Raw genomic sequence first — 115,343 nt, 5'->3', positions numbered from 1 at the left:
TGTTCGTGGTGATCATGAAGTAAACGATGTAAAAGTGAAAAATGTATACGGCGCTTCAGTTGTTGAACTTGCTTCTCATGAAGAAGTAAAAGAATTATTAAATTGTGAAGTTGGTTCATTAGGACCGATTGGTGTGACAGGCGATGTAGAAATTATTGCTGACCATGCTGTAGCATCAATTGTAAACGGATGTTCAGGAGCGAACGAAGAAGGGTTCCATTATGTAAATGTAAATCCAGAACGTGACTTTAAAGTAAGTCAATATACAGATTTACGTTTCATCCAAGAAGGAGATCAATCTCCAGATGGAAACGGAACAATTCTTTTCGCACGTGGCATTGAAGTTGGTCATGTATTCAAATTAGGAACTCGTTATAGTGAAGCGATGAACGCAACATTCCTAGATGAAAACGGAAAAACAAAACCACTTATTATGGGTTGTTACGGTATTGGTGTATCTCGTACAGTGGCAGCAATTGCAGAGCAGTTTAATGATGAGAACGGTCTAGTTTGGCCAAAAGCTGTTGCACCGTTCCATGTGCATGTAATTCCAGTAAATATGAAATCTGATGCACAACGTGAAATGGGTGAAAACATCTACAACTCATTACAAGAGCAAGGATACGAAGTATTACTAGATGATCGTGCAGAACGTGCAGGTGTTAAATTTGCAGATGCAGATTTATTCGGCCTTCCAGTTCGCGTTACAGTTGGTAAAAAAGCAGATGAAGGTATTGTAGAAGTGAAAGTACGTGCTACAGGCGAGTCTGAAGAAGTGAAAGTAGAAGAACTTCAAACATATATTGCAAATATTTTAAAATAAGAAGAGGTACCTCGTAATGAGGTACCTTCTCTTTCTTTGTAAACGTATTTTGTAAAAGAAGAAGGTAGAAATCTTTCTTTGTAGTACGTTTCAATTTATAATAGCAAATGGAAGGAGAGTGCTTATGTCATTAACAAATGAACAACAAGAGCGATTTCAAATTTTGCTCCAGCAGTTGCAAATACCAGAAGACCTTATAAATCAATATTTACATGGCGGTGGTATTGAAAAGCTAGTTATTGATAAAGCGAATAAAAGCTGGCATTTTGACTTACAAGTGCCACGTATTTTGCCGACAGAATTATATGAATTGCTAGAAACAAAGCTTAAGCAATCATTTTCTCATATTGCAAGAACAACATTTGCATTAGAAACAGAGAATAAACAATTTACAGAAGAAGAAGTTAAAGCGTATTGGCCGCTTTGTACGGAACGAATTACATTTTCACCTATGTTCGCATACTTAAAGAAGCAACTTCCGCAGGTCAATGGCGTGAAGTTACTATTAAATGTGAATAATGAACTGGAATCTACAGCCTTAAAGAAAAACGTTGCGAAACCAGTAGGTGATCAATACGAAGCTTTTGGATTCCCACGTTTTCAGTTAGACACACATATCAAGCAAAATGCAGAAGAGATGCAAAAGTTTCGTGAGCAAACTCAGCAAGAAGACCGTCAGCGTGTTATACAAGCTATGGAAGAAATGGCGAAGAAGCAGGCTGAAGAAAGCAGTGTTGTGCATGAAGGACCGATTGTACTCGGGTATCTTATTAAGCCAGATGAAGAGATTACACCGATGCGAGAAATTCAAGATGAAGAAAGAAGAAAAACGGTTCAAGGGTATGTCTTCCATGTAGAAACAAAAGAGCTTCGTAGTGGCCGTACGTTATTAACCTTAAAAATAACAGATTATACGGATTCTATTATGATCAAAATGTTCTCTCGTGATAAAGAAGATATTCCAATGCTACAATCCTTGAAAAAAGGAATGTGGGTGAAAGCACGTGGTTCTGTTCAAAATGATACATTCGTTCGAGATTTAGTAATGATTGCAAATGATATTAATGAAATAACAGGGCCGTCTCGTAAAGATAAAGCGCCAGAAGGCGAAAAACGTGTAGAGCTTCACCTTCATACTCCAATGAGCCAAATGGATGCTGTTACTCCTGTTTCTAGGCTTGTTGCTCAAGCAGGTAAATGGGGGCATGAGGCTATTGCAGTTACAGACCATGCTGTTGCGCAGTCATTCCCAGAAGCATATTCTGCTGGTAAAAAGGCTGGAGTTAAAGTTATATACGGTGTAGAAGCAAATTTAGTTAATGATGGTGTACCGATCGCTTATAACGAAGCACATCGTCTACTTGCAGAAGAAACATATGTTGTCTTTGACGTTGAGACAACAGGATTATCTGCTGTATATGACACAGTCATTGAGTTAGCTGCTGTAAAGGTAAAAGGTGGCGAAATTATTGATCGCTTTGAATCTTTCGCAAATCCTCATCAACCATTATCGGCGACGATTATTGAATTAACAGGTATTACTGATGATATGTTAACTGATGCACCAGAAGTGGCCGAAGTGTTTAAGAAGTTTGAGGAATGGATGGGTGACCATACACTTGTTGCTCATAACGCAAGCTTCGATATGGGATTCATTAATGTCGGCTTTAAAAAGGCCGGGCTAGAAAAAACGAAAAATCCAGTTATTGATACGTTAGAACTTGCACGGTTCTTATTCCCGGAAATGAAAAATCATCGGTTAAATACGATGTGTAAAAAGCTTGATATCGAATTAACGCAACATCACCGTGCGATTTATGATACAGAAGCAACGGGATATTTACTTGTGAAAATGTTAAAAGATGTGATTGAAAAGGGATTTGAATATCACGATCAACTAAACGATAGTATGGGGCAAGGGGATGCATATAAACGTGGGCGTCCAAGTCATATGACATTACTTGCCACATCAGACGTTGGATTGAAAAATTTATATAAACTTGTTTCCTATTCTCATCTGAATTACTTTTACCGTGTACCACGTGTACCACGATCATTATTAAAAAAATATCGCGAAGGTATATTAGTAGGCACGGCTTGTGATAAAGGTGAAGTGTTTGAAGCGATGATGCAAAAAGCACCTGAAGAGGTAGAAGAAATTGCACAGTTCTACGACTATATTGAGGTTATGCCTCCAGAAGTGTTACGTCATTTAGTAGAACGTGAGCTTGTCCGAGATGAAGGACAATTAAAAACAATTATTTCTAACTTAGTAAAACTAGGTGAGACGTTAGATAAACCAGTTGTTGCTACGGGGAATGTGCATTATTTAGATCCAGAAGATGCGATGTATCGTAAAATTTTAGTAAGTTCACAGGGCGGAGCAAATCCGTTAAATCGCCATTCATTACCGCCTGTACATTTCCGTACAACAGATGAAATGCTAGATTGTTTTTCATTCTTAGGTGAAGATACAGCGAAAGAAATTGTTGTAACAAATACACAAAAGATTGCATCATTAATTGGTGATGTTCATCCAGTAAAAGATGATTTATACACACCGAAAATTGAAGGTGCCGATGATGAAACACGTGAAATGAGTTATAAAATGGCGCGTAGTATTTATGGTGAAGAATTACCGGAAATTGTAGAGGCCCGTCTGGAAAAAGAATTGAAAAGTATTATTGGGCATGGATTCGCCGTTATTTATTTAATTTCGCATAAACTTGTGAAAAAGTCGTTAGTAGACGGCTATCTAGTAGGTTCGCGTGGATCGGTAGGATCATCATTTGTTGCAACGATGATGGAAATTACAGAAGTAAACCCATTACCACCGCACTATGTATGTCCAAAGTGTAAACAATCAGAGTTCTTTAATGACGGTTCTGTAGGTTCTGGTTTTGACTTGCCAGATAAAGAATGTCCAACATGTAATGTTTCATACGTGAAAGATGGACATGATATTCCGTTCGAAACGTTCCTTGGATTTAAAGGAGATAAGGTGCCCGATATCGATTTGAACTTCTCCGGAGAATACCAACCGCGTGCTCATAACTATACGAAAGTACTGTTCGGTGAGGATTATGTATACCGTGCTGGAACAATTGGTACGGTTGCAGAAAAAACCGCTTATGGGTATGTAAAAGGTTATGCTAATGATCATAACTTAACAATTCGAAATGCAGAGATCGATCGCTTAGTAGCGGGATGTACGGGAGTAAAGCGTACAACCGGACAGCATCCAGGTGGTATTATCGTTGTGCCAGATTACATGGATATTTTCGACTTTTCGCCAATTCAGTTTCCCGCTGATTCAATAGGGGCTGAGTGGAGAACAACGCACTTTGACTTCCATTCCATTCATGATAATTTATTGAAGCTTGATATATTAGGACACGATGATCCGACCGTTATTCGTATGCTTCAAGATTTAAGTGGTATTGATCCGAAAACAATTCCAACGGATGATCCGGAAGTAATGAAGATTTTCTCAGGTCCAGAATCTTTAGGAGTAACGGAAGAACAAATTAACTGTAAAACAGGTACACTTGGTATACCAGAGTTTGGTACGAAATTCGTAAGACAAATGTTAGAAGAAACGAAACCAACGACGTTTTCAGAGCTTGTCCAAATTTCTGGACTGTCCCATGGTACAGATGTATGGCTAGGTAATGCGAACGAATTAATTTATAACGGTACGTGTACACTGAGTGAAGTTATCGGTTGTCGTGATGACATCATGGTATATTTAATTTATCAAGGCTTGGATCCATCATTAGCCTTCAAAATCATGGAGTCGGTGCGTAAAGGTAAAGGTGTACCAGAAGAGTGGGAAGAGGACATGAGAAATAACAATGTACCAGGTTGGTATATTGATTCATGTAAGAAGATTAAATATATGTTCCCTAAAGCCCATGCTGCTGCCTACGTACTTATGGCTGTACGTATCGCATACTTTAAAGTACATTTCGCACTTTTATTCTATGCGGCATACTTTACAGTTCGTGCAGATGACTTTGATGTAGAGGCGATGGCGAAAGGTTCAGCATCCATACGTGTAAGAATTGATGAAATTGCACAAAAAGGATTGGATGCAGCGCCGAAAGAGAAGAGTTTATTGACGGTGCTAGAAATGACACTTGAAATGTGTGAGCGTGGCTACTCATTCCAAAAGGTTGATTTATATCGCTCGCATGCAACCGAATTTATTATTGATGGGGATACTTTAATTCCTCCATTTAATGCAGTGCCTGGTCTTGGTACAAACGCAGCTTTCAGTATTGTTGAAGCTCGTAAAAATGGTGATTTCTTATCAAAAGAAGACTTACAGCAACGTAGTAAGGTTTCTAAAACGATTATTGAGTATTTAGATAGTCAAGGTTGTCTAGGAGATTTACCGGATCAAAACCAATTGTCACTGTTCTAATAGGTAGGAAAAGTCTTTGCAAATCAACATTTGCTATGGTATACTATAAACCGAGATAACCATGTCATGTATATTTTGTGAAAAAGAGAGTGGGGAAACCCACTCTTTCGTGTTACTATCTACATTTTATTTCTGTAGATAGTAAAGATATTTCTGTCGTATATACATATTTTGTTACAAGTTTTACTTCTTAAATTTGGTAATACTAAGACAGATATTCCCTGCTTAACGGCAGGGGCTTTTGTTAGCTAACGAGAAAGAATAAGATATACCGTCTTTATGAACGGAATCTTTTCTTGTAAATGGTACATGGCGGCAGGAAGGAGGCTGTTTATGGATAAGAAAGTCACAGAAGTTGTAGAAGCATTTGCGCAGCCAATCGTTGAAGAGTTAAATCTTGAACTTGTAGATGTAGAGTATGTGAAAGAAGGACAAGACTGGTTCTTACGCGTATTCATCGATTCTGAAAAGGGAGTCGACATTGAAGAATGCGGTGCGGTAAGTGAACGTTTAAGCGAAGCTTTAGATAAAGAGGATCCAATTCCTCATCTTTACTTTTTGGATGTATCATCTCCTGGAGCGGAACGCCCATTAAAGAAAGAGAAAGACTTCCAGCAAGCGGTAGGAAAACAAGTGGCAATTAAAACATATGAGCCGATTGATGGTGAAAAGATGTTTGAAGGAAAGCTACTTTCCTACGACGGTACTACAATTACACTACTATTAACAATTAAAACACGTAAAAAAGAAATCCAAATTCCAATGGATAAAGTTGCAAATGCGCGACTTGCTGTTACGTTTTAGTAAGAAGGGGGATCTTCATGAGCACTGAGTTGTTAGATGCTTTGCTCGTATTAGAGTCAGAAAAAGGTATTAGTAAAGATATTATTATTGATGCAATTGAAGCAGCATTAATATCTGCTTATAAACGCAATTTTAACCAAGCACAAAACGTTCGTGTGAGCTTTAACCCAGAAGTGGGAACAATTCAAGTTTTAGCACGTAAGGACGTTGTTGATAATGTGTTTGATCCACGTCTTGAAATCTCTGTAGAAGAGGCGAGACAAATTAATCCAAACTACCAAGATGGCGACGTACTAGAAATTGAAGTAACGCCAAAAGATTTTGGTCGTATTGCAGCGCAAACTGCAAAACAAGTTGTAACACAACGAGTTCGTGAGGCGGAACGTGGTGTTATTTATTCAGAATTTAGTGATCGTGAAGAAGACATTATGGTTGGTATTGTACAGCGTCAAGATGCTCGTTTCATCTATGTAAGCTTAGGAAAAGTGGAAGCTTTATTACCTGTAAGTGAGCAAATGCCAAATGAGCAATATAAACCACATGATCGTATTCGCGTATTCATTACAAAAGTAGAAAAGACAACGAAAGGACCACAAATTTACGTATCACGTACACATCCTGGTCTTTTAAAACGTTTATTCGAAATGGAAGTTCCAGAAATTTATGATGGAACTGTAGAAATTCGCTCTGTAGCACGTGAAGCAGGCGACCGTTCTAAAATTTCTGTATATGCAGAGAATATCGATGTTGATCCAGTAGGTTCTTGTGTAGGACCGAAAGGACAACGTGTACAACGCGTTGTGGATGAACTAAAAGGTGAAAAGATTGACATCGTTCGCTGGTCAAATGATCCAGTTGAATATGTTGCAAATGCTTTAAGTCCATCACAAGTTGTTAAAGTACTTGTAGATGAAGAAGAAAAAGCAACAACTGTTGTTGTTCCAGACCACCAGCTTTCATTAGCAATTGGTAAGCGTGGACAAAATGCGCGTCTTGCAGCTAAATTAACAGGCTGGAAAATTGATATTAAAAGTGAGTCTGATGCGAAACAACTTGGTATTGTGACAGAAGAAGATAGCGTAATCGCATTCGGATTCGATTCAGTTGAAGACGAAATCGAGTAGAGGTGATGAGTATGAGCAATCGAAAAGTTCCGTTACGAAAATGTATTGCGACGCAAGAGATGAAATCAAAACGAGAGCTCGTTCGCATTGTTCGTTCCAAAGAGGGCGAAGTGTCTATTGATTTATCAGGAAAAAAATCAGGACGAGGTGCATATTTGTCAAAAGATAAAGAATGCATTATTCAAGCCCAAAAGAAAAACATTTTGGAACATCATCTAAAAGCGAAAATCGACAGTTCTCTGTACGAAGAGCTTCTTGAGCTTGTTGAGAAGGAGTCGAAATAAGTGTCCGATTGGAAATCGTTTTTAGGACTAGCAAACCGCGCTCGAAAAATCATTTCGGGTGAAGAACTCGTTTTAAAAGAAGTACGAAGTGGCAAAGCAAAGCTTGTATTGCTTTCTGAAGATGCGTCAGCGAACACTACAAAACGTATCATTGATAAAACCACGTACTACAACATACCAATGAGAAAAGTCGAAAATCGACAACAATTAGGGCATGCGATTGGGAGAGACGAGCGAGTCGTTGTAGCTGTGTTAGATGAAGGCTTTGCGAAAAAGCTACGTAGCATGCTCGATACAAATTACCGGGGGTGAAGGTATGAGTAAAATTCGAGTACATGAATATGCAAAAAAAAATAATATCTCAAGTAAAGATCTTATGACAAAACTAAAAGAGATGAATATCGAGGTTTCGAATCATATGACAATGTTAGAAGATGAAGTAGTAAACAAATTAGATAATCAATATAACACTGGAGCGGAAAAACCTTCTGTTGCAGATGAGTTTGAAGTAGAAGAGAAAGTTGTTCGCAGTAAAAAGAACAGCAATAAGAAGAAGAAAAAAGGCAAAGGAAATGAAGACAAACGTCAAGATAACTTTGCTGGAAGACAACAAACGCAAATAGTAGAAACACCAGATAAAATTACTTTCTCTGGAAGCCTTACAGTAGGTGACCTTGCTAAAAAGTTAAGCAAAGAGCCATCTGAAATTATTAAAAAGCTCTTCATGCTAGGAATTATGGCAACAATTAACCAAGATCTAGATAAAGATACAATTGAGTTAATTGCTACTGATTACGGTATTGAAGTAGAAGAAGAAGTAGTTGTAAGTGAAACTGAATTTGAAACATTCATCGATGAGCAAGATGATGAAGAAAACTTAAAAGAACGTCCAGCTGTTGTTACAATTATGGGACACGTTGACCATGGTAAAACAACTTTACTTGACTCTATCCGTAATTCAAAAGTAACTGCTGGCGAAGCTGGTGGAATTACTCAGCATATCGGTGCATACCAAGTTGATGTAAATGATAAGAAAATTACATTCTTAGATACACCAGGTCACGCGGCATTTACAACGATGCGTGCTCGTGGTGCGCAAGTAACGGATATTACAATTCTTGTTGTTGCAGCTGATGACGGTGTTATGCCACAAACAGTAGAAGCGATTAGCCATGCGAAAGCAGCTGGAGTACCAATTATTGTGGCTGTGAATAAAATGGATAAACCAGCGGCAAATCCTGATCGTGTAATGCAAGAATTAACAGAATATGAATTAGTTCCAGAAGCTTGGGGCGGAGACACGATTTTCGTACCAATTTCTGCAATTCAAGGCGAGGGAATTGACAACTTGCTAGAAATGATTCTTCTTGTAAGTGAAGTAGAAGAATATAAAGCAAATCCAAATCGCTATGCAACTGGTACTGTAATTGAAGCGCAGCTTGATAAAGGTAAAGGAACTATCGCGACATTACTTGTTCAAAACGGTACACTTCGAGTTGGAGATCCAATTGTTGTTGGAACATCATTCGGTCGTGTTCGTGCAATGGTAAGTGATATTGGTCGTCGTGTAAAAGTTGCTGGTCCATCAACGCCTGTTGAAATTACAGGTTTAAATGAAGTACCACAAGCGGGCGATCGTTTCATGGCATTCGCTGATGAGAAGAAAGCTCGTCAAATCGGTGAATCACGTGCACAAGAAGCGTTAGTTGCACAACGTGGTGAGAAATCTAAATTAAGCCTTGAAGATTTATTCCAACAAATCCAAGAGGGCGATGTAAAAGAGATTAACTTAATTGTGAAAGCAGACGTACAAGGTTCTGTAGAAGCAATGGCAGCATCACTTCGTAAAATTGATGTTGAAGGCGTAAAAGTGAAAATTATCCATACAGGCGTAGGTGCGATTACAGAATCTGATGTTATTTTAGCTTCTGCATCTAATGCAATTATAATTGGATTTAACGTACGCCCTGATGTGAATGCGAAGCGTACAGCTGAATTAGAGAACGTTGATGTTCGTTTACACCGTATTATCTATAAAGTAATCGAAGAAATTGAATCAGCAATGCAAGGTATGCTGGATCCAGAATTCGAAGAAAAAGTAATCGGTCAAGCGGAAGTTCGTCAAACGTTCAAAGTAACAAAAGTTGGAACAATCGCAGGTTGTTACGTAATAGACGGTAAAATTACACGTGATAGTGGCGTTCGTATTATCCGTGATGGCGTAGTAATTTTCGAAGGACAACTTGATACGTTAAAACGTTTCAAAGACGACGTAAAAGAAGTTGCACAAAACTATGAGTGTGGTATTACAATTGAGAGATATAATGATCTTAAAGAAGGGGACATCATTGAAGCGTACATTATGGAAGAAGTGAAGCGATGATTATCGCTTCACTCTCATTCGAGTGTATGATTTACGATGTGCATTCTTTAAAAGAGAAACGAGCAATTTTGCAACGTGTGTTAACTCGTGTGAAACAGCGCTATAATGTAGCTGTTTCTGAAGTTGGGCATCAAGATGTATGGCAACGTACAGAAATTGCAATTGTTTCCGTATCCTCAAATCGTGTTGTCTGTGAAAAAGAAATGAATCGTGTACTTGAGTATATCGATTCATTTCCTGAAATTGAACGTACGATAACACAATTGGAATGGTATTGAATGAGGTGAAGAATTATGAAATTACGTGCGAACCGTGTAGGCGAGCAAATGAAAAAAGAATTAGGCGACATCATCAGTCGTAAAATTAAAGATCCACGTGTCGGATTTGTTACAGTAACAGATGTACAAGTGAGTGGAGATTTACAAATTGCTACAGTATATATTTCTGTTTTAGGTGATGAAGAACAGAAAGAAAGTACATTAAAAGGTTTGGCGAAGGCAAAAGGCTTCATTCGTTCAGAAATTGGCCAACGTATTCGTCTTCGTAAAACACCGGAAATTTCCTTTGAATTTGATGAGTCTATCGGATATGGTCATCGAATTGATACACTTTTACATGAAATTAATAAAGAAGGTAAACGTGAAGAATAATGGATAGACAATTGTCTATCCATTTTTTCAATGCAAAATAAGTTTTGGATATTTACTATGAAAGAATTATGATGAGGTGAACATATATGGAAGGTGTAGTATTATTACATAAGCCAAAAGGCATGACATCACATGATTGTGTATTTAAATTAAGAAAGATTTTACGTGAGAAACGAATTGGTCATACGGGAACATTAGATCCGGATGTAACAGGAGTATTACCTATTTGTGTTGGACGAGCAACGAAGATTGCACAGTTTTTAACGAGTGAAACGAAAACATATGAAGGCGAAGTGACATTAGGATTTTCAACAACAACTGAAGATGCTTCTGGTGAAGTTGTGGAAACAAAAAATGTTGACCGTGTTATTACTCGTAAAGAAGTAGAAGGAGTTCTTGCAGAATTAACAGGTACGATTGAACAAATGCCTCCGATGTTTTCAGCTGTAAAAGTTAACGGGAAAAAATTATATGAATATGCAAGAGCAGGACAAGAAGTTGAACGTCCAGTTCGTACAATTACAATTCATGAATTTGTATTACTTGATGAACATGAAGTTTTTGAAGGGGAAAACGTTTCATTCCGTTTCCGTGTAACGTGTAGTAAAGGAACATATGTAAGAACGCTAGCAGTAATGATTGGTGAAAAACTTGGTTTTCCATCACATATGTCTCACCTTGTAAGAACAGCATCTGGTGAATTTTTACTAGAAGATTGCATATCATTTGAAGAAATTGAAGAAAACGTGCAAAATGGAACAGTAGAGTCTATTTTCATCTCAATTGATGAGGCGCTAAGTAAGTTTCCAAAAATGGTTGTAGATGAAAAGCAAGCAGAGAAAATAAAAAATGGTATGTTCTTAAAGAATGAATTAGAAACAACAGCACCATTTATTACAGTATTTGATAAAAATGATCGTTGCTTAGCAATTTATGAGCACCATCCAAAACACCCTGGTATGCTAAAGCCAATGAAAGTACTTGTGAATAATCAAGAACTAAAGCTATAATGAATTATTGGAAGGATTATTACAGAAAAAGGTGAATTCAAGCGTGAAACTTATTCATTTAACTCATCCACATGAACAAAATAAAATAGAATTACCACCTACTGTAATGGCATTAGGATATTTTGATGGCATTCATTTAGGACATCAACGTGTAATTCGAACAGCGAAAAAAATAGCGGATGAAAGAGGATGTAAAAGTGCTGTCATGACGTTTCATCCACACCCATCTGTTGTATTAGGAAAAAAAGAAGCGCATGTGGAGTACATTACACCGATGCGCCTTAAAGAAGAAATCATCGCAAGTTTAGGAATTGATATATTATATGTGGTGAAATTCGATGAACCATTTGCTGGATTATTGCCACAACAGTTTGTCGATGATTATATTATTGGTTTAAATGTAAAGCATGTAGTAGCAGGCTTTGATTATTCATATGGACGTTTAGGAAAAGGGAAGATGGAGACTTTACCATTTCATGCAAGAGGGGAGTTTACACAGACCGTGATCGAAAAAGTTGAATATCAAGAAGAAAAAGTAAGTTCTACTTCATTACGAAAGTTAATTCGAAATGGCGAAATGGAACAAATTCCATCTATTTTAGGAAGAGCATACACGGTAGAAGGAACAGTTGTGCACGGTGATAAGCGTGGACGCCAAATTGGTTTTCCGACTGCAAATGTAGGTTTAAGTGATGAATATTTGTTGCCACCTGTAGGTGTATACGCAGTAAGGCTGAAAGTTCATGATGAGTGGCATGATGGCGTATGTAATATCGGATATAAACCAACTTTCAAAGAGAATGAGCGTCAATTATCGATTGAAGTACACCTATTTGAATTTAATAAAGACATATATGAACAAAGTGTTACAGTAGAGTGGCACATGCGTATAAGAGAAGAAAAAAAGTTCAATGGTATTGATGAGTTAGTTGCACAAATCGCTCGGGATAAAAAAGTTGCCCAAGAATATTTTGCGAGCGTAAAGAATACACTTGCTTTTTCAAATGAAAAGTAGTATTCTATGTTATGTACTTTATGACAACCATTGCTTGGCATTGCGACTCACCGACGCTTGCTAGGTAATTGGGGGTTTAATTAATAGGAGGTGAAATAGGATGGCTTTAACACAAGAGCGTAAAAATGAAATCATTGCACAATTTAGAACTCATGAGACTGATACTGGTTCTCCAGAGGTTCAAATTGCTGTCCTAACGGAGCAAATTAACACTCTAAACGAGCACTTACGTACTCACAAGAAAGATCATCATTCACGTCGTGGTCTATTAAAGATGGTTGGTAAACGTCGTAACTTACTAACTTACCTTCGTAATAGCGATATCACACGTTACCGTGAATTAATCACAAAGCTTGGCTTACGTCGATAGTCAAAGAAGCGGGAATATTCCCGCTTTTTTGTTAGGTAAAAATATATCTTCTACGCTTTATAGCTTACTTAATTTTCGGCAATACTAGAGGTAGAATATTGTGATATACTATCCATTTACATAGAAGAATTGAATACTTTAAATTGAGAGGGGTACTTAAATGAGTCAAGAAAAGCAAGTCTTCTCGATAGATTTAGCTGGTCGCCAGCTAACAGTTGAAACTGGTCAGCTTGCAAAACAAGCGAACGGAGCAGTATTAGTAAGATATGGCGATACAGCGGTTCTATCTACAGCAACTGCATCAAAAGAGGCTAAAAATGTAGATTTCTTCCCACTTACAGTAAACTATGAAGAGCGTTTATATGCAGTCGGAAAAATTCCAGGCGGTTTTATTAAACGTGAAGGTCGTCCAAGTGAAAAAGCAATTTTGGCAAGTCGTTTAATCGACCGTCCAATTCGTCCGCTTTTCGCAGATGGTTTCCGTAACGAAGTACAAGTTGTCAGCATTGTAATGAGTGTTGATCAAGATTGTTCTTCTGAAATGGCAGCTATGCTTGGTTCTTCATTAGCGTTATCGATTTCAGATATTCCATTTGAAGGCCCAATCGCTGGTGCAACAGTTGGTCGTATTAATGGCGAATTCGTTATTAATCCAACAGTAGAACAGCAAGAACAAAGTGATATTCACCTTGTTGTAGCGGGTACGAAAGATGCAATTAACATGGTTGAAGCAGGAGCAGATCAAGTACCTGAAGAAACAATGTTAGAAGCAATTATGTTTGGACATGACGAAATTAAACGTCTGATTGCATTCCAAGAAGAGATTGTACAAGCTGTAGGTAAAGAGAAATCAGAAGTGAAACTTTACGAAGTTGATGCTGATATTAATCAAGCTGTACGTGAAATGGCTGAGAAAGATATGCATTCTGCAATTCAAGTGCATGAGAAACATGCACGTGAAGATGCAATTAACGAAGTGAAAAAACGTGTAATTGAGCATTACGAAGCTCAAGAAGCTGACGCTGACACATTAGGACAAGTAAATGAGATTTTATATAAAATTGTAAAAGAAGAAGTACGTCGTCTTATTACAGTTGAAAAAATCCGCCCAGATGGTCGTAAAGGTGATGAAATTCGTCCTTTAGCATCAGAGGTTGGTATTTTATCTCGTACACACGGTTCTGGTTTATTCACACGTGGACAAACACAAGCATTAAGTATTTGTACATTAGGTGCATTAGGCGATGTGCAAATTTTAGATGGTCTTGGTGTAGAAGAATCAAAACGCTTCATGCACCATTACAATTTCCCATCATTTAGTGTTGGTGAAACAAGACCGATGCGTGGACCAGGTCGTCGTGAAATTGGTCACGGTGCACTAGGAGAACGTGCTCTTGAGCCTGTAATTCCATCTGAAAAAGATTTCCCATACACAGTACGTCTTGTATCTGAAGTATTAGAATCAAATGGTTCAACTTCACAGGCAAGTATTTGTGGTAGTACTTTAGCAATGATGGATGCTGGTGTTCCGCTTAAAGCTCCAGTTGCTGGTATTGCAATGGGTCTAGTTAAATCTGGTGAGCATTACACAATTTTAACTGATATTCAAGGTATGGAAGACCATTTAGGCGATATGGACTTTAAAGTAGCAGGTACAGCACAAGGTGTAACTGCACTGCAAATGGATATTAAAATCGATGGTTTATCTCGTGAGATTTTAGAAGAGGCATTACTACAAGCGAAAGTTGGTCGTATGCACATTCTAGATCATATGTTATCTGTTATTGCAGAGCCACGTACTGAATTATCAGCTTACGCTCCAAAGATTATTACAATGACAATTAACCCAGATAAAATCCGTGACGTTATTGGACCAAGCGGTAAACAAATTAATAAAATCATTGAAGAAACTGGCGTTAAAATTGACATCGAGCAAGATGGTACAGTATTCATTTCTTCAATAAATCAAGAAATGAATGACAAAGCGAAGAAAATTATCGAAGATATCGTTCGCGAAGTACAAGTAGGTGAAATCTACGAAGGAAAAGTAAAACGTGTCGAGAAATTCGGTGCTTTCGTTGAATTATTCAGCGGTAAAGATGGATTAGTTCATATTTCTGAACTTGCACTTGAGCGTGTAGGTAAAGTAGAAGACGTTGTGAAAATTGGTGATGTGATCACAGTTAAAGTTATCGAGATTGACAAGCAAGGTCGCGTGAACCTATCTAGAAAAGTATTGCTAAAAGAAGAGCAAGAAAAAGAAGCTGTTAAAGAAGAAAATAAACAAGAGCAGCAATAAGTAAAAGCCAGTTTAACTGGCTTTTTTTGTTATGTAAAAAATGTGATTCATATAGATTTTTATGTGAGTATAGGTATAGTTTTCATCATAACGCTCAAATTAACAAAGATAAGAAGAAAATGGTTTCTTTTTTTATAGTTAATGGGAGGGTTTTTTATGAAAGTTCGTATATTGGCATACATATTTATATTTTCTTTATATGTGGGTTTTGGCTCTTATTCAGTCTTTGCACAGGATAGCTTGCATGAAGAGATTCGAAAGCATGCAAAACAGTACGAGATCTTGCCGCAAAATGCGATGATTGATAAGATTTGGAAAGCGACGCCTGGGTATAATGGAAGACAAGTGGATATAGAAGCGTCCTATAATAATATGAAGAAGCTCAAGAAGTTTGATCACAAACAACTTGAATTTAAGGAAGTATCACCAAGTGTCCACTTAGCAGATTTATCACCAGCTCCCATTTATCGAGGACATCCAAATAAAAAAATGGTGGGATTAACAATTAATGTGGCCTGGGGTAATGAGTATTTGCCACGTATATTAGAGATATTGAAAAAACATGATGTGAAGGCGACTTTCTTTTTAGAAGGGCGTTGGGTGAAAGAAAATTTACGATTTGCAAAAATGATTGTGGATGCAAATCAAGAAGTAGGAAATCATTCTTACACACATCCTAATATGAAAACGCTATCTGCGGATGAAATACGAGATCAATTACAAAAAACGAATCGAATGATAGAAGCAGCTACGAATCAAAAAGTGAGATGGTTTGCCCCGCCAAGCGGAAGCTTTCGGGATGAGGTAGTAAAAATAGCGAATGATTTCCAAATGGGGACGATTATGTGGACTGTAGATACAATTGATTGGAAGCGTCCAGAACCGGATGTACTATTGCAGAGAGTAATGCGAAAAATCCATCCAGGTGCTATTGTGCTAATGCACCCTACTTCATCTACAACAGAAGCGTTAGATACTATGATTAAAAATTTGAAGGAACAAGGATATAAAGTGGGGAATATTACAGAATTACTAGATGAAAAACGTGTGGATTAAATACATTTGCATGACATTCATCTGTAAACTTGTTATCATTAAACAATAGCAATTATTTAGAGAAACTGGCAGTAGGAGGAAAGTTTTTGATTAAAAAATATACTTGTAAAAATGGTGTAAGAATTGTTATGGAGAATATACCAACTGTACGCTCGGTTGCGATTGGGATATGGATCCATGCAGGTTCAAGAAATGAAAATGAAAAAAATAATGGAGTTTCGCACTTTTTAGAGCATATGTTCTTTAAAGGGACAGAAACGCGAAGTGCAAGAGAGATTGCAGAATCATTTGATAGCATTGGCGGACAAGTAAACGCTTTTACTTCAAAAGAATATACATGTTACTATGCGAAGGTGCTAGATGAGCATGCTAAATATGCTTTAGATGTATTAGCGGATATGTTCTTTAACTCAACATTTGATGAGGAAGAACTGAAAAAAGAGAAGAATGTCGTATGTGAAGAAATTAAAATGTACGAAGATGCTCCAGATGATATTGTGCATGATATGTTAACGAAAGCAACATATGAAACGCATCCGCTTGGATATCCTATTTTAGGAACAGAGGAAACGCTTGAAACATTTACAGGTGATACGTTACGTCAATATATTAAAGACCACTATACACCTGAAAACGTAGTTGTATCAATTGCTGGAAATATTGATGAAGCATTTGTTCAAACTGTGGAACAATATTTCGGTAATTACGAAGGAACAACAAATCGTGAACAAGTACATAGCCCAATTTTCCACTTTAATAAAGTATCACGTAAAAAGGAAACAGAACAAGCTCATTTATGTTTAGGATATAAAGGCTTGCAAATGGGACACGAAGATATTTATAACTTAATTGTATTGAATAATATTTTAGGTGGTAGCATGAGTAGCCGTTTATTCCAAGAAGTACGTGAACAACGTGGATTGGCATACTCAGTATTTTCTTACCATTCTTCTTATGAAGATACAGGTATGTTAACGCTTTACGGTGGAACAGGCAGTCAACAATTAGATACACTGTATGAAACAATGCAAGAAACGTTAGATACGTTAAAAAATACAGGTATTACAGAAAAAGAGCTTGTTAATAGTAAAGAACAATTAAAAGGAAACTTAATGTTAAGTTTAGAAAGTACCAATAGTCGTATGAGTCGTAACGGTAAAAACGAACTGCTTCTTCGTAAACATCGTTCTCTTGATGAGATTATTGAAAGTGTAAATACTGTAACAAAACAAAATGTAGACGAATTAATTCGCAACATGTTTACCGATGAATTCTCTGCAGCACTTATTAGTCCAGATGGAAAACTGCCAAAAGGAATGAAACTTTAATCGGTTTTGTAATTCATTCGCTTTTGGAAATAACCGTATCTCTTTTATATGAGATACGGTTATTTTTTTTTGATATGCAGAATAGGTACTTATTATAGGATAACCTTCATGAAAAGTAGGATAGGGGGAGATTTAATGCGTTTAAGTGAATTAAGTGGCAAAGAGATTGTGGATTTAGAAAGAGCAGAAAAAATGGGAGTTTTAGGTCATACAGATTTAGAAATTGATGAGAGAGATGGACAAATACAAGCGCTTATTATACCTGTTGGGAAATGGGGAGGTTTTAAAAGAGAACAGCAAGAAATGAGAGTAGAATGGAGCAAAATAAAGAAGGTGGGACATGATATGATACTTTGTGATCTTACGAACCATTCAAAATCGGAGTGAAAGATGACCATTTTGGTTGTCTTTTTTTATTTTTATATAAAGTGAAACTTTAATCAGTGGGGGTTTTGTCCGTCCCCCACTGATTATTAGCCCACACCAATCATAAATCACGTGTGCTTTTTGTTTTTCAATCACCTCAAACTCGTACATTACATATGATGTGGAGGAAAAAGAAAAAGTAGGCATTTTTCTTATAAATGAAAGAAAAAGAAGGTGAATTAGGGAATGTTGACTGAGATGCATATTGCTGTCATAGGAGGAGATGCACGGCAGCTAGAAGTAATTCGCAAGCTAGTCGAACTGGACGCGAAACTTTCATTAATAGGGTTTGAACAGTTAGATCATGGCTTCACAGGGGCAGCAAAAGAAAGTATACAAGATTTAGATTTCACTTCTTTAGATGCGATTATTTTGCCGGTTGCAGGGACGAATGCCAAAGGAGAAGTAGATACTATTTTTTCAAATGAAAAAGTTTCCATAACGAAAGAACAAATTGAAAAGACGCCAGAAAACTTTACTATATATTCAGGTATTGGTACACCTTACTTGGAAAATCTCGTGTCTACTACAAATCGCAAACTGGTAAAATTATTTGATCGTGATGATGTTGCAATCTATAACTCTATTCCGACTGTAGAAGGTACATTAATGATGGTTATTCAACATACTGATTACACAATTCATGGGTCGAATGTAATGGTTTTAGGATTTGGTAGAACTGGTATGAGTGTAGCAAGAGCCTTTCAATCATTAGGAGCACATGTCAAAGTTGGAGCGAGACGTTCGGAACATATTGCTCGTATTACAGAAATGATGTTTTCTCCTTTTCATATGCAAGACATTGAGAAAGAAGTAAGCAATATCGATATTGTTATTAATACAATTCCGCATCTCGTGGTAACGGCAAGTGTACTTTCACGGATGCCTGCTCACACGTTAGTTATAGATTTGGCTTCTAAGCCAGGTGGAACAGACTTTCGTTATGCGGAAAAGCGAGGCGTGAAGGCACTATTAGCACCTGGTCTTCCTGGAATTGTTGCACCGAAAACAGCTGGGCAAATTTTAGCGAATGTTCTTTCTCAGTTATTAATAGCAGATGCAAGTGCAAAGGAGGAGGATGAGAAATGAGTTTGAAGGGGAAACGAATTGGTTTCGGATTTACAGGTTCACATTGTACGTATGAGGAAGTTATGCCGCATCTAGAAAAGTTAATTGCAGAAGGTGCGGAAGTGCGTCCAGTTGTCTCTTATACTGTCGAATCAACAAATACTAGATTTGGCGAAGGGGCAGAATGGATTAAAAAAATTGAAGAAATAACGGGATTTAAAGCAATAAATTCAATTGTCGGAGCAGAACCATTAGGACCGAAAATCCCGCTAGATTGTATGGTAATTGCTCCTTTAACTGGAAATTCGATGAGTAAATTTGCTAACGCGATGACAGATTCTCCAGTATTAATGGCGGCGAAGGCGACGCTTAGAAATGGCAAGCCTGTTGTGTTGGCTGTATCGACGAATGATGCTTTAGGTCTTAATGGGGTAAATCTCATGCGCCTAATGGCCACAAAAAACATATACTTCGTCCCGTTCGGCCAAGATGCACCAGAGAAAAAACCGAACTCAATGGTAGCTCGTATGGAGTTACTTGAAGATACAGTATTAGAGGCGTTACAAGGAAAGCAATTGCAACCTGTTGTTGTAGAAAAATTCAGATATATGAATTAAAAAACGAAAAAAAACGGACAATTTTTGATGAAACCATCATTCTTACTGTAGAATATGATAAAATTAACGTTATTAAGATTAGAAGGGGCATCGTAGCTCCTTCTAATTCTAAGTTATAGAAGGATTGGTATCTAGAAAGGGGCATAGTGATGGAAAAGCAAAAAACTTTTCATGTCGCTGTAGTTGGAGCAACCGGCGCAGTTGGTGAACAAATGTTAAATACTTTAGAGAAACGAGAATTTCCAATTGGGAAGTTAACGTTACTTTCATCTAAACGATCTGCAGGTAAGAAACTTGTATTTAAAGGCGAAGAATTTACAGTTCAAGAGGCAACTCCTGAAAGTTTTGAAGGAGTAGATATTGCACTATTTAGTGCTGGAGGATCTGTATCGAAACAATTAGCGCCTGAAGCAGCAAAGCGCGGTGCAATTGTTGTTGATAATACAAGTGCATTCCGTATGACAGAAAACGTGCCACTTGTTGTACCTGAAGTAAATGAAAATGATTTAAAAGAACATAATGGTATTATTGCAAATCCAAACTGTTCTACAATTCAAATGGTAGTAGCTCTTGAACCAGTTCGTCAGCAATATGGTTTAACACGAGTAATCGTTTCCACATACCAAGCTGTATCGGGTGCTGGTGCGGCAGCTATTGAAGAACTTCATGAACAATCACAAGCAATCTTAAATGGAGAAGAAGTAAAGGCGAATGTTTTACCTGTATCAGGTGACGAAAAGCATTTCCAAATCGCTTTTAACGCTATTCCACAGATTGATAAATTCCAAGATAATGGATTTACATTTGAAGAAATGAAAATGATTAATGAAACGAAAAAAATTATGCATATGCCTGAATTAGAAGTAGCTGCGACATGTGTACGTTTACCAGTTGTATCAGGTCATTCTGAGTCTGTGTACATTGAAGTGGATAAAGAAGGCGTAACAGTAGAAGAAATGAAAAACTTACTTGCAAATGCAGAAGGTATTGTACTGCAAGATAATCCAGCAGAGCAGTTATATCCAATGCCTGCTACTGCAGTAGGTAAAAACGAAGTATTCGTTGGAAGAATCCGTAAAGATTTAAATAATGATAAAGGGTTCCATCTTTGGGTCGTATCTGATAACTTATTAAAAGGCGCTGCATGGAATTCTGTTCAAATCGCAGAGCGCTTAGTAAAATTACAATTAGTGTAAACGGCTAAGAGAAGGTGCAAAATATGAAAATTATTGTTCAAAAATTTGGTGGTACATCAGTACGTGATGACAATGGGCGTAAGCATGCGCTTCACCATATAAAAAAATCGTTAGCTGCTGGTTATAAAGTAGTTACTGTCGTATCAGCAATGGGCCGTAAAGGTGAACCGTATGCAACTGATACGTTATTAAGTCTTGTAAATCAAGAGGAATCTAATATTTCTAAACGTGAGCAAGATTTATTATTATCATGTGGAGAATTAATCTCAGCAATTGTTTTCTCTAATATGTTAAATGAGAATGGCATAAAAGCAGCAGCGCTAAATGGTGCACAAGCTGGTTTTGTAACGAATGCGGATTTTACTAATGCGAAAATAGTTGAAATGAATTGCGATCGTATACATGAAGAGTTACAAAATGTAGATGTTATTGTCGTTACTGGATTCCAAGGTCAAACGAAAAATGGAGATACGACAACACTTGGACGCGGAGGTAGTGATACTTCAGCTTCAGCATTAGGTGTTGCGCTTCATGCTGAATATATTGATATCTTCACAGATGTAGAAGGTGTTATGACTGCGGATCCTCGTATCGTTAAAGATGCACGTCATCTTCAAACTGTAACGTATAACGAGATTTGTAACATGGCTTACCAAGGTGCGAAAGTTGTTCATCCGCGTGCGGTTGAAATTGCGATGCATGCAAAAGTACCACTTCGTGTACGCTCTACGTATTCTGATAGTGAAGGTACTCTTATTGCGGCATACGATGGTGCTACAAAAGGGCAGGATGTAGAAGAACGTCCTGTTACAGGTATTGCTCACGTATCAAGCGTAACGCAAATTAAAGTACTTGCAAAAGAAACTGCATATGATTTGCAACAACAAGTGTTTAAAGAGATGGCAAACGAAGGCATTAGTGTTGACTTAATTAACATTTCTCCTACTGGCGTAGCTTATACAGTAAATGATAGTGTATCAGCTCGTGCTGTTGAAGTCTTAAAACAACTTGGATATGAGCCAATTGTGACAGAACATTGTGCGAAAGTATCTATTGTTGGAGCTGGAATGGCAGGATACCCAGGGGTTACTGCGAAAATTGTTACAGCTTTAGCGGAAAAAGGTATTCAAATTTTGCAATCGGCAGATAGTCATACAACGATTTGGGTTCTTGTAAAAGAAATCGATTTAGTGGAGGCTGTAAATGCATTACATAGTGCGTTTGAGCTTTCAAAAGAAAAGCAACTGGAACAATAAGGAGTGAGACCATGATAGATTTTGGGACAATTGCAACCGCGATGGTAACACCGTTTGATATAAACGGTAATATCGATTTTGCAAAGACAACGAAATTGGTAAATTATTTAATTGATAACGGTACAACAGCAATCGTGGTAGGAGGAACGACAGGTGAATCTCCTACATTAACTTCAGAAGAAAAAGTAGCGTTATATCGCCATGTCGTATCTGTTGTCGATAAAAGGGTGCCCGTAATCGCTGGAACAGGTAGCAATAATACACATGCTTCGGTTGATTTAACTAAAAAGGCAACAGAAGTTGGTGTCGATGCAGTTATGCTAGTGGCGCCGTATTATAACAAACCGAGTCAAGAAGGGATGTATCAGCATTTTAAAATAATCGCTGAAAGCACTCCGCTTCCGGTTATGCTATATAATGTTCCGGGACGATCTATTGTACAAATCTCCGTTGATACAGTTGTTCGTTTATCAGAAATAGAAAACATTGTTGCGATTAAAGATGCAGGCGGCGATGTGTTAACAATGACAGAAATCATTGAAAAAACAGCGGACGACTTTGCGGTATACAGCGGTGATGATGGTTTAACGTTACCAGCTATGGCAATTGGAGCAAAAGGTATTGTTTCTGTAGCATCTCATGTTATCGGGAATGAAATGCAAGAAATGATTGCTGCATTCCAAGCTGGAGAGTTCAAAAAAGCGCAGAAATTACATCAATTACTAGTAAAAGTAACGGATGCACTATTTATGGCGCCAAGCCCAACACCAGTAAAAACAGCATTACAAATGGTTGGATTAGATGTAGGTTCGGTACGTTTGCCGCTTCTTCCATTAACAGAAGAAGAAAGAGTAACGTTACAATCTGTAATGCAATCTATTCCTCGTTAATAAAAATGGCCTAGTGAAAAACTAGGTCATTTTTATTTTGATTAAATATATGTGAGTGGTAAAAATCAGCAGGGGATGGCATAATATTGGTTAGAAACTGCTTACAGAGATAAGATGTTTTAGTAAAAATCGCTTCATGTTTATGTAAAGAACTTACATGTGTATTTTTCCATTAAACTCCTATCTAAGTAGGAAAAATAGTGGGTACGATATGAAAAAATTCCTCGTAAATTACAACCTCACTTTAGCTTCTTCTCTAGTCTTTCGCATAATTTAACTTGTGTTCTATTTCTTGTATCAGGTATAATATGGCTAAGTAGCTTAGTACGGGTATGCTTAGCAAAATTGGGAAAAATTATGATTTAATGAAATTTTCATATCATATCGAATAAGATATTTGATTTATATAATGAAAGAGAGGTGAAACCTGGTTTAAAAAATAAACAAGGACATGATATCGCATAACGGTAAGGACATTCGTCTTGGACGGTGAATATATGGTGGTTGTAGAGTTTCCCCTGGTGTCTCTGCAATTTTAGTGAAATCAGTGTTTGCAAGATTTTTAAACCAGGCAACAACATGAAGAGAAAAGAGAATGAGTCTGTTAAAGTATTTGCTCTTGGCGGAGTAGGTGAAATCGGAAAAAACATGTACTGTGTTGAAATTGATTCTGAAATCTTTATTGTAGATGCAGGATTGATGTTCCCGGGAGATGAAATGTTTGGGATTGATATTGTTATTCCTGATATTACATATTTAGTAGAAAATCAAGAGCGAGTAAAAGGACTATTTATAACTCACGGTCATGAAGATCATATCGGTGGAATTGTTTATGTACTTCGTAAATTATCTATTCCAGTATATGCGACGAAATTAACGGTAGGACTTATACAAGAAAAGCTTGGCGAAGCAGGAATGTTAGGCCGTGTAGATTTAAAAACAATTGACTCGAATTCAACTGTTGAGTTTAATTCAACAACTGTGTCATTCTTTGGAACGACACATAGTATTCCGGATTCTGTTGGTGTTTGTTTCCATACATCAAAAGGTGCTGTAGTGTATACAGGAGATTTTAAATTTGATCAAACTCCAATCGGAAATAGTGGAGCGGATCTTGGGAAAATGGCTCAAATCGGAAATGAAGGCGTACTGTGCTTATTATCTGATAGTACAAATGCTGAACGTCCTGGCTATACTGGTTCGGAAAAAGAAGTTGGTATAGAGATTTCAAAAGTGTTCTATAGTGCAGAAGGTCGCCTTATTGTTGCTTCATTTGCATCGAATGTACATCGCATCCAACAAGTATTTGATGCAGCTGCCGAAACAGGACGAAAAGTAGCGGTAGTAGGACGTAGCATGGTAAAAGTGGTAGACATTGCAAGACGTCTTGGTTATTTAGATGTTCCTGAAGGTATGATTATTTCATTACAAGAAGTAGACAATTTCCCGGAGAAAAAGGTAGCTATTTTAACGACAGGTAGTCAAGGTGAGCCGATGGCAGCCCTTTCTAGAATGGCAAAGCAAGCTCATAAACAAATTTCAATTCGTAAAGGTGATACGGTTATTATTGCAGCTTCTCCAATTCCAGGAAATGAAATATCTGTATCGAAAATCATTGATTTGTTATTTAGAGCTGGAGCTGAAGTTGTTTACTACGGTGAAAGAAAAGTTCACGTTTCAGGTCACGGTAGCCAAGAAGAATTAAAACTGATGTTAAACTTAATGAAGCCGAAGTATTTTGTACCCGTACATGGTGAGTTCCGTATGCAAAAAGCACATGCATATTTAGCGGAAGATGTAGGTATTGCGAGAGAGAATATCTTTATCGTAGAAAAAGGTGATGTAATTGCTTTTGGCGACGACGAAGCAAACTTAGTCGGTAAAGTGCAAGCTGGCAATGTTTTAATTGATGGATTAGGTGTGGGTGACGTTGGTAACATTGTTCTTCGAGATAGAAAGATGTTATCTCAAGATGGAATTTTAGTTGTCGTTGTGACACTTGGTAAAGATGAAAAGAAAATCATCTCTGGTCCAGAAATTATTTCACGTGGTTTCGTATACGTTCGTGAATCAGAAGCATTAATCGAACGATCTACAGATATTGTACGTATGATTGTTGAACAATCAATTAAAGAGTATACAATTGAATGGTCTATGTTGAAACAAAATATTCGTGAATTATTAGGGCAGTTCTTGTACGAAGAAACGAAGAGAAAGCCAATGATTTTACCGATTATTATGGAAGTATAAAGAAGGTCACCTTTACAGGTGATCTTTTTCTTTTTTAACCCTATCGAATGAAATTTATAACTTAAGAAATAATAGTTATATACGAGTGAAAGGGGATGCGATATGACAGAACGTGATCGTTATACAAATGAAGAAAAGGAAGCTGAGCCGAAAGAAGCTTCTATAGTGGAGAAAATTCAACAGCTTGGACAAACGAATGTACCGCAAATGAATGAAGCACGTATTCATTGTTTAACAATCGTTGGACAGGTGGAAGGTCATGTTCAGTTGCCGCCGCAAAATAAAACAACAAAATATGAGCACATCATTCCGCAAATTGTCGCGATTGAACAAAATCCGAAAATTGAAGGCTTGCTCTTAATATTAAATACAGTTGGAGGTGACGTTGAAGCTGGGCTAGCAATTTCTGAAATGGTGGCTTCACTTTCGAAACCAACTGTATCTCTTGTTTTAGGAGGAGGGCATTCAATTGGTGTACCGATTGCTGTCTCGACTGACTATTCATTTATTGCCGAAACAGCTACGATGACAATTCATCCAATTCGTTTAACAGGTCTTGTTATAGGTGTGCCGCAAACATTTGAGTATTTGGATAAAATGCAAGAAAGAGTCATTCGATTTGTGACAAAGCATTCGAAAGTAACAGAAGATCGCTTTAAAGAACTTATGTTTGCGAAAGGGAATTTGACACGAGATATTGGGACAAATGTAATTGGTGGAGATGCAGTGAAGTATGGTCTTATAGATGATGTCGGTGGTATTGGGAGTGCACTTCGAAAATTAAACGAATTAATTGATGCGCGCATGGACGATCATACAGAAGGGACAATGCTACAATGATCTTATATACAATTATGCCAGAACAACTTGTATATCCGGCCGATTATTCACAGTGCGAAAGCCAAAAAGTTGTAAATATAAACGGTGTAGAATTAATGGTCTCTGAAGAGGATCATCAATGTTATTCTATTGTACGGGTGTTAAGTACGAATCCATCTCACTACTTAGAATTTGAGCCTGGGCAGAAAATAACCTTTTAGTAAAAAGAAGGATTTTGTTTAGAAGCTATGGTATAATATAAAAAACAAGACGGTTGAGCAGCCATGAGTAGGCTGCTTTCTTCTGTTTATTTAACATTTTACAAGAAGTGTAAAAATAGAAGATATAAAGACCTGAAAAATAGAGAGAAAGACATATAAGTAGAGCTTTTTTATAAGGAAGTTGTACTTAATTTTAGAACATGAGGTGAAGAAATGGCAAAACAAAAGCAAAGAGGGACGAAGGCAAAGGCAAGACGTACGATAAAGCCAACTTTGTATTATGAAATCGTCGGTTTGACTCTTTTTGCACTTTCGATTATTACGATTTTACAGCTAGGTGTTGTAGGGAAATCGTTTGTGTTGTTTTTTCGCTTCTTCTTTGGTGAGTGGTACATAATTGGTGTGTTAGGTGTAATAGCTTTATCAGTTGCGTTCGTCATAAAGCGTGGGTGGCCGAACCTTTTAAATAAACGGCTAATTGGTGTTTATTTAATTGTATTAGCGATATTAATGTTTAGTCATATTACATTATTTAATCTTCTTACAAAAGATGGAGCGGTGCAAAATACATCTGTTATTGTTAGTACAAAAGATAACTTCTTTCTTGAAATGAAAAAGGGTCCAGATAGCGTTCATTTAGGCGGTGGTATGTTTGGTGCGCTTATGTTTGCAACATGCTACTTCTTATTTGATGAAGTAGGAGCATATATCATTGGAATTATTTTAGTTATCCTCGGAATACTTTGTATAACAAATAAGCATATTGGAGAAGTGCTTGCTCCAGTAGGAAGAATACTTAGAAGTCAATTTCAAGTGATGCAAGGGGATTATAAAGATTGGAGATCTAAAAGGGTCGCCGAGCAAACTGAAAAGAAAAAAACAACAAGAAGCACGCGCCGTGAACGTGTTGCCGAACAAGAAGAAGCTATTGAGCCGGTAGAAGAAATAGAAATTGGACCACCAATTATTTCGAACTTTACTGAGAATTATCCAATAAGTGAAGAGACGGAAAAGCGTATTGAAGAAGAGAACGAAAATGATTCAATTACATCTCCGTTTATTGAAGAAGCAGTTCCGCCTACGCCAGTAGAGCAATCGCAAAAGAAACGAGGAGAAAAAATCGTTGAATCGCTAGAAAGTGAAACGAAAGCGCCACCTATGCAATTTTCTAATGTGGAAAATAAAGATTATAAGCTTCCTGCTCTTGATATATTGAAATTTCCAAAGAATAAACAACTTACAAATGAAAATGCGGAAATTTATGAGAATGCTCGTAAATTGGAACGTACATTCCAAAGTTTTGGTGTGAAAGCGAAAGTAACAAAAGTACATAGAGGTCCTGCAGTTACGAAGTATGAAGTGTACCCTGATATGGGAGTAAAGGTAAGTAAAATTGTTAGTTTAAGTGATGATTTAGCACTTGCTTTAGCTGCGAAAGATATTCGTATTGAAGCACCTATTCCCGGGAAATCGGCTGTAGGGATTGAGGTTCCGAATTCAGAAGTTTCTATGGTAACGCTTAGAGAAGTTCTAGATTCAAAGGCGAATAACCATCCAGAAGAGAAGTTATTAATCGGTCTTGGACGTGATATTACCGGTGAAGCTGTGTTGGCACGTTTGAATAAAATGCCTCATTTACTAGTGGCTGGTGCAACTGGTAGCGGAAAGAGTGTATGTATTAATGGAATTATCGTTAGTATTTTAATGCGTGCGAAACCGCATGAAGTAAAATTAATGATGATTGACCCGAAAATGGTAGAGTTAAATGTATATAACGGGGTTCCGCACTTATTAACACCAGTTGTAACTGATCCGAAAAAAGCGTCACAGGCGTTGAAAAAAGTTGTGAGTGAAATGGAGCGTCGCTATGAATTGTTCGCGCATAGTGGAACGCGTAATATTGAAGGATATAACGATCATATTAAAGAACATAATAGCCAATCAGAAGCGAAACAACCTGAATTGCCATATATTGTAGTAATTGTGGACGAGTTAGCTGATTTAATGATGGTTGCTTCTTCTGATGTAGAAGATGCAATTATGCGTTTAGCACAAATGGCACGTGCTGCTGGTATTCATTTAATTATTGCGACACAACGTCCGTCAGTTGACGTTATTACGGGTGTTATTAAGGCGAATATTCCATCACGTATTGCATTTGCTGTATCTTCCCAAACAGATTCTCGAACGATTCTTGATGGTGGTGGTGCTGAGAAATTGCTAGGTCGTGGAGATATGTTGTTCATACCAATTGGTGCATCGAAACCTGTTCGTGTACAAGGGGCATTTTTATCTGATGATGAAGTTGAGAGAGTCGTAGAATATGTTGTTGCACAACAAAAAGCGCAATATCAAGAGGATATGATTCCACAAGATGTTCCTGAAACAAGACAGGAAGTAGAAGATGAATTATACGATGAAGCGGTTCAGCTTGTAGTAGAAATGCAAACAGCATCTGTTTCTATGTTGCAACGTAGATTTAGAGTAGGATATACACGAGCAGCTCGCTTAATTGATGCAATGGAAATGAATGGTGTAGTAGGTCCTTACGAAGGTAGTAAACCGAGAGAAGTACTCATTAAAGATGTACAAGAAAAAAGTTCTTAAAAAAAGCCTAATTGTTTTTACAATTAGGCTTTTTCATATACTGTTTTTGTTATATACTATAGTCAACAATGAAGAAAGGGCTTACATTACGAGGTGCTCTTTAGAATACGAATGCTTTTCGTTTTGTTTTTTAAAACGTTCGATATTTAATGTAGAAAAGTGTTGAATTATGTTGACACATATGGGAGCAAGTGGTAAGATTACTTCGAAAAGAATCACTGCCTCATATAATCTTGGAGATAAGGTCCATAAGTTTCTACCTGGCAACCATGAATTGCTAGACTATGAGGGGAAAAGTGTGTAACAAAGGATGTAAGGGATCTTTGTGCCGAACTTTTTCTCGATATGAGGAATGTTTATGGTGCAAAGTTTTTTTTATGGAATAAAGAGTGAAAATTTCATCTTGAAAAATTATTAATATTTGTTCGACAATTATGCTTATTTTTAGTATGTAGTAATTTATACTATGTTGTAAGTTGAAAAAAGAGAAAAGAAGTCTTACATCAGAGGTCGAATAATTGAAATGCGGGGGAGTCTTATGTCAGTAAAATCCGATAGTCGTCACCTATATTTGCGGGTGATTGATCACATTAAAGAAAAAATTAAAGATGGGGCTTACAAAGAAAAACAAAAGTTACCTTCAGAGTTTGATCTAGCGAAAGAACTAGGTGTAAGTAGGGCAACTTTAAGGGAAGCACTGCGTATTTTAGAAGAAGAAAATGTTGTTATTCGTAGACATGGTGTAGGGACATTTGTAAATTCGAAGCCGCTATTCTCTTCTGGAATAGAGCAACTTTCTAGTATTACAGATATGATTTCTAGTGTGGGGAAAACACCAGGAACAATCTTCTTATCATCATCTACAACAACTTTAACAGAAGAAGAAAAAGAGAAGTTTAATAGTGATGATGGATTTAGTGCAGTGATGATTGAGCGTGTTCGTACAGCAGATGGGGAACCTGTTGTGTACTGTATCGATAAGTTAGCGAAAGAGATACTACCAGATTTATCGGGATACAATGAGGAATCATTGCTTACAGTCATACATAATAACACGCACAAGCGTATCACATATGCAGTTGCTCACATTGAGCCAATAGGTTATCATCCGAAAATTTCACCGATTTTAGAATGTGAGCCTGAAACGGCACTGCTAGTTTTAAAGCAAATGCACTATGATCAAAATGATGAGCCAATCTTATATTCTATTAATTACTTTAGAGCTGACAAGTTTAGCTTCCACGTATTAAGAAAACGTATGTAGGTAAGTTCCTTTTTAGGGAGGTGACATCAAGAAGTAGGGGACAGCAGCGTATAAAAAATAGACATATCATTTCAGGAGGGGTTTCTAGTATGAAGAAAAAAACAGGTCTTTTATTATCGTTAACGTTAGCGGCAAGTGCAGTGTTAGGTGCATGTGGTAATTCGGATAAGGTGAGTAGTGATAAAAAGAGTGATAAAGACTTTAAAGTTGGTTTGGTAACAGATGTTGGGGGCGTTGATGATAAGTCATTTAACCAATCTTCTTGGGAAGGGTTACAAAAGTTTGGTAAAGATAATGGCTTAAAAGAAAAGACAAATTATCGTTATCTTCAGTCTGAAAAAGAAGCTGATTATATTCCGAATTTAAAAAAATTCTCAAAAGATAAATATGATTTAACTTTCGGAATTGGTTATAAATTAGAGGGTGCAATTAAAGAAGTGGCAAAAGAATCTCCGAAACAACAATTTGCAATCGTAGATACTGTTGTAGATGCACCGAACGTAACAAGTATTACATTTAAAGATCATGAAGGATCATTCCTTGTAGGTGCTGTAGCAGCTATGTCAACAAAATCGAATAAAGTAGGATTTGTTGGTGGAATGAAGAGTGATTTAATTAGTAAATTCGAAAATGGATTTAAAGCTGGGGCAAAGGCAGTAAATCCAAACATTGAAATCGTATCTGAATATGCAGAAGCATTCGATAAACCTGAAAAAGGTACAGTTCTTGCATCAGCAATGTACGGTCAAGGTGTAGATGTTATTTATCATGCTGCTGGTGGTACTGGTAACGGTGTATTCACTGAAGCGAAAAACCGTAAGAAAAAAGGTGAAAATGTTTGGGTAATTGGTGTTGACCGTGACCAAAATCAAGAAGGTATGCCTGAAAATGTAACGTTAACTTCAATGGTAAAACGCGTTGATATCGCTGTAGAAAAAGTAGCGAAAGAAGCGAAAGACGGCAAGTTAAAAGGCGGTAAAGTAGAAGCGTTTGGTTTAAAAGATGAGGGTATTGGCATTGCAAAAACAACTGACAATGTGAAAAAAGTTAACCCTGAAATTTTAACAAAAGTAGAAGAGTTTGAAAAGAAAATTACAGATGGTGAAATTAAAGTGCCAGCTACAGATAAAGAGTATAAAGAATATGAAGCTTCTCTAAAAAAATAATAGAGAAATAGCAAAGGTTAGTTCATAGAACTAACCTTTGTATGTATAAAACTTCCGAATTGCTTAATAAGTTAATAGTGTAATAGGGGAATGTTCCCTGTTAAAAGGAGGAACACAATGGAATACGTAATTGAGATGAATAACATTACGAAAGTATTCCCAGGCATTGTAGCGAATGATGATATTACGCTGCAAGTAAAGCAGGGAGAAATACATGCTTTACTTGGAGAAAATGGTGCAGGGAAATCCACATTGATGAATGTACTATTTGGTTTGTACCAACCAGAACAAGGTGAAATTAAAATTAAAGGAAATTCTGTAAAAATTACAAATCCGAATATAGCAAATGACCTTGGCATTGGGATGGTCCATCAGCATTTTATGCTTGTTCATAATTTTACAGTTACAGAGAATATCATTCTTGGAAATGAGCCGAGGAAAAAAGGGAAAATCGCTGTTGAAGAGGCTGCGAAAGAAATTAAACAATTATCTGAACAGTACGGTTTAGCTGTTGATCCAAATGCGAAGATTGAAGATATTTCGGTTGGGATGCAGCAAAGGGTTGAAATATTAAAAACACTTTATCGTGGTGCAGAGATTTTAATTTTTGATGAGCCGACTGCGGTGTTAACTCCCCAAGAAATTCATGAATTGATTCAAATTATGAAAAAGCTTGTGCAAGAAGGAAAATCTATCATTCTTATTACTCATAAATTGAAAGAAATTATGGAAGTTTGCGATCGCTGTACGATTATTCGTAAAGGAAAAGGGATTGGAACTGTTGACGTTGCAAATACGGATGAACATAAACTTGCAGAATTAATGGTCGGACGTCAAGTGAATTTTAAAACAGAAAAAATAGACGCTACGCCAAAAGAAGAAGTACTTTCTATTGCAAATCTTGTTGTTCAAGATGCACGCCAATTACCTGCTGTAAAAGGCCTTGACTTAACTGTTCGTGCGGGGGAAATTGTTGGTATTGCAGGGATCGATGGAAATGGACAAAGCGAATTAATAGAAGCAATTACTGGTTTACGAAAAGTTGAGTCAGGTTCTATTGCAATTAAAGGTAAAGAAATAACGAATTGGCCTGTTCGAAGAATTACAGAAGAAGGAATTGGTCATATTCCAGAAGACCGTCATAAGCACGGACTAGTTCTTGATTTTTCTGTTAGAGACAATATAGTTTTGCAAACGTACTATAAAAATCCATTTTCAAAGAAGGGGATTTTAAATTTCAGCAAAATCACAGAAAAAGCAAAGGCACTCATTGAACAATTTGATGTACGTACACCCGGTGAACAAACGCTAGCACGCGCTCTATCTGGAGGTAATCAACAAAAAGCGATTATTGCACGTGAAGTAGATCGTAATCCGGATTTATTAATTGCAGCACAGCCAACACGTGGTTTAGATGTAGGTGCGATTGAATTTATTCATAAAAAATTAATTGAGCAGAGAGATAATGGTAAGGCAGTATTGCTCCTATCTTTAGAGCTGGATGAAATTTTAAATGTAAGTGATCGAGTTGCTGTTATATATGAAGGGAAAATTGTAGCAATTGTTGATGCGAAAGAAACGAACGAACAACAGCTTGGATTATTGATGGCTGGAGGAACAAAGAAAGAGCAGGTGGGTACAAATGGCTAAAAAACTTTTAACAGAGCGAACGATAAATATTTTAGTCCCAGTACTATCCGTTATTTTTGGTTTAATTGTTGGAGCGATTGTAATGTTGGTTAGTGGCTATGATCCAATTGTTGGTTATAGTGCACTTTGGACAGGTATGTTTGGTAGTGCAAGTGCGATTGGTGAGACGCTTCGCACTATGATACCACTTATTCTTGCTGGATTATCGGTGGCATTTGCATTTCGTACAGGTTTATTTAATATCGGGGTAGAGGGTCAATTGTTAGTTGGTTGGCTTGCGGCGGTTTGGTTCGGTTATGCAGTTTCCCTACCAGCTTTTCTTCATATTCCATTATCTATTTTATTTGCAGCACTGGTAGGCGGAATATGGGGATTCATTCCTGGGTATTTAAAAGGAAAGTTTCAAGTTAATGAAGTTATTGTAACAATTATGATGAACTATATCGCGTTATATGTAACATATGACATTATTAAGCGTTTCTTACATGCGGGTAATGATAAAACGTACGACATTAAAGAGAGCGCATCACTATCTTCAGATTGGCTTGCTTCCATTACTGATGGTTCACGCCTTCACTGGGGAATCATAGTAGCAATTTTAATAGCTATCTTAATGTGGTTCTTATTAGACCGAACAACTTTAGGCTATGAATTAAAGTCGGTAGGGTTTAATCAAAATGCTTCTCAATATGCAGGTATGAAAGTTTCCCGTAATGTAGTATTCTCCATGACAATTGCTGGTGCATTTGCGGGGATTGGTGGAGCAATGGAAGGGTTAGGAACATTCCAAAGTATGACAGCGATGTCTTCGTTTACAGGAGTAGGATTTGACGGGATTGCTGTAGCATTACTTGGAGGAAATAACCCGTTTGGTATTATTCTTTCAGCATTATTATTTGGTGGTTTGAAAAGTGCTTCCCCTCAAATGAACTTTGAGGCAGACGTACCATCAGAGCTAATTAATGTAATTATTGCATGTATCATCTTCTTTGTTGCATGTAGTTATGTTTTAAGATGGGCGCTTACACGCATGAGCAAGGAGGGGAAATAAATGAGCTTTTTAGATATATTAGCCATTCTTGTAACTGGGACGTTATATACATCAGCGCCTATAATTTTTACAGCATTAGGTGGTGTATTTAGTGAACGATCGGGTGTTGTAAATATCGGGTTAGAAGGACTAATGCTATTTGGTGCATTTATTGGAGTTGTTACAAACCTATTAATGGGTGATACTTGGGGAACGATGACCCCATGGATTGCGTTATTATTTGCGGCAATTGGTGGTGGATTATTCGCATTACTTCATGCGTTAGCATCTATTACATTCCGAGCTGATCAAGTTGTAAGTGGTGTAGCGATTAACTTCTTATCTCTTGGCTTAACAGTATTTGCAATCAAGAAAATTTTTGATAAAGGGCAAACTGACTTTATTCAGTACCGTATCGAAAAGATTGACATTCCAGGTCTTTCAGATATTCCAGTTATCGGAAAAGTATTCTTCTCAAACGTACCAATAACGTCGTATATTGCCATTATTTTAGCATTTGTTGTTTGGTATGTTATTTATAAAACACCGTTCGGTCTTCGATTACGTGCTGTTGGTGAACATCCAATGGCAGCGGATACGATGGGGATTAATGTATATAAAATGCGTTATATAGCCGTTTGTATATCAGGAGTGTTTGCTGGGATTGGTGGAGCGATTTTTGCAATGTCAATTTCTAATAACTTCTCAGGGGCAACTATTACAGGACAAGGTTTCTTAGCTTTAGCTGCTATGATCTTTGGGAAGTGGAACCCACTAGGTGCGCTAGGTGCAGCTCTATTCTTTGGTTTTGCACAATCTCTTAGTGTAACAGGTGGAACCATTCCTGTATTAGATCAAATTCCAAGTGTTTTATTAACGATATTACCGTATGTATTCACAATATTAGCACTTGTTGGTTTTGTAGGTCGATCTGAAGCCCCGAAAGCATTAGGAACGCCTTATGAAAAAGGAAAACGATGAGTATTTAGAAAGTATAAGAAAAGCTCGCACATTAGTGCGGGCTTTTTTACATAGAATATATTTAATACGGGATTTTAATATGTTCCTTACATATTAAAGTTTTTAGAATGAGTCATATGTAAACATAATAAGGAAGAAAAGTTGATTTTTCATTTCTAAAAACTGTATATTGAAGAGGAATATTCCTACATACGTAAAGGAGGGCTATAAATGAAACTAATGGAACAGCAAATGCATGAATTAGGTGGCTTGCGAGTACATATTATTCCGACTGACAAATATAAAACAAATACCTTTGTATTTCGTTTCAAAGCACCTTTAAATGAGGAGACGGTGACAGAGCGCGCCCTATTGCCATACGTGTTACAAAGTGCGACGGAAAAGCTGCCTTCTGTAATTCGCCTTCGTCAATATTTAGAAGAATTGTACGGATCTTCTTTAGCAGTAGATGTAAGTAAAAAAGGGGAAGATCATATCATTTCTATTTATGTAGACATCGCAAATGAAACATACTTACGCGATGCACCGCCGCTATTTGAAAAAGCGCTTTCTATGTTATCTGATATTGTTTTACATCCAGCAACAGAAGGGAACGGTTTTTTACCTTCTATAGTAGAAAGTGAGAAACGAGCACTTTTGCAACGTATTGAAGCAACTTATGATGATAAAATGCGTTATGCAAATGAACGATTAGTAGAAGAAATGTGCAAAGTAGAGCCGTATCGTTTAAGTGCAAATGGGAAAAAAGAGAGTGTTGCTCCCATTACAAATGAAAGTTTGTATCAATTTTATCAAAGAGTGTTAGCTGAAGATGAAATGGATCTATACATCATTGGTGACATTTCAGAAGATGCTGTTGAACTTGTAAGTAAATATTTCTCTATTTCCCCTCGTACTGTGAAAGAGCGGAATGTACTTCTTCATAAACGAAATAATGAAGAAAAGGAAATTGTTGAAAAACAAGAATTAAAGCAAAGTAAATTAAATATCGGCTATCGCACATTCGTTACGTATAAAGATGAAGATTATTTTGCATTACAATTGTTTAACGGATTATTTGGAGGGTTTTCTCATTCGAAGTTATTCGTAAATGTCCGTGAAAAAAATAGTTTAGCGTACTATGCAGCATCGAGATTTGAAAGTCATAAAGGTTTGCTCTTTGTTATGTCTGGAATTGAAGCGAAGAACTTTGAAAAAGCAGTTGAAATTATTAAAGAACAGATGAAAGCAATGCAAAACGGTGATTTTTCAGAAGAAGAGATTCAACAAACGAAAAGTGTAATTCAAAATCAAATATTAGAGGCAATTGATACACCACGTGGTTTTGTGGAAATGCTTTATCACGGCGTTATTTCAGAGCGTACGCGTCCAGTTGAAGAATGGCTAACGGGCATAGAAAACGTGACGAAAGAAGAAATTGTGAAAGTTGCTAATAATATTGAACTAGATACAATTTACTTTTTACATGGAACGGAGGGAGAATAAATGGAGAAGATTGAGTATGAGCAATTAAAAGAGACGCTATATTATGAAAAACTTCCGAATGGATTAGATGTATACATTTTACCGAAACAAGGCTTCAACAAAACATTTGCAACATTTACGACGAAGTACGGTTCCGTTGATAATACATTTGTTCCGCTTGGAAAAGAAGAAATGACCCGTGTACCAGATGGAATTGCTCATTTCCTTGAACATAAATTGTTTGAAAAAGAGGACCATGACGCGTTCCAATTATTTAGTAAACAAGGAGCATCGGCAAATGCTTTTACATCCTTTACGAGAACTGCTTACCTCTTTTCCTGTACATCAAATGTAGAGCAAAATTTAAATACGTTGTTAAATTTTGTCCAAGAACCGTATTTCTCTGAAAAAACGGTTGAAAAAGAAAAAGGTATTATCGGCCAAGAAATTCAAATGTACCAAGACAATCCAGACTGGCGTTTATATTTTGGATTAATCGATAGTTTGTTTGTTAAACATCCAATTAAAATTGATATTGCAGGGACAATTGAGTCGATTAGTAAAATTACAAAAGACCTTTTGTATGAATGTTATGAAACATTTTATCATCCGAGCAATATGTTAATGTTTGTTGTTGGAGCAATTGACCCTGAAAAAACAATGGATTTAGTACGAGAAAACCAAGCGAAAAAAGATTATGAAAACCAACCGGAAATTGTGCGTTCTTTTGAAGAGGAACCAGAAGAAGTAAATGAAAAGAAAAAGATTATTTCAATGCCTGTTCAAACTCCGAAATGTCTAGTTGGTATTAAGGCGACAAATTTAAAAGAAAAAGGGAAAGCCCTTTTAAAACAAGAAATTGCGCTTACATTACTTTTAGATTATTTATTTGGAAAAGGGTCAGTTCATTACGAAGCTCTATATAACGAAGGTCTTATTGATGATTCGTTCTCGTATGACTACACAGAAGAAAATAACTTCGGTTTTGCAATGGTGGGCGGCGATACGAAGCAGCCTGATGAATTGGCAGATCGATTAAAAGGGATTTTACTACAAACAAATTATGATCAGCTAGATGAGGCGGCATTGGAACGAGTGAAGAAAAAGAAAATTGGTGGCTTCTTACGCTCATTGAATTCACCTGAGTACATTGCAAATCAGTTTACACGTTATGCGTTTAATGAATCTAGTTTATTTGATGCTCTTACAGTGTTGGAAGGATTAACTGTTCAAGACTTACAACAGGCAGCGAAAACATTATTAATTGAAGAGAAAATGAGTGTTTGCCAAGTGTTGCCAAAAAAATAAAGTGATATTTGAATAAAAAACGCAGTATCTAAATCCCTCATCTAACGTTTGGTTATTGCCAAATGGTAAGATGAGGGTATTATTTATTTATACGTAAAAGATAAGAGAGGGAATTTATGAAAAAGTATGCATTAGTAACTGGAGGGAGCGGAGGGATTGGCTCTGCTATTTCGAAGCAGTTAATCGAAGATGGTTATACAGTTTATATTCATTACAATAAAAGCGAAGAGAAGGTAAGGGAGTTACAGAAGAAATTTGGTGAAGTAATTCCTGTTCAAGCGAATTTAGCTTCTAAAGATGGCGCTGAGGAATTATGGGGACAAATCGAACATCCGATTGATGTTATCGTATACGCAGCTGGAAAGAGTATCTTTGGATTAGTAACAGATGTTACGAATGAAGAATTAGATTATATGGTGGAGCTTCAAGTGAAGAGTGTATATAGACTTCTATCGATGGCACTTCCACCGATGATCGTGCGGAGAAGTGGTAATGTTGTCATTATTTCATCTATTTGGGGGCAAATAGGAGCATCTTGTGAGGTACTGTACTCAATGGTAAAAGGGGCACAAAATTCATATGTGAAAGCTTTAGCAAAAGAAGTTTCTTTAAGTGGATTGCGTGTTAATGCGGTAGCGCCAGGGGCAATCGAGACAGAGATGTTAAGTGTATTTTCAGAAGAGGATAAAACTGAAATTGCTGAAGATATTCCATTAGGTAGATTAGGGTTGCCAGAAGAGGTAGCTAAAACAGTCTCCTTCCTCGTTTCACCAGGAGCTTCTTATATTACGGGGCAAATTATCGGAGTGAATGGCGGTTGGCATTGCTAAAAAATTCTTACATAAAAAACAAGAAATTGTACAAATTAAGCATGATTCTATTACTCAATAGTGAGGTGCTTAAACATGACAGTGTTAGAAAACTTTGATCAGTGGAAGAGCTTTTTAGGAGAACGTTTAGAACAAGCGGAAGGAAAAGGGCTTGATGGTGGTGCAGTATCAGATATGGCATTTCGCGTTGGAGATTATCTAGCTAATGAAGTGGAAGCGCGCAATGACCAAGAAAAATTGTTAGCTGAACTTTGGAAAGTTGCTGATGAACAAGAGCAACATACAATTGCAAATTTAATGGTGAAATTTGTACAACATAAGTAAAAGTAGAGAGGAGAAGCTCCTCTCTACTTTTTTTGTATAATAATTACACGGAATAGATTATACATTTAGCTTCCCTATTAAGGTGAAATCATATAATATAGTACGTAGGTGTAAAGTAAGCGTGGGGGAGTGATCTTGGATGATTGAATGGTATTTTGAATATGAAATACATAAGAACCGACCTGGCTTGCTTGGTGACGTTTCTTCGTTAATCGGTATGCTTGGCATCAATATTGTCACAATTAATGGTGTAGATAATGCACGACGTGGGCTTTTGCTTATGTGTGATAATCAAGAGCAAATCTCTAGACTTGAATCAATTTTAAATACTATGGATAATATAACGGTAACGAAATATCGTCCGCCAAAGCTTAGAGATAAGCTAGCGGTTAGACATGGTAGGTACATACAACGAGATGCAGATGATAAGAAGACATTTCGATTTGTGCGTGATGAATTAGGATTACTTGTAGACTTTATGGCGGAGATAATGAAAAAAGAAGGTCATAAACTAATTGGAATACGAGGAATGCCTCGTGTTGGAAAAACAGAATCCATTGTTGCCGCAAGTGTTTGTGCAAATAAGAGGTGGTTATTTGTATCATCTACTCTTATTAAGCAAACTGTTCGTAGTCAATTGATTGAAGATGAGTATAGCGACGATAATATTTTCATACTAGATGGAATCGTGTCAACAAAGCGTGCAAATGAAAGGCATTGGCAGCTCGTTCGTGAAATAATGAGATTGCCTGCAACGAAAGTTGTGGAACATCCGGATGTATTTGTGAGTCAGTCAGAATACACGTTGGATGATTTTGATTATATTATCGAATTGCGTAACGATTATGATGAAGAAATTCAATATAATTTAGTAGATGAAATTGAGCAAGGTACGCAAAATAATTTCTCTATGTTCGACTTTTAAAGAAATATTGAGGTGTTAGTAGTGACGGAATTAGGACAAAAGCTGAAAGAAGCAAGAGAAGCAAAAGGCTTGTCTATGGATCAGCTGCATGAGATTACAAAAATTCAAAAACGCCATTTAGTAGCGATTGAAGAAGGCAATTACGATGTGTTGCCAGGAGCTTTTTATGCGCGTGCATTCATTAAACAATATGCAGATGCTGTTGGATTAAATGGAGAGGAACTGCTTGTAGAATATCAGAGCACAATACCACAATCTGAAAATCGTGAAGTTCCACAAGTATCAACTGGACAAAAAACACAAGAAACAATGCAGAAATCTTCATCATGGCCAATTGCAGATCATATGCCAAAGATTTTAATTGCGTTATTAGTAATCGTATTTGGAGTAGTAGTTTGGTTTGTGATTCAAATGTTAACTGGAAAAGATGACGGACAAGTTCCAAATGCTCAAAGTGAGAAAATTGAAGTTCAAAAAGCAAAAGATTCTCCGCTAGATACGAAGAAAGATGAAGTAAAAGCGGAAGAGCCAAAAAAAGAAGAACCAAAAAAAGAAGAACCAAAGAAAGAGGAGCAACCAGCGCAACCAACTGGACAACAAGAAGTGAAAGTAGTTGGAACAACTGGTAAGGTATCTACTTTGGAAATTCATAATAATAAAACATTAGAACTAGAAATCTCAGCAAAGGGTGCAAGTTATGTAGATGTTAAAGATGATGCGGGTAACGAAATTCTAAACACTACAGTACAAAGTGGTCAAACAGAAAAACGTGATTTATCAACAGCAAAAGAAGTGCGACTTAATATTGGAAGTGCACCGAATGTTGAAATTAAACTGAATGGCCAAGTGGTTACCTTCCCATTAGATCCAGAAAAAGAATATCACCAAAGATTGGTGATAAAAAACCAAGGGATAGGGCAACCTGCACAATAACAGTCATCGCTTCGATGACTTTTTTCAATGAACAAATGTTTTTGACATGATGGAGGAATAGCTGTGAATTTACCAAATAAAATTACAATATCTAGAATCTGCTTAATTCCAATTTTTATGGTAATTATGCTAGCGCCGTTTGATTGGGGCTCATTTACAATTGGTGATGTTGATTTACCAATTCAACATTTAGCAGGGGCACTTATCTTTATTATTGCTTCAGCTACAGATTGGATTGATGGATATTATGCAAGAAAGTATAATCTTGTAACGAATTTAGGGAAATTCCTTGATCCGTTAGCAGATAAATTACTTGTTTCGGCAGCACTTATCACATTAGTAGAAATGCAATATGTACCTGCTTGGATCGTTATTGTAATTATAAGCCGTGAGTTTGCAGTAACAGGTTTGCGCCTTGTACTTGCTGGAACAGGGGAAGTAGTTGCAGCAAATCAGTTGGGGAAAATTAAGACGTGGACTCAAATTATTGCGATTGCAGCATATTTATTACACGATGTACCGTTAAATTTAATCCATATCCCAGTTGCAGATATTTTCATATGGATTGCATTAATCTTTACCGTTATTTCAGGATGGGATTATTTCTGGAAAAATAGAACTGCTTTTGTAAACTCAAAATAGAAGTTTATGGGGGAATTGGGATGAATGCTGAAGTTATTGCGGTTGGAACTGAATTATTACTTGGACAAATTGCAAATACAAATGCCCAGTTTTTATCTGAAAAGTTAGCTTCAATCGGAATTAATGTGTACTACCATACTGTGGTTGGGGATAATAACAAGCGATTACAGAAGGCAATTGAAGTTGCTGAAGAACGCGCTGATATGCTCATTTTTACAGGTGGATTAGGACCGACAAAAGATGATTTAACGAAAGAAACAATAGCGTCTAGTTTAAATGAAGAGCTTGTGTATGATGAAAAGGCATTAATATCGATAAGCAATTATTTTAAGCGTACAGGCCGTGAATTTACGGAGAATAATAAAAAGCAGGCGCTCGTTTTAAATGGATCGACAGTATTTGCGAATGATCACGGTATGGCGCCAGGTATGGGGTTAAATAAGAACGGGAAAGCTTATATTTTATTACCGGGACCACCGAAAGAAATGAAGCCGATGTATGTAAGTTACGTAGAGCCTTTTTTACGTAATTTTACAACGGGTGAAAATATTTATTCTCGTGTTCTTCGCTTTTTTGGTATTGGGGAATCTCAATTAGAGGTGAAAGTCCAAGATTTAATTGATGAACAAACGAATCCGACAATTGCACCACTTGCAAATGATGGAGAAGTGACATTACGTTTGACTGCCAAACATCATGATGCTGATGAGGCTGAGAAACTAATTCAGCATGTGGAAGATTTGATTTTAGAAAGAGTAGGAGAATTTTTCTACGGATATGACCAAGATTTCCTTCATTACAAGGTAGTAGAGTTATTGAAGGAAAAAGGGTTAACTTTAGCATGTGCAGAAAGTTTAACAGGTGGTCTCTTTGGAAATCAAGTAACAGAAAATGCTGGTGTTTCGTCTGTATTTAAAGGCGGTGTCATTTGTTATCAAAATGATGTGAAGCAACAAATTTTACATGTACCTGAAGAAGTGTTGCGTACTGATGGTGCGGTTAGTAAACAGTGTGCTCGTTATCTTGCTGAAAATGTAAAGAAACTGTTAAAAGCGGATATCGGAATTAGTTTTACTGGGGTGGCAGGACCGGATGCTTCAGAACATAAAGAACCAGGCACAGTATTTGTTGGATTGGCGATTAAAGATGAACCAGCTGTAGTCTTCCCACTTAATTTGAGTGGAAGTCGTCAACAAATTAGAGAACGCTCTGCAAAATATGGATTTTATCATTTATATAAAAAGCTAGAAGAGATATAAATTTCTTCTAGTTTTTTTTGTGGGTAAATCGAGTTTTATTTGATGGAAAATAAAAAAATCGAATAAATGTTCGATTTTTGTTGGCAAATTGAATTGAAAATAGGTATAATAAGATTAGCAATTCAGCTAAGGAGGAATTTTGAATGAGTGATCGTCAAGCGGCATTAGATATGGCGTTAAAACAAATAGAGAAGCAATTCGGTAAAGGTTCAATTATGAAATTAGGAGAACAAGCGGAACGTAGAATTTCTACAATTTCAAGTGGTTCTTTAGCACTTGATGTGGCACTAGGGGTAGGCGGATACCCACGTGGCCGTATTATTGAAATTTATGGACCTGAGAGTTCAGGTAAAACAACAGTTTCATTACACGCAATCGCGGAAGTACAGCGTCAAGGTGGACAAGCAGCGTTCATTGATGCGGAGCATGCGATGGATCCTGTATATGCACAAAAATTAGGTGTTAACATCGATGAATTACTATTATCGCAGCCTGATACAGGGGAGCAAGGACTAGAAATCGCAGAAGCACTTGTACGAAGTGGCGCGGTTGACATTATCGTAATTGACTCTGTAGCAGCTCTTGTACCGAAAGCTGAGATCGAAGGGGATATGGGTGACTCACACGTTGGTTTACAGGCACGTTTAATGTCACAAGCACTTCGTAAACTTTCAGGTGCAATTAATAAATCAAAAACAATCGCAATCTTTATCAACCAAATTCGTGAAAAAGTTGGGGTTATGTTCGGAAACCCAGAAACAACTCCAGGTGGTCGTGCGTTGAAATTCTATTCAACTGTTCGTCTTGAAGTACGTCGTGCTGAGCAATTAAAGCAAGGTAACGACATCGTTGGTAATAAAACGAAAGTAAAAGTAGTTAAAAATAAAGTAGCACCACCATTCCGTGTTGCTGAAGTTGATATTATGTACGGAGAAGGTATTTCAAGAGAAGGTGAAATCTTAGATATGGCTTCTGAACTTGATATCGTTCAAAAGAGTGGTGCTTGGTACTCTTATAATGAAGAACGCTTAGGACAAGGTCGTGAAAATTCGAAGCAATTCTTAAAAGAGAATACGGATTTAAGAGAGGAAATTGCCTTCTTTGTTCGTGAGCATCACGGAATTGGTGAAGACTCTGGTGTTGAAGACACGGAAGATTCAACTCTTCAAGATTAAAAATAAAAGACACGGGACCGTGTCTTTTATTTTTAATTCGCTATGAAAGCGCTGTATGTAGCTGGAGATAAAATATTTATTCTAACCAAAAGGCTATGTGTAAAGGGGAATATTTATATATTTTAAGTAAATGAATTGGGATTCACTAAGGTTTTCCAGGATAATATGCTATTTACTTTTCGAATTCAGATAAGATTCAGGGCTGAAGGTAAAGAAAGTAAAAGTAGACAACGCTTGACAATGAAAATTGCGATAGATACAATGAGAATGTATATTTTTTCTTATATACGATACACTCTTCTCAAGAAGAGAAGTAATATTCGGAGTAAGACTTAAATCTTGCCGAAATAATAATATGACATTTTAATTGTGAAATGAAGAAAGTCCCTTAAAAAAGCGGGACGACGGTCTTTGCTGTACGTTGTAATTCAATGTACATGTCGACAGTCTTTTTTCATTCATAGCAAGGGGAGGTGAAATCATGACGAGTAGTACAGTTTGGATACTCATCTCCATTTTGCTTGCAACAGTCGGTGCAGTTGTTGGCTTTTTTGTTCGAAAGTCTATTGCTGAAGCGAAGATCAACGGTGCAGCTAATGAAGCGAAACGTATTCTAGACGAAGCGAATCGCGATGCTGAAGCACTTAAGAAAGAAGCGCTTTTAGAAGCAAAGGATGAAATTCATACACTTCGTACAGAAGCTGAATTAGAAATTCGTGACCGTAGAAGCGAATTACAAAAACAAGAAAATCGTTTAATGCAAAAAGAAGAGAACCTTGATCGTAAAGACGAAACGCTCGATAAGCGCGAGCAACAGTTAGAAAAGAAAGAGGAATCTCTTGTAGCGAAACAACAACAGATTGAAGAGTTGGAAAGCAAAGTGGGAGAGTTAGTTCAAAAGCAACAAACGGAATTAGAGCGCATTTCCAATCTGACACGCGAACAAGCGAAAGCAATTATTCTTGGTAAAGTGGAAAGTGAAGTTTCTCATGAAATTGCCGTTATGGTAAAAGAAAGTGAAGTTCGCGCGAAAGAAGAAGCGGATAAGAAGGCAAAAGAGATTTTATCTCTTGCAATGCAAAGATGTGCAGCTGATCATGTTGCTGAAACAACCGTTTCGGTTGTAAATCTTCCAAACGACGAAATGAAGGGGCGTATTATCGGACGTGAGGGTCGTAATATTCGTACGCTAGAAACGTTGACAGGTATTGACCTTATTATCGATGATACACCAGAAGCGGTAATCCTATCAGGATTCGATCCAATTCGTCGTGAAACAGCTCGTATCGCTCTTGATAAACTAGTACAGGACGGACGTATTCATCCAGCGCGTATTGAAGAGATGGTTGAAAAATCAAGACGTGAAGTGGACGAGTATATTCGCGAAGTCGGAGAGCAAACAACGTTTGAAGTGGGTGTTCATGGTTTACACCCAGATTTAATTAAGATTTTAGGTCGTTTGAAATACCGTACAAGCTATGGGCAAAACGTCTTAAAACATTCTATGGAAGTAGCGTATTTAACTGGACTTATGGCAGCGGAACTTGGCGAGGATGAAAAACTAGCAAGACGTGCGGGTCTATTACATGATATCGGAAAAGCGATTGATCATGAAGTAGAAGGTAGCCACGTTGAAATTGGTGTTGAACTTGCAACGAAATATAAAGAGCATCCTGTTGTTATAAACAGTATCGCATCTCACCATGGTGACACGGAACCAACTTCTATCATTGCAGTTCTAGTTGCAGCAGCAGATGCATTATCAGCTGCAAGACCAGGAGCTCGTAGTGAAACGCTTGAAAACTACATTCGTCGTCTTGAAAAGTTAGAAGAGATTTCAGAGTCTTATGAAGGCGTAGAAAAATCTTTCGCAATTCAAGCAGGACGTGAAGTTCGTATTCTGGTAAAACCAGATACAATTGATGATTTAGAAGCTCATCGTTTAGCTCGTGATATTCGAAAACGTATTGAAAATGAACTGGATTATCCAGGACATATTAAAGTAACTGTTATTCGTGAAACGCGTGCAGTGGAATACGCAAAATAAAGTGGTGAAACACCACTTTATTTTTTTGTGTTGGAATTGGGTAAAATAAAGAAAATTAATTATGAGTTGCATGCAAGTGAAAGAAACTTATAATAGATAAATTGTTACTATTGTAAGGGGAATCGCTTCAAGTTATAGTATGGTAGTAAAAAATGTAGTACATAGAAAGGGTAAGACATATGAGAATATTATTCGTTGGGGATGTAGTAGGATCTCCTGGTAGAGACATGATTCAACAGTACGTACCGGCATTAAAGAAAAAATATACACCTACAGTAACAATCATTAATGGAGAAAATGCTGCGGGTGGACGTGGAATTACGGAAAAAATATATCGAAACTTTTTAGAGTGCGGGGCACAAGCGGTTACACTTGGAAACCATGCTTGGGATAACCGTGAAGTATTTGAATTTATTGATGATGCAAAATATCTTGCAAGACCAGCTAACTTCCCAGAGGGGACACCAGGAAAAGGGCTTATCTTTGTAAATTGTAACGGAACAGAAGTTGCAGTTATTAACTTACAAGGACGTACTTTCCTTCCTCCAATTGATTGTCCATTCCGTAAAGTGGATGAGCTAATCAACATTGCAAAAAAACGTACAAACATTATCTTTATTGATTTTCATGCTGAAACGACAAGCGAGAAGCAGGCGTTAGGTTGGTACGTAGACGGTCGCGCTACAGCGGTAGTAGGTACACATACACACGTTCCTACAGCTGATAATCGTATTTTACCAAGCGGAACAGCTTATATTACAGATGTTGGTATGACAGGCCCGTATGATGGGATTTTAGGTATGGATCGCGAAGCGGTATTGAAGAAGTTTTTAACGAACTTACCAGTACGTTTTGAAGTAACGAATGGTAGAACACAATTAAGTGCAGTGTTAATTGATGTGGATCCTAATACAGGGAAAGCGAAGAAAATTGAGCGCATTTTAATTAATGATGACCAGCCGTTTTTTGAGTGATTTTTAACGAAAAGTTAGAGAAGTCATTATATTTTAATTTTTTAGAAAAATTACGGAAATTTAGCAGGAATACGTGCCATTCCTCGTGAATATAAGTTAAAGTGAAATAATTGCTATTACTTTTTATAGAAACGAGGAGGAAACGCGGAATGGAAATATTAAAAGTTAAAGCAACGTCGGTCCCTAATTCTGTAGCTGGTGCACTTGCAGGTGTTATTCGCGAACGCGGAACAGCAGAAATTCAAGCTATTGGTGCAGGTGCATTGAACCAAGCGGTAAAGGCAGTAGCAATTGCAAGAGGATTTGTAGCGCCTAGCGGTTTGGACTTGATTTGTATCCCAGCGTTTACAGATATTATGATTGATGGTGAAGAGCGTACAGCGATAAAATTAATTGTAGAACCTCGTTAAGTTTAAACAACCTGTTTGCATGTATGCAAACAGGTTGTTTTTATAATGGAGGAATGAAAATGAAAATTTTTGATGCTCATTGTGATGTGCTCTTTCAGTTATGGAGTGCAAAGGGAAAGAAAGATTTTCAGAATGATTCACAATTACATATTACATTTGAACAATTAAAACAAAGAAAAGGAAGTATACAATGTTTTGCTATATATGTACCAGAAACAGTAGCGTATGAAAATCGCTTTGAAGTTGCGCTACAAATGATAGATATTTTTCATAGTGAAATTCTATCGCTACCAGGAATGAAGTTTATTCAGACAAAAGATGATATTAACATGCTAAAACAGGACGAGATTGGAGCGCTATTAACATTAGAAGGATGCGAAGCTATTGGAAAAGATGCGATGAAATTACGTCTGTTTTATCGCTTAGGTGTACGTTCTTTTGGATTAACATGGAACTATGCCAATTTATTAGCTGATGGGGCACTAGAGACACGTGGTGCAGGCTTAACTAGCTTTGGTAGACAAGTTGTACAAGAGCTTAATACGTTACATGTATGGACCGATCTGTCGCATCTGAATGAAAGAAGCTTTTGGGATGTTATAGAAATTGCTGAAAATGCAATTGTATCTCATTCAAACTGTCATCAACTTTGTCAACATCCACGCAATTTAAACGATGAACAAATAAGAGCTCTCATAAAGAAAAATAGCATTATTGGTGTCACTTTCGTACCACAATTTTTAACGAATGAAAGACAAGCGAATATAACAGATATATTAAGGCATGTGGAATATATTTGTTCATTGGGTGGAGAAAAAAATACAGGGTTTGGTTCTGATTTTGATGGGATTATAGAAACTATTGTAGGTGTAGAAGCGTATAGAGATTATGAAAATATAATTAATCAATTGTGTAAAAAGTATAGTGAATCAATTGTAGAACGATTTTTGTATAAAAATTTTATTGACCGTGTTACTTTCTAAGTATTGGTTTTTAAAAATTCAGAAAAATTAAAATAAATTAACTTGAATTTATTGATTTTTTTAAGACCTAATACTAGAATGGTAAACGAAATAGCATTATACTAAAGATTCAGGGAAATCAGAAGAGGCATAATTTGCGTCCATTGTAGTTTATTTGTATAAAAAATGCTAAACTATTACTGTAAAAAAATACACTACAATGAATGCAGCCAAAAGGGGTGTAGGAGATGATTAGTCAACTTTCATGGAAAGTTGGAGGCCAACAAGGTGAAGGAATTGAAAGTACAGGAGAAATCTTCTGTATTGCATTAAACCGATTAGGATATTACCTATACGGTTACCGCCACTTCTCATCACGTATTAAAGGCGGCCATACAAATAATAAAATTCGTGTAAGTACAACAGAAGTACGCGCGATCTCAGATGATTTAGATATTTTAATTGCTTTTGATCAAGAAACAATTGATTTTAACTTCCACGAACTACGTCCAGGTGGAATTGTAGTTGCGGATGCGAAATTTAATCCGACAATACCTGATAATACAGATGTAAATCTATATGTGATACCGTTTACAGATATCGCTTCAGAATTAGGTACATCTTTAATGAAAAACATGGTTGCTGTTGGGGCATCTAGTGCGGTATTAGGGTTAGACGAGACAGCTTATTTAGAGGTTGTTGAAGAAATCTTTGGCCGTAAAGGAGAGCAAGTCGTTAAAAAGAATATGGAAGCAATTAAACGCGGCTCTCAATATATGAAAGAATTGCTTGGTGAGAAAGTAAACATGATGCAGCTTGAAAAAGCTGACGGTCAGAAACGCATGTTTATGATTGGAAACGACGCAATCGCATTTGGTGCGGTAGCTGGTGGTGCACGTTTTATGTCTGCATATCCAATCACACCTGCATCTGAAATCATGGAATATTTAATTAAAAAATTACCGAAAGTTGGCGGAACAGTAATCCAAACTGAGGATGAAATCGCAGCTTGTACAATGGCGATCGGTGCAAACTATGCTGGTGTTCGTACATTAACTGCATCTGCTGGTCCTGGGCTTTCTTTAATGATGGAAGCAATTGGCTTAGCAGGTATTACTGAAACACCGCTAGTTATTGTTGATACACAACGTGGTGGTCCAAGTACGGGCTTACCAACAAAACAAGAGCAGTCAGACTTAATGGCGATGATTTACGGAACGCATGGTGAAATTCCAAAGATCGTAATGGCGCCAAGTACAGTTGAAGAAGCTTTCTATGATATTGTAGAAGCATTCAACTTAGCGGAAGAATATCAAGTGCCTGTTATCTTCTTAACAGATCTACAGCTTTCTTTAGGAAAGCAAACAGTAGAACCACTTAAGTTAGATAAAGTTGAAATTCGTCGCGGTAAGCTTGACTTAGAAGTGGAATTACCAGAACGTGAAAATAAAGCATACTTCAAGCGTTATGAAGTAACAGAAGATGGAGTTTCACCACGTGTTTTACCTGGTATGAAAAATGGTATTCACCATGTTACAGGTGTAGAACACGATGAAACGGGTAAACCATCTGAATCAGCGTTAAATCGTAAAGATCAAATGGACAAACGTTTCCGTAAAATGGCGAACTTGCAGTTTAATACCCCTGTTTATAAAAATGCTAAGCATGATGACGCAGACGTATTGCTTGTTGGATTTAACTCAACTCGTGGTGCGATCGAAGAGGCGATGGCGCGTTTAGAGCAAGAAGGAATGAAAGTAAACCACGCACAAATACGTTTAATTCATCCATTCCCAACGGCTGAAATCGATCCACTTGTGAAAAAGGCGAAGCGTGTTGTAGTCGTAGAAAACAATGCAACCGGTCAGCTTGCTAACATTATGAAAATGAATCTTGGTAATGGTGAGAAAATTTCTAGTCTTTTAAAATATGATGGAAACCCATTCTTGCCAAAAGAGATTTACAACGAATGCAAAAAAGGGGTTGTATTAAATGGCAACATTTAAGGACTTTCGTAACAGTGTAAAACCAAACTGGTGCCCAGGTTGCGGAGACTTCTCAGTGCAAGCTGCAATTCAACGTGCGGCAGCTAACGTTGGTTTAAATCCAGATGAGCTAGCTGTTATTTCTGGTATCGGCTGTTCAGGTCGTATTTCAGGTTATATTAATTCATATGGTTTGCATAGTATTCACGGACGTGCTCTTCCAATCGCACAAGGTGTGAAAATGGCAAATCGTGATTTAACAGTTATCGCATCAGGCGGTGACGGTGATGGTTTTGCGATTGGTATGGGACATACAATCCATTCTATTCGTCGTAACATTGACATTACGTACATCGTAATGGATAACCAAATTTATGGATTAACAAAAGGTCAAACTTCACCACGTAGTGAAGCTGGATTTAAAACGAAAAGTACACCACAAGGTTCAATTGAACCATCGCTAAATGTTATGGAAATGGCCTTAACAGCTGGTGCGACATTTGTGGCGCAAAGCTTTTCAAGTGATTTAAAAGAATTAACACAAATTATTGAAGCTGGTATTAATCATAAAGGATTTTCATTAATTAATGTATTTAGTCCATGTGTTACTTACAATAAAGTAAATACTTATGATTGGTTTAAAGAGAATTTAACGAAGCTAAGTACAGTAGAAGGATATGATCCATCTAATCGCATGATGGCTATGCAAACATTAATGGAGAATAACGGGTTAGTAACAGGTTTAATTTATCAAAATACAGAGCAGCCTTCGTACCAAGAACTTGTAAAAGACTATAGTGAAAAGCCTTTAGTGCAAGCTGATTTAAATATGGATCAGAAAATGTTTGATGAGCTTGTTGCTGAATTTATGTAATGATAGAAGAGAAGGTTGCCGCTTGGCAACCTTTTTTTGAGTGAATAAAAATAATTAATAGACTTGTTTACTTGGAAAATTCAGAATGATAAAATAATATATAAATCGTTGTATAAAAATAGCATGTTCATTAAGTGTGAAATGTAATATAGGATAAACCTTCTTCTTTGTTAAAGTTGGCTAAAGGCTCTATACTATGATAATGTGTATAGGGATAAAGCAATATGCTTTTCAATAGGACAAGATGAAATAATAAAAGGGAATGTCTATTGGTGTGGGGAAGACTTCATTCTTACGGATGATTAGATCGATTAATCAAGTTTCAAAGGACAAGTTATCTCTCAAGCTATCTAACATTATTGAGATGGGTCTAAGCGCATTAAAATGGACTACAAATTGTGTATAGTTAAGGTTGAAAGGAGATTACCGATGAACGAGCAACAACGATTAGCAAGTCAACAAGCAAATTCCTCTGCGAAAAAAGAAGAGAAAGATTATAGTAAATACTTTGAAAGTGTATACCAACCACCTTCCTTGAAAGATGCGAAAAAGCGTGGGAAAGAAGAAGTTAAAATTGAACGAGATTTTGGCTTACCTGAAGAGTTCCGCAATTTTGGCGCAGGAAGAAAGTTTTACATTCGTACATATGGCTGTCAAATGAATGAGCATGATACAGAAGTAATGGCTGGGATTTTTACAACACTTGGATATGAGCCAACCTTCTCAACGGAAGAGGCAGATGTAATTTTATTAAATACTTGTGCGATTCGTGAAAATGCTGAAAATAAAGTGTTCGGTGAACTTGGTCATTTAAAATCATTAAAGCGAAGAAATCCGGATCTTTTAATTGGTGTATGTGGTTGTATGTCTCAAGAGGAATCTGTTGTAAATAAAATTATGCAAAAAAATCAGCATGTAGATATGGTGTTTGGTACACATAATATTCATAGATTGCCGTATATCTTAAAGGACGCAATGTTCTCAAAAGAGACGGTAGTTGAAGTCTGGTCAAAAGAAGGGGATGTAATTGAAAACCTTCCGAAAGTACGTCGTGGTGATATTAAAGCTTGGGTAAATATTATGTATGGCTGTGATAAGTTCTGTACATATTGTATTGTACCTTATACACGCGGAAAAGAGCGCAGTAGACGTCCGGAAGATATTATTCAAGAAATTCGCCATTTAGCTGCAAACGGTTATAAAGAGATTACATTACTTGGACAAAACGTAAATGCATACGGTAAAGACTTTGAAGATATACAATATGGTCTTGGTGATTTAATGGATGAACTTCGTAAAGTCGATATCGCACGTATTCGTTTTACAACAAGCCATCCACGCGATTTTGATGATCATTTAATTGATGTTCTTGGAAAAGGTGGTAACCTAGTAGAACATATTCACTTACCAGTTCAATCTGGTAGTACAGATATGCTTAAAATTATGGCGCGTAAATATTCACGGGAGCACTATTTAGAGCTTGTACGAAAAATTAAAGAAACGATTCCGAATGCAGTACTAACGACTGATATTATTGTTGGTTTCCCAAATGAAACGGATGAGCAATTTGAAGAAACGATGTCGCTATATCGTGAAGTAGGATTTGATACGGCATTTACATTTATTTATTCCCCGCGTGAAGGTACACCGGCTGCAAAAATGCAAGATAATGTGCCGATGGAAGTGAAGAAAGAACGATTGCAACGCTTAAATACATTAGTAAATGAATATGCAATTAATAAGAATAAGCATCATATAGGGCAAATTGTAGAAGTATTAGTTGATGGAGAAAGTAAAAATAACCCTGAAGTACTCGCGGGATATACACGTACGAATAAACTTGTAAACTTTGTTGCTTCAAAATCTTTAATTGGTCAGCTTGTGAAAGTAAAAGTAACGGAAGCAAAAACTTGGTCACTTAACGGGGAATTGGTTAAGGAGCCGATTGAGGTGAAATAATAGATGAAAGTATATACGAAAGATGAAATTGTTGAGCAAGCGAAAGAATTAGCGAAAATGATCTCTGAAACAGAAGAAGTTGATTTCTTTAAGCGAGCAGAAGCACAAATTCATAAAAATGAAAATGTAAAGCGAGCAATTGATGAAATTAAAGCTTTGCAAAAACAAGCAGTAAACTTGCAACATTATGGGAAATGGGAAGCTTTGAAAAAAGTAGAAGCTGAAATTGATGCGCTTCAAGATAAGTTAGATAATATCCCGGTTGTGCAGGAATTTAAATCTTCACAAACATATGTAAATGACTTACTACAGCTTGTTGCTAGTACCATTTCTAACAATGTAACAGATGAAATATTAGTTTCAACTGGCGGCGATGTGTTGAAGGGTGAAACTGGTGCAGCAGTTGAAAGTAAAAAAGGAAATTGTGGTTGTTAAAGAGATGTCTTATTGACATCTCTTTTTTAATGGGCTATAACGTAAATTCTTCTCAAAAAAAGAATGACACATTCCGCTATTGTCACGCATATGATTAAGTGAATAGTGATTGAGGAGGGTTACGAATGTCCGAATTTAGAGAGATTATTACAAAAGCAGTGGTTGGAAAAGGACGTAAGTATACAAAGTCAACGCATACATGTGAATCGAATAATGAGCCAACAAGTATTTTAGGGTGCTGGGTAATTAACCACTCGTACGAAGCGAGAAAGGATGGAAAGCACGTAGAAATTGAAGGTTTCTATGATGTGAACACTTGGTATTCATTTGATGGAAACACAAAGACTGAAGTTGTAACAGAACGTGTTAACTACACTGATGAAGTAAGCATTGGGTATCGTGATAAAAATTTCTCTGGTGACGATTTAGAAATTATCGCTCGTGTAATTCAGCCGCCAAATTGTTTAGAAGCTCTTGTATCACCAAATGGTAATAAAATTGTTGTGACGGTAGAACGTGAATTTGTAACAGAAGTAGTCGGGGAAACGAAAATTTGTGTAAGTGTAAATCCTGAAGGTTGCGTAGAATCAGATGAGGATTTCCAAGTTGATGACGATGAGTTTGAAGAATTAGATCCGAACTTTATTGTCGATGCAGAAGAAGAGTAATAGAAAGCTAGGGAGAAATTCTTCCTAGCTTTTTACATTACATAAGTGGTGCTGAATGAACATGATTCCTTATGAAATGTGCTATAATGGGGAAAGACTCCTAAAATAGGAGATATGGGTGTCCGTGAAGTGTGACATATATGAATATAGATTATTATGTAAGAATTATGGAGGAAAGACATGACGCAATATACCCCTATGATACAGCAATACTTAAAGGTCAAGGCAGACTATCAAGATGCCTTTTTATTTTTCCGCTTAGGTGATTTTTATGAAATGTTTTTTGAGGATGCGGTTAAAGCAGCTCATGAACTTGAAATTACATTAACGAGCCGAGATGGTGGTAGTAGTGAACGTATACCGATGTGCGGTGTACCGTATCATGCAGCTAAAAATTATATTGAACAACTTGTTGAAAAAGGATATAAAGTAGCAGTTTGTGAGCAAGTGGAAGATCCAAAAACAGCTAAAGGTGTAGTACGTCGTGAAGTAGTACAATTAATTACGCCAGGAACGATGATGGAAGGGCGTACAATAGACGAGAAAGAGAATAACTTCTTAGCAGCATTAACACATTTTGAAGATGGATCTTATGCGCTAGCTTGTAATGATTTAACGACTGGACAAAATACAGTGACGTTATTAACAGGTTCAGTAGAAGATATTTTATTAGAAGTGTATGCAACTGGTTCAAAAGAAATTGTTGTAGATTCTACATTTTCAAAAGATGAATTAAATAAATTAACTGAAACATTAAAAATGACGATTTCGTATGAAGATGCAACAACTATTCCTGAAGGGTTAGAACACCTTGTGAAAAATGTTTCACAAGCAAAGTTAATTAAAGCAATTGGACGCTTATTTAACTATGTAATCAGAACTCAAAAACGCTCACTAGATCATTTGCAGCCAGTAGAAATTTATTACACGAACCAATTTATGAAAATTGACGTGCATTCAAAACGCAATTTAGAGCTAACAGAGACTCTTCGTACGAAGGAAAAGACAGGCTCATTATTATGGCTATTAGATAAAACAAAAACGGCTATGGGTGGACGTATGTTAAAACAGTGGATGGAACGTCCACTTATCCAAAAAGAAAAAGTGGAAGAGCGTTTAGAAATGGTTGAAACATTTGTAAATGATTACTTCTTACGTGAAGATTTAAAAGAAAAATTAAAAGAAGTATATGATTTAGAACGATTAGCAGGGAAAGTTGCATTTGGTAATGTAAATGCACGGGACTTATTACAGTTAAGACGCTCTTTACTTCAAGTACCAGCTATTTTAGAAGCGATTAGTCTGTTAGATAATGCTTATGCATCAAGATTAATTCAAGGCGCGGATCCATGTGAGAGCTTAACTGAATTACTAGGAAGAAGTATTCAAGAAAACCCACCGCTTTCTATTAAAGATGGAGATATTATTAAAGATGGTTATAATGACAAGCTTGATCAATATCGCTACGTTAGTAAAAACGGGAAAACGTGGATTGCTGAGCTTGAAAAACGAGAGCGTGATATTACAGGGATTAAATCGTTGAAAATCGGGTACAACCGTATTTTCGGCTACTACATTGAAGTGACGAAAGCGAATCTTGCAGCACTTCCAGAAGGACGCTATGAGCGTAAACAAACACTTGCAAATGCAGAGCGTTTCATTACAGATGAACTGAAAGAAAAAGAAACGTTAATTTTAGAAGCAGAAGAAAAAATTGTACAATTAGAATACGATTTATTTACAGCACTTCGTGAAGAAGTAAAAGTATTCATTCCGAAATTACAACATTTAGCGAAAGTCATTAGTGAATTAGACGTACTACAAAGTTTTGCGACAGTTAGTGAAGAGGAGCAGTTTGTAAAACCTGTGTTAACAACTAAGCGCGAAATCTTTATTAAAGATGGTCGTCATCCTGTCGTTGAAAAAGTATTGAACGGGAAATTGTATGTACCAAATGATTGTATTATGCCGGAGAAGATGGATGTCTTTTTAATTACAGGACCGAACATGTCTGGTAAAAGTACGTATATGAGACAATTAGCACTAGTAACTGTTATGTCGCAAATCGGTTGTTTCGTACCAGCGACAGAAGCAGTATTACCTGTCTTCGATCAAATCTTTACGAGAATTGGTGCAGCGGATGATTTAATCTCGGGTCAAAGTACATTTATGGTCGAAATGTTAGAAGCGAAAAATGCAATTGCAAACGCATCAGAAAGAAGTTTAATTTTATTCGATGAAATTGGACGCGGTACATCTACGTATGATGGTATGGCACTTGCACAAGCAATTATTGAACATATTCATGACCAAATTGGTGCGAAAACATTATTCTCTACACATTATCATGAATTAACAGTGTTAGAAGAAAGTTTAGACCAACTAAAAAACGTACACGTTTCAGCTATTGAAGAGAATGGAAAAGTAGTTTTCCTTCATAAAATTCAAGATGGAGCGGCTGATAAAAGTTACGGAATTCACGTTGCTCAACTTGCTGAGCTTCCAGATAGCTTAATTGCTCGTGCGAAAGAAGTGTTAGCACAGCTAGAAGGACAGGAAGAAATTATTATTCCGAAACGAGTAGAAGTGAAGGTACAAGAAGTTGCCTCAGAACCAGTAGTTGTAGAAGAAGAACCAGCAGAAATACAAGAAAAGAAAGAAGAGACTGAAGAAGAGTCACAACTATCTTTCTTTGGAGGAGAACAATCTTCGAAAAAACAAGACAAGCCTGTGCTAGATCAAAAAGAAACGGCAGTACTTGCACAAATTAAAAAGATTGATTTACTTGATATGACGCCTTTAGAAGCGATGAATGAACTGTATCGTTTACAGAAAAAGTTAAAGAAAGGATGAGTAAGTAGATGGGGAAAATTCGCAAACTCGATGATCAACTCTCTAATTTAATTGCGGCAGGGGAAGTAGTAGAGCGCCCTGCCTCAGTTGTAAAAGAACTCGTGGAAAATTCCATCGATGCGAATAGTACATCTATTGAAATCCACTTAGAAGAAGCTGGGTTATCGAAAATTCGCATCATTGATAATGGGGATGGCATTGCAGAAGAAGATTGTATCGTTGCATTTGAACGCCACGCGACGAGCAAAATTAAAGATGAAAATGATCTGTTTCGTATAAGAACGCTGGGTTTCCGCGGGGAGGCCCTGCCGAGTATTGCCTCTGTAAGTGAATTAGAATTAATCACAAGCACAGGTGATGCGCCTGGTACACACCTTATCATTAAAGGTGGAGATATTATAAAACAAGAGAAAACGGCAAGCCGAAAAGGAACAGATATTACAGTACAAAACTTATTCTTTAATACACCAGCGCGTCTTAAATATATGAAAACTATTCATACAGAGCTTGGGAATATTACAGATATTGTGTATCGTATTGTGATGTCGCATCCTGAAGTATCGTTAAAGCTGTTTCATAATGAAAAGAAATTACTTCATACATCAGGGAACGGTGATGTAAGACAAGTACTTGCAGCGATTTATAGCATTCAAGTTGCGAAGAAGCTTATTCCAATTGAAGCTGAATCTTTAGATTTCACAATTAAAGGGTATGTAACATTGCCAGAAGTAACGCGAGCGTCTCGTAACTATATGTCAACGATTGTAAATGGCCGTTACGTTCGAAATTTCGTATTAATGAAAGCCATTCAGCAAGGGTACCATACATTACTGCCAGTTGGACGATATCCAATCGGTTTCTTATCGATTGAAATGGATCCAATGCTAGTTGATGTTAACGTACATCCAGCGAAATTAGAAGTTCGTTTTAGTAAAGAACAAGAATTGCTAAAGCTTATCGAAGAAACACTGCAAGCTGCATTCAAAAAAATACAGCTCATTCCAGATGCAGGTGTAACAACGAAGAAAAAAGAAAAAGATGAAAGTGTACAAGGGCAGTTCCAGTTTGAGCATACAAAGCCGAAAGAACCAACAATGCCAAATATTGTTTTACCGACTGGAATGGATGAAAAACAAGAAGAAACAACGACTGTGAAACAACCAGCACAACTTTGGCAACCGCCGAAACAAGAATGGCAACCACCACAGTCGCTTGTAAGAGAAGAAGAAAGTTGGCAACCATCCTCTAAACCAGTAGTAGAAGAAACGGTTCAAGAGGAAAAAGAATGGACTAGCAATGAAGAGGACTTTGAATTAGAGGAATTGGAAGAAGAAGTTCGAGAAATAGAAGAGATTGAAATGAATGGTAATGATTTACCGCCACTTTATCCAATTGGACAAATGCACGGAACCTATATATTCGCTCAAAATGATAAAGGATTATATATGATTGATCAGCATGCAGCACAAGAGCGCATTAATTATGAATATTTCCGTGATAAAGTGGGACGAGTTACGCAAGAAGTGCAAGAATTACTTGTACCGTATCGCATCGATTTATCTCTTACCGAATTTTTACGTGTTGAAGAACAGTTAGAAGAACTAAAAAAAGTCGGACTATTTCTAGAGCAATTCGGCCATCAATCCTTTATAGTCCGCTCGCACCCAACGTGGTTCCCGAAAGGACAAGAAACAGAAATCATCGATGAAATGATGGAACAAGTCGTCAAGCTAAAAAAAGTAGACATAAAAAAACTACGCGAAGAAGCAGCTATCATGATGAGCTGTAAAGCTTCCATTAAAGCAAATCAATATTTAACGAACGATCAAATATTCGCTTTACTCGAAGAACTTCGTACGACGACGAACCCATACACATGTCCGCATGGAAGACCGATTCTTGTGCATCATTCTACTTATGAATTGGAGAAGATGTTTAAGAGGGTTATGTAGGGTTAATAAAATTAGATGTAAGAGGGGAGCAACATATTAATGTTGCTCCCCTCTTACTATGTACACTTGTAATTGTTAAATGAGAATGGGATGGAGTATTATTGCTGTTTATTTAAATTTAAGCTCACCATACTTCATGTTATAAGTAATTCATTTCTTGGCTAGTGCGGCCTTAATTTATCTATGTATAAAAAAGCGCTGTATACCAGCACTTTTTAAAAGGTACGTGAATTGTATAATAAAGATTTATACATTGCTAAAAACGTAACTATGCATGGCCAAATATTGATTCTTATTTGGTTAATTATTATAAGGATCTATACGATTATTTATTTTTATTATTAATTTTTTCAGTGTATAGAACTTGCTCTTTGTAATGCTTTTTAATTGGGAAAGTATGTGTACCTGTGCCATTTTTGAATTTTTTATCAATGGGGTTTTTTAGAGGGATTGTTGTAGTTTCGGTAAATTCATATGGGTAATTTATTTTAGATTTATCTTCAAGCATGAAAATGCCTCCTTTTTAGGGTTTCCTAAATTCTTTACTATAACATGATATGCATATATATTTTTTTGGACTAGTTATTTATATAGGTTAATGGAATTTAATAACATAACTAATGAAATATTTTAAAGGAATACAATTCGAGAAAGATATTGTATGAATAGCAGTTGACTACTATTGTTGTTTTTAGGTTATCGTGATGTATTTGAAATTTTGAAGAGACGTGGCATATAGGTTCATCTAATAATCATTATGCGAGTTTTTTTATTTGTCAGCGAAGTAAACATTGCATATATATTCGTTATAGATTGTTTTTATAATGTAATTTATATGGGGTTTTCCTGATAATATAATGTGAAATATTATATTGTTATTAGGTTATTAGGAACATTTAATGTTGTTTCATAACTGAAAGGGAATTGAAAAAGAACTGAAACTTTTCTCATAAAAATTCAATCTTACTTGAAAAATGAAAGGAAAATGAAATTTTTCAAAAGAAATTCTTTGTTAAGATAAAAAGCATACATACAAAAAAGTATTGACATTTGGAGAAAAACGTATTTTCAAGATATAGTGGGGGAAAAGATGAGATTAGAAAAACAATTAATAAAAAAGATGTATTATGAAACATTCCTAATGGAGAATGAAACACAACCACCTCTTCAAGTACTTGGAGAATCTTATTTAAACGAAGAAAAAGATGAGATTTCCGATGGGTCTTATATTCGTTTTGCACAGGGTGAATTTTATTATCACCATCAAGATTTTGAAGCAGCTATTTTTAAATGGGAGAAAGTTAGTAATGAACTAGCACCATGGGCACAAAAAAATATTGCGGATGCTTACTTCGAACTTAACCGATTATCAGTTGCAGAAGATGTTTATACTTCCATTACTACTGATAACAAAATATTGATGACCGAAATTGGACTGCAATTACTTTCTCTTTACATCGAGCAAAATAACTTTGATTCAGCTTTCACTGTTATTAAAGAAGCAGTTTCTTTAAATCCCGATTATCCAAACGTCACAATAATTGCCCGTTCATTCTATGAGGAACAACAAGATTTTGATAGTGCAGTAGAGCTTGCTGTGAATGAGTTAATTCGAACAGAATCTTATCCGTGGTTTGAGGTTCTAAAAGGATATATCGATAAAGGATTTACTAAAAATATTTCACCAGATTATTTTTATGAAGTATTAGTTACATTAAATAATGTAGATCAAGTGCAATTTACGCAAATTGTTTCAGCACTTTGGAACAGTTATAAAAATGAACAAAATTACTTATTATGGCTTAACACAATAAATGAGTTTTTCTTACATATCGAAATACATTCGTCCGATATATGGGACAAAATTTCTTCTCTTTACGAAGAAACGTACTTTGAATTAATTCAAGGTCAATACATGCTTAGACAATTACATGATATCATTCCAAATCTGTTAACAAATTGGTTAAAGGTAGTCAATCCGTCTCATGCGGTATTTCCATCAGCAGCTGTATTGGCATGGGATGAGATTTTCCCTTCCAAAATAGATTCAGCAAATATAAAACATGCGGAAAACCTACTGTTATATTCTATTAATCATGTGGATGGCTTAGAGTATAGTTTACATCTTTTTGAATCTATTACACAGTGGGCACAAAAGCATGAAATAGAAATGGGTCACCGATTTAGATGGTTAGTTGGCGAGCTTGCAGATTTAAGAACAAATCGTATTTTAGTAACGGGAACGTCAGGAAACGGAAAAACTGCATTTATTAACTCCATATTAGGAGAAAATATATTAGAAAACTCAATCTCGAATGTAGTGGTTTTAAAAAATGATGCTCATACAGAAATTAACGCTATAACAGATGCAGCCATTACGACAACTGAGAATTTCTCTGATTACCATAATATGATGTCTCTACACCATCAAACATATAGAGATAGAGCATGTGTTGAATTTAAATTACCATGCAGATTTTTAAGCAAAAATAAACTTACATTCGTAGTTACACCTGGCTTTAATAGGAATAACGACACTAGAGATGAGATATTTGAATATCTAAATTCTGTAGACGAATTATTGTTCGTATTGAATGCGGATTCACCTTTTACTGATAAAGAACGTGACATTCTGTTAAGCATTCAAGAACATACACCAAATCTACAAATTCATTTCTTATTAAATAAAATAGATAACATTTACAGTGAAGCAGAAATAAAAAGAGTATTACATGATACGCAAGCGAGAATAAACGCATATTTCCCGCATGCGAGACTTTTCCCTTACTCTTCGTTATATACAAGTAGTCAACAACTAAATGATTTAACTGAGTTTATTCGTTTTAACTTTAACTATAAAAATATCGATGCAGAACGTACTGAAAAGCTATTGTTTTTCATTCGAAAAACAATTACATATCTTTTGGATAAACGAGTTGAGAAGGAAAACAATCTAGTGGATGTTATTAATTGGAATGAAGATATGTTAGTTAAACTAAATGGTTGTGTTAATAACCTTACTGCTTTTGAGAAGGAAAAAATTCATTTAATTACAGAATCATATCGTGCAATGAAAACTGAAATTACTAATGATCTTACTGAACGTATTCCGAAGCTATTGCAGAGTTGTTCTGATTTAATTAGTGAAGAAAGCGATTTCGGGCACATTGATATTGAACTAAATACAGCGATGAACAAAAGAGTACACAAATATTTAGAACAAACTGTATTACCTAATTTTGCTCGTTCTATGCAAAATTGGATTGAAACTTCTAATAATGAGTTCCTTCAAAGTCAATCGCACTTAGAAGAACTCAGTGAAGGACTTAATTCTTTATTTGGAGAAAATCGAATACAGTTAGAATGTGACTTTAAAGTGCTTGATGACTGGCGCAGAGATACTGATAGAATGACGACTAGAATACAAATGGAAGAAGTAAATATTTTACGCCGATTTACGCCAGCACAATTTTTACTGAAAAGTGCCGGTAAATTATTTGGGGTTCTTCCTAAAAATAAAGCTATGCTATATAACAAATACAAACAGTATTTAGAAAATGAAGATTATACCGAGGTAACGGCTTCTATTATGAAGAAATTTTTCTTGCAATTTGAGCTGTTTGAAAACACACAAGAGCGGGATATTAATATGTTCTTTAGGAATCCATTTAACTCCTTGAAACAAGCTGTAGAAAATACTCATTTAGAAATACAAGAAAAACAAGAGATATTACATAAAATGAAATCAAATCCTGAAGTTTATCATGATTCTATAACGCTCTTTGAATTGAGATTACGTCAATGTGAAGTAATCTTAAATATAGGTGAGGATAATGCCTATACAGATTTAACTTTAGAAACAACTATAGAATAAACGTAAAACAACTCCAAAATACACAATAAAAGTGGATTTTGGAGTTGTTTTTTGCTTACATCCGTATAATATGTCAGGTCTTTTTTTATATTAAATTGCATCATATGTTATAAGAGAGTAAAAAGGGGGCAACCGTAATTAGTTGCTCCCTTCGCATATATAGATTATTTTTCAGTTTCTTTAATTTTAGTTTTTACTTCTCCAGTTTTAATTTTATTCGGTAAAAGCGCGATTGGTTGTGGGGGCATAATCAGTGGGGTGGATAAAGCTTTTACTGATGTATGCTATTGCTAGATAAGTAGAGTGTTGATAAAACCTTAAATGATTTGAAATCACATTTTAACTATAATATTTTAATGTCAGATAAATATTTTCCAACATACAGACCACTTGCAGCTGCTTGAGATAATGAATGAGTCACGCCTGAACAATCTCCAATTAAAAATAACCCATTCATACTTGTTTCAAAATGGTTATTGATTTTTATTGTAGGAGCATAGAACTTTCCATCAATTCCATATAGTAAAGTATCTTGATCGATAGGTTCTTGGGTAAAGTGTTCTAAGCGTAATAAAAATTCTTTGAGTCCGTCAATATATAATGGAGGAATTTCTTTATTCAAATCTCCATAATCTCCGTATAGTGTAGGGTGTATACGATTATGTTTCATATCTTTTTCCGCAGTAGGTCGTTTCTTTATTAAGTCCTCTAAGCGCTGAATAACAATTCGATCTCGTCCTTGGTTAATGCCTTTAATAATTGAATTTGCATATACATTCGCTTCTTTGAGAGTTGGAAAATAGCGCGGAATAAATAAAGTGAAATTTAAATTAGGAGTGCCAGTTCCTTGCTCTCGAAAATTTTGACCGTCAGGCATAACTAAACCTTCCTCATACTTCCGAATAATGCGTCCTTTTGGATTCATACAGTAAGTAGTTGCTGTGAAATGATCATGTTGATAAGAAAGTTTTGTTTCAAACGTATCTTTTAATATAGAACGTAATTGGTTTTCTTTCATCTCTACTCTAATACCTAAATCTACACGGGTTTGCTTCTGTGCAATTTCAAGGGAAGAGCACATTTCTTTTAACCAATCCGTCCCAGAACGCCCAGTTGCAAATACTAATTTCTTAGAATAGACAGTTTCTTGATTTGTATATATTTTAAAATGGTCTTTCTGCTTAACGATATGTTGTACATCTATATGAAATCGGATATCTATTTTGTTACGTAAAAATTCATAGAGTTGCTGAAAAATGTTACTTGAAAGTGTAGTACCTAGGTGCCTTACTTCTGTTGTTAGCATTTGTAAACCACACGCTTCAGCTCTCTTAGTGAGATTTAGATTTTCTGTAGAATATTTTGAAACTGAACTTCCGCCAAACTGACATAGAATTTCATCTACTTCAGCCATTAGTTGCATAAAACCTTCTTTACCTACTTTTTGCTCAAGTTCTCCTCCAAATCCATTTGTATAATTAAATTTCCCTTCAGATTTTCCTAAGCCACCAAAACCGAAATATTTATCACATGTATTACAGTTACACGTTTTCCCTTGGTCTAAAGGACAATTCCGATGTTCTAGCGGTTTTCCTTTATCAAGAATTAAAACTCTTTTGTTACTTTTAGCTAATACATAAGCCGTAAAAATGGCACTAACTCCAGCGCCGATAATTGTAACATCATACATATTTTTTCACCTGCCAACGAATAGTTTGTTTGCTATTTTCCTAGTGTATAACAATTTTACAAAGTTAAGAAATAGCTTGTATTAATAAAGTTATAGTTGTGGATTTTTTGCTCACTCAATTACTCTGAATGGTGAATTAGATACAACAGTTTTTTATTTGAAAAGAGAGATAGTTTTAAACAATCATTTTATCATATAGTTAATAAAAGCTTAGATATTAAAATAAAAAAGAACAGACCTTTTAAGTAAAGAGGTCTGTTAATAATTTGAAATTAATTATAGTTTTATTACGTATTTTTATTTAGCAAAGACATGGTTACCGATTACTGCTACTGTTTGTCGTGTAGTAATCCATTTGCTTGTTGAAGTTTTTGGATTATAGAAATAAAGCCAATCAGAATTTGTTCCGTTTGTAGAGATAGCCTCTTCTACAGCCATTTTGGCTTCTGCGCTTGCAGGTTGATTAATTCTTCCATCTGTAACAGGAGTAAATGCATATCCGTGTTTAATAGGTTCATAAATAACCCCTGTAATTGTATTTGGAAATCCTTTTGCATTTACACGATTCAAGATCACTTTCGCTACTGCTACTTTTCCTTTATATGATTCGCCACCTGCTTCTGCAGTGACTAAGCGTGCCATTAAGTCCTTTTCTTTTTCCGAAATACTTGAATTAATTTTTAAATGTTGTCCTGTATAAAGCTTGTTTCCGATTGTGTTGTTGATTTGTTTTATAGATTGAACGGTTACATTATAACGCTTTGCTATAGTTTCAAATGAATCTCCTGGCTGTACTTGATAAATAATTTGTCCAGAAATGTTCGCAGGTTTGGCGTTTTGATGAACAGTGACCTCATTTGATTTCATGGATCCCGGAATATGTAACTGTTCGCCAATGAAAGTTTGATCGTTTACTTTATTATTCGCTTGTTTAATGGATTGTATTGAAACGCCATATTGTTTACTAATGTTCCAAAGTGTATCATTCTTTTTTACTGTATGAATAGTAGAAGCATCGGCTATGCTTTGATTACATACGAATGTAATTGCTGCTGCAGATAAAGGAATTATATGTTTTATTTTTAATAATTTCATTGTAAATCCTCCTAATAAATAATTAATTTATAGCAGTTGAGTAATGTGGTTCAGAAGATATATGATGTATATTTAATATTCTAATTTAAGTATATTGGCACATATGAAATAAATAATCATTATAAGTTTTTTATTTATGTAATTTAGGGCCCGAATATGAAATATTGCATATGAAAACACATTGAAGTTCATGTTGTTGATTACTATAATTTATCTAGTAGAAAGGTACCTTAATATGATTTGGAATTGGAATTTATATAATTTAATATATTGTTTAATCGTTATCAAATAGAGGAGTGATATAATGAAACTTTTTAAAAGAGTATTTGTTCCAGCTGTAATAATTTCAACATTTATAGGAATAGGAGGGGGTTTCAATATTATAAAGGCTGATTCTATAGAACAACATAGTAAATCAGAGGTTGAAAGAGAAAAAGATAAGCAAATCATTGTGAAATTCAAAGCGGATTTGAAATTACCATATGAAGATGGTATTGAAAAACAGATACAAGCTCAAAAGAGTGATAAAGTACTAGAAGATCTTTTGGCAGAATATCCAGATTTAACATTTACTCGTTTATTCACATCTGTAAGTCCAGAAGAAATACAAGACCTTGAAGTGAAAGCACCTAATAATGTATCTACAAGCCTATTAAACTACTATATTCTTCAAACTCAAAATGGTGAGCATGAAGAAGCACTAGTAGATAAGTTAAAAGCATCTTCTTTAATAGAAGATGTGTATATTAAGAAACAAGAAAAAATAACGCCGCCTGAAGTGCAACCATCAGGTGTATCTCTTACTCCTAATAGTAATCCTAGATTTAAAAAACAAGGTTATCTTGAATCAGCACCATACGGTATTAATGCGCCTTTCGCTTGGGGAGTTCAAGGCGGTAATGGAAATGGGATAACTTTTGTTGATATGGAATATGGATGGCTATTAAATCATGAGGATTTAGTACATCAAAATATTGAATTGATGTCTGGAAGGAATATAGATCAGCATGTCGGTCATGGGACGTCTGTATTAGGAATTGTTTCATCTGAAGATAATGAAGTGGGGAATATTGGTATTGCGCCAAAAGCCAAAGCAAAAGTAATTTCTCAAATAAGAGATAATGGACAGTATAATACAGCTGATGCAATACTAAGTGCTGTAAATCATTTAGAAGCTGGGGATATTTTATTATTAGAGGCACAAGCATCCTTTGATGGATATGGTGATAAATATTTACCTGTTGAAGTACAACCAGATATCTTTGATGCAATTCGTGCTGGTACAGATAAGGGTGTTGTAATTATAGAGGCTGGAGCAAATGGTTGGAATGATTTAGATCAATTTAAAGATAGAAATGGTAAACAAGTTTTAAATCGTAATAGTAAAGATTTTAAAGATTCGGGTGCAATTATAGTAGGAGCGGGCTCTTCATCTTTCCCTCATGAACGTATGTGGTTTTCGAATTATGGAAGCCGTATTGATGTGTATGGCTGGGGAGAAAACGTAGATACAACTACAGCTGAGCAAAGTAGAAGGGCTGTAAATCTTTATATATCCAGCTTTAGTGGCACGTCGAGTGCTTCGCCTATTATTGCCGGAGCAGCGACTTTAGTACAAAGTATTGCTAAAGAACATTTAGGACAACCATATAGACCAAGTGAACTAAGAACGATATTAAGTAACCATAACACTGGAACGAAATCTAAAAATCCATATTCAGATAAAATTGGTGTTTTACCAGATTTGAAGTCTATACTAGTAAACTTAGGGTATGAACGAAGAGAACCGAACGGTGGGAATGAGTTACAAGTAACAGAAAATGAACCAAATAATGAACCTAGACAGGCAAATAAAGTTAACTTTAATACACCAATGAAAGGAACACTACATAATAGTGATAACGTAGATGTATTTACTTTTCAAATTGACTCACTAGAAAATATTAATATTTCTCTACTAAATGAACAAAATATTGGAATGACATGGGTACTTCATCATGAATCTGATTTAAATAATTATGTAGCATATGGTGAAAATGGAGGGAATGTAGTTAAAGGAACCTATAATGCAAAGCCAGGTAAATATTATTTATATGTCTATAAGTACGAGAATAAAGATGGTTCGTATGTATTGAACATAAAATAAACAAAAGGAACTTCTGCTGAAGTTCCTTTAAATTTTTCTCATGTATTGAGAATATGTGAATGATTTTTTAATTTTACTTCTATGCAATATTTCATATTTATGAAATGTTATTTATTTTTTATTAAGTAGCTTATATCATATTCAATAAGTTTGATATAAAAACAGAAAAAGAGAGGAATAATAATGAGCAATAAGAAGTTTATTTTGAAATTATTCATATGTAGTACTATATTTAGCACATTTGTATTTGCTTTACATGATAAGCAAGTAGTTGCAGCTAGCTCTGTTAATGAGCTTGAAAATTGGTCAAAATGGATGAAACCTATACCTGATAACGTACCGTTAGCACGAATTTCAATTCCAGGAACACATGATAGTGGTACGTTCAAGTTGCAAAATCCGATAAAGCAAGTATGGGGAATGACGCAAGAATATGATTTTCGTTATCAAATGGATCATGGAGCTAGAATTTTTGATATAAGAGGGCGTTTAACAGATGATAATACTATAGTTCTTCATCATGGACCACTGTATCTTTATGTAACATTGCACCAATTTATAAATGAAGCGAAACAATTTTTGAAAGATAATCCGAGTGAAACGATTATAATGTCTTTAAAAAAAGAGTACGAGGATATGAAAGGAGCAGAAGGTTCATTTAGTAGTACTTTCGAAGAAAATTACTTTCTTGATCCGATCTTTTTAAAAACGGAAGGAAATATAAGTCTTGGAGATGCTCGTGGGAAGATTGTATTATTAAAAAGATATAGTGGCAGTAATGAATCTGGAGGGTATAATAATTTTCCATGGCCAGATAATCAAACATTCACCGCAACTTTAAATCAAAATATAAACATAACGGTACAAGATAAATATAAAGTAAGTTATGATGAAAAATTAGAGTCTATTAAAGATACGATAAATGAAACGAATAACAATAGTGAAGATTTTAATCATCTGTATATTAATTTTACAAGCTTGTCTTCCGGTGGTACAGCATGGAATAGTCCATATTATTATGCCTCTTATATAAATCCGGAAATTGCAAACTATATGAAACAAAAGAATCCTACAAGAGTCGGATGGATGATTCAAGATTATATAAATGAAAAATGGTCACCGATACTTTATCAAGAAGTTATAAGAACGAATAAGTCACTTATAAAAGAATAAAGATTGTGATAGTAAGAAGCGATAAAATATGTCGCTTCTTTTTTGTTTTCTAAAAATTAACATCAGGTATAGTTTTAGATATCGTACTTTCATGATAGAAAAAAATCAAAACTTACGCTATAATTACACATGTAAAATTTGTACCTATAAATTTTATATGTGGTAATGAATTTGATTTATTGCAATGAAATGGAGGTATATGCTATGAAGTTTTCACATGATTTTTTATTCGGGGCTGCTTCAGCTTCTTATCAAGTAGAAGGTGCATGGAATGAAGATGGAAAAGGTGTTACGAATTGGGATGAGTTTTCAAAAAATCCTGGCAAAACATACAATGGGACAAATGGTGATGTAGCTGTTGATCATTATCATCGATATAAGGAAGATGTCCGCTTAATGGCTGAGATGGGATTAGAATCGTATCGTTTTTCTATTTCTTGGGCGAGAATTTTGCCGACTGGAGATGGGGAGGTAAATGAAAAAGGAATAGAATTTTATAACAACTTAATTGATGAATGTTTAAAATACGGGATTGTACCGTTTGTAACTTTATATCATTGGGATCTACCATTAACTTTAGAAAATGACGGTGGATGGACGAATAAACGAACAGCAGAAGCTTTTGTAAAGTACGCAGAGATTTGCTTTAAGGCATTTGGTGATAGAGTTAAACATTGGATTACTTTTAATGAAACAGTAATGTTTTGTGGATTAGGGTATTTAAAAGGCGCACATCCACCAGGGATACAAAATGATGTTCCAAAGTACTTTCAAGCGACTCATTATGTATTTTATGCGCATGCGAAAACAGTTGCAGTGTACAAGCAGTTAAAACAATATGGTGAAATTGGTATTACGCATGTTTTCTTGCCTGCTTATAGTGTGGATAATCAAAAAGAAAATATACTAGCAGCAAATCATGCGAATGAATATGAAACGTATTGGTACTATGATCCAGTTTTAAAAGGTGAGTATCCATCTTATGTTGTGCAACAATTAAAGGAAAAAGGATGGACTCCTAATTGGACGGTTGAAGAATTAGAAATCATTAAACAAAATGCCGGGAAAAATGATTTTATTGGCTTGAATTATTATCAACCAATTCGAGTGGAAAGATACGATATGGATATAAAGAATGAGGAACATTCTCGAGAAAACTCAACACTTGCTCCAGGTAACCCTTCCTTTGATGGATTTTATCGAACGGTTAAAATGGATGATAAAACATATACAAAATGGGGATGGGAAATATCTCCCGAAGGTTTCTTAGACGGCTTGCATATGTTGAAAGGGCGTTACGGTGATATAAAGATGTATGTGACAGAAAACGGACTTGGTGACGAAGATCCAATTATTGACGGAGAAATTGTAGATGTTCCGAGAATTAAATTTATTGAAGAACATTTAAAAGTAATTAAGCGTGCGATTCAAGAAGGGATTCATTTAAAAGGGTATTATGCATGGTCAGTTATTGATTTGTTAAGTTGGCTAAATGGATATAAAAAGCAATATGGCTTTATTTTTGTCGATCATAATGATAACTTAAAACGTAAGAAGAAACTTTCGTTTCATTGGTATAAGCATATTATCGAAACGAGAGGAGAAGAGTTATAAAAGATAAAAGAGTATTTTAGGAGAAAGTGTATGAGTGCAAAGTATAAACAAATTGCAGATATTTTAGAGCAAAACATTCGAGATGGACTTTTTAATGAAACGAAAAAATTACCTACAGAAGAAGCATTGATGAACCGGTTTGAGGTAAGTCGTAATACGATACGTAAAGTAATTAGTCAGCTTGTTAATAGAGGTTATATTTTTCAAGTACAAGGTAGTGGCATGTTTTTACGTGAAACTTCTGTAACAGATTACATTAATTTAGGCAGTTTACGTGGATTAACGAAAAACCTCGTTTCACAAAATATTGAAACGAAAGTGTTAGAGCTTGAAATAATAGATGCGAATGAAGAAATAGCAGAACGGATGCAATGTGACGCTGGAACTAGGTTGTATTTTTTGAAACGTTTAAGAATTGTAGACGGTAATCCCTTTTCTATTGAAATTAGTTATTTCAAAAAGGATATAATTCCATATTTGAATGAAGAAATAGCATTAAGCTCTGTATACAGTTATTTCATTGAAGATTTGCGACTAAATATTGGTTTTGCCGATAAAGTTATTAGTTGCGAAAAAGTAAATAAAGAAAACGCACAGCTTCTAGAAATAAATAAAGGTGATCCGGCACTTCTTATTGAAAATACAGTGCATCTTGTAAATGGAACCATTTTTGAGTTATCTCAATCGATGTTTCATTATGAAAAGACCAAACTTTTAAATCGGATTAATTTTAAGTGAAAATGAATATAAATAACTCTGTGAAAAAAGCAACTGATAAGAAAGATCAGTTGCTTTTTATTTTTAAAGTGGATGAGCAAAAAAACCTGAAAGTGGTTGGTCCGTTTTTTGCAAACTTCTATTATGATAAGAGAAGAAAGGTAGTACTGTATTGATGCTTTAAGGAGGACGCTTTTTATATATCTCATTTGTTTAAATAGACTGGCCTTAGAGAGGTGAAAAGACAATGAGTTTTGCAATTTCACTAGTTGTAATTATTGTAATTGTATCGCTGTTTGGGACCGTACTAGTCGCACGAAATGTGGAGGAGAATTACGATAAGTCTACAAAGAGGAATGTGAAGAACTTATCCGCTATCTATATCATCCTTCTTTTAGGGTTACTTGTAGGAGTTACGTGGTATGCGGTCGTTATTTTATAGAGTTTGTATATGATGAAGGTGATTAATACTATTATTACAGTGAATACTGTTATTAGTGAATGAGGGACGGTAGTTTTGAAAGGGGGGAACTAGATGGAATGGAAACCGAATCGTGCAGATAAGACTCCTGTTTATAAACAAATCGCTGATTATATTGAAAGAGGCATTTCTTCAGGCGAATTTCTTTCTAATAGTAAGTTACCTTCTGAACGTAAGTTAGCAAAGGAATTACAAGTAAACCGGAGTACGATAGTAGCTGCGTATGAAGAATTGAAATCACTTGGGGTAGTAGAACGGCAAAAAGGAAGCGGAACGCGGGTAAATACAGACATATGGGGTGTGTCACATAAACGTATACCAAATTGGGGGAGATACGTAGAGGATGGATCGTTTTTACCTAATTTACCACTTGTTCAACAAATTCGAACGGAAACACAAAAAGATGATTTAATCAATTTAGCGAGTGGTGAATTATCACCAGAGTTATTTCCGACTGGTCAATTTCGAACAATTTTATCAGAACAAACATTTATGGAAAACCTCGGTTATGATCACCCACTAGGGAATGAAATGCTAAGAAAAACAATCGTAACACATGTTCAGCAATATAAACAAATAGAAGCTGATTCACGTTCTATTCTTATTACATCTGGGGCTCAGCAGGCACTTAATCTTATCGTTCAATGTTTGTTAAAGCCTGGAGATGCGATTGCAATTGAGGATCCATCTTATTGTTTTTCGCTGCCGATGTTTAAATCAGCAGGGTTAAAAATATTCCATTTACCTGTAGATCAGCACGGTATGAATCCAGATGACTTAATTGATCTGCACAAAAAGCACCGCATTCGTATGGTTTTTTTAAATCCGGATTATCAAAATCCAACTGGAACGGTGCTTTCATTGGCGAGACGTAAAAAGATACTAGAACTATCTTCTGAATTTGGTATACCGATTGTAGAAGATGATCCATATAGTTTAACTTCTTTTAATGGAGAAGTGAATCCAACATTGAAATCAATGGATCAAAATGGAAATGTTCTGTATATAAGTTCATTATCAAAAATTGTTGCATCAGGATTACGTATTGGCTGGATAATTGGCCCTACGCGCGTAATAGAACGTTTAGCAGATGCGAAGCAGCAAGTTGATTTCGGTCATAGTGTATTTACACAGTGGGTAGCAAATCAATTTTTAGAATCAGAGGATTTTCATACGCATATTACAATGCTTCGTGGACAATTGAAAAAAAGAAGAGATGAGTTAATTGCAAGTCTTAAAGAAATATTAGAGGACCGAGTTGAGTTTTTCGTTCCAGAGGGCGGAATACATTTATGGTGTAAAGTTCAAGGTTCATTTGACGAATATCATTTATTAGGCAAATCTATTCAAAATGGAGTAGCATTTGTCCCAGGAAGTGTATTAGGCTCGAAAAGTGAATATATACGATTTACTTTTGGGAGAGCGAATGTAGAACAAATTCAGGTTGGGATTACAAGACTCGCGGAGACTTTAAAAGAGATTTGATGATAAAGCTGTTATAGGTGTGGGAAAATCTAGTATTGAAATGAGGGCAAGCAGTTGAAGTTCTTGACGCTTTTACTTCAAGTAGGAGTGCTATATTTGTTTAGTTTGGCTGGTGTATGGATTCAGGAAGTATTTCATCTATCTATGCCAGGAAGTTTAATAGGAATGTTAATCCTTTTTCTTCTTCTTTCCACTCGTATTTTGCCATTAAAATGGTTTGAGATAGGTGCAGAAAAACTAATAGTATTTTTACCTTTATTTTTAATTCCTTCGACGACTGGTTTAATGGAATATGGCTCATTTCTTTTAAGTAAGGGTAGTAGTATGTTCTTCCTAGTTGTTGTAAGTACTTTAGTAACATTGATTGTTTCAGGCTATGTAAGTCAATTATTAATAACATCTAAAAAATAAAAACGACAAGGTGCACTATTCAAATGGTCTTAATTTTTATTACTGTAGTGATTTATTTATTGGCGACAAAGTTATATAAAAAATTTACGTTTCCATTTACTTTACCGGTGTTAACAGCTACGGCAATTATGATTTGCATATTCCTTGCTTTCGGGATTTCTCATCAAGATTATAAGGAGAATGGGGGAGATATTCTTTCTAGCTTCTTGAGTCCTGCGATTGTAGCTTTAGCAATACCGCTATTTAAGGAACGAAAGATACTTATGAAAAACTTCTTTTCAATACTTGTAGGGGTAGTAATCGGTATAGTGGCTTTAATAAGTTTGAATGTAGTGGTTGGGGAAATGTTGAATATAGATAAGGAACTTATATTAACAACTATACCGCAATTAGCGACGATGCCTATTGCAATTTCGCTAGCCAATCAAATTGGTGGTATCCCATCTATGACAGCTAGTTTTGTAGTTGTTGCAGGAATAACAGGTGCTATTATAGGACCGACAGTACTTAAGCTTTTCCGTATAACAAGTACGATTGGAAAAGGAGTTGGGATGGGCTGTGCATCACATATCATTGGTGTGAGTCGTCTAGTGAAAGAAGGAGAGAAAGAAGCAACTATCGGTTCGGTAACGATGATTGTAACGGGGGTACTAATTAGTATATTAGTGCCTTATGGAATGAAATTTTTATTTTAAAAATCAATGAATCGTAATAAGTAGTATAACACTACTTATTTTAGAAAGTAATGGGGATGATTAAAGTGACAACATGGTTTATAGTTACGTTATTTATTTTTGGTGCTCTTAAAGTACTAGTTTCTAGTATGCCAACTTCTGTTGTAGAATCAATTATTAGTAGATTTGAGTTACATCAAAAACTTGATGAAGAAAACACTACTGTAACGGTTGATGGAAAAAGTATAGAAGGAGAAATGAAACTTCAAGTTATTCACGAATTTAACGAGGCTTTATTTTTAGATAAACATTATTTTCCGCCGCAAGGAGAAGGAACACCATTAGTTATTGATACGAAGAAAGGAAAGAAAATGATTAGATTTTCTATATATAGCTATGAGGAACACGTTGATGTAATAAAGCAATATAAGAAGAAAGTAGTTGCATATCGTTTACGATCTAAAAGTCTTCAAAGTCGCTCAGTTGGAGTAACCGAAGATTATGCATAAGGAGAGACCGTTATAAAGACGGTCTCTTTATTTTTCGCATCCAATTATAAAATTTCCAAATAAGAGAAAAGAAAATGATATATCCAAAGAAAGAATATATATGCTGCCAATCCGTACTATGTATAAATAAACCTAATCTCTCAGCAACTTGCTCAAAAATGCTAGCGCAAACGCCTATTGAAATAATAAATAGAGTTCTAGAAACTGTAGATAATTTTTTTGAAATTTGTATAAACGAGGCTGTTAAAATTGGCAGTACGAACAACGTAAAAGCTATGTTGACTGAAAATGTGGATGAGAAGGGCCTAACTGGAAATGAATATAATTGTTTATTAACAAAGAAAGCATCTAAACAAGTTCCAATAATAGAAGAGAGAAAGATTGTAACTACTAATGCTAGAAAATCATTCTTCTTCTCGAAGGAGGACATTTTTCTTTGCGAGAATTGCGAGTTCAATTCTTTCGAGTGTTTTGCAGTAGTCTTCTGTAATTTGTCCATTTATATTTTCCTCCTTATCGGTTAAATAGTGAATTATTTGCCAGTCGTTAAACCAATCTTCATGTTCTGTTTCTTCGTGTGCTATATTTTTCCATGCGTAAATAAGTGCAGGACTATATATACGATATGAATCCTTTTTTAATTGGCATCGTTTTATTCTTCGTTTATAAAACTCTCGTGAAAAGGATTCATTTACACTTGAAAATAAATGTGGCCAATAATCTTTTCGTGAGCCTGTATGAGGGTGAGTACCTGCCCAATGTGTAACTTGAGATAAAGTACGGTCATCATGAAATAATAATGCGTATAACCTTTTTCCAAGTAATATTCGTTCATGTAGTGAAGTGAAGTGTTTCATTGTGTCACCAATAAGTAATGTTTTAGGATTCATTTTACTTTCGTAAAAGGGAAAAAGGATATGATTGAACTGAAAGAAATCAAACAGTTTGAATCCAATACTATTTAGTACATTTTTTTTGAAGTATTCATTTTGAATGACTCTTTTTTCTAAGTAGTTTTGCTCGTTAATAATAGTTGCGATTGCTAATGTTTTTTTGTTTCCAGTTTTCCAAAAAAAGTTCCACATCGTTTCCATAAATGTTGAAACATTGAGGTGAGAGAGAAGGTGAAAAAGGTTTTTTGATTCCTTTACACTATACTCGTATAGTAAAAATTGAGGGTATACATCTTGAAAGATAAGCCAATTTCCTCGTTCTAAAAAAGAAAAGAAAATAAATTGATCTTTCTCAGATAATAACTTCGTATATAGGTCCCCTTTTAAATCTGTCATGTTCCAACCACCATTACGTGATACCATATGTCCAAGCAATGCCCAATGTATTTCAGGGTATTTTATATAAAATTGAAAATAGGCCTTCGTTCTTGTGACGTTATTTCGATTCAGTAATCTGGTTCGCTCTTTAATCGTATGGATTAATATTTCTTCTTCTTTCGTAAGTCTGTATATGATATTAGTAGTATGGGTGCTTTTTTGTTTTAGTTCATTTTTTACATTGAAGAGGGATAGTGGAGTAATTTTATAAAGTTTATCATTTGAATTATTGTAGTGCACATAGTTCCCTCCCATTCATATCATTTCGTATAAGTCTGTTATCATCAATGTATTAATAACGACTTAAATAAATGATATGTGGAGGAAATGAAAAATTGCATGGAAGCCCGTGTCCAGCTCCAACAAAAGATAATTTACTTGTATTTTATATGCGAGAATATAATGAAATAGAAAAAGTGAGTATGAGGCTGCATGCAATGGGATACGATGAAGTAGAACCTGAAAATCCATATTGGAAAGAAAAGGGGATTACTATAGCGGATCCTGATGGTTGGAGAATTGTGTTGATGCAAATAGAAGAATAGGGTGTAATGAAGTTAGAGGAGAGCGAAGTTTCGAATTTTGATAGGATAAAAGAAAATATAAAAAAGCTTCCTTGGAGGAGATAAACTCATAGGGAAGCTTTTTTTGTGTTTATAATCTGAAAATTAAGATTTGAAATTAGGTTCTGAAAAGATGTAAAATGAGGACGTATATTCTTATGAATTTGAGAGTTTAGTTTGGGAGTGGGTTAGACGAACAGCCCAGCTAAGTTCATAAAAGAAGAATGAATTAATATTTTGATTGTACTAAAGTTTTGATACGGCAGCGATTAAAGTAAGTAATTAACTTATAAATATTTACAAGGAGGAATTATGAATACATATATCTATATGGTTAGGCATGGTGAATCACCAAAATTAGAAGGAGATGAAAGAACACGTGGATTAACTGAGAAGGGAATTTTAGATACTCATAGAGTAACTGAGATATTAAAAACAGAGGGAATTGACACTTTCATTTCAAGTCCGTATAAGAGGGCAATGCTAACGATAGAAAAGTCAGCCGATTTCTATGAAAAAGAAATATTAATATATGAAAATCTCAAAGAGTGTAGGTTTTCAAGTGAGGATAAGATTATATCAGATAAAGAGGTGTATCCACTTGTAAAGAAGATGTTCTCAAAGCCAGAGTTTTCACTAACTGAGGGAGAATCATATGTAGATTGCCAGAGAAGAGTAGTGAGAGTATTAAAAGAAATATTGATGGATTTTCAGGGGAATAAAATTGTAATTGGTACACATGGGCTTGTAATGACACAAATGATGAACTATTTTGATAATCAATATGGGTTTGAATTTTTAATGAATACATCAAAACCAGATATGTATAAGCTAGAATTTAAAGAAGAGCAATTAATAAATGTAGAGAGATTATGGAGAGAAGAATAAAATGGGTATATGGAGTGTGTTTTAAAAGTTACTTTTAAAACACACTCTTTTGTATTAAGTTGAGTTTTATATATTTTCACTGATTTGCTCTTTATTTTTGTTATATAAAGTATGTAAGAGTTTTTGAAATATCTTAAATGAGTACTGAAATATCGGACTTTGGATAAAAGTGTATAGAAAAGTTACGATAAAAATAGGTCCTCCTAGCATATATCCAATGACTAGTACAAAACATTCTACAATGATTCGAGCCCGGCTAATAGACAGCCCTGTTTTGTCAGAAATGGTAAGCATGAATCCATCGCGAGGTCCAGCACCAATCCCAGCCGCAACGTACATACCGCCCCCGATGCCTGTGATTACAATGCCAGAAAATAAAATCAGTAAGTTTATCCATAGGTACTGAGTAGCATGCGGAAGGATATTTGATTGTAAGAAAAAGTCCATAATAGGACCGATAAGTAGTGCATTTAAAAATGTACCTACGTTTATATATTTTGGATCTACTAGTAAAGAGATAAGAACGAGACATAATCCACATATGACACTCCAAGTACCAATTGTCCACCCAAATCGTTGGTATAGAGCCATATTTAAAACTTCCCAAGGATGTAAACCGAGGAATTTAACTTTGACTGCGAGAGCATTTCCAAGTCCAAAGAAAATTAATCCTAAGAAAAAAAGAAAATAGCGAAAGAGAGTTAGCCTCATCTTTAAAACCTCCCAATATATAATGATGTATATTACATGTTTGGATTTTAATGTGCAAATATTATGTCTTTTAATGATTTGTTAAAAATGTAAATGGAATATATATCTTCACAGTCAAAAAAGTTAAAATATTTCGTTTTAAGGATTATAATAGAGAGAGAAATATAAAAGGAGTGAACGAATTTGAAACAAGAACTTATTGAAAGATTTACGAGATATGTAAAGATTGATACACAATCAAATGAAGAAAGTCATACAGTGCCAACAACACCAGGGCAAATTGAGTTTGGTAAGTTATTAGTGGAAGAGTTAAAAGAGATTGGGCTATCAGAAGTGACGATGGATGATAATGGTTACGTAATGGCGACACTTCCTGCTAATACAGATAAGGATGTTCCTGTAATAGGGTTTTTAGCTCATTTAGACACAGCAACAGATTTTACAGGGAAAAACGTAAAACCACAAATTCATGAAAATTTTGATGGTAATGCGATTACGTTAAATGAAGAATTAAATGTTGTGTTAACACCTGAACAGTTCCCAGAATTACCATCATACAAAGGACATACAATTATTACAACTGATGGTACAACACTTCTTGGAGCAGATGATAAAGCTGGTCTTACAGAAATCATGGTCGCAATGAATTATTTAATACATAATCCGCAAATTAAGCACGGAAAAATAAGAGTAGCATTCACACCAGATGAAGAGATTGGCCGTGGACCATCGCATTTTGATGTAGAAGCGTTTGGTGCATCCTTTGCCTATACGATGGACGGAGGTCCATTAGGTGGTTTAGAATATGAAAGTTTTAACGCTGCAAGCGCTAAGTTAACTTTTAAAGGGACAAATACACATCCTGGAACAGCGAAAAACAAAATGCGCAACGCAAGTAAACTCGCTATGGAATTCGATAGACAGTTGCCAGTAGAAGAGGCGCCAGAATATACTGAGGGATATGAAGGGTTTTATCATTTACTCTCTTTAAATGGTGACGTCGAGCAAAGTAAAGCTTACTATATTATTCGAGATTTTGATCGTAATCATTTTGAAGCGCGTAAAAATAACGTTAAAGATATTGTGAAAAACATGCAAGAGAAGTACGGTGAAGATGCGATTGTTTTAGAGATGAATGATCAGTACTATAATATGCTTGAAAAAATTGAACCGGTGAGAGAAATTGTTGATATTGCGTATGAGGCAATGAAAAGTTTAAATATTGAGCCAAATATTCATCCGATTCGTGGTGGAACAGATGGGTCACAATTATCGTATATGGGATTACCAACGCCAAATATTTTCACTGGTGGTGAAAACTATCACGGTAAATTTGAGTATGTTTCGGTAGATACTATGGAAAAAGCTGTTCAAGTTATTGTAGAAATCGCAAGACGATTTGAAGAACAAGCTTAAAAAGAGAACCAAGTAGTAATGAAGTGCTACTTGGTTCTTTTCTATACTAAAAAATACAAGGTAAAGTGATATACTGTTTACAAGATATTTGTAAATTCATGCTTTTTGAAAGGAATCAATGTTCCAGAACCAGTATGTGTGAAGTTTTTACATGTGAAAAAACAGATAGATTTACCTATCTATTTTTCATTAGAAAATATTAATATAGAACTCGCCATAAATAAAATGTCGCGTAAGACTCCCAATGTATCCAATTTGCTGCAAATTCCTTTATTTCGTTTTTAGTTGGTTTCTTTTCGGAGCCTGTTATAAATTTGATAGCATTATGCAGGCCAACATCGTCAATTGGAAAGGCTGAAGGAAATCGTAAACAACGCATTAAAACATAGTGGGCCGTCCATGGCCCTATACCGCGAATGCTAGTTAATTGTTTTTCAGCTTGCTTCACATCTTGTATTTGTAATAGAGATTCTTTTGATAGTTTACCTTCTGTAATGAGCTGCGCGATGTCAATTAAGTATTCGCACTTTCTTGTAGTCATTTTTAATGTTGCGAGATCTTCTACATTTAGATTTGCTATTACTTCAGGTGATGGGAATATCCAATGTTTTTGGTCGTTCCATTCTACATGGTCTCCAAATTGTTCGACTAATCTTCTCTTTAAAGTATAGGCGTATGTGAGGTTGATTTGTTGGCCGATAATCCCCCAGCACAGTGCTTCAAATAAACTAGGAATACCTAAAGTACGAAGTCCATAATACTCTGTAATGGTTTTTTGAAGGAGTGGATCATATTTAGCTAATTTGTAGAAGGGAGCTAGATTAGTATCTAAATCAAACCACTCTTTTACATATGTAGCTACAGCATCGCGGATCCATTTTTCAGAGATATATGATTCTCCTAAAAAACGTATTTGAATATTTCCATCAGCATTCACACTAATTTCAATTAAAGGATTTACTTTTTGAATAGGGATGATTTTATAGATTTTATTGTTTTCAATATGAAACATACATTCATTTTTAGAACGCGATAGATAGCGTAAGTTTTCTTGAAAACTAAATTCTTTTGGAACGACTAAAGTTAATGTTTCATTACAATCTTCTGTCATATTTACTCCTTCCGAAACGCTTCTAATTTGAGCAATTCATTCTTCATGTCTAAACCACCTCTAAAACCAGTGAGCTTTCCATCTTTTCCTATAACACGGTGACAAGGAATTGTAATCAGAAGAGGATTTGCCCCAACCGCGGTACCGACAGCACGTACAGCTTTAGGTTTTTGAATTCTTTCCGCAATTTCTGAATAAGAATATGTCTTTCCATAAGGAATTTCACGTACCGTATTCCAAACGGCTAATTGAAATGCAGTTCCGTAAGCATCGATAGGAAATGTAAAGGTTTCTAGCTTGTTTTCCAAATACTTGATAAGTTCTTTAGTATATGTTTGCAGATAATCTGGATTTTGGATGAATGTATGCTGTGGAAGTTTTTTTCTAGCCCACGTATTTAGTTCTTCAAAAGTTTTATTTTGTGATCCGATGAAGCATAATCCATTTGAAGTGGCTGCAATATGCATACGCCAATGTTTATGAATAAGCAATGTCCAATATATAGTTTTATTTTCATATGGTTTCATTATTTCATTCCTCTTTTGTTCTGTTCTTTTTTCGATATTTAGTAGGGGTAAATCCTGTCTTCTTTTTAAATAAAGTCGCGAAATACTCCGGGTTTTCTATCCCAACAGCAGTACTAGTTTCCATAATGGATTTATTTGTATGTGAAAGGTATTCTGTCGCTTTTGTAATTCTGAATTGCTGTATATATTCTATTGGACTTATACCTGTCATTCTTTTGAACGTGCGTTGTAAATGGAATGGGCTACCATGGCACATTTCCGCGAGTATATCGAGAGTTAATACTTCGTCAAAATGCTTCTCGATACAGTCTTTAATTTGTTCTACCCACTCTTCATTAGGTAAAGTTATCCCGTTTGGCTTACAGCGTTTGCACGGACGAAAGTGTTCATACAATGCTTGCTCTGCATTTAGAAAAATTCGTACGTTGTTTTTATTAGGTATTCTCGATTTACACGATGGTCGGCAAAAAATCCCGGTTGATTTCACAGCATAAAAGAATTTGTTATCATATGAAGAATCATTATGAATAATCGCTTGCCAATACTCATTCGTTAAAGTAAATCCTTCATTTTGCAAAGAACATCACCTCTGAAATTAGTATAACCTGAATAATGTGTGTATGTACGTATTCACAAATGTAAGAGCAAGATTACAAAGGTGAAAATATGATTGTTTTTCTATTTTGTGATAGCATGAACTTTGAAAGTGAACATCAAGAGGAGGACTATAAGTGAAGTTAATTTCATGGAATGTAAATGGATTGCGTGCAGTTATCGCGAAGGGGGGATTTTTAGAATATCTCGAGGAATCCAATGCAGATATATTTTGTCTACAAGAAATTAAATTACAAAGTGGACAAATTGATTTAAATCCCGAGGGATATTATACATATTGGAATTATGCTGTGAAAAAAGGCTATTCAGGAACGGCTATTTTTACGAAAAAAGAACCGCTTTCTGTTACATATGGTTTAGGAATTGAAGAGCATGATCAAGAAGGACGAGTTATTACATTAGAATTTGATGATTTTTATATGATAACGCTGTATACACCAAACTCGAAACGAGGGTTAGAACGTTTAGATTACAGAATGGAATGGGAAGATGATTTCCGAGCGTATATTAAGCGATTAGATGAAAAGAAACCGGTTATTTTTTGTGGAGATTTAAATGTTGCCCATAAAGAAATCGATTTGAAAAACCCGAAAAGCAATCGGAAAAACCCTGGCTTTTCGGATGAAGAAAGAGAGAAATTCACATGTGTTTTAGAGGAAGGGTTTATTGATACATATCGATATCTATATCCTGAACAAGAAGGAGCGTACTCATGGTGGTCATACCGTATGGGTGCAAGAGCGAAAAATATCGGATGGCGTTTAGACTACTTTGTGATTTCTGAAAGGTTAAAACATAAAATTACCGATGCGAAAATTAATAGTGAAGTGATGGGATCAGATCATTGCCCAGTTGAGTTACGTATGGATTTCTAAAAAAGAAGTATCTTCTTGAAAAAAAGGAGATACTTCTTTTTTGTTCGATTTATTAAAATTTTTAAAATCATCCTTGAAATAAATAAATATTAAATATATACTTAATAACGATAATCATTATCATTGATAATGATAATGATTATCGAGATGAGGGTGGTGAAGAATTTAATATTAGGGGAAGTGAACAAGGATGAATCTTCATTTTAAGTAGAGTTGTTAATGATGTGAAATATAGATGGGGATTATGTTTCATATAATTAAATTTCATTGTTGGAATAACATATTTTAAAGGTTTCGAGAGGAGATATATAAAGATGAACAAGAAGTTATTTACATTAGGGATGGTTACAGTTTTAAGTGTAGGGTTAGCAGCATGTAATAGTGCAGACAAAACTTCTGGGGAACAAAAACAACAGACAAAAGCTACCGAAACGAAAAAAGATGAAAAACGAAAAATTACATATTTAGGTAAAGAATATACAGTACCTGCGAAGGTAGATAAAATTGCGACAGCTAGTTTAGAGTCAATGGAAGATGCGGCAGTACTTGGAATTAAACCAGTAGGTGCAATTACTGTAGGTGGTAAATTACCAAAGTATCTTGAAAAAGATTTAGAGGGTGCGAAGTCTGTTGGTGAGAAAATGGAGCCGAATTTTGAAACCTTACTTCAATTAAAACCAGATGTTATTACATCAAGTACGAAATTCCCAGCAGAAACAGCAGAAAAGTTTACGAAAGTAGCTCCGACGTTCCCAGTATCACACGTTTCAACAAACTGGGAAGATAATTTAAAGCTAATGGGAGAGTTAACTGGTAAAAAAGATAAAGCAGAAAAAATTATTAAAGATTACAATGCAGATGCTGAAAAAGCAAAAGCGAAACTAGGAGATAAGTTAAAAGATAAAAAGGTACTTGTAATTAGATTAAGAGCAAACGATTTATTCCTATACCCAGCAGAAGTATACTTTAATCCTGTCATTTATAAAGATCTTGGACTAACTGTTCCAGAACAATTGAAAACTGTAAAAGCACAAGAAAAGATTTCTTTAGAAAAACTTGCTGAAGTTAACCCTGATTATATCTTCTTACAATACGAGGCAAGCGAAAATAATAAACCGAAAGTGTTAGAAGACATTGAAAATAATCCAATTTGGCAAAGTATGAATGCTGCGAAAGAAAAGAAAGTATTTGTAAACGTTGTAGATCCAATGGCACAAGGTGGTACAGCTTGGAGTAAAACAGCATTCTTAAAAGAAGCAGTGAAAAATTTGTCTAAATAATACAATAAGTAAGGTGCGTTGAATGATATGCAGAAAACAAATGCGGTACCAGTAACCATTTTATGTATAGCGCCCATACTAATCTTATTTACAGTTATACTTTCTATTTTATATGGGGCAAAAAACATTGATGTTGAAACAGTGTGGAATGCGTTATTTCATTTTGATTCAAGCGATGTAAATCATAATATTATTATTACTTCACGTTTACCAAGGGTAGTTGCAGCTCTTTTAGTCGGAGCATTTCTAGCCATATCAGGAGCACTTATGCAGGGGATGACAAGAAACTATCTTGCATCCCCTTCTATTATGGGTGTGACGGATGGTGCAGCCTTTGTTATTACACTTTGTATGATTTTTCTTCCAGGAATGTCATCGGTCGGTATGGTTTTATGTTCAATGATTGGTTCTGCACTAGGGGCCGGTATAGTGTTTGGTTTTGGTTCGCTCCTTCAAAATGGCTTATCTCCTGTTAGGTTAGCAATAATAGGAACAGTTATTGGAACATTTTTAAGCAGTGTATCGGCCGCGATGGCTTCGTATTTTCAAATCTCTCAGAATGTTAGTTTTTGGTTTAATGCAAAGTTAGATCAAGTGGACCCTAATATAATTAAAATTGCGATACCTTTTGGGATAATTGGGATAGTTTTGGCACTGTTAATATCAAAATCTATTACAATTCTTTCTTTAGGAGAAGAGATTTCTATTAATCTAGGACAGCGTACAAAACTAGTTAAAGCGATGGCGATTTTATCGGTCATCTTTTTAACAGGAACTGCAGTAGCTTTAGTTGGGAAAATCGGTTTTGTAGGTTTAATTATTCCACACATTACTCGCTTTATAATTGGGGTAGATTATAAGTGGATTGTGCCTTGTGCAGGCATTATTGGTGGAGTTTTCTTAGCGTTATGTGATGTTTTAAGTAGATTTGTGAATTATCCATTTGAAACGCCAATTGGAGTTGTTACATCTTTAATTGGAATTCCTTTCTTCCTTTATTTAATCCGTACAAGAGGAGGAGAGAGACATGCCTAAAAGTTCAAGTCAACGTTTTGGAATGACGATGGGGATTATTATATTTTTAATTTTTGGTGCTATTTATATTAGTTTAACGAATGGCACGTTTGATATTACGATTACAGATGTATTTAAAACGCTTTTTAGAATTAATCCAGTACCAGAGCATGATTTAGTTATTTTTGATTTTCGTCTTCCACGCATTGTAATTGCTGGATTAGTAGGATTAGGCCTTGGTATTGCGGGTGCTGTAATTCAAGGGATTACAAGAAATGGTTTGGCGGACCCAGGTATTTTAGGAGTGAATGCCGGAGCAGGTACAGCTATCGTCATTTTTATGTTTTTCTTTCAAGGACAATTAAAGAGTACAGACTGGGTTTCTATTATGATGATGCCGATGTTTGGTTTAGTTGGTGGATTAGGTGCAGCCATAATAATATATCTGTTTTCTTGGAAAAACGGTAAGTTAGATTCCCAGCGCCTTTTATTAACGGGGATTGCGATTGGATCAGGATTTGGAGCATTTTCTATGTATTTATCACTTAAAATGAAGTCAACTGATTTTGAAATGGCTGCAGTTTGGGTGTCTGGAAGCATATATAGTGCAAATTGGAAGTATATTATTGCCATGTTGCCGTGGCTTATTATACTAATTCCTCTTATACAAAAGAAAGCTTATTTATTAGATTTATTTCAATTGGAAGAAACGAGTATTACAAGTTTAGGTGTTTCAGTAGAACGAGAGAAATCAATTTTACTATTAAGTAGTATCGGACTTGTAAGCGCATGTGTTGCTGTTTCAGGAAGTATTGGTTTTATTGGATTAATGGCACCGCATATAGCGAAAAAGCTTGTCGGTATTCAACATAGACATATAATTCCGACGTGCGGAGTAATAGGAATGTTTCTTGTAATAGCTTCAGACTTTATTGCAAAAACAGTTTTCGCACCTGTAGAGTTACCAGTTGGAATCGTTATTTCTATTGTCGGCGTACCGTATTTCTTATATTTACTTTATAAGGCGAAAGCGTAAGAGGGGGAATAAAAGTGAGTATTTTAAGTGCAAAAAGTTTAGAAACGAGTTATGAAAGGCTTACCGTGTTTCGCGATTTAAATGTAGAAATACAAGAAGGAAAAGTAACGACAATTATAGGTCCAAATGGTTGTGGGAAATCGACATTATTAAAAACGATGGGAAGAATTTTAAAGCAAAAAAGCGGTAAAGTGTATTTGCAAGGGCAAGATTTAAATACAATTCCAACGAAAGAAATTGCAAAGCAATTAGCGTTACTCCCGCAAAATCCAATCGCTCCAGGAGAGCTTAAAGTAGAAGAATTAATTTCATATGGACGCTATCCACATCGAAATAATGTAAATAAGTTAACTTCAAAAGATAAAGAGATGATTGATTGGGCACTAGATATAACGAAAACATCTGCATTTCGTACGAGACAAATTGCGAATTTATCAGGTGGTCAACGACAAAAAGTTTGGCTAGCAATGGCGTTAGCACAACAGACAGAGGTCTTATTGCTAGATGAGCCAACTACATATCTTGATATGTCTCATCAATTAGATGTACTACAAATAGTGGAGAAATTAAATAAAGAACATAATTGTACGGTTGTAATGGTGTTACATGATATTAACCATGCAGCGAGATTTTCAGATGAGATTATTGCAATGAAAGAAGGACACATTATTACAACTGGTTGTCCTTCAGAAATTATTACAAATGAAGTGTTAAAAGAGGTATTTCATATTGATGCACGTGTCATGGTAGATTCGTATAACGGGGCTCCTGTTTGTTTCGGTTATGATAGCATCTATGAAGAAGAAAAAAGAGAGCTATATGTAACAAGTTAAAGGGGGGAATATAAGATGAATATAACTATTGAAAAACAGCAAATTAGTATATGGAACACTGAACAGTGGAAAATGTATTCCAAATTAGAAAGCAGAGAATATCAAATTCATATTTCAAAGCCGAAGCAACCAGCACCAGATTCAGGGTATCCGGTCATATATGTATTAGATGGCAATGCCTTTTTTCAAACGTTCCATGAAGCGGTTAAAATACAATCGGTTAGAGCGGAAAAAACAGGTGTTTCACCAGCCATTATAGTTGGTATTGGTTATCCAATTGAAGGGGCATTTTCAGGCGAAGAAAGATGCTATGATTTTACACCTTCTATAATTTCAAAAGATGCTCCTTTAAAACCGGATGGTAAACCGTGGCCTAAAACAGGAGGAGCACATAACTTCTTTACGTTTATTGAAGAAGAATTGAAACCACAAATTGAAAATAATTTTGAAATTGATAAAGAGAAACAATCATTATTTGGTCATTCTCTAGGCGGATTATTTGCATTACATATACTATTTACAAATGTAAATACTTTTCAAAATTATTTTATTAGTAGCCCGTCTATTTGGTGGAACAATCAATCCGTACTTGAAAAAGAAGAGAATCTTATAAATGAATTAAATGAAGCGAAGGTTGAAACGGGAGTATTCCTTACAGTTGGATCATTGGAGCGAGAGCATATGGTTGTAGATGCAAATGCATTATCAGAACGTCTTCTTCAATTCAAACATGAGAAGTTTAGATTCAAGTTTTATGAGGCTGAAGGGGAGAATCATGCATCAGTTGTACCGACTTCTTTAAGTAAAGGATTAAGATTTATTGGTCATTTGTAGAGGGTGTACGTGATATACACGATCTCCATATTTGAACAATTACATCAGGATGATCAAGAAGTGCTTCAAAATATTATTACTATGCTAAAACACGATTTTCATATTGAACATAGTACAATTCAAATTGAAACACTTAATAAGCATAGTGAAATGGTCGTTTAATAAAAATCTACGAAAAGGCTATGGAGAATTTCCTCCATAGCCTTTTCATTTCTGTAAGTAGAATTGTCCTTTTTGAAAGTTTTGTTTCAACTTTTCGTCTAAAGAGACAAAAAGTTGTCACAATTCCGTCACAATTAGCATAAACATAAAATAGACGAAATGAACTTATCCCCATAAAAGCTCGACTGATTCAACTAATGATTAGTAGGGCTGAAATAAACACCGATTAAAAGTTCACTTTATTCTCAAGGAGGTAGATCGTATGAAAACTATTCTTGCTATCGCTGGGCTTATTTGGGTTTTATCACATGGCATTCCAATTTATGAAGGAGAGCAAATTCGTAGTGCTCTAAATAAAAATTTTAATGAATATCATATCATTGATCGGCAAGATAATGTTGTTACTGTTCGAGTAAATGACTGTTTTCATACGGTAACTGTTGAAGGAACTTCAGTAGTGAATGACACAAAAGTATGTGATCAACAATAATTTTATATATAATAGGAAGAAAAAAGCCTCAATTCAAATATGTGAAGATTGAGGCTTTTATTTATCCAGCTATTTGCGGGTTAATAATGAATGAGAGATGAACAAAACCCTCGCTGATTAAAGTTTCACTTTATTGAGTTTTGCAGCGGACTTTATGCTTTTTTGAAAAAGGACAGGGTATAATGACAATTGAGATTGAGAAGCTAATAATTTGTTAAGAATAATCATATGAACATTAGATACTCATATGGGGTATCAATACATAGATATTTAATGCTATAATTGATATACTCAAAAAGACATTTATTTTTATCAGATGAAGAGAAACTTTAAGAAGGTGATAATATGGATCATAAAGAACATGAAGCAGTAACACATAGATCAGAAAAAGAAAAAGAGCAAATTATAAATAGATTAAAGCGAATTGAAGGACAAGTCCGTGGTATTCAAAATATGATAGAAAATGATCGCTATTGTGTAGATATTTTAGTGCAAATTTCAGCGATTAATGCAGCGATGAAAAAAGTAGGAATGGGTGTTCTCAAAAATCATACAAGTCATTGTGTTTCTGGTGCTATTAAGGATGGTAATGGTGACGAAGCAATTGAAGAATTAATGACCGTATTTGAACGATTTTCAAAGGCTTAAGAAACAAGCTAGTATTTGACTAGCTTGTTTTTTTGTTTATTTAAGACTTTTACCTCAAAGCTTAGTATAGGGAGATTCAGCGTGTACTTAATAGTTCGATTGATTAAACTTATTTCATGTACCTATAAGGGGTACCTGTATGTTTTGTCGTGGAATGAATAATGAATGGATTTATTTCAAAGAAGGCTGTGTGGGATAAGAGAAAACAAGGAACTTATAAAAAATTATAAAAATCATTATACAAAACCATTGATTACCTTAGGGGGGTATGGTAAGATGAGGTTGTGATTAACAAACAACGAATGAACAAGAGGAGGATTTTAAATGGAACAGTTAACATTAAAGGTTGAGGGTATGTCTTGTGGACATTGTGTAAATTCTATTGAAAGTAATGTGAAAGAACTAAATGGTGTTGAACAAGTAAAAGTGCAATTAGCAGAAGGAACTGTTGAAGTTACCATTGACTCATCAATCATTACTTTAAAAGATATTGTTAGTGTAATCGAAGATCAAGGATACGATGTTATATAATAATTTTTAAATAGGGGAATAAATCGTACTTTAAATAAAGTGCGATTTATTTTGCTAACAAATATACCTCTTGAGGGTATGTGGTAGAGGTGAATGAAATGAATGAACAAAAAGAAGCCAATTTTCAAATATCAGGAATGACATGTGCCGCATGTGCGAATAGAATTGAAAAAGGTCTTAAAAAAGTAGAAGGTGTTCAAGAGGCAAATGTAAATTTTGCGCTTGAAAAAACAAAAATTTTGTACGATCCAACTCAAACAAATCCTCAAAAGTTTAAAGAAAAAGTTGAATCGTTAGGATATGGTATTGTAAGTGATAAGGCAGAGTTTATGGTATCAGGAATGACGTGCGCTGCATGTGCGAATAGGGTGGAAAAACGTTTAAATAGGCTAGATGGTGTGAGTAAGGCGACAGTAAATTTCGCTTTAGAATCAGCTACTGTAGAATTTAATCCTGATGAAATTAGTGTTACTGAAATGAAGAGCACGATTACAAAGTTAGGATATAAATTAGAAGTAAAGTCAGATGAGCAAAATTCATCAACAGATCATCGATTACAAGAAATTGAGCGACAAAAGAAAAAGTTTATTATTTCGTTTGTTTTATCATTTCCGTTATTGTGGGCAATGGTAAGTCACTTCTCATTTACATCGTTTATTTATTTACCTGATATGCTTATGAATCCGTGGGTGCAGCTAGCTCTTGCAACTCCAGTGCAGTTTATAATTGGAGGCCAGTTTTATATAGGTGCTTATAAAGCATTGCGCAATAAAAGTGCAAACATGGATGTTCTTGTGGCACTTGGAACGTCCGCAGCTTATTTCTATAGTGTTTATTTAAGTATTCAATCAATTGGTTCCTCGGAACATATGACAGATTTATATTTTGAAACGAGCGCGGTACTTATTACATTAATTATTTTAGGTAAATTATTCGAGGCAAAAGCAAAAGGGCGTTCATCAGAAGCTATTAAAAAATTGATGGGATTACAGGCGAAAACTGCTACAGTTGTACGAGATGGAACAGAAATGAAAATTTTAATCGAAGAAGTGGTAGCAGGTGATATCGTCTATGTAAAACCTGGCGAAAAAATCCCAGTAGATGGGGAAATTGTAGAAGGAAAATCAGCGATAGATGAATCGATGTTAACAGGTGAGAGTATTCCAGTTGATAAAACAATCGGGGATGTAGTAATTGGTTCTACAATGAATAAAAATGGATTTTTAAAAGTTAAGGCAACTAAAGTAGGAAGAGACACTGCATTAGCACAAATTATTAAAGTAGTAGAAGAGGCTCAAGGTTCGAAAGCTCCTATTCAAAGGGTAGCGGATCAAATTTCAGGTATTTTCGTACCTGTTGTAGTTGGGATTGCTATTATCACTTTTGTAGTATGGATGGTATTTGTTACACCTGGTGATTTTGGAGGAGCGCTTGAGAAAATGATAGCAGTACTTGTTATCGCATGCCCATGTGCTTTAGGTCTTGCAACACCAACATCTATTATGGCGGGATCAGGAAGATCAGCTGAATACGGAATTTTATTTAAAGGTGGAGAGCATCTAGAAGCGACGCATCGATTAGATACGATTATTTTAGACAAAACAGGTACAGTTACAAATGGAAAACCGATATTAACAGATGTAATTGTAGCAGATGGATTTGAAGAGAAAGAAATATTAAAATTAGTCGGCGCAGCAGAAAAAAATTCTGAACATCCACTTGCAGAAGCGATTGTAGAAGGAATTAAAGAAAAGGGAATTGATATCCCAAGTTCAGAAACGTTTGAAGCAATTCCTGGATTTGGTATTGAGTCGGTTGTAGAAGGGAAAAAGTTATTAATTGGTACACGCCGATTAATGATGAAATTTAATATTGATATTGAAGAAGTTTCTAAATCGATGGAAGAACTAGAGCGAGAAGGAAAAACAGCAATGCTTATAGCAATAGATAAAGAATATGCTGGAATTGTTGCTGTTGCGGATACTGTAAAAGATACTTCAAAAGCAGCAATTGCAAGACTTAAGAAAATGGGTCTAGACGTTGTTATGATTACAGGTGATAATACACAGACTGCCCAAGCAATTGCTAAGCAAGTTGGTATTGATCACGTAATCGCAGAAGTATTACCAGAAGGAAAAGCAGAAGAAGTAAAAAAACTTCAAGCTAGCGGTAAGAGAGTGGCTATGGTTGGAGATGGAATAAATGATGCTCCTGCTCTTGCTACAGCTGACATTGGAATGGCAATTGGAACGGGGACAGATGTAGCAATGGAAGCAGCGGATATTACATTAATCCGTGGTGACTTAAATAGTATTGCTGATGCAATCTTCATGAGTAAAATGACGATTAGAAATATTAAGCAAAACCTATTCTGGGCATTAGCCTATAACGGCCTAGGAATTCCAATTGCGGCGTTCGGTTTCTTAGCTCCTTGGGTTGCAGGTGCAGCGATGGCATTTAGCTCTGTATCAGTTGTATTAAATGCATTAAGATTGCAAAGAGTTAAATTAAAATAGTAAAAGTTTCACTTTATAGAGTAATTGAATATGCTTTTAAACAAAAAAACAATACTTTGAATAAGTATTGTTTTTTTGTATAGAAAGAAAAAGATATAATATAGGAAAGATAGAAGCGGTAGCTTGATGAGGAGATTTATACATGTTTAAAGATATTATAATTAGAACATTCCAGAAAGAGGATTTAGAACAAGTATTACAATTATTCTATGAAACGGTTCATACGGTTAATACAAAAGATTATAATACGTTACAGTTAAATGCTTGGGCACCAGAGAGGCTAGAAAGAGAAAGCTGGCTACAATCTTTAGAAAAGAATATTTGTTATGTTGCAGATTATAAAGGTGTGATAGTAGGATTTGGGGATTATAATGAGGACCATTATGTAGATCGCTTATTTACGCATAAAGATTATCAAGGAAAAGGGATAGCTTCCTACATACTACAGAAGTTAGAAAAAGAAGCAGTGAACTTGCAGCATAGAGATATATTTACAGAAGCGAGTATTACAGCAAAACCTTTCTTTGAAAGTAAAGGTTTTATTTGCATAAAGGAACAAAATAAACAGCATAATGGTCAGATTTTTATTAATTATGTAATGAAAAAAATAGCCTTCTCATAAATGAGAAGGCTATTTTTTCATTATTTTACAGCTTCTTTTAGTTCTTTACCAGCTTTGAAAGCAGGTACTTTAGAAGCTGCGATTTGCATTTCTTCACCAGTTTGTGGGTTACGGCCTGTACGAGCAGCTCTTTCACGAACTTCGAAAGTACCGAATCCGATAAGCTGTACTTTTTCACCAGCAGCTAAAGTGTTAGTGATTGATTCTACTACAGTTTGTAAAACTACAGTAGCTTCTTTTTGAGAAATCTCAGCATTTTGTGCTACGCTTTTAATTAATTCTGTTTTATTCATGTTTTTCACCTCATATGTAAATAATGCTATTTAAGTTGTTATTATAACGTATAAAACATCCGAGAACAAGTGTACGTAGATATATTCACGAAAAAAATGAAATTTGTAATATTTTTCAGGACCACTTTATAGCCATTCAATTTAAGCGGATACAGATTTGTTCTTTAATTCAGTTTGTTCTTTATTGGAAGATAGTTTCTTATTATAAGATATGAAATACGGTAATGCTACAAATAACATACCCCCTACTAAATTCCCGAAGAAAACAAAAATGAAGTTTGGAAAATACTCAATCCAAGTTAAATGACCAGAAAAAATTGCGGCTGGGATGACAAACATATTAGCTACAACGTGTTGGAACCCAATCGCAACGAAAGTCATAACGGGGAACCAAATACCGATAATCTTTCCGCTAAATTCTTTACTTCCCATACTGAGCCAAACAGCTAAACAAACGAGCCAATTACATCCAATTGCAGATATGAATGCTTGTAGTGGCGTATCTTGTAGTTTAGCTTGTGCAATAGACACTGTTTTCCCTAAAAAAGCCCCCTCCGTTAATCCGACAATATGGCCGAAAAAATAAGCAACGAATACAGCACCGATGAAATTGCTAAACGTAACAATAACTAAATTTCGTATTAAGTGAAATAAGGTGATTTTTTTATGAAGCCAAGCCATTGAAACTGTCATCATGTTTCCGGTTACTAGTTCACCGCCCGCAAGAATAACGAGTATAAGACCGATAGGGAAGACAGCGGCACCTAAAAAACTAGTAAATGATCCCCAAGATTTTGGCATTGTCCCAATAACATGAATATCGAGTAAATACCCTAATGCAATAAAAGCGCCACCAAAAAATCCGAGAATTAGCATAGGGAGTAATGATAAATGAGCTTTTTTTCTTCCGGAATTAGCAGCAAGTTCAGTAATCTCTTCTGGTGTACATACAGACATGAATAACCCCTCCGTAATAAAGTGATGGAACGAATAGAAGAAACATTTTTAACAATCTATGTATTATAAAAATATGTTATGAAATGTGTATAAATTTGTCAAATTTAGATGGGGATAAAATCGAGTGCAGCTTAACATTTTTTCATGGTGTCACATCAATGTAACAAAAAGGTTTTAAACTACATCTAGAGGTGAAAACGTGAATACGCATCATGTAAAAAAAAATCAAAAAAAATCAATTTTAAAGAAATTTATTATTAGTTTATTAAGTATATTAATTATTCCAGCTAGCTTGTATTTCTATGCAACAGAAATAGAACGAAGATTAGTAGCGGTCACATGGAATGAAATAGAATCTCCTACGATTCCTAAAGAGTTTAACAATAAAAAGATATTGCAATTCTCAGATGTACATTTAGGACCAGAGTTTACATTGAAACAACTAGATAATCTTGTGGGAAAGATGAATGAGTTACGTCCAGATATAGTAGTTTTTACAGGGGATTTAATAGATAAGTTTGGGACCTATAATGCGGAAAGAGAAGAGGCGAAAGAAATTTTGAGGGGAATTCATGCTCCTCTCGGGAAGTATGCTGTGTTTGGGAATCATGATAGAGGTGGGGGCGGTAGTTTATTCTACAAAAAGTACATGGAGGAAGCCGGTTTTTCTGTTTTAGTAAATGAAGTACAGAAAATTAAAGTGGAAAATGGCAAGTACATTACAATATCAGGTTTGGATGATTTCTTATTAGGGAAACCACAAATAGACTCGACTTTAAAAAACTTAAGACAACAAGATTTCAATATGCTATTAGTACATGAGCCTGATGTTGTAGATAAAGTAGCTCGTTATCCAGTTGATTTTCAAATGTCAGGACATAGTCACGGAGGACAAGTTCAGATTCCCTTTGCGGGCCCTTTAATTACCACAAAATTAGCTGAGAAGTATGTTGAAGGAATGTATGAATTAGAAGGAAAGAGTAAGTCATTACATTTATATGTAAATCGAGGTATTGGGACGACTAGAATGCCTGTTAGGTTTTGGAGTGTACCGGAACTTTCGGTTTTTGTATTGAAGAAAAATAGTAATTAGAATAGGGCGTTTAACATGTTTGAAAAAAAGAGAATTTTTAGTAGAAAGTTCTTTTTTTATTAATTAAAATCTGAATATTGTGTACTTTTTATTTGAAATGTTAAAAAGAAAGGGGAATTTCTATGATAGAAACATGGCATAAAAAATTGGAAAGTTTATATTTTCCACCAAAAGGCATCCCTTTAATTTTCTCAATTATTGGCTTGAAATAAAGAAAAATTATTAAACTTTATGTAATAATTTATAGGGAGGGATATTTAATAATTGTTTAATTCAGAATATTTTGATATATTTTAAATGTAGTATAAGCTTTTTACATAACTCTCTTACATAAATTTCGAAATCAAATTCGGAAGGGGATGTAGATGCTTTGAATAAAAATCTCAAGAAGGACTTACAAATACGTCATATTACAATGATCTCAATTGGTGGCGTAATTGGAGCGGGTTTATTTGTCGGAAGTGGTGCTGTTGTTCATTCAGCGGGGCCAGGTTCTATCGTTTCATACGCATTAGCAGGACTTTTGGTTGTTTTCGTAATGAGAATGTTAGGAGAAATGGCTGCCATTAATCCAACAAGTGGGTCATTTGCAACATATGCACGAGAAGCAATTGGCCCGTGGGCAGGATATACAATTGGATGGCTATATTGGTTTTTCTGGGTAATTGTAATTGCGATAGAAGCGACAGCAGGTGCTGGTATTATTCAATATTGGATTCCGCAAATCCCGCTTTGGTTATTGAGCTTAATATTAACAATATTATTAACGTTAACGAATGTTTTTTCGGTGAAATCATTTGGAGAGTTTGAATATTGGTTTTCTTTTATTAAAGTAATAAGTATTGTTTTGTTCCTTTCTCTTGGACTTGCTGTTATTTTAGGACTTGTCCCAGGAACGGAAGCACCTGGTACTTCAAATTTAATTGGACAAGGTGGATTTATGCCAAATGGTATAAGTTCGGTGTTGCTTGGTATTACAGTTGTTATATTTTCATTTATGGGATCAGAAATCGTAGCAGTAGCGGCTGGTGAGTCTGCTGAACCTGTAAAAGCAGTAAAAACAGCAACAAATAGCGTGATTTGGCGTATTCTTGTATTTTTTATTGGATCTATAGCGGTAGTTGTTACGCTTCTTCCATGGAATTCAGCAAACATACTAAAAAGTCCGTTTGTAGCGGTACTTGAACATATAGGGATACCAGCGGCAGCACAGATTATGAATTTTATCGTTTTAACAGCTGTACTTTCATGTTTGAATTCAGGTTTATATACGAACTCAAGAATGCTTTTTTCTATGGCAGAAAGAGGAGATGCTCCAAAGGCATTTTTAAAGTTGAACAGTAGTGGTGTTCCTGTTCGGGCAGTTTTATTTGGAACTTTCTTCGCCTATATCGGTGTTGTATTTAGCTACATATCTCCAGATAAAGTTTTTTTATTTTTGGTGAATGCATCTGGTGGGATTGCGTTACTAGTTTATCTCGTTATTGCAGTTTCGCATTTAAAGATGCGTAAAAAAATGGGGAAAGTAGAACAAGAAGATTTGAAAGTGAAAATGTGGCTTTTCCCGTATTTAACGTATGTTACAATTGCCGCTATTATAGCAGTTTTAGTTGCAATGTTTGCAATTGAATCCTTACGTTCACAAGCGATTTTAACGATGATTGTTACAGTTCTTATTATAGTTTCTTATTTTATTTTTAATAGAAATAAAACTAGTTCAGCTTTGAGTCCTAAAAATAGGAATGAAGAATCTGTTCGATTCTAATTTCTTGTTTTCAAAGAAAGTTACATCCAATCATCGCTAGAAAAGATTCATATATAAGTAAAGAAACAAGTAATTACTATTAGCATAGTGGAAATGAACTTTTTTCTTGACTTTTTATATGAAGGAGAGCAAAATGGTAAAAAAGGAAGGGGGGATGATGATGGAAGAGTACGTATTAGACCTGTATAATCTGCTATATACGACAGAGTGGCAAGATATTGTTTCGTTTCTTGGGATATTATTTTGCATGAAAATTGTAATTGTATATATGGAAGAGCAAGGTATGTTCTATTCCTTCTCATCCCCGTTCGATTTGCAACGTGAGCCGTTGCTAAACTATGCCAATGTAAAATACGAACAAATTCCTTTTGTTATATTCTTTATGATTCGTTTTATAACGGCGATTGTGAAGAAGAAGGAAAGTGACGAAGAAGAATGCCATCCAACTTGTTATATAGCCAACGCTTTTTAAGCTAAATACAAGGAGGAGATTTATATGTGGTTTCGATTTCTTATGATTGGTTTCTTTTCATTAACAGCAATTTCATTAATGGGATATCAGGTGTCTGAAATATTTCAAGCGTATAGCAGTACGTTTTTTAACAAAAACTAATCGCATTGCTATTTGAATAATAAAGCGATAAAATCCTTCTTAAGAAGTATTGTTAAGAAGGATTTTTTCTTTGTTTGATCTTACTGTGTCAAAGTATTGTCACATTTACACCGTGAATAATATGTTAAAATAGTGAGGTTAATTATACATATTTGAAAGAAGAGGAGTGACCAATTTGGTAGATCAATCAATAAATCAGAAAAGCTATGCTCCTATTGTGATAACGCTTTCTGTAATTGTAAACGCGATTATATTATTTTTGTTCTTTGGACCTGTTGGATATGAAGGAGAATTACATTTTGATGTAACTATCTTACCAATGTTAAATGCAATTTTTAATAGTTTTACGTTTGTATTTTTATTAGCAGCTTTATTCTCTATTATTAAAAAGAATGTAAAAATGCACCGTGGTTTTATTCTTGCAGCATTTACAACGACTTTATTATTTTGTGTGTCATATTTATCGTATCATTACTTGGCACCAGCAACGCATTTTGGAGGAGAAGGTTTCATTAAATATGTGTATTTCTTCATTTTAATTACACATATTATCCTTGCAGCGATTATCGTACCACTTGCATTGTTCGCACTTGTATTTGGTTTTACGAATCAATTAACACGTCACCGTAAAATTGTACGTTGGACGATGCCAATTTGGTTATATGTAAGCTTATCTGGTGTTATTGTTTACTTAATGATCTCACCTTATTATCAATAAAAAATCTCAGCCTAGAGGCTGGGATTTTTTTGTTAAGCAAATTTGTTTGTGAAATTTTAAAAATATGGTATACAAAAGTATAGTTGCTTTTAATATAGAAGGGTGGTAAATAAGAATATGCAAAATTTTGTATTTCGTAATCCAACAAAACTTATTTTTGGTAAAGGACAATTAGAGCAGTTAAAAACTGAAATTCCACAGTTCGGTAAAAAAGTTCTTCTCGTATATGGAGGAGGAAGTATTAAAAGAAACGGTATTTATGATAATGTAATTTCTATTTTAAAAGATATAAATGCGGAAGTGTTTGAGTTGACAGGTGTTGAACCGAATCCTCGTTTATCAACTGTAAAGAAAGGGATTCTAATTTGTAAAGACAATGGAGTTGAATTTATTTTAGCAGTTGGTGGAGGAAGTGTAATTGACTGTACGAAAGCGATTGCTGCTGGTAGTAAATATGATGGAGATGTATGGGATATTGTAACGAAAAAAGCATTTGCTAGCGAAGCGTTGCCATTCGGTACTGTTCTAACTCTTGCGGCAACAGGTTCTGAAATGAATGCAGGCTCTGTAATTACAAACTGGGCAACAAATGAAAAGTATGGCTGGGGCAGTCCAGTTACATTCCCTCAGTTTTCAATTTTAGATCCAGTTCATACTGCGTCTGTGCCGAGAAATCAAACAATTTATGGTATGGTCGATATTATGTCGCACGTATTAGAACAATATTTCCACCATGGAACAAATACAGAACTACAAGATCGGTATTGTGAATCGATTTTAAAAACAGTAATAGAAACAGCTCCTAAGCTTTTAAATGATCTAGAAAGTTATGAGCACAGAGAAACAATTCTATATTGTGGAACGATGGCGTTAAACGGTATTTTAGCGATGGGAGTAAGAGGAGATTGGGCAACCCATAATATTGAGCATGCAGTTTCTGCAGTTCATGATATACCACATGGAGGTGGCCTCGCGATTTTATTCCCGAACTGGATGAAGCATGTTGTGGATGAGAATGTGAATCGTTTTAAACAGTTCGCTATTCGTGTGTTCAATGTAGAATCAGATGGGAAAACAGATAAAGAAATTGCAATAGCGGGGATTGAAGCAGTACGCCAGTTTTGGACGTCAATTGAAGCGCCAGTAACATTAGCAGATTACGGCATTGGGGAAAATGAAATTGACTTAATGGCGGATAAAGCGATGGCTTATGGTGAATTCGGTAACTTTAAAAAATTAAATAAAGATGATGTTCTTGAAATTTATAAAGCTTCTTTATAAGTAATTTGAAAATGAGACCTTATTTGATCGGAGTATCAAATAAGGTCTTTTTTGATTGTTTATTAACGGAATTGAATGTTGATGATTATTTTTGAGTGATTTTGATTGATTTTTGTGATCGTTTTCATTATACTGTAATCAAAGGAGAGGTGAATAAAATGTTAACTCCTGAACGTCATCAAATGATACTGCAGCTTGTAAAGGAACAGAAAGTTGTTAAATTGCAGCAATTAGTTGAAAGAACGGCAAGTTCTGAATCGACAATTCGTCGTGATTTAGCGCAATTGGAAAAACAAAGGTTATTAAAAAGAGTTCATGGCGGTGCCTCCATATTAACTGGAAAAGGGCAAGAGCCAACGATGGTTGAAAAATCATCCAAAAACATTCATATAAAACAACAAATTGCCAAGTATGCCGCTAGCATTGTTGAACAAGGTGATTGCATTTATTTAGATGCAGGAAGTACGACTTTTGAAATGATTCCGTTTTTAATAAATAAAGATGTTACTGTCGTTACAAATGGTCTTATGCATATTGAAGCTTTAGTTGAAAATAACATTCGGGCGTATTTACTAGGCGGAATGATGAAGAGTAGGACAAAAGCTTTAATTGGTGCCATGGCACAGGAAAGTATGCAAAAATATCGTTTTGATAAATGCTTTTTAGGAGCTAATGGTGTACATGAACAGTTAGGGTATACAACACCAGATCCAGAAGAAGCACTTTTGAAACAAATGGCATTAACATTAGCAAACGAAGGGTATTTCTTAATTGATGAAAGTAAATTTTCAGAAGTTGCGTTTGCGAAAATTGCAAATGTTGAAGAGGCAAACATTATTACAAACTATTTAGAAATTGATTTAGAAAAATATAAAAGACAAACCAATGTAATTGAGGCTGATAAACAATGATCTATACAGTTACTTTAAACCCATCTATTGATTACGTAGTACAAGTTAATTCTTTCGATTTAGGAACAGTAAACCGAGCGGAGAAAGATATGAAGTTTCCTGGAGGAAAAGGAATCAATGTTTCTCGTGTTCTTCATCGTTTAGGTGTTGAAAATGTAGCGCTTGGTTTTACAGGTGGATTTACTGGTCAATTTATTGAAAATGTATTACATGATGAAGGTGTAACAACAAACTTCGTACAAGTAGACGGAGATTCACGAATTAATGTGAAAATAAAAGGACAAGAAGAAACAGAGTTAAATGGACAAGGTCCTATTGTGACAAATGAGCAATTTGGGCAGTTAATGAAAAAAATTGAAAGTATGCAACCCGGAGATTGTGTTGTACTAGCAGGAAGTGTACCTGCTTCTATTCCAACTACCTTTTATGAATCAATCGCAGCGTTTGGAGCAGAAAAAGGTATTCGCGTAGTAGTAGATGCAAGTGGAAGTGCGTTACAGCATGTAATTAAAAATAACCCATTTTTAATAAAGCCAAATCATCATGAACTTGGTGAGTTGTTCGGAGTGGAGCTTTCAACAGTAGAAGACATTTTACCGTATGGAAGAAAATTAATCGAACAAGGTGTAGAGCACGTTATAGTATCAATGGCCGGAGATGGAGCTTTATTATTTACGGCAGAAGGTATATATGAGGCGACTGTCCCGAAAGGTATTGTTATTAACTCAGTTGGAGCAGGGGATTCTCTTGTTGCAGGATTTGTAGGGAAATATGAACAGACAAAAGATATTGAAAAGGCATTTCAATATGGCGTTGCAACAGGGAGTGCAACAGCATTTTCAGCAGATTTATGTACAAAGGAAAAAGTAGAAGAATTATTGTCGCAAGTAATTGTCACAAAGCGATAGGGGGAAACAACATATGAAAATTACAGAACTATTAAAAAGGGATACAGTCATTATGAATATGACAGCTTCAAATAAAGAAGCTGTCATAGATGAATTAGTTGAGAAATTAAACGGAGCAAATCGTTTAAATAGTAAGGCTGAATTTAAAGAAGCTATTTTAAAGCGTGAGTCACAAAGTACAACTGGAATTGGTGAAGGTATTGCAATACCTCATGCGAAGACGAAGACAGTTAAGCAACCAGCGATTTGTTTTGGCAGAAGTGTAAGCGGTATCAACTATGAATCGCTTGATGGACAGCCCGCATATTTGTTTTTTATGATTGCTGCAAGTGAAGGGGCGAATAATACTCATTTAGAAACGTTATCTCGTCTCTCTACGTTATTGATGGATGAAGGGTTTCGCAAGCAATTATTAGAAGCAAAGGATGAAGATGAACTTCTCCGTTTATTTGATGAAAAAGAGAATGAAAAAGAAGAAGAAGTTGAAGTAGCAAAGCCAGAAGGGAATGAACCATATGTATTAGCTGTTACAGCTTGTCCGACTGGTATCGCTCACACATATATGGCTGCTGATAGTTTGAAAGCAAAAGCGGCAGAGTTAGGGATTGCGATTAAAGTTGAAACGAATGGATCAACAGGTGTAAAGAACGGTTTAACGAAAGAGGATATCGATCGTGCAACAGCAATTATTGTCGCTGCAGATAAACAAGTAGAAATGAACCGTTTCGCTGGGAAGCATGTCATTCAAGTGCCGGTAGCTGATGGTATTAGAAAAACTGAAATCCTTCTTAATAGAGCTGTAAAACAGGATGCGCCAATCTTTAAAGGTGTAAAAGAGGATGGGAAGGTAGAAAGTATAGAGAAAGAAAAAGGGTTAGGAATTTATAAGCATTTAATGAGCGGTGTAAGTAATATGCTTCCATTCGTTGTTGGTGGCGGGATTTTAATCGCACTAGCATTTTTGTTCGGTGGAATTAAGGCAAAAGGTCCTATTGCTGAAATATTAATGGCTATTGGTGGTGGAGAAAAAGGAGCTTTCTTATTCCTTGTTCCAATTTTAGCCGGATTTATTGCAAGCTCTATTGCTGATCGTCCTGGTTTTATGCCTGGTGTTGTTGGTGGCTTTTTAGCAGCACAAGCGAATGCTGGATTTTTAGGTGGATTAATTGCTGGTTTTTTAGCAGGATATGTTGTTGTCGGTTTGAAAAAGCTATTTTCTGGTTTGCCAGCGCAGTTAGAAGGGATTAAACCGGTCTTGCTATATCCGGTATTTGGGTTATTAATTACAGGTGTTATCATGTTAAAAGTAGTCAATCCACCTGTAGTTGCGTTAAATGAAATGTTAACGAGTTGGTTAAATAGTTTAGGTGGTACAAATGCTATACTATTAGGTTTAATTTTAGGTGGTATGATGGCAATTGATATGGGGGGACCAATTAATAAAGCGGCGTTTACATTCGGTATCGCTGCAATTGCGGCAGGAAACTTTGGTGTACACTCGGCGGTTATGGCTGGTGGTATGGTACCGCCATTAGCGATTGCATTAGCAACTACATTCTTTAAAACGAAGTTTACAGAAGCGGAACGTAAATCAGGTTTAACAAATTATATTATGGGAGCGTCGTTTATTACAGAAGGTGCGATTCCATTTGCAGCTGCAGATCCGGTTCGAGTAATTGTAAGTTGTGTTGTTGGTTCAAGTATTGCAGGTGCGTTATCTATGCTATTCCAAATTACATTACCGGCACCACATGGTGGGTTATTTGTTATAGCATTAGTAAATAAACCGTTGCTATATATTTTCTCTATATTAATAGGGACAGTTGTTTCGGCTGTTATGATGGGGATTTGGAAGAAAAAAGTTAATTAAAGGGTAAAAAGGGACAGCTAGCGGGAGCTGTTCCTTTTTTATTACAAAAAAGTGGTTTAATAATTGAATCATGATGGATTTTGGTAAAAGATGTAATGAAAAACGATTTTTTTGTAACAAAACAGTAATATTGTAATTTTTTCTGGAAAAAAACACTCATACTAATATGTGGGAAATATATGAAAACTATTGATAATTTTGGTAGAAATACAATTCTTTAATATGGAAATTTATGTTACAAATCATTAATCGTTTGTTACGAATGCTTTGTAATTTTGTGATTTTCGAAATTCCGTAAAAAACTGTTGCTATAATGAGAACACGAAAACAAAGCGAATGGAGGCTATTCATGAAAAGATTATTAGGTATAGCAACGGCAGCAGTTTTTGGTCTTGGGATTTTTGTAGGTTCTGCAAAAGCAGAAACGATTGTAACGACAGATGTATTAAACGTTAGGGAAACCCCAACTGTAGAATCAAAACTTGTAGGTAAAATGTTAAGTGGAAATAAATTAGATGTTATAAATACAGAAAACGGATGGTCAAAAATTAAATTAGACGGTAAAGAAGCGTTTGTAAGTGCTGAGTTTACGAAAAGTACTTATTATGTAACAGCAAACGTATTAAATGTTCGTGCTGAAGCGAATACTGACTCAGAAATTCTTGGCACGCTAAAAAAAGATGACGTGATTGAAACGACAAATCAAGTGCAAAACGAATGGTTACAATTCGAATATGGTGGGAAAGCGGCATATGTTCACGTACCCTTTTTAACAGATACAGCACCTGTTATTGAAAGAAAAGAAATTCCAGCTCAAGCTGAAGCACCAACTAAGGTGAAAACGGCGGTTAAAAATGATACGGCAGTTAACAGAAAAGCACCTGCTAAGAGTGAAGAAACAAGTAAACCAGAAGCGCAAGCGAAGCCGACAGCTAAATCAGTGGCGAAATCTACTGAAACAAATGCACCAGCTGGTGGTCGTGAAATAACAGTAGAAGCCACAGCGTACACAGCTAATCCAAGTGAAAATGGCACATATGGTGGTCGAGTGTTAACTGCGATGGGTCATGATTTAACAGCGAATCCAAACATGAAAGTTATTGCTGTTGATCCGAAAGTAATCCCTCTTGGATCAAAAGTGTGGGTAGAAGGGTATGGAGAAGCAATTGCTGGAGATACTGGTGGCGCGATTAAAGGAAACCGTATTGATGTTCTAGTTGGTTCAGATAGTAATGCGGATAGTTGGGGTCGTAAATCCGTTAAAGTGAAAGTTATACAATAATTTATCTGTATTAAAATAAAAAACGGCTGCTTGAAAATGTCTAAGTAGCCGCTTTTTTTATATGAGATTCACTGAAAGGGATAAACCGTTTTACCTGTAATAATTTTATACGCGCTGCAAAATTGAGTTTGCATGTACTCTGTATTTTTATTTTCTGGATGTAACGTCGTTTCTTGAAGGGTAGAATGAAAGGAACGTAGTAAACAATTTAAGGCGAAGTATAATTCTTCTTGTGAACAATTTTGTTCTTTTGTAGCAGTAGCTAAAATGAGGTCTTTTGTTAATGATGAAAAATCGATAGTGGTTTGTTTCATAGTCATTGCACCCTCTCCGAGCTATTTTTAATCATGTATATGCAAAATTGGACAAACTATGTTCTTTTTTTATATATAATTTCATGTACTGGATTCAAAGAACTTGCAATCACACCATTAAAATTGGTAAGATTGGGTATAATGATTAGGTGGAGTATATTACATAAAGAGAGTTGAGTTATATGGGAGAAGTGCAACGTGAAAAAGTTGCTGTCATCATTGGGCCAACTGCTGTCGGAAAGACGAAATTAAGTATCGATCTTGCAAAAGCATTGAATGGTGAGATTATTAGTGGTGATTCCATGCAAATTTATCGTACGATGGATATTGGGACTGCAAAGGTAACGACGGATGAGATGGACGGAATTCCGCATTATATGATTGATATAAAAAATCCGGAAGATTCATTTTCTGTGGCGGAATTTCAAGAACGTGTTCGTAAGTACATTCGAGAGATTACAGAGCGTGGGAAATTACCGATTATTGTTGGTGGAACTGGCCTTTATATACAATCTGTTTTATTCGATTACCAGTTTACTGATGAGGCTGGGGATGCTATATACCGAGAGCAGATGGAAAAGTTAGCGTTAGAACGCGGTGTGGAATATGTACATAAAAAATTGCAAGAAGTAGATCCAGAAAGTGCGGAGCGTATTCATGCAAATAATGTAAGGCGTGTTATTCGGGCGTTAGAAATTTTTCACACGACGGGTGAAAAAATGAGTAACCAGCTCGAAAAACAAGAAAATGAGTTACTGTACGATGTTTCATTAATTGGCTTGACAATGGATCGAGAAATGCTATACGATCGCATTAACTTACGTGTTGACCTAATGGTTGAACAAGGTTTATTAGAGGAAGTAAAAGGTCTGCATGAAAGAGGAGTGCGAGAGTGTCAATCTATTCAAGCGATTGGTTATAAAGAGATATATGATTATATTGAGAATCGTGTCTCTTTAGAAGAAGCGGTATCACAATTAAAGACGAATTCACGCCGTTATGCAAAACGTCAATTAACGTGGTTCCGTAATAAAATGGATGTCGCGTGGTTTGATGTTACTGATGGTGAAAAAACGTCAGAAATTTTACGATACATAGAAGGAAAGCTACAACTAAAGTCGAATAATAGTAAGTAGAGAAAAAGAGGAGGATTCGACATGAAGCAATCAATCAATATTCAAGATCAGTTTTTAAATCAACTCCGTAAAGAGAATACGTTCGTTACGCTGTACTTATTAAATGGTTTTCAGCTTCGTGGATTAATTAAAGGGTTTGATAACTTTACAGTCCTACTGGAAACAGAAGGTAAGCAACAGCTTATTTATAAACATGCAATTTCTACATTTGTACCTCAAAAAAATGTTTCAATTGAATTAGAGTAGTAATGAATTGTACATAACAAAAAAGAGCGAGTTTCTCGCTCTTTTTTTATTTGTCATAAACAATAAATAGTGAAATTTAAGCGATTCTAAATATAGTAAGTCGAACGTTAGTGTTTCCGGTTGAAGGGAGCGTAATCTCGTTAAGAGTAGATTGGAGAGAAATATTTGCGCCAGCTGCTAAAGTTTCAATTGTTGTAAAGGAAAGCGAGTCGCCTATTAAATTAGAGGAGAAATTATCTGTTGCGACTGTACCATTTATTGAAATTCCAACACCAAATGGGGCGCCGCCTGGTGCAGTTGTAGAGATTGAGACGCTAATTACATAAATACCAGCATTGACGACGGTAACTGTGTCTGTGCCTTTAAAAATAATATTGTTTACATTAATTGCAGTGCCGAAAATGAAGTTATTAAATTGGAGTACAGTTTGTTGAATATTATTTTGTACAACAATTGTCGCGACTGGGAAGTTTGGTCCAGTCGGTCCGGTAGCACCCGTGATACCTTGAGGTCCAGTGGCACCAGTAGCGCCAGTATTACCTTGAGCGCCAGTATTACCTTGAGGTCCAGTGGCACCAGTAGTGCCTGTGATACCTTGAGCACCCGTATTACCTTGAGGTCCAGTGGCACCAGTAGCGCCTGTGATACCTTGAGCACCCGTATTACCTTGAGGTCCAGTGGCACCGGTAGCACCTGTGTTGCCTTGAGCGCCAGTATTACCTTGAGGTCCAGTAGTACCTGTGATACCTTGAGCACCCGTATTACCTTGAGGCCCAGTGGCACCAGTAGCGCCCGTGATACCTTGAGGTCCAGTGGCACCAGTAGCACCTGTGATACCTTGAGCGCCTGTGTTACCCTGAGGTCCAGCACTACTTGGAAAGCATGGTTTGGAGAATTTATTTTGATTGTCGTTAAAACGAGACATTAAATCTCTCCTTTCTAATTAGACTGTGAGCGAAACTCATCATAGTAGATGCAGAGAATAGGTAAATGGTCATAGTAAAATTAATTGTTTCAAAAAAAAATAGAAAAAACGCCTTATTATAAGGCGTTTTTTCTATTTTCTGCGTATTGATAATATCGTTTTAATGAAATTTTTGATTTGAAGCCAACTAATTTTATGATTTCAGGTTCTGGGATTTGTTTTTTTATTAGGCGTAGAATAAAGGTGTTCCGAAAATGTTGTCCGGAAATGCCTTTACGTAAATTTGCTCTTGCTACTTCAAGTCGGATCATTTTTTGGATGGCAATTTCTGTTAAAGCCTTTGGTGCGTCATTTTCATATACCCATCTATATGTTCCGCGATTAAAATCGAATGCCACAAATAATGGATCATTGCTATGGTATTTGGGGCGAACTGGTTCTGGGATACTTTTATAATATGTGTACAATTGTTTTTTGTCTTCATTTGTTAATGTGATTGCTCTTGCTACTCCTGCGGTTGCTGGAATAGACAATGTATTGGTTTCAAAGTGAACTTGATGCATAGTTAATGCTGTAAGTTCTTGTAAGGATAGTCCGTAGTCGATTAGTAGGTTTAAAATAGCGATATTACGATCCATTAATAAAGGGCGAACAGGACGTTGCTTTTCTGAAAGGCCTTCCAATGAAGTGACTATATGTTTTAATCTTTTTTCTTCATCGGATGAAATGAAATCTTCATTACGTAATGCACGGTTTGGTTGAATAACGATTTCCATATTCTTCAATGGATTAGGAATGTTTAGAAAATGATACATTCTATTTAATACAATAAATACACGATGCATTGTTTTCTCTGAGTAGTGTCGATTCTTTTTTAAGTCGGAAAAGTAATCTTCATAGTCTTTTGTACAAAGTGTAGCCCATATATTACTGGAAGGGAGCTTTTTGTTTTTTTCTAACCAATGTCCGAAATCTTCGATGTCATAGACATATCGTTTAATAGTTGAAGACTTTCGGCCTTTATTCAATAAAAAAATAGAAAAGGCTTGTATTGTATCATGGAATTCCGTTGTTTCCATAGTCCCACCACCTTAATTATTTCTTATATTATAGCAAACTTTTCTGAAAATAGGCATTTGTAAGGGGGACGGGAATAATAATATTTGATGAGTGGATAAAATGAGGTGATTGTATGGAACAATCAATGCGTAAGAAAAATAACAATCAAATTAATATCGTGTTAAACCATCGGAAGAAAATTTCGTTACCGGCATCGGAAGATAAAACTGTAATTTCAAGTGAAACCACTACTAAACATGAGATGTTGCAGAGAATTGAAGAAGAGATGGGAAAGCTTGTTGGGATGGATGACATAAAAAAGATAATTAAAGAAATTTATGCTTGGATTTATGTAAATAAAAAAAGACAAGAGATGGGGTTGAAATCTGAGAAGCAAGTGCTTCATATGTTGTTTAAAGGGAATCCGGGTACTGGGAAGACAACTGTTGCTAGAATGATAGGGAAATTGTTGTTTGAGATGAATATTTTATCAAAAGGGCATTTAGTTGAAGCTGAACGTGCTGACCTCGTAGGGGAGTATATCGGTCATACAGCGCAAAAGACAAGAGATTTAATAAAAAAGGCTATGGGAGGTATTTTGTTTATTGATGAGGCGTATTCTTTAGCGCGTGGGGGAGAGAAAGATTTTGGAAAGGAAGCCATTGATACACTTGTGAAGCATATGGAAGATAAGCAACACGGTTTTGTATTAATTTTGGCTGGGTATTCAAGAGAGATGAATCATTTTCTTTCGTTGAATCCAGGGTTACAATCTCGCTTTCCGTTTATTATTGAATTCGCAGATTACTCAGTAAATCAGTTGTTGGAAATTGGGAAGAGAATGTATGAAGAGCGTGAATATCAGTTATCTAAAGAGGCGGAGTGGAAATTTCGAGATCATTTACATGCAGTAAAGTATTCGTCGCAAATTACATCGTTTAGTAATGGACGATACGTACGGAATATTGTTGAAAAATCAATTCGAACACAAGCTATGCGATTGTTACAAGAAGATACGTATGATAAATATGATTTAATTGGGATATCAAGTATTGATTTGATGCTTGAAGAGGAGACGCACAGTACGTAAGCTGTGCGTCTGTTTTTTTTTGTACATAACTTCGTTTACTCTTTTTTTTCTTTTTCTTGGTAAGATTTATGAAAGCGTTCCATTTTAGCGCTCTTTTCATGTGCTGAATTTGGATCGTGTCCAAATTGGTTTACGGAGCTTTTTTGAGCTCCTTTATTAACATGGTTTGTCATTTGTATTCACCTCGCTTTAAAAATTAGTATAAACATTATGTAAAGAAAAACTCGTTAGAAAAGAAAAACCTCTTTACGATATGTAAAGAGGTTAGATTGCTATTTATGCATTGAACGTTCGTTTGTATCGATGCGTCTATGCGGTAAATGCCATTTGTAATGAATAGAAACCATGCGGAAGCAAACAATTAAAATGAATAAGGTGTATAGAGCCCAATCGCTAACGATAATTTGAGCCCCAATTAAAAAACCTGCTAAAATCGTCCAAAATGCATATACTTCAGCTCGAAGGACGAGAGGTTTTCTGCGGGCTAAAAGGTCACGAATAATACCGCCGCCAATGCCGGTTAAAACAGCGGCTACGATTGTAGCGCTAATTGGTAAATTTAGTTTTTGTGCATAAAGTGCTCCTTGTACGGCAAATGCTGATAAGCCGATGGCATCCGTGATGTTTTCCCACTTTTTCCAATGTCTAATCAATTTATTTGGAAAAAGAAAAATAATCGTCATTGATAATAGTGCGATTTGGAATAACATGTCTTGTTGCCAAAACGCGACGATTGGATAACCGATTAATAAATTACGAAGGGCACCTCCCCCAAATGCGGTTGCCATTCCTAAAATATACACCCCGAAAATATCATAATCTTCTTCCATTGCAACAATGGCTCCGCTTAGTGCGAAGGCGATTGTGCCTATGATGCTAAAAATCTCCCATGCCATGAATTTTCTCCCCCGCTAACTAGATGAAATGTGCTTCCTCTGCTATTATATTAGAAGGTTTAAATTTCGAAAAGGATGAGTGAACATATTTGATGGAAGAAAAAGAAAAAGTCATATTAGTTGGCTGTCAATTGTCGCAAGATGATGATGAAAAATTCATGCATTCCATGAAAGAGCTTGCATCGTTAGCGAAGACTGCGCGAGCAGAAGTGTTAATGTCCACAACGCAAAAACGCCCGAAGTTTCATCCGGCGACTTATATAGGAAAAGGTAAACTAGAAGAGCTTACGATGTTAACTGAAGAATTAGAACCAGCTGTTATTATATTTAATAACGAGTTAACGCCGAGCCAAATTAGGAATTTATCTTCAGTATTAGATGCAAGAGTGATTGACCGAACGCAGTTAATACTAGACATTTTTGCGCAACGTGCGAAATCGAGAGAGGGTAAGCTTCAAGTAGAATTAGCTCAGTTGCAATATACAATGCCGCGCCTTATGGGGCAAGGTCTATCTTTATCACGTCTTGGTGGTGGAATTGGTACAAGGGGACCGGGAGAGACAAAGCTTGAAACGGACCGTCGTCATATTCGATCACGTATTGATGAAATAAAGAAACAACTTGCGGTTGTTGTGGAGCATCGAAAAAGATATCGTGAGAGAAGAAAAGATAATAAAGTATTTCAAGTTTCATTAATTGGATATACAAATGCAGGGAAATCTACGTTGTTTAATAGATTAACGGAAGCGGATACGTTTGAAGAAAACTTATTGTTTGCAACGTTAGATCCGACAACAAGGAAGATGCCGTTACCTTCTGGTTATACAGTGTTATTGACTGATACGGTTGGCTTTATACAAGATTTACCTACGTCGTTAATTGCTGCTTTTCGATCTACGTTAGAAGAAGCTGGTGAAGCGGATGTTATTTTACATGTTGTTGATTCGGCAGACCCTAATTATGTAGGGCATGAGCAAACGGTAAAACAACTATTATCAGATCTTGAAATTAATCATATTCCTATTATTACGTTATATAATAAAAAAGATGAATTGCATCAAAATTTTATTCCATTTCCAAAAAGTGATTTCTTAATGACTAGTGCTTTTGAAGAAAATGATTTATTACGTATTAAAGAAGCGGTAGAAACGAAGATGGAGGAAGAAATGGTTGTTTATCAAGTGAAACTCCCGCCTAGTGAAGGTAGATTGTTAACACTTTTAAAAACGGAAACGTTGCTAACAAAAATGGAGTTTTTAGAAGAAGAATTTGTGTACGATTGTACAGGATATATATTTGCTCATTCATCGCTTAATGGGCAATTAAAGAGATTTTTAGTGGAAGAAGGAGAAAATAATAATGTTTGATCGTTTGAAAAATGGAGAAAAAATTGCTCCAATCGTAAAAGAAGTAGAAAGTCAAGTTACAGAAGTGCATAAACGTGTGGATGAAGTAATTGAAAGTAACCAATTTCGTGTATTAGAAAGTTTTCGTAAACATAAAATTAGCGATTCGCATTTTATTCCGACGACAGGTTATGGCTATGATGATATTGGTCGTGACACGTTAGAGAAAGTGTATGCTGATGTATTTGGAGCTGAAGCTGGTCTTGTTCGTCCACAAATAATATCGGGTACTCACGCAATTTCAACAGCTTTATTCGGTATTTTACGTCCGGGAGATGAGCTGTTATACATAACGGGAAAGCCATATGATACGCTAGAAGAAATCGTTGGTGTGCGTGGAAAAGGTGTAGGTTCTTTTAAGGAATATAATATTGGGTATAAAGCAGTTCCGCTAACTGAAGAGGGGTTTGTGGACTTTGAAGCTGTTGCAGCTGCAATCCATAGTAATACGAAGATGATTGGCATTCAGCGTTCAAAAGGGTATGCTACTCGTCCGTCGTTTACCGTTTCTCAAATTAAAGAGATGATTGCGTTTGTTAAAGAAATTAAACCTGATGTTGTTGTATTTGTAGATAACTGTTATGGCGAGTTTATTGAAGAGCAAGAGCCGTGTCATGTTGGTGCAGATTTAATGGCGGGTTCTCTTATTAAAAACCCGGGTGGAGGAATTGTTAAAACTGGTGGTTATATTGTTGGTAAAGAACAGTATGTGGAAGCATGTGCATATCGTTTAACATCTCCAGGAATCGGTGCGGAAGCAGGGGCATCTTTATACAGTCTGCAAGAAATGTATCAAGGTTTCTTCTTAGCGCCGCATGTTGCGGGTCAAGCGCTGAAAGGTGCGATTTTTACAGCTGCATTTTTAGAAAAGTTAGGAATGAATACATCACCAGCGTGGAATGCATCAAGAACGGATTTAATTCAATCTGTTCAATTTGATGATAAAGATCGTATGATTGCATTCTGCCAAGCGATTCAATATGCATCTCCAATTAATTCTCATTTTACGCCATATGCAAACTATATGCCGGGTTATGAAGATGATGTAATTATGGCTGCTGGGACGTTTATTCAAGGTGCAAGTATCGAATTGTCGGCTGATGGCCCGATTCGTCCGCCTTATGTTGCTTACGTACAAGGTGGATTAACTTATTCGCATGTAAAGATTGCGATTTGTTCTGCGATTGATGCGTTAATTGAAAAGAATCTATTAACAATTTCTTAAAGGGAAGCTGTCGATTTCGACAGCTTTTTTTCATGTGAAAGTAATGGTTTGTGCCATTAGAAAAAAAGAATGAAAAAATTCCTAAAAAAATCATGTAAGAAAAGCTTACATCTATTGACACTAAACATAACATGATATAAAATGAGAAGCAGTTAAGGCGAAGGAGGAACTGAAACGATGAAAGAAGATAGACGTTCTGCCCCGCTGTTTCCTATTGGTATAGTAATGGATTTAACACAATTGTCTGCACGTCAAATTCGCTACTATGAAGAGCATAATCTTGTTTCTCCAACCCGTACAAAGGGGAATCGTAGATTATTTTCATTTAACGATGTAGATAAGTTGTTAGAGATTAAAGATTTATTAGATCAAGGCTTAAATATGGCTGGTATTAAGCAAGTGTTACTAATGAAAGAAAATCAAACAGAAGCAGTGAAAGTAAAAGAAGAAACGAAAGAAATTTCAAAAACTGAGCTTCGCAAAATACTTCGAGATGAACTACAACATACAGGTAGATTTAATCGGACTTCATTGCGACAAGGTGATATTTCAAGGTTTTTTCACTAAAGATAACTGATTCTGAAGGTGTTTAGAGGGACTAAGGAGGAATTTATAATGGCTAGGTACACAAAAGAAGATATTTTCCGTTTGGCGAAAGAAGAGAATGTAAAGTATATCCGCTTACAATTTACAGACCTTTTAGGAGTAATTAAAAACGTAGAAATTCCAGTGAGCCAATTAACAAAAGCTCTTGATAACAAAATGATGTTTGATGGATCTTCTATTGAAGGTTTCGTACGTATTGAAGAATCTGATATGTATTTATATCCGGATTTAGATACTTGGGTAATTTTCCCTTGGACAGCTGAAAAAGGTAAAGTAGCTCGATTAATCTGTGATATTTACAATGCAGATGGCACTCCATTTGAAGGAGATCCACGTAACAATTTAAAACGTGTATTAAAAGAAATGGAAGCTTTAGGATTCTCAGATTTCAATCTTGGACCAGAGCCAGAATTCTTCCTATTTAAAGTAGATGAAAAAGGAAATCCAACATTAGAATTAAACGACAACGGTGGATACTTCGACCTTGCGCCGATGGATCTAGGGGAAAACTGTCGTCGTGATATCGTTCTTGAACTTGAAGAGATGGGCTTTGAAATTGAAGCGTCTCACCATGAGGTTGCTCCAGGGCAACATGAAATTGACTTTAAATATGCAAATGCAATTCGCTCATGTGATGACATTCAAACATTCAAACTTGTTGTAAAAACAATTGCTCGTAAGCATGGTTTACATGCAACATTTATGCCAAAACCATTATACGGTGTAAACGGTTCAGGTATGCACTGTAACTTATCATTATTTAAAAATGGTGAGAACGTATTCTTCGATCAAAATGGTGAATTACAATTAAGTGATGATGCTCGTCACTTCATCGCAGGTATTTTAAAACATGCACCAGCATTTACAGCGGTAGCAAACCCAACTGTAAACTCTTACAAACGTTTAGTACCTGGATATGAAGCTCCATGTTACGTAGCATGGTCTGCACAAAACCGTAGTCCATTAGTACGTATCCCTGCATCTCGTGGTATTAGTACACGCGTAGAAGTACGTAGTGTTGACCCAGCTGCAAACCCATATTTAGTAATGGCAACATTATTAGCTGCAGGTCTTGATGGAATTAAAAACAAATTAACTCCACCAGCTGCGGTAGACCGTAACATCTATGTAATGACAAAAGAAGAGCGCGAAGAAGCAGGTATCGCTGATTTACCAGCAACATTAGCGCAAGCATTAGTTACATTACAATCTAATGAAGTAGTATGTGGCGCGCTAGGAGATCACTTACTTGAGCACTTCATCGAAGCGAAAGAAATTGAGTGGGATATCTTCCGTACGCAAGTTCACCAATGGGAACGCGATCAATATATGTCTCTATACTAAGAGCAAGAGAAGCCTTGATACTACGGTATCAGGGCTTTTTCGTCATTTATCTACAGTAAATTGTGGCGAATGCTTCCAAAAGGGCTTGATACTCTTATTGGAGATTGTGGAGTGAGGCTTTCAGGTGGTGAACGCCAACGACTTGTACTAGCTCGGGCGATTTTAAGGCAAGCGTTCATTTTAGTATTAGATGAAGCTACGAGTGCGTTAGATACTGAAAATGAAGTGAAAATCCAATCAACATTAGAAAGATTGAAAGGAACGATGACTATTATTGTTATTGCGCATCGTTTATCTACGATACGTAATGCAGATCAAGTTATTGTTTTAGGAAAAGGTGAAATTGTTCAAAGAGGTGAATTTAATCAATTGGCTAAAGAGAGAAAAGGTGTGTTTCGAAATTTATTGGGCTCACAAATGGAAGTTGGTTCTTAGAGGAGAAAAAATGAATGAAGTTTTGTATTAATGTAATTAGAATTGAATGAAAGCCTGGATAATGGCCTGTTACAGTAGGACCTTATTCGGGCTTTCATTTGTGTGT

At 35.6% G+C, this 115,343-nt stretch carries 104 protein-coding genes, 4 pseudogenes and 1 riboswitch (1 of these 109 running past the window's edge); of the genes and pseudogenes, 92 read left to right on the top strand and 16 right to left on the bottom strand.

All coding sequences use genetic code 11. From position 1 onward, the window contains the following. From MR109_RS01725 to mutL, 50 genes are all read left to right on the top strand, one after another. Positions 1-823: the end of a proline--tRNA ligase gene (locus MR109_RS01725; protein WP_002173088.1), read on the top strand. Its footprint begins 878 nt before the window's first position; only the last 823 of its 1,701 coding nucleotides appear in the window; its start codon lies off the left edge, out of view; its stop codon occupies positions 821-823. Positions 824-947: 124 nt separating this feature from the next. Further along, the gene (locus MR109_RS01720; RefSeq protein ID WP_002173087.1) at positions 948-5,249 is read left to right on the top strand and encodes a PolC-type DNA polymerase III; all 4,302 of its coding nucleotides are present in this window, start codon (positions 948-950) and stop codon (positions 5,247-5,249) included. A 333-nt stretch (positions 5,250-5,582) separates the two neighbouring features. Continuing rightward, on the top strand, positions 5,583-6,053 hold the full coding sequence (gene rimP, locus MR109_RS01715) for a ribosome maturation factor RimP (RefSeq protein WP_000359095.1): 471 nt from the start codon (positions 5,583-5,585) through the stop codon (positions 6,051-6,053). 17 nt (positions 6,054-6,070) lie between these two features. After that, the gene (gene nusA, locus MR109_RS01710; RefSeq protein ID WP_002173086.1) at positions 6,071-7,177 is read left to right on the top strand and encodes a transcription termination factor NusA; all 1,107 of its coding nucleotides are present in this window, start codon (positions 6,071-6,073) and stop codon (positions 7,175-7,177) included. Between the two features lie 11 nt (positions 7,178-7,188). Further along, positions 7,189-7,461, top strand: coding sequence for an RNase P modulator RnpM (rnpM, locus tag MR109_RS01705; RefSeq protein ID WP_000071123.1), 273 nt, complete (start codon positions 7,189-7,191; stop codon positions 7,459-7,461). Then, positions 7,462-7,773, top strand: coding sequence for a YlxQ family RNA-binding protein (locus tag MR109_RS01700; protein WP_001286519.1), 312 nt, complete (start codon positions 7,462-7,464; stop codon positions 7,771-7,773). Positions 7,774-7,777: 4 nt separating this feature from the next. Continuing rightward, positions 7,778-9,844, top strand: coding sequence for a translation initiation factor IF-2 (gene infB, locus MR109_RS01695; protein WP_048371629.1), 2,067 nt, complete (start codon positions 7,778-7,780; stop codon positions 9,842-9,844). Continuing rightward, on the top strand, positions 9,841-10,122 hold the full coding sequence (locus MR109_RS01690) for a DUF503 domain-containing protein (RefSeq protein ID WP_017151268.1): 282 nt from the start codon (positions 9,841-9,843) through the stop codon (positions 10,120-10,122). The genes infB and MR109_RS01690 overlap by 4 nt, the downstream gene beginning before the upstream one ends. A gap of 15 nt (positions 10,123-10,137) precedes the next feature. Further along, positions 10,138-10,494, top strand: coding sequence for a 30S ribosome-binding factor RbfA (gene rbfA, locus MR109_RS01685; protein WP_000776443.1), 357 nt, complete (start codon positions 10,138-10,140; stop codon positions 10,492-10,494). Positions 10,495-10,580: 86 nt separating this feature from the next. Beyond that, entirely contained in the window at positions 10,581-11,504 is a 924-nt protein-coding gene (gene truB / locus MR109_RS01680; protein WP_048371625.1) for a tRNA pseudouridine(55) synthase TruB, read from the top strand. Positions 11,505-11,547: 43 nt separating this feature from the next. Then, entirely contained in the window at positions 11,548-12,519 is a 972-nt protein-coding gene (gene ribF / locus MR109_RS01675) for a bifunctional riboflavin kinase/FAD synthetase (protein ID WP_002173083.1), read from the top strand. A gap of 100 nt (positions 12,520-12,619) precedes the next feature. Beyond that, positions 12,620-12,889, top strand: a complete 270-nt coding sequence (gene rpsO, locus MR109_RS01670) for a 30S ribosomal protein S15 (RefSeq protein ID WP_001229392.1) — start codon at positions 12,620-12,622, stop codon at positions 12,887-12,889. A 160-nt stretch (positions 12,890-13,049) separates the two neighbouring features. Beyond that, positions 13,050-15,188: a polyribonucleotide nucleotidyltransferase gene (gene pnp / locus MR109_RS01665; protein ID WP_242270738.1), complete on the top strand. Its 2,139-nt coding sequence runs from the start codon at positions 13,050-13,052 to the stop codon at positions 15,186-15,188. 156 nt (positions 15,189-15,344) lie between these two features. After that, entirely contained in the window at positions 15,345-16,244 is a 900-nt protein-coding gene (locus MR109_RS01660; RefSeq protein ID WP_071718863.1) for a polysaccharide deacetylase family protein, read from the top strand. 86 nt (positions 16,245-16,330) lie between these two features. Continuing rightward, on the top strand, positions 16,331-17,572 hold the full coding sequence (locus tag MR109_RS01655) for a M16 family metallopeptidase (protein WP_002173079.1): 1,242 nt from the start codon (positions 16,331-16,333) through the stop codon (positions 17,570-17,572). 135 nt (positions 17,573-17,707) lie between these two features. Continuing rightward, a complete protein-coding gene (locus MR109_RS01650; protein WP_048371618.1) occupies positions 17,708-17,959 on the top strand; it encodes a YlmC/YmxH family sporulation protein in 252 nt (83 codons plus the stop codon). Between the two features lie 225 nt (positions 17,960-18,184). Further along, positions 18,185-19,087 (top strand): dipicolinic acid synthetase subunit A, encoded by a 903-nt coding sequence (dpaA, locus tag MR109_RS01645; RefSeq protein WP_002173077.1) that lies wholly within the window; start codon positions 18,185-18,187, stop codon positions 19,085-19,087. After that, positions 19,084-19,683, top strand: a complete 600-nt coding sequence (gene dpaB, locus MR109_RS01640; protein WP_002173076.1) for a dipicolinate synthase subunit B — start codon at positions 19,084-19,086, stop codon at positions 19,681-19,683. The genes dpaA and dpaB overlap by 4 nt, the downstream gene beginning before the upstream one ends. 149 nt (positions 19,684-19,832) lie before the next feature. After that, positions 19,833-20,879: an aspartate-semialdehyde dehydrogenase gene (gene asd / locus MR109_RS01635; RefSeq protein ID WP_002173075.1), complete on the top strand. Its 1,047-nt coding sequence runs from the start codon at positions 19,833-19,835 to the stop codon at positions 20,877-20,879. Between the two features lie 23 nt (positions 20,880-20,902). Then, positions 20,903-22,135 carry an aspartate kinase gene (dapG, locus tag MR109_RS01630; RefSeq protein ID WP_071718913.1) on the top strand — a complete coding sequence of 411 codons (1,233 nt, stop codon included), beginning with the start codon at positions 20,903-20,905 and terminating at the stop codon, positions 22,133-22,135. 11 nt (positions 22,136-22,146) lie between these two features. Continuing rightward, positions 22,147-23,025: a 4-hydroxy-tetrahydrodipicolinate synthase gene (gene dapA, locus MR109_RS01625; protein WP_071718914.1), complete on the top strand. Its 879-nt coding sequence runs from the start codon at positions 22,147-22,149 to the stop codon at positions 23,023-23,025. Positions 23,026-23,604: 579 nt separating this feature from the next. After that, positions 23,605-25,275 carry a ribonuclease J gene (locus tag MR109_RS01620; RefSeq protein ID WP_025148357.1) on the top strand — a complete coding sequence of 557 codons (1,671 nt, stop codon included), beginning with the start codon at positions 23,605-23,607 and terminating at the stop codon, positions 25,273-25,275. Positions 25,276-25,377: 102 nt separating this feature from the next. Continuing rightward, positions 25,378-26,115 carry a translocation-enhancing protein TepA gene (tepA, locus tag MR109_RS01615; RefSeq protein ID WP_025148358.1) on the top strand — a complete coding sequence of 246 codons (738 nt, stop codon included), beginning with the start codon at positions 25,378-25,380 and terminating at the stop codon, positions 26,113-26,115. Beyond that, positions 26,112-26,315 carry a YlzJ-like family protein gene (locus MR109_RS01610; RefSeq protein WP_002173070.1) on the top strand — a complete coding sequence of 68 codons (204 nt, stop codon included), beginning with the start codon at positions 26,112-26,114 and terminating at the stop codon, positions 26,313-26,315. Before tepA ends, MR109_RS01610 begins: the two co-directional genes overlap by 4 nt. A 213-nt stretch (positions 26,316-26,528) precedes the next feature. Next, positions 26,529-28,922, top strand: coding sequence for a DNA translocase FtsK (locus MR109_RS01605; RefSeq protein ID WP_071718916.1), 2,394 nt, complete (start codon positions 26,529-26,531; stop codon positions 28,920-28,922). A 203-nt stretch (positions 28,923-29,125) separates the two neighbouring features. Continuing rightward, positions 29,126-29,227: riboswitch (purine riboswitch) on the top strand. A 233-nt stretch (positions 29,228-29,460) separates the two neighbouring features. Next, entirely contained in the window at positions 29,461-30,186 is a 726-nt protein-coding gene (locus MR109_RS01600) for a GntR family transcriptional regulator (protein WP_048371610.1), read from the top strand. 89 nt (positions 30,187-30,275) lie between these two features. Beyond that, on the top strand, positions 30,276-31,352 hold the full coding sequence (locus MR109_RS01595) for a BMP family lipoprotein (protein ID WP_025148362.1): 1,077 nt from the start codon (positions 30,276-30,278) through the stop codon (positions 31,350-31,352). Between the two features lie 117 nt (positions 31,353-31,469). Beyond that, positions 31,470-33,002 (top strand): ABC transporter ATP-binding protein, encoded by a 1,533-nt coding sequence (locus MR109_RS01590; RefSeq protein ID WP_098475355.1) that lies wholly within the window; start codon positions 31,470-31,472, stop codon positions 33,000-33,002. Beyond that, positions 32,995-34,053: an ABC transporter permease gene (locus MR109_RS01585; RefSeq protein ID WP_048371606.1), complete on the top strand. Its 1,059-nt coding sequence runs from the start codon at positions 32,995-32,997 to the stop codon at positions 34,051-34,053. Before MR109_RS01590 ends, MR109_RS01585 begins: the two co-directional genes overlap by 8 nt. Next, positions 34,054-35,013 carry an ABC transporter permease gene (locus MR109_RS01580; protein WP_025148365.1) on the top strand — a complete coding sequence of 320 codons (960 nt, stop codon included), beginning with the start codon at positions 34,054-34,056 and terminating at the stop codon, positions 35,011-35,013. Between the two features lie 210 nt (positions 35,014-35,223). Beyond that, the gene (gene yfmF, locus MR109_RS01575; protein ID WP_002173064.1) at positions 35,224-36,498 is read left to right on the top strand and encodes an EF-P 5-aminopentanol modification-associated protein YfmF; all 1,275 of its coding nucleotides are present in this window, start codon (positions 35,224-35,226) and stop codon (positions 36,496-36,498) included. Further along, entirely contained in the window at positions 36,499-37,785 is a 1,287-nt protein-coding gene (gene yfmH, locus MR109_RS01570) for an EF-P 5-aminopentanol modification-associated protein YfmH (RefSeq protein ID WP_002173063.1), read from the top strand. 116 nt (positions 37,786-37,901) lie between these two features. Beyond that, positions 37,902-38,615, top strand: a complete 714-nt coding sequence (ymfI, locus tag MR109_RS01565) for an elongation factor P 5-aminopentanone reductase (RefSeq protein WP_242270736.1) — start codon at positions 37,902-37,904, stop codon at positions 38,613-38,615. A 75-nt stretch (positions 38,616-38,690) separates the two neighbouring features. Continuing rightward, positions 38,691-38,939, top strand: coding sequence for a DUF3243 domain-containing protein (locus MR109_RS01560; protein WP_025148368.1), 249 nt, complete (start codon positions 38,691-38,693; stop codon positions 38,937-38,939). A gap of 139 nt (positions 38,940-39,078) precedes the next feature. Further along, complete coding sequence (locus tag MR109_RS01555) at positions 39,079-39,864, top strand: DUF3388 domain-containing protein (protein ID WP_000574107.1); 786 nt, start codon at positions 39,079-39,081, stop codon at positions 39,862-39,864. Positions 39,865-39,885: 21 nt separating this feature from the next. Then, entirely contained in the window at positions 39,886-40,797 is a 912-nt protein-coding gene (locus tag MR109_RS01550) for a helix-turn-helix domain-containing protein (RefSeq protein ID WP_048371602.1), read from the top strand. A gap of 63 nt (positions 40,798-40,860) precedes the next feature. After that, positions 40,861-41,439, top strand: a complete 579-nt coding sequence (gene pgsA, locus MR109_RS01545) for a CDP-diacylglycerol--glycerol-3-phosphate 3-phosphatidyltransferase (protein ID WP_002173059.1) — start codon at positions 40,861-40,863, stop codon at positions 41,437-41,439. Between the two features lie 20 nt (positions 41,440-41,459). Beyond that, positions 41,460-42,698 carry a competence/damage-inducible protein A gene (locus tag MR109_RS01540; protein WP_242270734.1) on the top strand — a complete coding sequence of 413 codons (1,239 nt, stop codon included), beginning with the start codon at positions 41,460-41,462 and terminating at the stop codon, positions 42,696-42,698. Positions 42,699-42,841: 143 nt separating this feature from the next. Continuing rightward, positions 42,842-43,873: a recombinase RecA gene (recA, locus tag MR109_RS01535; RefSeq protein WP_001283855.1), complete on the top strand. Its 1,032-nt coding sequence runs from the start codon at positions 42,842-42,844 to the stop codon at positions 43,871-43,873. Between the two features lie 481 nt (positions 43,874-44,354). Next, positions 44,355-45,920, top strand: coding sequence for a ribonuclease Y (gene rny, locus MR109_RS01530; protein WP_025148373.1), 1,566 nt, complete (start codon positions 44,355-44,357; stop codon positions 45,918-45,920). Positions 45,921-46,099: 179 nt separating this feature from the next. After that, entirely contained in the window at positions 46,100-46,894 is a 795-nt protein-coding gene (locus MR109_RS01525) for a TIGR00282 family metallophosphoesterase (protein WP_002173056.1), read from the top strand. 149 nt (positions 46,895-47,043) lie between these two features. Continuing rightward, complete coding sequence (gene spoVS / locus MR109_RS01520) at positions 47,044-47,304, top strand: stage V sporulation protein SpoVS (protein WP_000404341.1); 261 nt, start codon at positions 47,044-47,046, stop codon at positions 47,302-47,304. A 59-nt stretch (positions 47,305-47,363) separates the two neighbouring features. Next, positions 47,364-48,287 carry a dipeptidase gene (locus MR109_RS01515; RefSeq protein WP_242270732.1) on the top strand — a complete coding sequence of 308 codons (924 nt, stop codon included), beginning with the start codon at positions 47,364-47,366 and terminating at the stop codon, positions 48,285-48,287. A 227-nt stretch (positions 48,288-48,514) separates the two neighbouring features. Further along, positions 48,515-50,272, top strand: a complete 1,758-nt coding sequence (locus tag MR109_RS01510) for a 2-oxoacid:acceptor oxidoreductase subunit alpha (RefSeq protein ID WP_071718922.1) — start codon at positions 48,515-48,517, stop codon at positions 50,270-50,272. After that, the gene (locus MR109_RS01505) at positions 50,259-51,125 is read left to right on the top strand and encodes a 2-oxoacid:ferredoxin oxidoreductase subunit beta (protein WP_002173053.1); all 867 of its coding nucleotides are present in this window, start codon (positions 50,259-50,261) and stop codon (positions 51,123-51,125) included. Before MR109_RS01510 ends, MR109_RS01505 begins: the two co-directional genes overlap by 14 nt. Before the next feature lie 429 nt (positions 51,126-51,554). After that, positions 51,555-53,084, top strand: coding sequence for a tRNA (N6-isopentenyl adenosine(37)-C2)-methylthiotransferase MiaB (miaB, locus tag MR109_RS01500; RefSeq protein WP_071718923.1), 1,530 nt, complete (start codon positions 51,555-51,557; stop codon positions 53,082-53,084). 3 nt (positions 53,085-53,087) lie between these two features. Next, a complete protein-coding gene (locus MR109_RS01495) occupies positions 53,088-53,519 on the top strand; it encodes a YlbF/YmcA family competence regulator (protein WP_002033698.1) in 432 nt (143 codons plus the stop codon). Between the two features lie 125 nt (positions 53,520-53,644). Next, the gene (cotE, locus tag MR109_RS01490; RefSeq protein WP_002173051.1) at positions 53,645-54,187 is read left to right on the top strand and encodes an outer spore coat protein CotE; all 543 of its coding nucleotides are present in this window, start codon (positions 53,645-53,647) and stop codon (positions 54,185-54,187) included. 180 nt (positions 54,188-54,367) lie between these two features. After that, positions 54,368-57,040 carry a DNA mismatch repair protein MutS gene (mutS, locus tag MR109_RS01485; protein WP_048371592.1) on the top strand — a complete coding sequence of 891 codons (2,673 nt, stop codon included), beginning with the start codon at positions 54,368-54,370 and terminating at the stop codon, positions 57,038-57,040. An 8-nt stretch (positions 57,041-57,048) separates the two neighbouring features. Then, positions 57,049-58,992, top strand: a complete 1,944-nt coding sequence (mutL, locus tag MR109_RS01480) for a DNA mismatch repair endonuclease MutL (protein WP_242270730.1) — start codon at positions 57,049-57,051, stop codon at positions 58,990-58,992. Between the two features lie 325 nt (positions 58,993-59,317). Here the strand turns inward: mutL and MR109_RS01475 are convergent, their stop codons facing one another. Further along, on the bottom strand, positions 59,318-59,500 hold the full coding sequence (locus MR109_RS01475) for a hypothetical protein (RefSeq protein ID WP_048371587.1): 183 nt from the start codon (positions 59,498-59,500) through the stop codon (positions 59,318-59,320). A gap of 582 nt (positions 59,501-60,082) precedes the next feature. Between MR109_RS01475 and MR109_RS01470 the strand changes: the two genes are divergently transcribed. After that, positions 60,083-62,866, top strand: a complete 2,784-nt coding sequence (locus MR109_RS01470; RefSeq protein ID WP_242270727.1) for a dynamin family protein — start codon at positions 60,083-60,085, stop codon at positions 62,864-62,866. Between the two features lie 343 nt (positions 62,867-63,209). Here the strand turns inward: MR109_RS01470 and MR109_RS01465 are convergent, their stop codons facing one another. Further along, positions 63,210-64,556, bottom strand: a complete 1,347-nt coding sequence (locus MR109_RS01465) for an NAD(P)-binding protein (RefSeq protein WP_242270721.1) — start codon at positions 64,554-64,556, stop codon at positions 63,210-63,212. A 297-nt stretch (positions 64,557-64,853) separates the two neighbouring features. Continuing rightward, on the bottom strand, positions 64,854-65,651 hold the full coding sequence (locus MR109_RS01460) for a cell wall hydrolase (protein ID WP_048371579.1): 798 nt from the start codon (positions 65,649-65,651) through the stop codon (positions 64,854-64,856). A 304-nt stretch (positions 65,652-65,955) separates the two neighbouring features. Between MR109_RS01460 and MR109_RS01455 the strand changes: the two genes are divergently transcribed. From MR109_RS01455 to MR109_RS01415, 9 genes are all read left to right on the top strand, one after another. After that, positions 65,956-67,797 carry a S8 family peptidase gene (locus MR109_RS01455; RefSeq protein WP_242270719.1) on the top strand — a complete coding sequence of 614 codons (1,842 nt, stop codon included), beginning with the start codon at positions 65,956-65,958 and terminating at the stop codon, positions 67,795-67,797. Between the two features lie 183 nt (positions 67,798-67,980). After that, complete coding sequence (locus tag MR109_RS01450; RefSeq protein WP_242270717.1) at positions 67,981-68,970, top strand: phosphatidylinositol-specific phospholipase C; 990 nt, start codon at positions 67,981-67,983, stop codon at positions 68,968-68,970. Positions 68,971-69,174: 204 nt separating this feature from the next. Then, positions 69,175-70,584 (top strand): glycoside hydrolase family 1 protein, encoded by a 1,410-nt coding sequence (locus tag MR109_RS01445; protein ID WP_242270715.1) that lies wholly within the window; start codon positions 69,175-69,177, stop codon positions 70,582-70,584. A 30-nt stretch (positions 70,585-70,614) separates the two neighbouring features. After that, the gene (locus tag MR109_RS01440) at positions 70,615-71,322 is read left to right on the top strand and encodes a GntR family transcriptional regulator (protein WP_242270714.1); all 708 of its coding nucleotides are present in this window, start codon (positions 70,615-70,617) and stop codon (positions 71,320-71,322) included. A gap of 226 nt (positions 71,323-71,548) precedes the next feature. Continuing rightward, positions 71,549-71,743, top strand: a complete 195-nt coding sequence (locus tag MR109_RS01435; protein WP_071718933.1) for a hypothetical protein — start codon at positions 71,549-71,551, stop codon at positions 71,741-71,743. Positions 71,744-71,836: 93 nt separating this feature from the next. Beyond that, positions 71,837-73,267, top strand: a complete 1,431-nt coding sequence (gene pdxR, locus MR109_RS01430) for a MocR-like pyridoxine biosynthesis transcription factor PdxR (protein WP_071718934.1) — start codon at positions 71,837-71,839, stop codon at positions 73,265-73,267. A 54-nt stretch (positions 73,268-73,321) separates the two neighbouring features. Next, positions 73,322-73,678, top strand: a complete 357-nt coding sequence (locus tag MR109_RS01425) for a CidA/LrgA family holin-like protein (RefSeq protein ID WP_048371567.1) — start codon at positions 73,322-73,324, stop codon at positions 73,676-73,678. Positions 73,679-73,701: 23 nt separating this feature from the next. Continuing rightward, positions 73,702-74,373: an LrgB family protein gene (locus MR109_RS01420; RefSeq protein ID WP_048371565.1), complete on the top strand. Its 672-nt coding sequence runs from the start codon at positions 73,702-73,704 to the stop codon at positions 74,371-74,373. Positions 74,374-74,438: 65 nt separating this feature from the next. Beyond that, positions 74,439-74,861: a YfmQ family protein gene (locus tag MR109_RS01415; RefSeq protein WP_025148390.1), complete on the top strand. Its 423-nt coding sequence runs from the start codon at positions 74,439-74,441 to the stop codon at positions 74,859-74,861. Positions 74,862-74,871: 10 nt separating this feature from the next. On the opposite strand, the gene MR109_RS01410 is transcribed toward MR109_RS01415, so the two are convergent. Both MR109_RS01410 and MR109_RS01405 read right to left on the bottom strand, forming a co-directional pair. Beyond that, the gene (locus tag MR109_RS01410) at positions 74,872-75,291 is read right to left on the bottom strand and encodes a CBO0543 family protein (protein ID WP_082147832.1); all 420 of its coding nucleotides are present in this window, start codon (positions 75,289-75,291) and stop codon (positions 74,872-74,874) included. Further along, positions 75,266-76,432 carry a DUF2515 domain-containing protein gene (locus tag MR109_RS01405; RefSeq protein ID WP_242270712.1) on the bottom strand — a complete coding sequence of 389 codons (1,167 nt, stop codon included), beginning with the start codon at positions 76,430-76,432 and terminating at the stop codon, positions 75,266-75,268. The genes MR109_RS01410 and MR109_RS01405 overlap by 26 nt, the downstream gene beginning before the upstream one ends. Before the next feature lie 95 nt (positions 76,433-76,527). Between MR109_RS01405 and MR109_RS01400 the strand changes: the two are divergent. Then, a pseudogene (locus MR109_RS01400) lies at positions 76,528-76,737 on the top strand (VOC family protein); the annotation flags it as partial. A 330-nt stretch (positions 76,738-77,067) separates the two neighbouring features. Continuing rightward, positions 77,068-77,643 (top strand): histidine phosphatase family protein, encoded by a 576-nt coding sequence (locus MR109_RS01395; RefSeq protein WP_048371556.1) that lies wholly within the window; start codon positions 77,068-77,070, stop codon positions 77,641-77,643. 66 nt (positions 77,644-77,709) lie between these two features. Here MR109_RS01395 and MR109_RS01390 read toward each other — a convergent pair whose 3' ends face one another. Continuing rightward, entirely contained in the window at positions 77,710-78,354 is a 645-nt protein-coding gene (locus MR109_RS01390) for a YczE/YyaS/YitT family protein (protein WP_071718940.1), read from the bottom strand. 183 nt (positions 78,355-78,537) lie between these two features. Here MR109_RS01390 and pepT point away from each other — a divergent pair, with 183 nt between their 5' ends. Beyond that, positions 78,538-79,770: a peptidase T gene (gene pepT, locus MR109_RS01385; RefSeq protein ID WP_242270710.1), complete on the top strand. Its 1,233-nt coding sequence runs from the start codon at positions 78,538-78,540 to the stop codon at positions 79,768-79,770. Between the two features lie 199 nt (positions 79,771-79,969). Here pepT and MR109_RS01380 read toward each other — a convergent pair whose 3' ends face one another. Genes MR109_RS01380 through MR109_RS01370 form a run of 3 tightly spaced genes read right to left on the bottom strand, consistent with a single transcriptional unit; the run spans position 79,970 to position 81,985 of the window. Beyond that, positions 79,970-80,881: a DNA-3-methyladenine glycosylase family protein gene (locus tag MR109_RS01380; protein ID WP_242270708.1), complete on the bottom strand. Its 912-nt coding sequence runs from the start codon at positions 80,879-80,881 to the stop codon at positions 79,970-79,972. Positions 80,882-80,883: 2 nt separating this feature from the next. Next, positions 80,884-81,408, bottom strand: a complete 525-nt coding sequence (locus MR109_RS01375; protein WP_242270706.1) for a methylated-DNA--[protein]-cysteine S-methyltransferase — start codon at positions 81,406-81,408, stop codon at positions 80,884-80,886. A gap of 4 nt (positions 81,409-81,412) precedes the next feature. Then, positions 81,413-81,985 (bottom strand): bifunctional transcriptional activator/DNA repair enzyme AdaA, encoded by a 573-nt coding sequence (locus MR109_RS01370; RefSeq protein ID WP_242270704.1) that lies wholly within the window; start codon positions 81,983-81,985, stop codon positions 81,413-81,415. A 154-nt stretch (positions 81,986-82,139) separates the two neighbouring features. Here MR109_RS01370 and MR109_RS01365 point away from each other — a divergent pair, with 154 nt between their 5' ends. The 12 genes and pseudogenes from MR109_RS01365 to MR109_RS01310 all read left to right on the top strand — a co-directional run bounded on the left by MR109_RS01365 (position 82,140) and on the right by MR109_RS01310 (position 92,864). After that, positions 82,140-82,898, top strand: a complete 759-nt coding sequence (locus MR109_RS01365) for an exodeoxyribonuclease III (protein ID WP_242270703.1) — start codon at positions 82,140-82,142, stop codon at positions 82,896-82,898. A 314-nt stretch (positions 82,899-83,212) separates the two neighbouring features. Then, positions 83,213-84,178: an iron-hydroxamate ABC transporter substrate-binding protein gene (locus tag MR109_RS01360; RefSeq protein WP_048371542.1), complete on the top strand. Its 966-nt coding sequence runs from the start codon at positions 83,213-83,215 to the stop codon at positions 84,176-84,178. A 27-nt stretch (positions 84,179-84,205) separates the two neighbouring features. Next, positions 84,206-85,213 (top strand): FecCD family ABC transporter permease, encoded by a 1,008-nt coding sequence (locus tag MR109_RS01355; RefSeq protein ID WP_048371540.1) that lies wholly within the window; start codon positions 84,206-84,208, stop codon positions 85,211-85,213. Next, positions 85,206-86,228: a FecCD family ABC transporter permease gene (locus tag MR109_RS01350; protein WP_242270700.1), complete on the top strand. Its 1,023-nt coding sequence runs from the start codon at positions 85,206-85,208 to the stop codon at positions 86,226-86,228. Before MR109_RS01355 ends, MR109_RS01350 begins: the two co-directional genes overlap by 8 nt. A gap of 14 nt (positions 86,229-86,242) precedes the next feature. Continuing rightward, complete coding sequence (locus tag MR109_RS01345; RefSeq protein WP_242270690.1) at positions 86,243-87,061, top strand: ABC transporter ATP-binding protein; 819 nt, start codon at positions 86,243-86,245, stop codon at positions 87,059-87,061. Positions 87,062-87,076: 15 nt separating this feature from the next. Continuing rightward, on the top strand, positions 87,077-87,895 hold the full coding sequence (locus MR109_RS01340; RefSeq protein ID WP_025148407.1) for an alpha/beta hydrolase: 819 nt from the start codon (positions 87,077-87,079) through the stop codon (positions 87,893-87,895). Next, a pseudogene (locus MR109_RS01335) lies at positions 87,892-88,057 on the top strand (cation diffusion facilitator family transporter); the annotation flags it as partial. The gene MR109_RS01340 and the pseudogene MR109_RS01335, both read left to right, overlap by 4 nt. A gap of 262 nt (positions 88,058-88,319) precedes the next feature. Continuing rightward, positions 88,320-88,547: a hypothetical protein gene (locus MR109_RS01330; RefSeq protein ID WP_000849103.1), complete on the top strand. Its 228-nt coding sequence runs from the start codon at positions 88,320-88,322 to the stop codon at positions 88,545-88,547. A gap of 345 nt (positions 88,548-88,892) precedes the next feature. Continuing rightward, entirely contained in the window at positions 88,893-89,195 is a 303-nt protein-coding gene (locus tag MR109_RS01325; RefSeq protein WP_000349636.1) for a metal-sensing transcriptional repressor, read from the top strand. Positions 89,196-89,519: 324 nt separating this feature from the next. Continuing rightward, a complete protein-coding gene (gene copZ / locus MR109_RS01320; protein ID WP_002173015.1) occupies positions 89,520-89,726 on the top strand; it encodes a copper chaperone CopZ in 207 nt (68 codons plus the stop codon). A gap of 98 nt (positions 89,727-89,824) precedes the next feature. Further along, positions 89,825-92,242: a heavy metal translocating P-type ATPase gene (locus tag MR109_RS01315; RefSeq protein ID WP_242270688.1), complete on the top strand. Its 2,418-nt coding sequence runs from the start codon at positions 89,825-89,827 to the stop codon at positions 92,240-92,242. A 142-nt stretch (positions 92,243-92,384) separates the two neighbouring features. After that, entirely contained in the window at positions 92,385-92,864 is a 480-nt protein-coding gene (locus MR109_RS01310) for a GNAT family N-acetyltransferase (protein ID WP_242270687.1), read from the top strand. Positions 92,865-92,884: 20 nt separating this feature from the next. Here the strand turns inward: MR109_RS01310 and MR109_RS01305 are convergent, their stop codons facing one another. Beyond that, a complete protein-coding gene (locus tag MR109_RS01305; RefSeq protein WP_001043913.1) occupies positions 92,885-93,157 on the bottom strand; it encodes an HU family DNA-binding protein in 273 nt (90 codons plus the stop codon). 141 nt (positions 93,158-93,298) lie between these two features. Next, on the bottom strand, positions 93,299-94,114 hold the full coding sequence (locus MR109_RS01300) for a formate/nitrite transporter family protein (RefSeq protein ID WP_071718950.1): 816 nt from the start codon (positions 94,112-94,114) through the stop codon (positions 93,299-93,301). Between the two features lie 199 nt (positions 94,115-94,313). Here MR109_RS01300 and MR109_RS01295 point away from each other — a divergent pair, with 199 nt between their 5' ends. The 9 genes from MR109_RS01295 (at position 94,314) to entD (ending at position 104,555) form a co-directional block, all read left to right on the top strand. Continuing rightward, the gene (locus MR109_RS01295; RefSeq protein WP_048371527.1) at positions 94,314-95,207 is read left to right on the top strand and encodes a metallophosphoesterase; all 894 of its coding nucleotides are present in this window, start codon (positions 94,314-94,316) and stop codon (positions 95,205-95,207) included. A gap of 370 nt (positions 95,208-95,577) precedes the next feature. Continuing rightward, the gene (gene gabP, locus MR109_RS01290) at positions 95,578-96,972 is read left to right on the top strand and encodes a GABA permease (RefSeq protein WP_098475382.1); all 1,395 of its coding nucleotides are present in this window, start codon (positions 95,578-95,580) and stop codon (positions 96,970-96,972) included. A 133-nt stretch (positions 96,973-97,105) separates the two neighbouring features. Next, entirely contained in the window at positions 97,106-97,444 is a 339-nt protein-coding gene (locus MR109_RS01285) for a hypothetical protein (RefSeq protein ID WP_178939137.1), read from the top strand. A 316-nt stretch (positions 97,445-97,760) separates the two neighbouring features. Next, positions 97,761-98,303 carry a DUF420 domain-containing protein gene (locus tag MR109_RS01280; protein WP_242270685.1) on the top strand — a complete coding sequence of 181 codons (543 nt, stop codon included), beginning with the start codon at positions 97,761-97,763 and terminating at the stop codon, positions 98,301-98,303. A gap of 117 nt (positions 98,304-98,420) precedes the next feature. Beyond that, positions 98,421-99,584: an iron-containing alcohol dehydrogenase gene (locus MR109_RS01275; RefSeq protein WP_242270683.1), complete on the top strand. Its 1,164-nt coding sequence runs from the start codon at positions 98,421-98,423 to the stop codon at positions 99,582-99,584. A 158-nt stretch (positions 99,585-99,742) separates the two neighbouring features. Next, positions 99,743-100,495, top strand: a complete 753-nt coding sequence (locus MR109_RS01270; protein WP_002173004.1) for a DeoR/GlpR family DNA-binding transcription regulator — start codon at positions 99,743-99,745, stop codon at positions 100,493-100,495. Continuing rightward, on the top strand, positions 100,492-101,403 hold the full coding sequence (gene pfkB / locus MR109_RS01265) for a 1-phosphofructokinase (protein ID WP_242270681.1): 912 nt from the start codon (positions 100,492-100,494) through the stop codon (positions 101,401-101,403). The genes MR109_RS01270 and pfkB overlap by 4 nt, the downstream gene beginning before the upstream one ends. A 13-nt stretch (positions 101,404-101,416) precedes the next feature. Then, the gene (locus MR109_RS01260) at positions 101,417-103,273 is read left to right on the top strand and encodes a PTS fructose transporter subunit IIABC (protein ID WP_242270679.1); all 1,857 of its coding nucleotides are present in this window, start codon (positions 101,417-101,419) and stop codon (positions 103,271-103,273) included. 349 nt (positions 103,274-103,622) lie between these two features. Next, entirely contained in the window at positions 103,623-104,555 is a 933-nt protein-coding gene (entD, locus tag MR109_RS01255; RefSeq protein WP_242270676.1) for a cell wall-binding protein EntD, read from the top strand. 68 nt (positions 104,556-104,623) lie between these two features. Here the strand turns inward: entD and MR109_RS01250 are convergent, their stop codons facing one another. Then, complete coding sequence (locus MR109_RS01250; RefSeq protein WP_033719435.1) at positions 104,624-104,869, bottom strand: hypothetical protein; 246 nt, start codon at positions 104,867-104,869, stop codon at positions 104,624-104,626. A gap of 182 nt (positions 104,870-105,051) precedes the next feature. Between MR109_RS01250 and miaA the strand changes: the two genes are divergently transcribed. Continuing rightward, positions 105,052-106,005, top strand: coding sequence for a tRNA (adenosine(37)-N6)-dimethylallyltransferase MiaA (miaA, locus tag MR109_RS01245; RefSeq protein ID WP_048371510.1), 954 nt, complete (start codon positions 105,052-105,054; stop codon positions 106,003-106,005). A gap of 21 nt (positions 106,006-106,026) precedes the next feature. Continuing rightward, positions 106,027-106,251 carry an RNA chaperone Hfq gene (gene hfq, locus MR109_RS01240; RefSeq protein ID WP_000813896.1) on the top strand — a complete coding sequence of 75 codons (225 nt, stop codon included), beginning with the start codon at positions 106,027-106,029 and terminating at the stop codon, positions 106,249-106,251. 76 nt (positions 106,252-106,327) lie between these two features. On the opposite strand, the pseudogene MR109_RS01235 reads toward hfq, so the two are convergent. Together MR109_RS01235 and MR109_RS01230 are read right to left on the bottom strand one after the other, a co-directional pair. Beyond that, positions 106,328-107,122: pseudogene (locus MR109_RS01235) on the bottom strand (Gly-Xaa-Xaa repeat protein); the annotation flags it as partial. A 170-nt stretch (positions 107,123-107,292) separates the two neighbouring features. Next, a complete protein-coding gene (locus MR109_RS01230; RefSeq protein WP_002172997.1) occupies positions 107,293-108,255 on the bottom strand; it encodes a tyrosine-type recombinase/integrase in 963 nt (320 codons plus the stop codon). Positions 108,256-108,368: 113 nt separating this feature from the next. Here MR109_RS01230 and spoVK point away from each other — a divergent pair, with 113 nt between their 5' ends. Continuing rightward, positions 108,369-109,325: a stage V sporulation protein K gene (gene spoVK, locus MR109_RS01225; RefSeq protein WP_002172996.1), complete on the top strand. Its 957-nt coding sequence runs from the start codon at positions 108,369-108,371 to the stop codon at positions 109,323-109,325. Positions 109,326-109,360: 35 nt separating this feature from the next. Here the strand turns inward: spoVK and MR109_RS01220 are convergent, their stop codons facing one another. Both MR109_RS01220 and MR109_RS01215 read right to left on the bottom strand, forming a co-directional pair. After that, positions 109,361-109,498 (bottom strand): hypothetical protein, encoded by a 138-nt coding sequence (locus tag MR109_RS01220; RefSeq protein WP_242270674.1) that lies wholly within the window; start codon positions 109,496-109,498, stop codon positions 109,361-109,363. Between the two features lie 99 nt (positions 109,499-109,597). Beyond that, entirely contained in the window at positions 109,598-110,221 is a 624-nt protein-coding gene (locus tag MR109_RS01215; RefSeq protein ID WP_000312272.1) for a trimeric intracellular cation channel family protein, read from the bottom strand. Between the two features lie 92 nt (positions 110,222-110,313). Between MR109_RS01215 and hflX the strand changes: the two genes are divergently transcribed. The 5 genes and pseudogenes from hflX to MR109_RS01190 all read left to right on the top strand — a co-directional run. Next, positions 110,314-111,588 carry a GTPase HflX gene (hflX, locus tag MR109_RS01210; protein WP_242270672.1) on the top strand — a complete coding sequence of 425 codons (1,275 nt, stop codon included), beginning with the start codon at positions 110,314-110,316 and terminating at the stop codon, positions 111,586-111,588. Beyond that, entirely contained in the window at positions 111,581-112,852 is a 1,272-nt protein-coding gene (locus MR109_RS01205; protein ID WP_242270670.1) for a methionine gamma-lyase family protein, read from the top strand. The genes hflX and MR109_RS01205 overlap by 8 nt, the downstream gene beginning before the upstream one ends. Before the next feature lie 177 nt (positions 112,853-113,029). Then, the gene (gene glnR / locus MR109_RS01200; protein ID WP_000656783.1) at positions 113,030-113,419 is read left to right on the top strand and encodes a transcriptional repressor GlnR; all 390 of its coding nucleotides are present in this window, start codon (positions 113,030-113,032) and stop codon (positions 113,417-113,419) included. A gap of 48 nt (positions 113,420-113,467) precedes the next feature. Continuing rightward, entirely contained in the window at positions 113,468-114,802 is a 1,335-nt protein-coding gene (gene glnA, locus MR109_RS01195) for a type I glutamate--ammonia ligase (protein ID WP_002172992.1), read from the top strand. A 66-nt stretch (positions 114,803-114,868) separates the two neighbouring features. Next, positions 114,869-115,237, top strand: a pseudogene (locus tag MR109_RS01190) (ATP-binding cassette domain-containing protein); the annotation flags it as partial. Positions 115,238-115,343: the final 106 nt, after the last annotated feature.

The sequence above is a fragment of the Bacillus cereus group sp. BfR-BA-01310 genome (assembly GCF_022664325.1).
GTDB classification, from domain to species: Bacteria; Bacillota; Bacilli; order Bacillales; family Bacillaceae_G; genus Bacillus_A; species Bacillus_A paramycoides.
This window is presented reverse-complemented; position numbering and strand designations above follow the sequence as displayed.

What these genes read in the sequence shown, in the direction of transcription:
- MR109_RS01330 (WP_000849103.1), top strand. Translation starts at nt 88,320, where the DNA reads ATGAAAACTATTCTTGCTATCGCTGGGCTTATTTGGGTTTTATCACAT.
- MR109_RS01720 (WP_002173087.1), top strand. Translation starts at nt 948, where the DNA reads ATGTCATTAACAAATGAACAACAAGAGCGATTTCAAATTTTGCTCCAG.
- MR109_RS01300 (WP_071718950.1), bottom strand. Translation starts at nt 94,114, where the DNA reads ATGTCTGTATGTACACCAGAAGAGATTACTGAACTTGCTGCTAATTCC.
- MR109_RS01440 (WP_242270714.1), top strand. Translation starts at nt 70,615, where the DNA reads ATGAGTGCAAAGTATAAACAAATTGCAGATATTTTAGAGCAAAACATT.
- MR109_RS01470 (WP_242270727.1), top strand. Translation starts at nt 60,083, where the DNA reads ATGAGATTAGAAAAACAATTAATAAAAAAGATGTATTATGAAACATTC.
- MR109_RS01455 (WP_242270719.1), top strand. Translation starts at nt 65,956, where the DNA reads ATGAAACTTTTTAAAAGAGTATTTGTTCCAGCTGTAATAATTTCAACA.
- MR109_RS01350 (WP_242270700.1), top strand. Translation starts at nt 85,206, where the DNA reads ATGCCTAAAAGTTCAAGTCAACGTTTTGGAATGACGATGGGGATTATT.
- MR109_RS01505 (WP_002173053.1), top strand. Translation starts at nt 50,259, where the DNA reads ATGGCAACATTTAAGGACTTTCGTAACAGTGTAAAACCAAACTGGTGC.
- spoVS (WP_000404341.1), top strand. Translation starts at nt 47,044, where the DNA reads ATGGAAATATTAAAAGTTAAAGCAACGTCGGTCCCTAATTCTGTAGCT.
- pnp (WP_242270738.1), top strand. Translation starts at nt 13,050, where the DNA reads ATGAGTCAAGAAAAGCAAGTCTTCTCGATAGATTTAGCTGGTCGCCAG.
- MR109_RS01360 (WP_048371542.1), top strand. Translation starts at nt 83,213, where the DNA reads ATGAACAAGAAGTTATTTACATTAGGGATGGTTACAGTTTTAAGTGTA.
- hfq (WP_000813896.1), top strand. Translation starts at nt 106,027, where the DNA reads ATGAAGCAATCAATCAATATTCAAGATCAGTTTTTAAATCAACTCCGT.
- MR109_RS01215 (WP_000312272.1), bottom strand. Translation starts at nt 110,221, where the DNA reads ATGGCATGGGAGATTTTTAGCATCATAGGCACAATCGCCTTCGCACTA.
- MR109_RS01250 (WP_033719435.1), bottom strand. Translation starts at nt 104,869, where the DNA reads ATGAAACAAACCACTATCGATTTTTCATCATTAACAAAAGACCTCATT.
- copZ (WP_002173015.1), top strand. Translation starts at nt 89,520, where the DNA reads ATGGAACAGTTAACATTAAAGGTTGAGGGTATGTCTTGTGGACATTGT.
- MR109_RS01475 (WP_048371587.1), bottom strand. Translation starts at nt 59,500, where the DNA reads ATGCTTGAAGATAAATCTAAAATAAATTACCCATATGAATTTACCGAA.
- MR109_RS01595 (WP_025148362.1), top strand. Translation starts at nt 30,276, where the DNA reads ATGAAGAAAAAAACAGGTCTTTTATTATCGTTAACGTTAGCGGCAAGT.
- dpaA (WP_002173077.1), top strand. Translation starts at nt 18,185, where the DNA reads ATGTTGACTGAGATGCATATTGCTGTCATAGGAGGAGATGCACGGCAG.
- yfmF (WP_002173064.1), top strand. Translation starts at nt 35,224, where the DNA reads ATGAAACTAATGGAACAGCAAATGCATGAATTAGGTGGCTTGCGAGTA.
- dapA (WP_071718914.1), top strand. Translation starts at nt 22,147, where the DNA reads ATGATAGATTTTGGGACAATTGCAACCGCGATGGTAACACCGTTTGAT.
- MR109_RS01230 (WP_002172997.1), bottom strand. Translation starts at nt 108,255, where the DNA reads ATGGAAACAACGGAATTCCATGATACAATACAAGCCTTTTCTATTTTT.
- MR109_RS01510 (WP_071718922.1), top strand. Translation starts at nt 48,515, where the DNA reads ATGATTAGTCAACTTTCATGGAAAGTTGGAGGCCAACAAGGTGAAGGA.
- pdxR (WP_071718934.1), top strand. Translation starts at nt 71,837, where the DNA reads ATGGAATGGAAACCGAATCGTGCAGATAAGACTCCTGTTTATAAACAA.
- MR109_RS01325 (WP_000349636.1), top strand. Translation starts at nt 88,893, where the DNA reads ATGGATCATAAAGAACATGAAGCAGTAACACATAGATCAGAAAAAGAA.
- MR109_RS01340 (WP_025148407.1), top strand. Translation starts at nt 87,077, where the DNA reads ATGAATATAACTATTGAAAAACAGCAAATTAGTATATGGAACACTGAA.
- nusA (WP_002173086.1), top strand. Translation starts at nt 6,071, where the DNA reads ATGAGCACTGAGTTGTTAGATGCTTTGCTCGTATTAGAGTCAGAAAAA.
- dpaB (WP_002173076.1), top strand. Translation starts at nt 19,084, where the DNA reads ATGAGTTTGAAGGGGAAACGAATTGGTTTCGGATTTACAGGTTCACAT.
- MR109_RS01555 (WP_000574107.1), top strand. Translation starts at nt 39,079, where the DNA reads ATGATTGAATGGTATTTTGAATATGAAATACATAAGAACCGACCTGGC.
- MR109_RS01620 (WP_025148357.1), top strand. Translation starts at nt 23,605, where the DNA reads ATGAAGAGAAAAGAGAATGAGTCTGTTAAAGTATTTGCTCTTGGCGGA.
- dapG (WP_071718913.1), top strand. Translation starts at nt 20,903, where the DNA reads ATGAAAATTATTGTTCAAAAATTTGGTGGTACATCAGTACGTGATGAC.
- infB (WP_048371629.1), top strand. Translation starts at nt 7,778, where the DNA reads ATGAGTAAAATTCGAGTACATGAATATGCAAAAAAAAATAATATCTCA.
- asd (WP_002173075.1), top strand. Translation starts at nt 19,833, where the DNA reads ATGGAAAAGCAAAAAACTTTTCATGTCGCTGTAGTTGGAGCAACCGGC.
- truB (WP_048371625.1), top strand. Translation starts at nt 10,581, where the DNA reads ATGGAAGGTGTAGTATTATTACATAAGCCAAAAGGCATGACATCACAT.
- MR109_RS01375 (WP_242270706.1), bottom strand. Translation starts at nt 81,408, where the DNA reads ATGAAACCATATGAAAATAAAACTATATATTGGACATTGCTTATTCAT.
- entD (WP_242270676.1), top strand. Translation starts at nt 103,623, where the DNA reads ATGAAAAGATTATTAGGTATAGCAACGGCAGCAGTTTTTGGTCTTGGG.
- recA (WP_001283855.1), top strand. Translation starts at nt 42,842, where the DNA reads ATGAGTGATCGTCAAGCGGCATTAGATATGGCGTTAAAACAAATAGAG.
- MR109_RS01525 (WP_002173056.1), top strand. Translation starts at nt 46,100, where the DNA reads ATGAGAATATTATTCGTTGGGGATGTAGTAGGATCTCCTGGTAGAGAC.
- MR109_RS01515 (WP_242270732.1), top strand. Translation starts at nt 47,364, where the DNA reads ATGAAAATTTTTGATGCTCATTGTGATGTGCTCTTTCAGTTATGGAGT.
- tepA (WP_025148358.1), top strand. Translation starts at nt 25,378, where the DNA reads ATGACAGAACGTGATCGTTATACAAATGAAGAAAAGGAAGCTGAGCCG.
- MR109_RS01380 (WP_242270708.1), bottom strand. Translation starts at nt 80,881, where the DNA reads ATGACAGAAGATTGTAATGAAACATTAACTTTAGTCGTTCCAAAAGAA.
- MR109_RS01495 (WP_002033698.1), top strand. Translation starts at nt 53,088, where the DNA reads ATGAAAGTATATACGAAAGATGAAATTGTTGAGCAAGCGAAAGAATTA.
- spoVK (WP_002172996.1), top strand. Translation starts at nt 108,369, where the DNA reads ATGGAACAATCAATGCGTAAGAAAAATAACAATCAAATTAATATCGTG.
- MR109_RS01285 (WP_178939137.1), top strand. Translation starts at nt 97,106, where the DNA reads ATGGTAAAAAAGGAAGGGGGGATGATGATGGAAGAGTACGTATTAGAC.
- yfmH (WP_002173063.1), top strand. Translation starts at nt 36,499, where the DNA reads ATGGAGAAGATTGAGTATGAGCAATTAAAAGAGACGCTATATTATGAA.
- MR109_RS01205 (WP_242270670.1), top strand. Translation starts at nt 111,581, where the DNA reads ATGTTTGATCGTTTGAAAAATGGAGAAAAAATTGCTCCAATCGTAAAA.
- glnR (WP_000656783.1), top strand. Translation starts at nt 113,030, where the DNA reads ATGAAAGAAGATAGACGTTCTGCCCCGCTGTTTCCTATTGGTATAGTA.
- pfkB (WP_242270681.1), top strand. Translation starts at nt 100,492, where the DNA reads ATGATCTATACAGTTACTTTAAACCCATCTATTGATTACGTAGTACAA.
- MR109_RS01465 (WP_242270721.1), bottom strand. Translation starts at nt 64,556, where the DNA reads ATGTATGATGTTACAATTATCGGCGCTGGAGTTAGTGCCATTTTTACG.
- hflX (WP_242270672.1), top strand. Translation starts at nt 110,314, where the DNA reads ATGGAAGAAAAAGAAAAAGTCATATTAGTTGGCTGTCAATTGTCGCAA.
- MR109_RS01650 (WP_048371618.1), top strand. Translation starts at nt 17,708, where the DNA reads ATGCGTTTAAGTGAATTAAGTGGCAAAGAGATTGTGGATTTAGAAAGA.
- MR109_RS01390 (WP_071718940.1), bottom strand. Translation starts at nt 78,354, where the DNA reads ATGAGGCTAACTCTCTTTCGCTATTTTCTTTTTTTCTTAGGATTAATT.
- rpsO (WP_001229392.1), top strand. Translation starts at nt 12,620, where the DNA reads ATGGCTTTAACACAAGAGCGTAAAAATGAAATCATTGCACAATTTAGA.
- MR109_RS01660 (WP_071718863.1), top strand. Translation starts at nt 15,345, where the DNA reads ATGAAAGTTCGTATATTGGCATACATATTTATATTTTCTTTATATGTG.
- mutL (WP_242270730.1), top strand. Translation starts at nt 57,049, where the DNA reads ATGGGGAAAATTCGCAAACTCGATGATCAACTCTCTAATTTAATTGCG.
- glnA (WP_002172992.1), top strand. Translation starts at nt 113,468, where the DNA reads ATGGCTAGGTACACAAAAGAAGATATTTTCCGTTTGGCGAAAGAAGAG.
- cotE (WP_002173051.1), top strand. Translation starts at nt 53,645, where the DNA reads ATGTCCGAATTTAGAGAGATTATTACAAAAGCAGTGGTTGGAAAAGGA.
- ymfI (WP_242270736.1), top strand. Translation starts at nt 37,902, where the DNA reads ATGAAAAAGTATGCATTAGTAACTGGAGGGAGCGGAGGGATTGGCTCT.
- MR109_RS01355 (WP_048371540.1), top strand. Translation starts at nt 84,206, where the DNA reads ATGCAGAAAACAAATGCGGTACCAGTAACCATTTTATGTATAGCGCCC.
- MR109_RS01450 (WP_242270717.1), top strand. Translation starts at nt 67,981, where the DNA reads ATGAGCAATAAGAAGTTTATTTTGAAATTATTCATATGTAGTACTATA.
- rimP (WP_000359095.1), top strand. Translation starts at nt 5,583, where the DNA reads ATGGATAAGAAAGTCACAGAAGTTGTAGAAGCATTTGCGCAGCCAATC.
- MR109_RS01410 (WP_082147832.1), bottom strand. Translation starts at nt 75,291, where the DNA reads ATGTCCTCCTTCGAGAAGAAGAATGATTTTCTAGCATTAGTAGTTACA.
- MR109_RS01310 (WP_242270687.1), top strand. Translation starts at nt 92,385, where the DNA reads ATGTTTAAAGATATTATAATTAGAACATTCCAGAAAGAGGATTTAGAA.
- MR109_RS01220 (WP_242270674.1), bottom strand. Translation starts at nt 109,498, where the DNA reads ATGACAAACCATGTTAATAAAGGAGCTCAAAAAAGCTCCGTAAACCAA.
- MR109_RS01585 (WP_048371606.1), top strand. Translation starts at nt 32,995, where the DNA reads ATGGCTAAAAAACTTTTAACAGAGCGAACGATAAATATTTTAGTCCCA.
- MR109_RS01605 (WP_071718916.1), top strand. Translation starts at nt 26,529, where the DNA reads ATGGCAAAACAAAAGCAAAGAGGGACGAAGGCAAAGGCAAGACGTACG.
- MR109_RS01305 (WP_001043913.1), bottom strand. Translation starts at nt 93,157, where the DNA reads ATGAATAAAACAGAATTAATTAAAAGCGTAGCACAAAATGCTGAGATT.
- MR109_RS01315 (WP_242270688.1), top strand. Translation starts at nt 89,825, where the DNA reads ATGAATGAACAAAAAGAAGCCAATTTTCAAATATCAGGAATGACATGT.
- MR109_RS01600 (WP_048371610.1), top strand. Translation starts at nt 29,461, where the DNA reads ATGTCAGTAAAATCCGATAGTCGTCACCTATATTTGCGGGTGATTGAT.
- miaB (WP_071718923.1), top strand. Translation starts at nt 51,555, where the DNA reads ATGAACGAGCAACAACGATTAGCAAGTCAACAAGCAAATTCCTCTGCG.
- rny (WP_025148373.1), top strand. Translation starts at nt 44,355, where the DNA reads ATGACGAGTAGTACAGTTTGGATACTCATCTCCATTTTGCTTGCAACA.
- mutS (WP_048371592.1), top strand. Translation starts at nt 54,368, where the DNA reads ATGACGCAATATACCCCTATGATACAGCAATACTTAAAGGTCAAGGCA.
- MR109_RS01445 (WP_242270715.1), top strand. Translation starts at nt 69,175, where the DNA reads ATGAAGTTTTCACATGATTTTTTATTCGGGGCTGCTTCAGCTTCTTAT.
- MR109_RS01260 (WP_242270679.1), top strand. Translation starts at nt 101,417, where the DNA reads ATGAAAATTACAGAACTATTAAAAAGGGATACAGTCATTATGAATATG.
- MR109_RS01580 (WP_025148365.1), top strand. Translation starts at nt 34,054, where the DNA reads ATGAGCTTTTTAGATATATTAGCCATTCTTGTAACTGGGACGTTATAT.
- MR109_RS01270 (WP_002173004.1), top strand. Translation starts at nt 99,743, where the DNA reads ATGTTAACTCCTGAACGTCATCAAATGATACTGCAGCTTGTAAAGGAA.
- MR109_RS01395 (WP_048371556.1), top strand. Translation starts at nt 77,068, where the DNA reads ATGAATACATATATCTATATGGTTAGGCATGGTGAATCACCAAAATTA.
- MR109_RS01460 (WP_048371579.1), bottom strand. Translation starts at nt 65,651, where the DNA reads ATGAAATTATTAAAAATAAAACATATAATTCCTTTATCTGCAGCAGCA.
- rbfA (WP_000776443.1), top strand. Translation starts at nt 10,138, where the DNA reads ATGAAATTACGTGCGAACCGTGTAGGCGAGCAAATGAAAAAAGAATTA.
- MR109_RS01275 (WP_242270683.1), top strand. Translation starts at nt 98,421, where the DNA reads ATGCAAAATTTTGTATTTCGTAATCCAACAAAACTTATTTTTGGTAAA.
- miaA (WP_048371510.1), top strand. Translation starts at nt 105,052, where the DNA reads ATGGGAGAAGTGCAACGTGAAAAAGTTGCTGTCATCATTGGGCCAACT.
- MR109_RS01590 (WP_098475355.1), top strand. Translation starts at nt 31,470, where the DNA reads ATGGAATACGTAATTGAGATGAATAACATTACGAAAGTATTCCCAGGC.
- MR109_RS01420 (WP_048371565.1), top strand. Translation starts at nt 73,702, where the DNA reads ATGGTCTTAATTTTTATTACTGTAGTGATTTATTTATTGGCGACAAAG.
- MR109_RS01540 (WP_242270734.1), top strand. Translation starts at nt 41,460, where the DNA reads ATGAATGCTGAAGTTATTGCGGTTGGAACTGAATTATTACTTGGACAA.
- MR109_RS01690 (WP_017151268.1), top strand. Translation starts at nt 9,841, where the DNA reads ATGATTATCGCTTCACTCTCATTCGAGTGTATGATTTACGATGTGCAT.
- MR109_RS01610 (WP_002173070.1), top strand. Translation starts at nt 26,112, where the DNA reads ATGATCTTATATACAATTATGCCAGAACAACTTGTATATCCGGCCGAT.
- rnpM (WP_000071123.1), top strand. Translation starts at nt 7,189, where the DNA reads ATGAGCAATCGAAAAGTTCCGTTACGAAAATGTATTGCGACGCAAGAG.
- MR109_RS01560 (WP_025148368.1), top strand. Translation starts at nt 38,691, where the DNA reads ATGACAGTGTTAGAAAACTTTGATCAGTGGAAGAGCTTTTTAGGAGAA.
- MR109_RS01435 (WP_071718933.1), top strand. Translation starts at nt 71,549, where the DNA reads ATGAGTTTTGCAATTTCACTAGTTGTAATTATTGTAATTGTATCGCTG.